This is a genomic window from Pseudomonas sp. C1C7, assembly GCF_013359595.1.
Taxonomy (GTDB): domain Bacteria; phylum Pseudomonadota; class Gammaproteobacteria; order Pseudomonadales; family Pseudomonadaceae; genus Aquipseudomonas.
In genome coordinates this window covers 1-115,343 of the sequence record NZ_JABFMP010000021.1, presented here as the reverse complement: position 1 = coordinate 115,343, position 115,343 = coordinate 1, and the positions used below count along the sequence as shown (strand labels likewise).

The window sequence follows — 115,343 nt, the reverse complement described above, 5'->3', positions numbered from 1 at the left end:
TCGAGGTACTGCTGCTGTAACCCCCGTTCATGCTCAGGGTCAGGTCCGGGTAATAGGCTGCCTTGGCCACACCGATGTTGGCATTGGCGGCAATCACCGAACGCTCGGCGGAAGCGATGTCCGGACGGCGTTCCAGCAACTGCGAAGGCAGGCTCAGCGGTACATCCGGCAATACCGGAATCTCATCGGTTTCCGCCAGCTTGAACTCAGCGGGCGGCAGACCGATCAACACCGCGATGGCGTTTTCGAACTGGGCCCGTTGCCAGATCAGATCCACCAGATCCGCCTCGGTGCTCTTGAGCTGCGTCTGCGCCTGGGCCACCGCATCCTTGCCCGAGACACCCGCGCGATACTGGTTTTCGGTCATCTTCAGCGAACGTTTGTAGGCCTCGACCGTCGCCTCCAGCAGCCGCTTCTGCTCATCGATCACCCGCAATTGCAGGTAGTTCTGCACCAGTTCCGACTGCTGGCTGAGGCGCATCGCCGCCAGGTCGGCGAAGCTCGCCTGGGCATTGGCGGTGTCGGCTTCCAGGCCACGACGCAACTTGCCCCAGATATCCGCCTCCCAGCTGACACCGGCTTGCGCGGTGTAAGTGTCACGAATACCGCTGGAAGAACTGCTCAGGCTCGAACTGCTGCTGCCGGTACCCTGGCTGGAACGGGTTTTCCCGGCGGTCAGGTCCACGGTCGGGAAAAACGCACCGCGAGCGCTGCGCACCAAGGCCTGGGCCTGACGGTACTGGGCTTCGGACTGGGCCACGGTCTGGTTGGAGCTGTTGAGCTTGTCGATCAGGCCATTGAGCTGCTGGTCGCCATACAGCTCCCACCAGGCGCCACGGGCCAGGGCATCGCTCGGATTGGCCTGACGCCAGCCCTGCGCTTCCTTGTACTGCGCGGGCTCGGCGGTTTGCGGGCGCTGGTAGTCCGGGCCGACGGCGCAGGCACTGAGCATCGCCACGCACAACGATAGGCTCAGCAGCCGCGAACCTCGGGCAGTGATGATCGGTGTGGCCAGGTTGAACAGCGAACGGTCATTCATAGCGGAGTTTCCAGAGCAGCATCGGTACGCACGCCACGCCAGCGGTTGAAGCGATGGCGCAGCTTGTCGAGATAGAGGTAAACCACCGGGGTGGTGTAGAGGGTCAGCACCTGGCTGAAGATCAGCCCGCCGATGATGGTCAGGCCCAGCGGCTGGCGCATTTCGGCGCCTTCGGCACGGCTGAGCAGCAACGGCAAGGCACCGAGAATGGCCGCCAGGGTGGTCATCAGGATCGGTCGCAGGCGTTGCAGGCAGGCATTGCGGATTGATTCCAGCGGTTCCATGCCCTGCTGGCGTTCCAGTTGCAGGGCCAGGTCGATCATCAGGATGGCGTTTTTCTTCACCACGCCGATCAGCAGGAACAGCCCCAATAGCGAAATCAGGCTGAACTCGCCGCCCAGGGCATAGATCGACAGCAACGCACCGACACCCGCCGACGGCAGGGTCGAGAGAATGGTCAGCGGATGGATGTAGCTTTCATACAGCACGCCAAGCACCAGATACACCGCCACCAGCGCGCCGAGGATCATGAACGGCTGGCTCTTCTGGGTCGCGGCGAAGGCATCGGCGGTGCCGGCCATTTTCGCGATCACGTCTTCCGGCAGGCCGACCGAGGCGATCGCCCGCTCGATGGCGGCACTGCCCTGCTCCACCGTCACCCCTTCGGCCATGTCGAAGGAAATGCTTTCCGAGGCGAACTGGCCTTCGTGGCTGACCCGGTCGTCTTCCAGGCTGTTTTCGTAATGGGCGATGGTCGACAGCGGCACCCGCGCGCCATCAGCGGTGATCACCTGCACCTGATTGAGGGTGATCGGGTCCTGGGCGTATTTCTGGTTGACCTCCATGACCACCTGATACTGGTTGAGGCTGTCATAGATGGTGGAAATCTGCCGCTGGCTGTAGGCGTTGTTCAGCACCGCCGTGACCATGTCCATGTCGATCCCCAGGCGCTTGGCCTGGTCGCGATCGACGATCAGCGTCACCTGCTGGGCACCACGGCCTTCCCGGGCGTCAATCGCCGTCAACTCCGGCAGGGCCTTGAGCGCGGTCACCACTTTCGGATACCACTCGCGCAAGGCACCCAGGTCGCCGCTTTGCAGGATGTAGGAATACTGCGAAGTGGTCTGCTCACGGCCGCCGCCGAACTGCAGGTCCTGGTCGGCCATCAGCATCAACTGCGCACCGGCGACCTTGGGCATTTCCTTGCGCAGGCGCTCGATGACCTTCTGCGCGGAAATATTGCGCTCCTTGATCGGTTTCAGGCGCACCAGCATGAAGGCGTTATTGGTGCCGTTGGTGCCACCGATGAAGCCGGCCACGCTTTGCACCGCGTCGTCCTTGAGCACGGCACGGCGGAAGATTTCCATTTTCGGCTGCATCACGCTGAACGACAGGCCGTCGTCGCCGCGTACGAAACCGATCAACTGGCCGGTGTCCTGCTGCGGCAGGAAGGTTTTCGGCACCACCACGTACAGGGCAACGTTGACGCCGACGGTGATGAACAGGCTGAGCAGCGTCAGGCGGCGATGACGCAACACCCAATCGAGGCTGGTGGCGTACTTGGCGACCATCCATTCGTTGGCCCGCGCACTCCAGCGTTGCAGGCGGTTTTCCTGGCCCGGCGTGTGGGGCTTGAGCCAGCGTGCGCAGAGCATCGGCGTCAGGGTCAGCGACACCAGCAGTGAAACCACGATCGCCGCGGCCAGGGTGATGGAGAACTCGCGGAACAGGCTCTCGATGATGCCGCCCATGAACAGGATCGACAGGAACACCGCCACCAGCGACACGTTCATCGACAGCAAGGTGAAACCGACTTCCTGGGCGCCGAGATAGGCGGCCTTCATCGGTTTGACGCCTTCGTCGATATGCCGGGAAATGTTCTCCAGCACCACGATGGCGTCGTCCACCACCAGGCCCGTGGCGAGAATCAGCGCCATCAGCGACAGGTTGTTCAGGGAGAAGCCGTAGAGGTACATCACGGCAAAGGTGCCCACCAGCGACACCGGCACCGCCAGCGTCGGGATCAGCGAGGCGCGGAAGTTACCCAGAAACAGGAACACCACCAGGATCACCAGCGCCACGGCGATCAGCAGTGTCATTTCCGCTTCGTGCAGGGTGGCCTTGATCACCGGCGAGCGGTCCATGGCCAGGTTCAGCTTGACGCTGGCCGGCAATACCGCCTGCAACGCCGGAAGCTGGGCCTTGATCTCATTGACCGTCTCGATGATGTTGGCGCCGGCCTGGCGGTTGATCACCAGCAACACCGCCGAGTCATCATTGAAGAAACCGCTGTTGTAACGGTCCTCGACGCCATCGCTGACCTTGGCCACATCCTTCAGGCGCAGGGCCGCACCATCGGCGTAATGGATGATCAGCGATTCGTAATCCTTGGCTTTTTCCAGCTGATCGTTGGCCTGTACCTGCCACAGCCGCTGATCGCCCTCCACCGAACCCTTGGGCCGGCGCACGTTCGCGTTGGCGATGGTGTTGCGCACGTCATCCAGGGCCACGCCGTACTGGTTCAGCGCCTGGGGTTCGAGCTCGATACGCACGGCCGGCAGGGAGCTGCCGCCGATTTGCACTTCGCCGACGCCCTGCACCTGGGACAGGCTCTGGGACAGAATGGTCGAGGCCAGGTCATACAGCTGGCCCTTTTCCAGTACATCGGAGGTCAGCGACAGCACCATGATCGGTGCCTGGGACGGGTTGACCTTCTTGTAGGTCGGCATGCTGCGCATACCGCTGGGCAACAGGTTGCGTGAGGCATTGATCGCCGCCTGCACTTCCCGGGCGGCGCCGTTGATGTCGCGATCGAGGTCGAATTGCAGGATCACCCGGGTCGAGCCCTGGCTCGATCGGCTGCTCATGGTGTTGACCCCGGCGATGGCGCCGAAGGAGCGCTCCAGCGGCGTGGCCACGGTGGAGGCCATCACTTCCGGGCTGGCGCCGGGCAGGCTGGCCTGGACCACGATCACCGGGAAGTCCATTTGCGGTAGCGGCGACACCGGCAACAGGCCGAAGCTCACGCCACCCAGCAGCATGATTGCCAATGAAAGCAGCATGGTTGCCACAGGGCGTTTGATGAAAGGAGCCGAGAGATTCATAGGTGGCAACCACTGGCTGCAAGCTGCCAGCTGCAAGAAAAAAGCAGGGATCGCGCAGGTTTTGACTGGCGGCTTGAAGCTTGAACCTTGTAGCGCGCCGTCATACCACCACCTCTTTGCGCTCAGGCTTGCCGAAGCGGCGTCCCAACCGATCGAAATACAGGTAGATCACCGGCGTGGTGAACAGGGTCAGGATCTGGCTCAGCAACAACCCGCCAACCATCACCAGACCCAGCGGTTGACGCAGTTCCGCGCCGGACCCGGTGGCCAGCATCAGCGGCACCGCGCCGAACAAGGCGGCCAGTGTTGTCATCAGGATCGGCCGGAAGCGCAGCAAGGCCGCCTGATAGATCGCGGTCTGCGGGTCCATGCCCTGGTTGCGCTCGGCGTCGAGGGCGAAGTCGATCATCATGATCGCGTTCTTCTTCACGATACCGATCAGCAGGATGATGCCGATGATGGCGATCATGCCCAGGTCATTGCCGCTGAGGATCAACGCCAGCAAGGCGCCGACCGCCGCCGAGGGCAAGGTGGAGAGAATGGTGATCGGGTGGATGTAGCTCTCGTACAGCACGCCCAGCACGATGTACATGGTGACGACTGCCGCCAGAATCAGCAGCAAGGTACTCGACAGCGACGCCTGGAAGGCCTCGGCGGCGCCCTGGAACTGGGTCTGCACGCCGATCGGCATGCCGATGTCCTTCTGCACCTGCTCAATGATCTCGACCGCATGCCCCAGCGCCACGCCGGGAGCGAGGTTGAAGGACATCATCACCGCCGGGAACTGGCCGATGTGGGTGATGGCCAGTTGCGCCTGACGTTCTTCGATATGCGCCAGGCTGGACAGGCGCACCTGACCGCCGTCGGTGGTCTTGACGTGGATCTGGTCCAGCGCCTGCGGGCCGATCTTCTCGCCGGACTGCGATTGCAGCACCACGCGGTACTGGCTGGCCTGGGTGTAGATGGTGGAAATCTGCCGCTGGCCGAACGCGTCGTACAGCGCGTCGGTGATGTTCGACACCGACACCCCGACCCGCGAGGCGGCATCACGGTCGATCACCAGGTAGACCTGCAGGCCCTTGTCCTGCAAATCGCTGGCAACGTCGGTCAGCTCCGGGCGCTCGGCCAGGGCTTCGACCAGACGGCCGCTCCACAGGCTGAGCAGCTCGGAATCCGGCGACGACATGCTGAACTGGTATTGCGTGCGGCTGACCCGGTCCTCGATGGTCAGGTCCTGCACCGGCTGCATGAACAGACGGATACCCACCAGTTTGTCCAGTTCCGGTTGCAGGCGGGCAATCACCTGATTGGCGCTCAGGTCGCGATCGCTGTGGGACTTGAGGTTGATCAACAGGCGGCCGCTGTTGAGCGTCGAGTTGTCACCGTCGACACCGATGTAGGACGACAGGCTCTCGACCGCAGGGTCCGCCAGGATCACCTTGGCCAGTTCCTGCTGACGCTCGCTCATGGCGGCGAAGGAAATCGACTGCGGCGCCTCGGAAATGCCCTGGATCACCCCGGTGTCCTGCACCGGGAAGAAGCCCTTGGGCACCGCCATATACAGGAACACCGTCAGCGCGAGGGTACCAACAGCCACCAGCAGGGTCAGCGGCTGGTGCTTGAGCACCCACTGCAATTTGCGGCCGTAGGCGGCAATCATCCAGTCGATGAAGGCGCCGCTGGCACGGTAGAAGCGGCCCTGCTCGTCTTCCTTCGGTTCACGCTTGAGCAGCCGCGCGCACATCATCGGCGTGAGGGTCAAAGAGACGACGAGGGAAATCAGGATCGCCACCGCCAGGGTGATGGCGAACTCGCGGAACAGGCGCCCTACTACGTCGGCCATGAACAGCAGCGGAATCAGTACCGCGATCAGCGACAGGGTCAGGGAAATCAGGGTGAACCCGATCTGCTTGGCGCCCTTGAGCGCTGCATTCAAGGGGCTGTCGCCCTCTTCGATGAAGCGGGAAATGTTCTCCAGCATCACGATGGCATCGTCCACCACGAAACCGGTGGCGATGGTCAGGGCCATCAGGGTCAGGTTGTTGACCGAGAAACCGGCGAGGTACATCACGCCGAAGGTGCCGATCAGCGACAGCGGCACGGCCACCGACGGAATGATGGTGGCACTGGCCCGACGCAGGAACAGGAAGGTGACCATCACCACCAGGGCGATGGCGATCAGCAGTTCGTGTTGCACGTCCTTGACCGAGGCGCGGATGGTCTGGGTGCGGTCGGTCAGCACCACCACGTCAAGGCCGGCCGGCAGGTTGTCGGTGATGCTCGGCAACAAGGCCTTGATCCGGTCCACTACCTCGATGACGTTGGCCCCCGGCTGGCGCTGAATGTTCAGCAACACCGCCTGGTTTTCATTGGCCCAGGCCGCCAGACGTTCGTTTTCCGCACCATCGACAATCTCGGCCACGTCCTTGAGGCGCAACGGCGCGCCGTTGGCATAGGCGAGGATCAGGTTGGCGTAGTCCGCGGGCGAAGTCAGCTGGTCGTTGGCGTCGAGCATCGACACCCGGGTCGGGCCGTCGAAGTTGCCCTTGGGCTGGTTGACGTTGGAGGCACCGATGAGGGTGCGCACGTCCGACAGGTTCAGGCCGTTGGCCGCCAGGGCCTCGGGATTGACCTTGATCCGCACCGCCTGACGCTGGCCGCCGGCAATGCTGACCATGCCGACGCCGCTGATCTGGGCGATTTTCTGCGCCATGCGGGTGTCGACCAGATCGTTGAGCTTGGGCAACAGCATGGTCTTGGAGGTGATGGCCAGGGTCAGCACCGGCGTGTCGGCCGGGTTGACCTTGTTGTACACCGGCGGCGCCGGCAGGTCCTTGGGCAACAGGTTGGTGGCGGCGTTGATCGCGGCCTGCACCTGCTGCTCGGCGACGTCCATATTGATATCGAGGCTGAAACGCAGGGTCAGCACCGAGGCGCCGCCAGAGCTGGTCGAGGCCATCTGGGTCAGGCCGGGCATCTGGCCGAACTGGCGTTCCAGAGGCGCGGTGACAGCGCTGGTCATGACGTCCGGGCTGGCGCCGGGATAAAGGGTCATCACGCGAATGGTCGGGTAGTCGACCTGGGGCAATGCCGACACCGGCAGCAGGCGATAGGCGATCACGCCGGCCAGAACGATGGCCAGCATGCTCAGGGTGGTCGCTACCGGGCGAAGGATGAACAGCCGCGAGAGATTCATGCGCCGCCCTTTTTCGCCTTGTCGGCAGGTGCTTGTTCAGTGGTGCTCGCCGCCGATTTGCCCTGCAGATGGCCGGCCGGATTGGTCGGCACCTGCTGTGGATCGTTGACCACTTCAACCTCGCTGCCGTCCTTCAGACGGTCGGTACCTTCCAGTACCACGCGATCACCGGCCACCAGACCTTCGGTGACCACGGTGTTCTGACCGTCACTGGCACCGATTTTCAACTGACGGATCTTGACCTTCTTGTCGCCGTCCAGGGCATAGACGAAGGTGCCGTTGGTGCCGAACTGGATCGCGGCGGATGGTGCCAGGATCACGTCTTTCAGGGTGTCGGCCAGCAGGCGCACGTTGACGAACTGGTTGGGGAACAACGACTGGTCGCGATTGTCGTAGCGGGCTTTGAATTTCAGGGTGCCGGTGGTGACGTCGATCTGGTTGTCCAGGCTCTGCAATACGCCGGTGGCCTGCAGCTTGGTGTCGCCGCGATCCCAGGCTTCGGCCGGCAGCTTGGCGCCGCTGCGATAGCGGGCGAGCACGGTGTCGAGGCTGTTTTCCGGGAGGGTGAAGGCGACGCTGATCGGCTGGGTCTGGGTGATGATCGCCAGCGCCGTGGTGTCGTTGGCGGCTACAAGGTTGCCGACATCGAGCTGACGCAGGCCCACGCGTCCGGCAATCGGCGCGCGGATCTTGGTGAATTCCAGATTGAGCTTGGCGTCGTTGACCGCCGCCTGATTGGTCTTGACCGTGCCCTGGAACTGGCCGACCAGCGCGACCGCGGTGTCCAGGGTCTGCTTGGCGATGCTGTCTTCCTTGTAGAGGCCGGTGTAACGCTCGACATCCACCTGGGCGTTCTTCAACTGCGCCTGGTTCTGCAACAAGGTGCCTTCGGCCTGGAGCAAGGCGTTATGGTACGGGCGCGGGTCGATTTCGGCCAGCAGATCGCCAGCTTTCACCATCTGCCCTTCCTCGAAATAGATCTTGACCAACTCGCCACCGACGCGGCTGCGCACATTGATGGTGTTCAGCGCAGTGACGGTGCCCAGCGCCTTGTAATACAGCGGGAAATCGCCCTTGACCGCCGGGGCCACTCGCACCGGAACCGGTCCGGAAGCGCCACCGAACCCCGGACGCATCCCGCCTGCCCTGCCCGTATGCCCTGCCGTGGCCTTTGGCTGTGCCCCTTCTTTCGGCGCAGCACCGCCAGGCCAGAATTTCCAGCACAGGGCGGCGATGACCAACAGGACAAGCAGGCCGAACAGCCAGCGACGGGGACTACGGGAAGCGGAGGATTGCATTGAGAGATCAACCATTGGGCGCGTGGGCTTCTGTTACATAAGGCTGAACGATAAGCACTGACGGCTGGTAAGCAAAGCGCCTTTACCGGCAATTTACCTTTGGCTTACGTAACAAGAGATTTGTGTAAGACACTGAAGCACAAATGAAAACGGCCTGGACAGGGCCAGGCCGTTAACAATTGTAATGCGCAGTTACTTCAGAACAGCGAGTGCTGCTTCGTAGTTCGGTTCTTCAGCGATTTCCTTGACCAGTTCGCTGTGCAGCACGTTGTCGTTCTCGTCCAGAACTACCACGGCACGGGCGGTCAGGCCTTTGAGCGGGCCGTCGGCAATGGCCACGCCGTAGTTCTGGATGAACTCGGCACCGCGCAGGGTCGACAGGTTCTGCACGTTTTCCAGGCCTTCGGCGCCGCAGAAACGGGCCTGGGCGAATGGCAGATCGGCGGAAATGCACAGCACCACGGTGTTGGCGATGTCATTGGCCTGGGCGTTGAACTTGCGTACCGAAGTGGCGCAGGTCGGGGTGTCGACGCTTGGGAAGATGTTCAGCACTTTGCGCTTGCCGGCAAAGTCTTTCAGGGTGACGTCGGACAGATTGCCGGCAACCAGGGAAAAGGCTGGCGCCTTGGAACCGGCTTGTGGCAGCTGGCCGTTGACTTGAACCGGGTTGCCTTTGAGAGTCACTTGAGCCATGAACGGAGTCCTTCTGAACGTTGATGTAGAGAGTCGTGAAGAGGCGGAAGTTAACCACGAAATCGGCTGGCGACCTACCCCGGATACAAATCGTGATTTTTTCATACGTTGTACCACGGGGGAACGCGGTCAACTGTGGGAGCGGGCTTGCCCGCGAAGGCGTCAGATGGGTCGACATCAACGTTGAATGTGCCGGCCTCTTCGCGGGCAAGCCCGCTCCCACAGGAGCTCGATGTTCATACGTTTTCTGATCGACGAAAGAATCTGTGATTTGTGTGGCACCGCTGTCGATTGTGCAGATGCTCGTTCGACTATAAGTGAATCATCCAAATCCAGCGGAGACATCACCATGCGCTTCATGATCATTATCAAGGCCAGCCAGGATTCCGAAGCCGGCATCATGCCCAGCACCGAACTGCTCACTGCCATGGGCAACTACAACGAAGAACTGGCCAAGGCCGGCATCCTCCTGGCCGGCGAAGGCCTGCATCCGAGCAGCAAGGGCGCCCGCGTGCGCTTTTCCGGCGACAAACGCACGGTGATCGACGGCCCCTTCGCCGAAACCAAGGAACTGATCGCCGGTTTCTGGTTGTGGCAGGTCAAATCGAAGGAAGAAGCCATTGAATGGGTCAAACGCTGCCCTAACCCGATGCCCGGGACTGAGCCTGAGATCGAGATTCGCCAGGTGTTCGAGATGGAGGATTTTGGCGAAGAACTGACGCCGGAGTTGCGTGAGCAGGAAGAGCGGGCGTTCGGGCAAAGCCGTAATTGCTGAGCCCCCCCTACACCTGTAGGAGCCGAGCTTGCTCGCGATGGAGGCCAACGATAACGCGGGCTGTCTGAATGCCAGCGGTGCCTGGGCCTCCATCGCGAGCAAGCTCGGCTCCTACAGTGAACGCGTGATACCAAAACAAAGAATTAACCCCCTCCGACTGGCTACCCCTCCTTTAGCTGCTAGCTTCAAGAGACATGTCCTACAAGCCTCACGGGACTACGCAACCGCGGCCGTGCTCCGTTCGAAGAGGCGCCGCCCAAACGAGCCTCCACGCCGTTCGCGGGGCACACCACCACGTCTGGAAAGTGAGGCACTGGCCATGCACATAGCCATTCGTACCGCCGGTTTCGGCCTGATGACCATGTTCGTCAGTTGCGGCGTCGGCGCCCAGATCAGCCCACAGACAACCGGTTACACCACTCCAATCACCCGCGGAGCCGTTCATGATCAAGCCCTTCGTAGTACGCCCGATGCTGGCGCTGTGCCTGATCGCAAGCTGTCCATACACGCTGGCGGCTGAAGGCGGCGTCGGCCGGCCGATTACCGGGCAACAGGTCTTCTCCAATGCCGGCATCGTGCCACCCGAACCGGGATGGGTGATGTCCCTGAGCAGCATCTGGTACGACGGCGACCTCAAGGGCAGCACCCAGGTGCCCATTGGCGGTGCCGTGAGTACCGGGCTGGACATGAAGGTGTCCTACACCATCGCCAACTTCACCCATGTCTGGGACACCGGCAAAGGTCGCTGGAACTACGCCTCGGCCGTCGGCGTGCCGGTGCAATACACCGACGTCAGCGCCAGCATCACCGGCCCCCGTGGCCGCACGCTGGGCACCAGTGACAGCGGCACCCAGTTCGCCGACATGCTGGTCACGCCGATCGCCGCCGGTTACCACTTCGACGCGGTCAATCACATCTCCTTTTCCCTGCCGATCTACGTGCCGACCGGCGCCTACAACGTCGATCGCCTGGCCAATCCCGGGCAGAACACCTACACCTTCATGCCCACCGTGGCCTTCACCCACCTTGACGGCAAGGGTGGCGAATTCACCCTGTCCAGCGGACTTGAGTTCTACACCGAGAACGACGACACCGATTACCAGAATGGCGACATCTTCACCCTCGACGCGATCTGGACCCACGGTTTCGGCAATGGCTGGGCCGCCGGGATGGCGGCCGGCTACATCCAGCAGATCAGCGATGACACGGGCTCCGGCGCCCCCAGCAGTTTTCGCGGTCGCTCCGTGGGCGCCGGCCCGATCATTGGCTGGACCGGCAAGTTCGCCGACGCCCAGGCCAACCTCAGCCTGCGCTGGGTGCCGGAGTTCGACACCAAGAATCGCCCTGAAGGCAACGGCGTTGCGGTCAACATGACCCTGGCGTTTTTCTAGGCGCCGGCACAAGGCTGGATCCAGCGTGTTGCAGTAAATGGTAATCCTTCAGAAAAGTCCTATGCTTAATTTGCCCCCAATAGTGGGCCGTCAATGGATTGCATTACCGCGTAGTTCGAGGGCCTCACTATGCAAGAGTCAAAGAGGATATTTTCCGGCTCACATTTGCGTCCGCAGCGGCAGGCGCTTGCCCTGGAACCCAGGATTCTCTTCGACGGCGCCGCAGCCTCCGCGGCCGCTGACCAGCATCAGAACGATCCCGCCGGCAGCACCCCTGCCCCTGTCGAGCCCGCCGTCCCCCATGCGACGCCGACCGAAGGCCATGCACCCACCGAACAGGCGCCATCGGCGGCCCGCAGCCTGCTGGTGCTCGACAGCCGTATCGAGAACCGCGATCAACTGCTCGCGCAGTTGCCCGGCAATGTCACGGCCATCGTGGTCAACGCCGGTGAAGACGGCCTGGCAGCCATTTCCGCGGCGCTGGCGCAACTGGGCAAAGTGGATTCGATCCAGGTCATGTCCCACGGGGCCGCCGGGCAATTCACCCTCGGCAATCGCACCATTACGGCGGACAACATCGGCCAGCTCGGCCAGACTCTCGAACAGTGGCGCAACAGTCTGACCCAGGGCGCGGATATCCAGCTCTACGGTTGCGATGTAGGCGCAGGCGCCGCCGGCAAGACACTGGTGACCGAACTGGCGCGCTGGACCGGCGCCGATGTGGCGGCCTCCAGCAATGACACCGGCAACACCAAGGCTGGCGGCGACTGGACACTGGAAACCCGGGTCGGCGATATCGATAAAAGCATCGCCATCAGCAGCGCGGCCATGGCCAGTTTCGACGGGCTGCTTGCGGACGCGGCGCCCACCGTGAACTTGCCCGCCACTGGCAGCGACGTGCTGCTCGGTGATCGCTTCACCTTCACAGTCAACTTCAGCAATACCTCGACTCAGGCGGGCTTCGCGCCGTTCATCAACCTGGGGTTGCCCGCCACCGGCAAGGACGGCGACGACGGCGTGAGCTTCATCTCCGCCACTTATCTGGGCAATAACCTGATCAGCCACGTCGTCACCTTCGACGCCAATGGCAACGCCACTCACCCACTGGCCAAAGACGCCAACGGCAATTTCCTGATCATCAACGCAGCGACCTACGGCCTGCGTGCCGGCGACCGGCTGGTGGTGATTGAGTTGCCGTTCGCCAGCGTCACCAATCAGCAACCGGTCATCCCGGTGGTGGTCACCGCCAGCCTGAGCAATCTGGCCGACACCAGTTTTTCCGACGGCAGCCCCGACCTGACCATCCGCGCCAGCGGCGGCTTCCAGTTCGGCAACGATGCCCTGGACAACCCGACCAACGACCCCAGCCTGATCGAGGTCGGTTCGGCAGCGTTCGTGGTGCACCCCACGGTCATTACCGTCACTGAGACCCTGAACACCCCTGAAGGTGAAACCGCCACCGGTCCCAACTACGGGCGCACCCTCACCCTCTCCGCCACACCGGCACCGGGGCAGACGCTGACCAATGTGGTCGTGACCCAGCCATTGCCGGACAACATCCAGGTCACCGCGATCACACCCGGCGCCGGCGGTCGCTTGACCTCCATCACCCTGCACGATGGCACCGTGGTAACGAACCCGGCGCAAATCGCGGTGTTGATCGCCGCCGATAACGTGTTCATCAGTTCCTTCACCGTCGAATACGCCAGCCTCACCGGCAAGACCGATACCGTGGTGGCGTTCTACGTTCCCGAAGTCGATGCCAATGGCCTGCCGATCATCAATCCGACGACCGGCGACGCGGTAACCATCACCCTCGGCGCGCCGACGGCATCTGGCCAGTGGGTTCCGCTGGACCCGCGAGACCTCACGGCGCCCAACACAACCATCGATTTCAGCGGCACGGGAGTGAGTACGCAATTCATCGCCAAATCCATCACGCTGCTCAAGACCGCGACCCTGCAGACCGACATTGGCCATGCCGGCATCACCCCCGGCGATACCCTGCAATACAACCTGAACATTGCCATCTCCGACTACTTCGCCTTCGGCAAGGATTTCTTCAACGAAGGCCAGTTGTTCGTGCGCGACCAGCTCAGCGACGGCCAGACGCTGACCGGGACGCCAACCCTGACGGTCACCATCAACGGCGTGCCCCAGACCATTGCCCTGGTCACGACCGTGGTCACCAACGCCGACGGCAGCACGTCGATGGCGTTCGATATCGCCCAGTCGCTGCGCAATGCCTTTTCCAATATTCGTGGCTGGCTCAATGGCGACCTGGCGTTCGATGACACCGTCGAAGGCGCAGTGCTGGCGGTGCTCAGCTATTCGGCGATCGTCGGCCAGACCTACAAGCCGCCCTCGGGCAATCCGCATCCGGAAATCAACGAAGGCGACGAACTGGGCAACAGTGCCGTGGTCGACGGCACCTTGCTGCTGGATATTCTCAACCTCACGGGCGAGAGCGAAACCGATAACTCGGCCACCACCAGCGAGATCCCCACCAGCAACGTCGACATCAGCCTGGTCGAGGTCAACAACGGCACACCGCCAAGCAATGGTGAGTTGCGCCCCGGCGATGAAGTGACCTTCGAACTCAGCTACGACCTGGTCACCGGCGACTACGAACAGTTCAAGCTCACGGCCTACCTGCCACTGCCATTGTTCGATGTGACAGGCGTCACCTGGGGCTCGGGCAGCGATGTCGGGCAGTGGGAACTTGGCCCTGGAAACACCAATGCCGGCGCCGTGGTCAGCGTGACCAGCGCAGGCGGCAACTCGGTGGTGTTCGATTTCGGCAGCTTCGTCACGGCCGACACCACCGGCAGTCGCATCGTCATTCGTTTTACCCTCAGGGTCGGCGATCAACCCTTTGCCGATCAGCGTTCACTGGATGTGCTGGTCCAATCCAGCCAACAGACCACCCTCACCGACCGCACGCTGATTTCCTCCGACGTGGTCGCCATCGTTTCCGTGGCCGAGCCGGTGCTGAACATCAAGCACGGCGTGGTATCCGGCTCCAACGGCACGGTGAGCAACACCACCGGCAGCTGGAACCCGCCGGGCAGTACCGGCGTGCCGTTCAATGGCAGCGTGACCGACCTTGCGGCGGTGGACGGCAATATCGTCAATATCGACGGTGGTGACAGCCTTCGGCTGGTGACGGCCATCGAAAACAGCGGTGGCGGTGGCGCCTACGATGTCACCACCAGCATCACCCTGCCGACCGGCCTGAGTTTCGTCGGCGGCAGCCTGGCGGCGGCCAATCTGCAGATTTACCGGGGCGACGGCACGTTGCTGGTATTGGGCACCGACTACAGCGTGACCGGCAACCAGATCACCTTCCTCGATGCCGGCGGGCAAGCGACACTGCTCGCCGGACGCAGCGGCACGGTGGCGGACACCAGCGGCGCCAATCTGGTGGTGATCAGCTATGACGTGCTGGTCAGCAGCACCATCGAGGCCAGCCGCACCCTGCAATCCACCGCCACCCTGAGCAATTACGCCAGCGTCAACGGCGGCACCGACTTCACCCCGGTCGACCTCACTGATCTTGCCAATCAACAAGTCGCGGCCCCGGTGATCACCAAGGTCTTCGCCGATGGCACCCTGGACAACGGCGACTCCAGCGCCACCCACACCAACGGCAGTGATCTGGTGGTCGGCGAAAGCATGCGCTACGACATCGTGGTCACCCTGCCGGAAGGCACCACCCAGACCCTGCGCATCGACGACCTGATTCCCCCCGGCATGCGCCTGGACACCACGTTCAATGGCGGTCTCGGCTACCAGATCATCACCACCCGCGCCGGCAGCGGCGCACTGGGCGCCGACTTCGCCGGCAGTGTGGTCATCAGCGGTTTTACGGGCATTGGTGGAACCGTGGGAGGCGATGGCGTGGACGCGCGCTGGACCTTCAGCGTGTCCAGCGTCTCGGCGGACAACCAGACCGGCAACAACACCTTCGTGATTCGCCTGCAACTGGTGGCCAACAACGTCATCGGCAACCAGGCCAACATCTCCCTGCAGAACAACGCACAACTGGTGTTCAGCGATCCGGACAGCGACACCCCCAACGGCAACGTGGCGGTGGATCGCACCGTGGCGCTCAGCAGTGGCCAGCCCACGGTCACCGTGCGCGAGCCCACCTTGCAGGTGACCCAGGTCCTGACCTCCACCGCAGGCCTTGGCGGCTATGACGAAGGCGATACCGTCAGTTTCACCATCACCATCCGCAACGGTAATGCCAGCAGCGACTTCAATGCCTTCGACATCAGTTTTCTCGACAACCTGCCGACCCAGCTCAACGGCCTGACCCTGGTGGGTGTGCTCTATCAGAACGGCGCCACCAACAACGGCGGCGTGGATTTCGAACTGGTGGGCGGCCAGTTGCGCACCGTCAACGGGGCCAACATCGATATCGCCAAGGGCGGCAGCATCGTCCTGAGCATTACCGGCGTGGTGAATGCCACCGCGGCCTCGCAGTCCAACTTCGCCAACGTGGCGACCGTGCAATGGACCAGCCTGGATGGCCCGCAAGCCGGCGAGCGTACCGGCGTCGATGGTCAACTCAATGGCGGCACGCTCAACGATTACCGCAATTTCTCCACCCTGGTGATACCGGTTGCCCAGGCCATCCAGGTCTCCCGGGTCGGTGGCTTGCCGGATACCGCCGCCCCTGCCCCGACCACCGCGCCAACCGAACAGGTGACCGTCGGCGAAGTGATCCGCTATCGCGTGGTGGTACTGGTGCCGCAGGGTAACAACCCCAACTATCAGATCCAGATCACCCTGGCCAACGGGCTGGAGTTCATCTCTCCGGATGCGCTGGTCAATGCACTGCGCATCGCCTTCATCTCCAATGGCGGGTTGGTCAGCGACGCCAACCTGATCGTCGGCGGCACCCTGGACGTGGACGGCAACGAAAACAGCCCCCAAGCCTTGCCGATCACCCCCGATCTGTCGGGCCTGGCACCCCAGGGCATATTCGATCCGAGTCGCCTGACCATCGTGACCAACGCCGATGGCAGCCAGACCGTGACCTTCGACATGGGCAATGTGGTCAACGGCAATGGCACCGACGACGACCTAGAAGGCATTTCCCTCGAGTTCAACGTGCGCGTGACCAACGTGGCGACCAATATCAGCGGCGCACAGCTGGGTGTTTCGGCCCTGGAAATCGTCAACGGCGCAGGCCGTGCCCAAAGCACTACGATTTTCGAACGCATTGTCGAGCCGAGCTTCAGTGGCCTGGACAAGACCATCGTCGCCTTCGACCCCAACCCCGGCGGCACCACGGGCAACGCCACCGTGCAACTGAGCTTCACCCAGAACGGCGGCCTGCCGGCCTTCGATGCGCAAATCACTGACAGCTTCACGGGCGGCACCAACTACACGCTGGTCAGCGTCAGCATCAACGGCGTCACCTTCGGACCGGGCAACCTGCCAGCCGGTGTGAGTTTCAGCACCACCGGTGGCATCAGCGTCAATTTCGATCAACTGGACGTCGGCGCTCAGGTGCAGGTGCGCTATCAGGTCACCCTGCCCAACGCCTCGATCGTCGCCAGCAGCAACGCGACCCTGACCTGGAGCAGCCTGCCCGAAGACTTCACCAGCTGGGGCGGCAACAGTGTCGGCGTCGATGGCACGGTGGATGGCGAGCGTACCGGCAGCACCGTGGGGCCGAACCAGTACATCCTGCGCGACAACGCCGGGCTCGGCGTGATCACCGGCACCTTGTGGAATGACACCGCATCACCGACCGCCAGCGCCACGCCGGACGGTCCCGGCCTTGCCGGGCAAACCGTGACCCTGACCTGGGCCGGCGTCGACGGTTTGCTCAGCACCACGGCCGACAACCTGCAATTCACCACCGTCACCGACGCCAATGGCCAGTACCACTTCGGCGTGTTGCCTCTGGGTGTGTTCCGTATCGACGTGCCGGCCGGGCTGATCAGCTATCCGCAACCCTTGGGCGATCTGCGTGTGCGGGTCGACAGCGATGGCGGCACCCTCGGACAGGTCACCCTTACCCTGGGCGATGCCGACACTCAAGCGGCGAATGCCGGCTTCGTCGAACAGAACGATGCGCCGGTCAACACCCTCCCCGGCACCCAGAACGGCCAGGAAGACGTGGTGCTGAACATCAATGGCATCAGCGTCGCCGACATCGACGCCGACCGCGACCCGAACGTCAACGACCGCAACCTGACCGTCACCCTCTCCGTCACCAAAGGCACGCTGTTCCTCGGCGCGACCATCCCCGGCGTCACCGTCACCGGGGCCAACACCGCGACCCTGACCCTGAGCGGTACGCAGGCCAATCTCAACCTCGCACTGGCCAGCCTGCGCTACCTGGGCAACCAGGACTTCAACGGCACCGACACCCTCACGGTGGTCAGCAACGACCAGGGCAACTACGGCGATGCCAATGGCGATGGCATTCCGGGTACCGCCGCTGACGCCCTGACCGACACCGACACCCTGCAAATCATCCTGGCCCCGGTCAACGACGCGCCGGTCGCGGTCAATGACGTCGCCACCGCGCTCGAAGCCGGCGGCACCAACAACAGCACGATCGGGATCGATCCGCTTGGCAACGTGCTGACCAACGACACCGACGTCGACATCGCCACCAACGCCGACCGGCTGCACCTGGTATCGGTCGGCGGCACCCTCGTCCCGGCCTCTGGCGTGGTGGTGATCAACGGCCAGTTCGGCCAGTTGCTGGTGGGCAGCAACGGCTCTTACCAATACGTGGTCGACAACAACAATGCGACGGTGCAGGCCCTGCGCCTGTCGGGCCAGACCCTGATCGACAGTTTCAGTTACGTGGTCGGCGACCTGGCCGGCGCCACCTCCTCCGCAACGCTGACCGTCACCATCCAGGGCGCCAACGACACGCCCCAGGGCGTGGACGACAATGGGGTCGCGGTCGAAGCCGGCGGCGTGCTCAACGGCACACCGGGCAGCAACGCCAGCGGTAACGTGCTGACCAACGACACCGACGTCGACAGCGTCGCCAACGGTGAAACCAGAACCGTGACCGCCGTGCGCCCGGTGGCGGAAGCCGGGCAAGGCGCCTTCACCCCGGTTACCGGCGCTACCAGCGTCGTCGGTCTCTACGGCACCCTGACCATCAATCCCGACGGCACCTACACCTACGTCATCGATAACAACAACGTCACCGTGCAGCGCCTGAGCGCCGGGGACCAGTTGATCGAGTTCTTCAGCTATCGCCTCACCGACGCCGGTGGCCTGGATGACGTCGCGCAGTTGCGCATCGTGGTCCAGGGCGCCAACGACAACCCGGTGGCCAGCGACGACGCGGCCGAGGCGCAAGCCGCGCCTACCAACGGCACCGCCGCGGAAACCAACCCCACCGGTAACGTCATTCTGTTCCCGAGTCGACCCGGCACGATCGACCAGCCCGGCGGCAACGGCGTCGATCAGGACGTCGATGCCGCGGACCGCCCCAACAGCCAGTTGCTGGTCAATGGCGTGATCAACAAGAGCGAAGCCACCTACAACCCGGCGGTCGACATCCTCAGTGGCGTCGCGACAGGCACCACTTCGGCCAATGGCACAGTGGTGGTCGGCCTGTACGGCACCCTGACCATCGGTGCCGATGGTTCATTCATCTACGATGTCGACAGCACCAACGCCGACGTCCAGGCGCTGCAACAGGGGCAGACCCTGACCGAGTTCTTTACCTATCGGATCACGGATACCAAGGGACTGACCGACACTGCGCAACTGGTGATCACGGTCCACGGCGTCAACGATCCGCCCGTGGCACAGAACGTGGTGGCCATCGCCATCGAAAAAGGTGGCGTGGCCAACGGTACGGCGGGACGCGATCCGTCAGGCGACGCCACGGTCAACTCCACCGACCCGGACGGCGATCCGCTGACGGTGACCTTCATCCAGAGCGGTTCCGGCACACCGATCGCGGTCCTGGCCGGCGGCACGAGCATCGATGGCTTGTATGGTCGGCTGACGATCTTCCCCGACGGCAGCTACACCTACGTGGTCAATAACGCCAACGCCGACGTCGAAGCCCTGCGGGTGGGCAGCGATCTACTGCTGGAGCGTTTCACCTTCACCATCAGCGATGAAGTCGGTCCGACCCCGGAAACCGACACCGCGGAAATCGTCGTGTTGATCCTCGGCCAGAACGACAATCCGGTCGCCGGCGATGACACCGCCACGGCCATCGAAGCCGGCGGGCTGAACAACAATCAGCCCGGCGTCGACCCCACCGGCAATGTGTTGACCAACGACACGGATGTGGACGGTGGCGAGATACCGGCCGATCTGCCCGCCCATGACTACGGCGAAACCCGCGCCGTGGCCTCGGTGCGTACCGGCGTCGAAGGCAGTGCCGGGACGGCCGGCACCCTGGGCAGCGAATTGCGCGGCACCTATGGCTGGCTGACCCTCAATGCCGACGGCAGCTACAGCTATCGCCTGGACAACACGATGGCAGCGGTCCAGGCGTTGCGCGCCGGAAACACCCTGGCCGACGCGTTCAACTACACGGTGATCGACGCCGCCGGCGCCACCGACATTGCCACCTTGAACATCACCATCGAAGGCCGCAACGACACACCAGTCGCACAGAACGACGTCAATACGGCCGTCGAGGCCGGCGGTCTGAACAACGCCACACCGGGCGTCAACCCCAGCGGCAACGTGCTGGCCAACGACAGCGATGTCGACGGCAATGGCGAAGTCCTGAGCGTCATCAGGGTCAGCCAGGGTGCATCGGTGGGCGTCATCGGCAGCGGCTTTGCCGGTGCTTTCGGCACCCTGACCCTTGGCGCCGACGGCAACTACACCTACGTGGTCGATAACAACAACCTGCAGGTACAGTCCCTGCGCACCAATGCCGACACCCTGACGGAAACCTTCACCTACCAGATCCGCGACCTTGCCGGCGCCACCAGTACCGCGACCCTGACCATCACCATCCGTGGCGCCAACGACAACCCCGTGGCCGTCGACGACAGCACGGTCGCCATCGAAGCCGGCGGAACGTTCAACGGCACGCCGGGGCTCAACCCTTCCGGCAACGTGCTGACCAACGACACCGACGTCGATGCCAGCGACAGCAAGATCGTCACCGACATTCGCACCGGCACGGAAGCGGCGGGCGGCACCTTCAACACGGTCGGCGTCACGCAAACCCTCACCGGCCTGTACGGCACCCTGACCATCAATGCCAACGGCACTTACAGCTACGTGGTCAATAACACGCTGGCTGCGGTACAGGCCTTGAAGGTCGGCGACTCACTGGTGGAAACCTTCACCTACCGGATGCGTGACACCGTGGGCGCTACCGACGTTGCCCAGTTGAGCATTCGCATCGACGGCGCCTGGGATGCCCCCGTTGCAACCGACGATGTGGCCGTGGCGGTCGCCGACGACGGTTCCGGCAACGGCGTCAACCCGACCCGTAATGTGCTGCCCAACGACACCGATGTCGATCAGGGCGACAGCCTGCAGGTCACCGGTATCCGTTTCGGCACCGAAGCGGCAGGCGGTGCGCTCAGCGGGGTGACAGCGGGCACCGACAACACCAATGGCACGCTGATCAACGGCCAGTTCGGGCAATTGATCATCGGCGCCGACGGCAACTACACCTACAACCTGGACTCGAACAACCCGACAGTGCTGGCCCTGGGACCGCTCCAGTTTCTCAATGAACGCTTCACCTATCAGGTGACCGACCGTGGCGGGCAAAACGACCTGGCGCAAATCCACATCATCATCCGCGGCCGCAACACCGCGCCGATTCCCGCGACCGACACCGCCACTGCCGTCGAGGCCGGCGGGGTCAACAACAGCCAGCCAGGTATCGACCCGACGGGTAACGTGCTCGACAACGACCGCGACAACGAGAGCGACGCCCTGCACCTGATCGGCATCCACACCGGCACCGTGACGGACATCGGCACCGTCGGCACCCTGGGCACGGCACTGCGCGGGTTGTATGGCGACCTGTTGATCAATGCCGACGGCAGCTACACCTACACCCTCGATAACAACCTCGCCGTGGTGCAGGCCCTGCGCCAGAGCGGCCAGACCCTGAATGAAGTATTCACCTACACCGTGGTCGACATCTTCGGCGCCGCCAGCCAGGCGGAGCTGCGGATCACCATTGACGGTCGCAACGATACGCCGGTTGCCCAGGACGAAGCCTCCATCGCCGTTGAAGCCGGCGGCGTTGCCAACGGCACGCCGGGCAGAAACGGCACCGGCAATGTGCTGCTAAACGACACGGACGTCGACAGCGCGGCCAACGGCGAAACCAAACAGGTACTGGGGGTCACCAGCGAAACGGGCCAGGCCGGCACCGCCGGACAGGTCGTGACCGGGCGTTACGGCCAGTTGATCCTCAATGCCGACGGCAGCTACACCTACCTGATCGACAACAGCAACCCCACCGTCCAGGCCTTGCGCACGGCCGGTGACACCCTCAGCGAAACCTTCACCTACCGCATGGCCGACACCGCAGGTGCCACCTCCGATGCCCGTTTGACGGTAGTGATCCAGGGCGCCAACGATGCCCCGGTGGCGCAGAACGACAGCGTCACCGCCAGCGATCAGGTGCCCGCGCCGCAAGCCACCGGCAATGTGTTGCCCAACGATGGCGACGTGGATGCCAACGACCCGCTGCAAGTGGTGGCGGTGCGCACCGGTGCCGAAGCCGGTACCGGCACGGCTGGCGTCATCGGCCAGCCAATCATCGGGCTGTACGGCACCCTGGTGCTCAACGCCGATGGCAGCTTCACCTACACCATCGACCAGAGCAATCCGCAGGTACTGGCCGCTGCAGGTCTGGGCCTCGTGCTGCAGGATGTCTTCACCTACACCATCAATGACCTCAACGGCGCCAGCGACCAGGCCGAGCTGGTGATCAACCTGGATATCGCCACGCCGTTCATTCCCGCACCTGCCGAGGACCATTTCTTCTCCCGCGATCCAGACGGCCAGAACCGCAATCTGCTGTTGCCCGACCCGCAGCCGGCGATCTTCGTGACGCCGGTGGTCGAGCGCGCCGCGCGGGTCAACGAGTTGTCGACCTGGGGCGCCGATGGCAGCAATTTGCGCCTGGCGTCCGTGGGGGAATTGACCAGCGATTCACTGGGCAACGCCCTGGGCTTGGTGCCCGGGCAATTCGTCGCCGATGCGGTGCGCGATAGCCGGCGCGAAAGTGATCTGGACATGCTGTGGATTCTCGGCCGCCAGGGCCGTACCAGCCTGACCGCCGACGGTCTGTTGAGTGATCCGTCGCTGTTTGCCACCAGCGCGGCAGACATGACCCACGCTCCGGCCCAGCCTGAACCCAATCACGAACCACGTCCGGCACCTCGGGGTTTCAGTGCCCAGTTACGCAACGCCAACCAGCGCCTGCACCCGAACAGCCGTGGAAATTGATCTGACCGAACAGCCTGAGTACTCAATACACAAGGATTGAACATGCAGAAACATGCGACCAGGTTTATCAGTACAGCCCTCGCCTCCGCTGTTTTGCTCAGCGCCTGCTCGTCACTGGAGCCCAAACCCTCCACTGACGAGGAAAACCGACAGCGGATCCTCGCCGACCAGTCGCGCATGTATTCCGAGCAGGAACCGGTCACCACGCCGCTGACCTTTTATGACGCCGCCGCCCGGGCGTTGAAATACAACCTCGACTACCGCCTAAAACTCATGGAAAGCGCGCTGGCGTCGGACCTGCGCGATGTGTCCAGCCATGAAATGCTGCCGCGGCTGGTGGCATCGGCCGGTTATGCCGGGCGAAACAACGATTCCGGTGGTACCTCCATTGGCATCGAGGACCGCCAGGTCAGCTTGCGTCCGTCGACCTCCGAAGAGCGCTATCGCCAACTCTATGGACTGGGCTTGAGCTGGAGCCTGCTGGACTTTGGCGTGGCCTATTACCGCACCCAGCAGAAATCCGACCAGATCCTGATGGCCGAGGAACGCCGCCGCAAAGTCGCGCAGAACGTCCTGCAGGATGTGCGCAACGCCTATTGGCGTGCCCTTGGCGCACAGCGACTGATGCCGGAAGTCGACAAGCTGCTGATGCGCACCCACACCGCCCTGACCTCGGCGCGGGAAGCCGAGCAACGCGGTCTGCTGCCCCGCCAGGAAATCCTCGCCTACCAGCGGGCGCTGCTGGACTCCATCTACCTGCTGACCGTGCGTCGCCAGGACCTGGAATTCGCCCAGGCCGAACTTGCGGCGCTGATGTCGCTGCCGCCGGGCTCGAAGATGGTCCTCGCCGACACCGCCGACCCACCGCTGCCGGAAGTACGCCAGAGCATGGCCCAGCTTGAACAGCTGTCCCTGGAGCACCGTCCGGAAATCATGGAAGAGTGGTACCGCAAGCGGGTCAATCAGAAGGACCTGGACATCGCCAAGGCGCAACTGTGGCCCAACGTCAGCGTGGACTTCGGCTATCGCTACGACTCCAACAAATACCTCTACAACAGCGACTGGATGAACACCGGGGTACAGGTGTCGATGAACCTGCTGCGCCTGCTGCAATTGCCGTCACTCAATGCGGCGCAACAGTCCCAGAGCGAGACCGACGATACCCGACGGGTGGCATTGTCCATGGCGATCCTAACCCAGGTACGGGTCGGCACCCTGCGTTACCAACTGGCGCGTCAGGAAGTGGAATTCACCGAGGAAAGCCTGCGCGTGGATCGCAGCCTGCTCGATTACGCCCAGGCCGCGAAAACCGGCGCTCTGGGCTCGGAGCTGGAGGTGATTCGCTCCGAAGGTCGCTACCTGCTCTCGCGTTATCAGCGCGAAGCGGCGTTCTCCAGTGCCCAGGCCGCCTGGGGGCGGTTGTACAACTCCATAGGGCTGGATGTGCTGCCGGATCAAATCGAGAAACACGACATCAAGACCCTGTCCCGGGAAATCCAGCGCACATTGAATGAACAGGAACAACAGCGCCTGCTCATCACTCAGCAAGGAACGCCGAATGCGCAAAACCGCCCTTGAAGTCCTGACCGGTACCCTGTTGTTTAACTGTCTGATCCTGCCTGTCCAGGCCGAAGACACGCCGTCGCTTGAAAGCGCCAGTGCCATCCGGGTGTTGCTGGCCGCGGAACTTGAAACCACCCTGTCGAGCCAGATGAGCGGCACCCTCGGGGAGCTCAAGACCGGGTTCGGCGAACAGGTGAAAAAATCCGAGGTGCTGGCCCGTTTCAACTGCAATGAAGCCGATGCCCGCAGCAAGGTGGCGGCCGCTGAACTGACCATGGCCAAACAGAACCTGGAGGCGAAGAAACAGCTGCGCCAGCTCAATGCAGTGGGCGATATCGAAGTGTCCATGGCCAACACCGAAGTACAGAAAGCCGACGGCGCCCGGGCCATGGGGCTGGCCCAGAGCGGTTACTGCCAGGTGCTGGCGCCGTTTTCCGGGCGCATTGCCAAGGTCTACGTCAAACCGTTTCAGACCGTCACGGCCGGTACGCCACTGTTCGACCTGGTCAGCGACGGCGCCTTGAAGGTGCGCTTGAACGTGCCGTCCAACCTTTTGAAAACCCTCAAGCCCGGCCTGCCGTTGCAGGTCAGTATCCACGAGACCGGCAAGGCGTATCCGGCGCATGTCAGCGCGATCAATTCGCGGGTCGACGCGGTGGCGCAAACCGTCGAGCTGGAAGCGCGACTCGACGACAGATACCCGGACCTGATGGCCGGCATGAGCGGCACGGCGCGCTTCACTCAGGACACGGTCCAGCAGAACAGTACCCAACCATGACCATGAACGAGCCGCTGCCCCACCCTCACCTGCTGCTCGAGCTCGACGCCTTGCGGGACAAGGCGATGGCCGCCGACTCGCTCAATGCCCTGAGCTTCAGCATGGCCAACGATCTGTATCCGCTGCTGTCGTTTCATCAGGCCCTGGTGTTTTCCCGGCGCGAGTCGTCGCTGGAACTGCTGAACGTCTCCGGCCTGTCGCGCCCCAGTGAAGACTCGCCCTATCTGGTGTGGCTGCAACGTGCCTCGCGTTGGGTGGCCAGCCAGGTACCGGAGGGCGAACCGGTCTGGCTGACTCAAGACAGCACGCCCCCGCCGGCCGACATCGCCGAAGGCTGGGGCGAATGGTGGCCATCGGGCTTGTGGTGCATTCCGATTACGGACCGTGAGGGGCAGCATCTGGGCCTGCTGATCCTACTGCTGGATCAGGAACCGCCAGCCGTTTTGTGGCAGCACCTCAAGGGCCTGGTCAACACCTGGGGTTATTGCTGGGCGGCGCTGACCCGCCGTCGCCGCCTGAGGCGCTGGCATCCCAACCGCAAACAAACACTGCTGGGGCTGTTGGTACTCGGCGCTCTGCTGTTGCTGCCGGTGCGGCAAACCGCCCTGGCGCCCACGGAAATCGTCTCGCGCCAGGCGCAGATCATCAGTTCGCCCATCGACGGCGTGATCGAGCAGATCAAGGTCCGCCCCAACCAACCGGTGGAAGCCGGCACGCCGCTGTTCTCCCTGGACGAAACCACCCTGCGCAGCCGCGCCGAAGTCTTGGGCAAGGAAGTGGCGGTGGCCGATGCCGAGTTGCTGTCCGCCAGCCAGCGGGCGTTCGACAACCCGCAAAGCAAAAACGAACTGACTTTGCTTGAAGGTCGCGCGCAGCAACGCCGGGCGGAACTGGCCGCGGTTCAGGCCCAGCTCAAGCGCACCCAGGTGCTGTCGCCCCGAGGTGGCGTGGCGGTGTTCAGCGATCCCAACGATTGGCTGGGCAAACCGGTGGTGACCGGCGAGCGGATCATGCAGGTGGCCGATCCCACCCAGCCGGCCATGCAGATCCAGCTCGCGGTGGCCGATGCCATCGCCCTGGAGCCCGGCGCCGAGGTCACCCTGTTCCTCACCGCCTACCCGTTGACGCCGCTCAAGGGCAAGATCCTCGAAACCAGCTATCAGGCCCGCCCCAGCGACGAGGGCGTGGTCGCCTATCGATTGCTGGCAAGTATCGAGGGTACGCCGGAGCATGCGCGCCTGGGCCTGCACGGCACCGCCAAGCTGTATGGCGGCCGGGTGATGCTCGGTTATTACCTGCTGCGCCGACCGCTGGCGACGCTGCGGGCATGGAGCGGACTGTAAATGCTCGACCCTGCCGACCTGCCCCTGCCGCCCTTGCGTGAAGACCTGCGCCTGAGCGAAGCCGCCCACGGCAGCAGCGGCGAACCGGCGTGGGTGATTCAGGACACGGTCATCAATCGTTTCTACCGCATCGGCTGGCTGGAATTCGAGTGCCTGCTGCGTTGGGGCCAGACGCCACGCCAGATCAGCCAGCAGATTGGCGAACGCACCGCGCTCAAGCCGGACGTCGAGCAGATCCTCGACTTCCGCCAGTTCCTCGAACAACACCAGTTGCTGCGGGCAGGCCCTGCCGCACTGGCGCGGCTTCAGGCCAAGGGCGAGGAAGGCAGCTGGTTGAGCTGGCGCTGGTGGTTGCACCATTACCTGTTTTTCCGCATCCCGCTGCTGCGTCCGCAGCAACCGCTCAAACACCTGGCCAAGGCACTGGGTTGGCTGTTTCACCCGCTCACCGGGCTCTTGGTGTTTTGCCTGAGTCTGCTGGGCGTGATCCTGGTCCTGCAGCAGTGGGACACCTTCACCCACGCCGTGGTCGAATCGTTTTCCACCGAAGGCCTGTTCAGCTTTGCCCTGGCGCTGATCGTTGCCAAGACCCTGCATGAGCTGGGGCATGCCCTGGTGGCGACGCGCCTGGGACTACGGGTCGGGCACATGGGCATCGCGTTCGTGGTGCTGTGGCCGATGCTCTACACCGATACCGGCGAAAGCTGGAAGCTCAGCCGCTCACGGCAACGCCTGGCGATCGCCTCGGCGGGGATCGTCACCGAACTGTCGTTGGCCGGGCTCTCGACCCTGGGTTGGGCGCTGTGTGATCCGGGGGCTTTGCGCAACGCCCTGCTGTATCTGGCGACCACCAGCTGGCTGCTGTCATTGGCGCTCAACGCCAGCCCGTTCATGCGTTTCGACGGTTACTTCATCCTCTCCGACCTGCTGGACTTTCCCAATCTGCACGAGCGCGCATCGGCGCTGGCCAGGGTCACCCTGCGGCGTACCCTGCTGGGTTTGCGGGAGGATTGGCCGGAGTCGTTTCCCACCGGGCAACGGCGCCTGCTGGTGACGTTCGCGATCATCACCTGGCTGTATCGGCTGGTGCTGTTTCTGGGGATCGCGCTGGCGGTCTACCTGTTCTTCTTCAAGCTGTTGGGGATCATCCTGTTCATGGTCGAACTGTCCTGGTTTATCGCCATGCCGGTGGTGCGAGAACTCAATCACTGGTGGCAACACCGCGCCGGCGTACCTCGCCTGCGCAAAGTGCTGTTTTATGCGGTGCTGGCCATGATCCTGGCCGGGTTGGCCATCCCCTGGCACAGCCAGATCGATGCGGTCGGTGTGGCCCGCGCCGAACATCAGCTGCGGGTCTACGCGCCCTACCCGGCCCGCCTGCAATCGATTCGCGCCGGGGGCTTGGTGGCGGCCGGGGAAACCCTGATCGTGCTCGATGAACCGGACATCGCCTCGCGCCTGCAAAGCAGCGAAGCCAATGCCCGCAGCTACGAAGCGCGGCTGTCCGGTCTGCTGGCCGACCCGGGAGGCCTTGCCGAAGACGCCGTGACCCGCCAGCGCCTGAACGTGCAATTCGAAGAAGCCCGCGCCGCACGCTCGGAGATCGCCCGGCTCAATCTGCAAACGCCTTTTGCCGGGATCTGGATGGATGTCGACCCTGACTGGAAACCCGGTCAGTGGATTGGCCGTCAGGAACCCTTGGGCATGCTGATCGACCCACGTAGCTGGCAGGTGGATGCCTATGTCGCCCAGGATCAGGTGCATCGCATGGCCATCGGCGATCACGTGCGCTTCTACCCCGACGGCCAGACCACCCCGCTTGGCGGTCGCGTCCTGCAGATCGGCAGCACCCGCGCCAGCCAGCTCTCGCACCGCATGCTGTCTTCGCGTTTCGGCGGCCCGGTGACGACCACTCCCGCCGAGCATTCGTTGATACCGAGTGCGGCGCTGTTTCAGGTGCTGATCCAGCTGGACGAGCCGCTGCCAAGCCTGCGTGAAACCCGAGGCCACCTGAAAATCGAAGGGGAACGGCGCAGCCTGCTGGCCGATGGTGCGACGCACGTGATGGCGGTGTTCATGCGCGAAAGCGGCTTTTGAATAACTCACAATGGATCTGCATACACCCGCAATCCCGTGTAGGAGCTGCCGAAGGCTGCGATCTTTTGATCTTGCTTTTAAAAAACAAGATCAAAAGATCGCAGCCTCGTTTCACTCGACAGCTCCTACAGGCGTGGCGGGCAATGCAATTACTTTTAACCCTTGGCCTGATTCACCGCCTCTTGGTGATCCAGCGCCCGCTCCACCAGCAAATGCACCCCGTCAGCCATCCGGCTAAGCGCTAACGCCACAGACCGGCGCGAACCCTCCACATCGTCCGCCAGATCCGCCGCAATGGCGCTGATGGACAGCAGGTCTTCGGAAGCATTGGCCAACAGGGCTTCGGTATCGATACCGGGAGAGACGGTGAAGAGCTGGAATTTTCGGCGCTTGCCTGATTTATCAGGTGCGGGCTGGAAGTAGTGAGAGAAAGCGCGATCGGCGGCTTCCTTGAGTTTCTCGTCTTCGTGGGAAGCTTGGGAATCTGTATCTGGGGGATTGGGGGTAACTTTGAACATGGTCATACCTACATTTAGTGACTTTTAGCTACTCCATCCGAATTCCAGGCGAATGGGTGGCAGCCGTACGCAGGCTGGAAATCCGGGTAAATGAGGCAAAAATCCCGGCAGACCCGAAGGTCTCCCGCGCACAGCCGCCATAACAGCATGCACACAATGAAGGTGCGCAAGCATACGTCATGAGAGCGCTTTTGCATCATTTACCCCTCGGGTTTCCAGGCCCGGTCGCTGAGTTTGCAGCGACACCCCAAACAATAAAGATCACCCCAAAACCCCACCAGTCAGCGGCTTCCGGCAATTTTGTAGGTCAAGCCGCCAGCTCGCGTAGGCCCAAACCGTTCCCACGGACAAGCTTTTAAACAAAGTAGGAGCGAGCTTGCTTCCACAGTTTTTTCGATGGTTTGCAAATCGTGCGTACACCGACAATCCCTGTAGGAGCTGCCGAAGGCTGCGATCTTTTGATCTTGTTTTTTTAAGCAAAATCAAAAGATCGCAGCCTTCGGCAGCTCCTACACGGGATAGGTGCCGTCAGCCGGCCACCATGAACACGATGATCGGCCCGCACACCGCCAGCAGCACGTTGGAGATGGCATAACAGACGGTGAAGCCGATCACCGGGGTATTGCTGCCGGACTGCTCGATGATTTTGTTCATCGACGCCGCTTCGGTTTGCGCGCCGGCCAGACCGCCGAACAAAATCATCGGGTGCAGACGCAGCACATAACGACCGAAGTACAGAGCCACGAGCGGCGGCAAGATCGTCACCACCGCGCCGGAGACCAGGAGCGCAAGCCCCTGTTCTTTCATTGCCGCGAAGGCCGCAGGCCCTGCCAGCAGACCGACCACCGCGCCAAAGGCGGTCAGGCCGAATTCGGAAAAGGCCCACTGTGCGGCGGGTGGCAAGGCGCCGATTTCCGGGTGCCGGGAGTTGTACCAACCGATCACCAGTGCGGCGACCAACACCCCGCCGCCAATGCCCAGCTCCACCGGGATCATGCCGATATGCGTCGACAGCAGTCCCAGCAATGAACCCAGGACCATACCCAGGGTGTGCATGGCAATGTCGCTTTTGTAGTTGCTCTCGCGGATGCGCCCCAGTCGTTTGGCCAGCGCTTGCACGCTTGCGGTGCGCCCCGTCACGCTGATCACGTCACCCCGGCGCAACACCGTGTTGGGCAACAACGGCAGGTCGTACCCCTGACGCGTGATGGCTGTGAGAAAGCAGCCCAGGCGTCGGGCGTCTTCCAGGTGTGTTCTGGCCTGGTGAATGGTCTTGCCGGCGAACTCCTTTGAAGTCAGGACGATGTCCGCCTGGCGCGTGGCAAAGGATAACGACTCGGGGTGGTCGATCTCGGGCCCCACCCAGTCGCTGAGCGTGCCGACTGCCTCACGCAACGCATACACGCCCACGACATCGCCCGCCATGAGGGTGAACCCTTCATCCCGTTCGATCACCTGGCCGGCCCTGACCACCCGCTCGATACTCAGGGAGTCATGCTGCTGTTCCAGATCGGCAATCCGTTGACCATTGGCCTGGCCGTTGGTCGCCACCTGATGGGCACGCACGACGATGCGCGTGTAGGGTACGGTGATCGCGTCTTCGTTTTTTGCAATGCCCAACTCAAGCTCCAGCTCCCGTGCCGACGCCCGCAGATCCACGCCGAGCAACTTCGGCGCAATGCTGCCGACAAAGACGATCAGGCCGATGGTGCCGAACAGGTAGGTAATGGCGTAGGCAATGGCCATATGGCTGTTGAGCTGCGCCTTGGCCGCCGCGTCGATCGTCAATTGATTGATCGCACTGGTGGCGGTGCCCATGATCGCCGTATCTGTCAGGGCGCCTGCCCCCAACCCGGCTGTAAACCCGGCGTCGAAGTGGTAGATCGCATTCATCAGCAGGATCGAACCCAACGCCGTCGCGCACAGCACGAATGAAAGCGCCACGAGTTTCAGGGTGCCTCGGTTGAGACTGCCGAAAAACTCCGGCCCGCTCTTGAAGCCGACGGCGTAGATGAACATCACGAAAAACACGGATTTGAGCCCCGTGGGCACCTCCAGGCCGATCTGACCAATGATCAGCCCCATCAACAAGGCCCCGGCCACCGACCCCAGATGGAAACTGCCGATGTGAACACGCCCGATCAGCACCCCCAGCGCTATGGCCAGGAATACTGCGATTTCCGGATCTGCACGCAGGGCGTGGAGGAAAAAATCGACCATGGACGGACTCCCTTCAAACGCGATTACTGATCATCGGGTTTGCGTGCCGGCGCCAGGAACCACTTGTCCTTGGGCACGTATTTCTCTAAATCGGGATCGACCTCGTAGTGCGGCGACATGATCTGCACGCCGTACTCATTGAAGACGTCCTGGATATTGGCGTGCAGCATGCTCAGCAGCACGGCGCGGGGTCGGGGCTGGCTGGGGATCGCCTGCGCCACCAGGCGATATTCCGGATAAAAGTCCGATAGCGCGGTCTGGAACACCTGCGCCGGTGGGTCTTCCAGTACCCCGGGGGTACGCCTGGCGGCCTCGAGCAACATGGCCTCCACCTGACGCCAGGGTGTGTCGTAGCCGATGGTCACCACCGTATCGACCACATACCCCGAGCCCTTGACGATGCGCGAATAGTTCTTGGTGACGGTGCCGGTGATCATCGAATTGGGCAGGGTCAGCACCTCCCCCAGCCCGGTACGAATGCTGGTGGTGAACATGCCCAGTTCCGTGACCGTGCCTTCGTATTCGCCTATGCGCACGAACTCACCGGGGCGCAATGTGCGTGTGTAGGTGAGAATCAAACCGGCGGCCGCCTGCCCGACCACACTGCTGGCGCCCAGGGAAATCATCAGGCCGATCAGCACCGACAGTCCCTTGAAGGCATCGGTCCCGGCCCCGGGCAGATACGGATACGCCATGGCCAGGGCAAACAGCCAGATCGCCAGCGAGGTCAGGCGCTGGGTGGGTTGCAGGGTTTCGTAGTTCAGCCAGTTGAATGTACCCGGCCCCGCCATGCGCTTGAGCACCTGGCGAGTGAAGGCCGTCGCGCCCCGGGCGATGAAGAAGATCGCCAGCGCCACGCCCAGCCCGGGTATCGCACCAACGACCGCCTGAAACAGATAAGTGGCCAGCTCAAGCAAGTAATTGTTGAGGCTTTCACCCCAGGGACGGGTATAGGGGAAGCGCGAGAGAACGAACCCCAGCCACTCATAGGTGAGCAGCAGCAGGACCAGCCAGCGCAACAGCCAGAACACGCGAATGACCAGCGGGTACAGGTAGTTGGCCTCGATGACCTGGACCCTTCCGACTTTCAACGCCCGCGTGTGTCGGTCCATCAGTTCGGGCAAACGCAAGAGCAGTTTGCGTCGCACAAATGCCACGCCCCAGAGCAAGGCCAGATAAATGCCCGTGGCGATGGCTGCCGCAACAAGCGCGCGCAGCATCAGGCGAAGGCTGCGCGACTCCTTCGTTTCAGCCACTACCTGGCGCAGTTTTTCGGCAGCGCTTTGAGCAGCCTGTTCGACAGATCCATATTGAAGGGTGTCGACATCCTTGGGCGAAACGATAAAGGCCCGCCGTGTGCCCAGCAGCACCAGATAACTGTCCTGGATCGGATCGAGCGCAACCACGGGATCATCGGCCTCATCGAGTGCCTCGCTGATCACTGCCTTGGCCCGCTTCACCCGCGAAGCCGGCGACTCGCCCATCAAGGTGCTACGGAAAACCATGACGTTGCGATTGGCAACGGTCAGCTCGGCGTAATCCTGGGATGAAGTGGTTTCGTCTGCCGCCTGGATCAGCATCGAACAGGACACGCAGAAAACGAACAGCAATGTAGCGAGCAGCCGGCTCTGCATGCATGAATTCCTTACGTCACTGGAGAGGTCAGAGATACCAATCGCAGCGTAGTCCAGCGATGAATGGATGTCAGATTTGGACAAAGACAGGGCTGATCGCTTTCATGTCCTACACTGGGTTGGCTGTCCGTGAGTCCGTCCCACTGACCTGAGATATTTAAAGGGAGCGGTATGTCAGAAGATCGAATTGCGTTCAGGTTAGTGTCGGGTCTTGCGGTGTTTACCTGCTCCCATTTGTCCCATGCCGAAGACTCCGCGGAGCTGGCCAGGAAAGCGCTCAATCCGGTTGCGGCGATGTACAGCCTGCCCGTGCAATACAACTGGGATCAAAAGATGGGACCCAGTGGCGAAGGCATGCACAGCGTCACCAATATCCAGCCCGTATTACCTTTTACGTTGAATAACGACTGGAACCTCATCTCGCGAACGATTTTGCCGGTCATCGACCAGCATGGCCTTGCACCCGATGGCGTCGCCGACAAATCCGGCGTGGGTGATGTCACACAAAGCTTTTTCTTTTCCCCGAAGAAACCAACTGAAGATGGCTGGATACTCGGCGCCGGCCCGGCAATGCTGATTCCCACTGGAAGCGATAAGCTTTTGAGCAGCGAGCAATGGGCCCTCGGCCCGACGGTGGTGGCACTCAAACAGTCCAACGGCTGGACCCGGGGCATTCTGGCCAATCATCTGTGGGGGCTCGAAGGCAGCCCGCCGAATGACAAGGAAAAGGTCAATCAGACCTTCCTGCAGCCTTTCCTCTCCTACACCAACAGCCAATTCACTACATTCGGCATCAACACTGAATCGACTTACGACTGGCAATCAAAAGAATGGTCGATACCGATCAACCTGACGGTGACGCAATTGTTGAAAATCGATGGTCATCCCCTGACGGTGCAAGCGGGGCCCCGTTATTGGGCAGAAAGCACTGAAGATGGTCCCGAGGGCTGGGGATTGCGTGTCGCGTTGACTTTGCTGTTTCCACGCTGAGCCGGCCTCACCCTCCCCCAAGTGGTTCGAAGTCGTCTAAGCCAGTTCCTGGCTGAATGAAGTTGAGCGACAGGTCCAAATTCCGGAGAGGAAAAACAATATGTTCAAGTTCATCAAAACCACAGTTATCGGCGGGTTGTTATTTATTCTTCCGTTGGTGTTGATCATCGTGCTGATTGAAAAAGCCATCCACCTTTTGAAAGGCCCTGTCCAAAAATTACTGCCGATGTTTTCGGGTTATGACGTTGCCGGAGTCACGCTAATTAGTCTGGCAACACTGCTCGGACTGGTTGTGTTGTGTTTTTGTGCCGGCTTGCTTGCCAGGACAGCCATTGCATCCAGATCGCTCGCTGCCGTCGAGGACAAAGTGCTGGGCAACCTTCCGGGCTATCAATTGTTCAAGGACATAAGCACCCGGATGGCCGGGCTGGATAATGACAGCAATACCCGCGTTGGGATGATCGCCGAGGGGGATGGCTGGCGTTTGTGCCTGGTCCTGGATACGGCTGGTGACTGGGTCACCATCTACATGCCAGATGGCGGGCCGGCGGGGGGAACCGCTGGCGAAGTGCGATTGATGCCTGCCTCGCAAGTAGTAGTAACGGAGGTCACTTGGTTACCGCTCGTCGCCTCATTACGCAAGGGCGGACGCGGTGCTTTGGACATGCTGGCGCCATGGCTACCGAAACTTTGACAGCTTTCTGACGGTTGTATAGATCTTGTACAACTTATTGTTCTCAATGAAAAATCCAAGTACAGATGTACTTTCCGACAGATCACAAAATTGAACGAAAGCCCGTAACCTCACTATTTCGTTAATAAAATTTATTGCAATTTATTTCGTGTTTTTAATACTTTTTTTTAAGACTGATTCGTAATTCCGACTACCTTCAATTGTGCTTGGCCTTAGCGCTTTTGGTTAGCGCTTTCTGACTATGAAGGAGCGTGGAAGATGGTCCCTGAAATGAATTCGACAGGGCAGGTTCACTCCCGTGGCGAGTGGCGCCCACTGAGAATGGCCGGGGTCGTTTGTTCGCTGGTGGCAGCCATTGCGCTGGCTACTCAGGCCATCGCGGCCGAGGCGGAAAAGCCAAAACCCGCCTCCGAAGCCACCAAGGCGGCGAACAATGCGCTGCTCAAGGAGCTGCCATTCAATGACAAGACGTCCTTTGAACTGGCGCACAAGGGATTCATTGCTCCGCTGCCATCGACCGTCATCAAAGGCGGATCGGGCAATGTGATCTGGGACCCGGCCAAATACGCCTTCATCAAGGAAGGCGAGAACGCTCCGGACACCACCAACCCCAGCCTGTGGCGTCAGTCGCAGTTGATCAACATCTCTGGTCTGTTCGAGGTCACCGACGGTATCTACCAGGTCCGCAATTACGACCTGTCGAACATGACCATCGTCGAGGGCAAGGACGGCATCACTATCTTCGACCCGCTGATCTCCACCGAAACCGCCAAGGCAGCCCTGGACCTTTACTACCAGCACCGGCCGAAAAAACCGGTCGTGGCCGTGATCTACACCCACAGCCATGTCGACCACTACGGCGGCGTACGCGGCGTGGTCAACGAGGACGATGTGAAGGCCGGCAAGGTGAAGATCTATGCACCGCTGGGCTTCGTCGAGCATGCGGTCGCCGAAAACGTTATGGCCGGTACGGCCATGAGCCGTCGCGCCAGTTACATGTACGGCAACCTGCTGCCACCTTCTGCGACAGGCCAGTTGGGTGCCGGTCTGGGCACCACCACATCGGCCGGTACGGTGACGCTGATTCCGCCGACCGACATCATCAAGACCACAGGTGTTGAAGGATGCGCTGGCCAAAGGCGATATCAAGGTCGATGGCACGCAGGGCAAACTGGAGGAGTTGGTGTCCTACATGGATGACTTCGACTTTTGGTTCAACATTGTCACGCCAAAAGCGCTCGCCGCAGGTTGTGACGTCTCACCCACTCAGTTGACCTGGGCACATGGCAGCGTTTGGAAACGCTGTCGTGTGTCTGCTTCTCCCTCTATTTTCCGTCGATGGAGCGTTCCCATGTCGTTGAAGTCTCTCGCAATCCCTATGTGCGTGTTGTCTCTGGCGCTTTCCGGCTGTGCCAGCAAGTACGTTGACCCCGAGCAGTATTCCGGTTTTCTCAGGGACTACAGCAACCTGAAGGAGGAAAAATCCCCCACCGGTGAAGCGGTCATGCGCTGGATCAAGCCAGGCGTGGATGTCAGCAAGTTCAACAGCGTTTACGTCGAACCCAGCCAGCTCTACCCGAAACCGCAACCTACCGAGAAAATCCCGCAAAGCACTCTCAATGGCATCACTCAGTACTACGACCAGACCTTGAAAAATGCCTTCGCCAGAGCGCTTCCGCTGGCCACCGGCCCAGGGCCTGGCGTGCTGATCGTGCGCCCCGCCATTACTGCCGCCAGTGCCAAAACCAAAGGATTGCAACCTTATGAAGTGATCCCGATCGCTTTGGTGGCAGCCGGTGTCAGCGCGGCGACAGGTATACGCGATCAGGACACCAGCCTGGCCACAGAAGCGGCGTTTCTCGATGGCCGCGATAATCAGGTAGTCGCACAGGTTGTGCGCAAGGGGGCGGGTGCAGACCTGGACAACTCCTCTCAAGTACTGAAGGCCAACGACTTCAGGGCGACCATCGATATTTGGGCGCAAGACATGGTCAAGTCCTACGAGCAACTGAAAACCAAGTAGTGCTTTGCAACGGCCACGGGACTGCCTTGTCGATGCAAGCGCAGCGTCCGTGGCCGTTTTTCCGAATGAACCTGAAGCCCCGTCAACTTGATTGCCTTTGATGCCTGATGGTTTCGCAGAGGACGCGCAATGTACCGAATCAGCCATGCTCGCCGACTTCACATTTCTTCCCTGGTGCTTGGTTTGGGCTTGCTGAACGGCAATGCCTGGGCCGGGGGTATCCTGATCTACGAAGCTGGCCAGGAAGGTAACGGCCTGGCCAACGCAGGTGCCGCCGCACTGGCCACCGACCCCAGTGTCCTGATGAGCAACCCTGCCGGCATCACTGAACTGGCCGGAACCCAGATCAGCGCCAATGCACAGGTAATCCTGGGAGACATGCGTTTCTCCCGTGACAGCAACAACCAGTTCGATGGCAATGAAGGCGGCAACGCGCTGCAGTATCTGCCCGGTGCCAGTTTCTTTATCGCCCACCAGCTCGACGAACGCTCCGCCATCGGTTTTGGCATGTACGGTAACTTTGGCCTGGCGCTGGACTACGACGACGATTGGGCCGGTCGTTACTTCAACCAGGAAGCGGCAATCATCGGTGTGTCGTTCCAGCCTACGCTGGCGCACAAATTCACCGATGACCTGTCGATCGGTATCGGCCCGCGCATCATGTATGCGTATTACCGAAACGAAACGGCGATCAACAACAACTTGCTCGGTCTGCGTGACAGTCCCGACGGCCAGCTCGAATACAAGGACACCGATGTGGGTGCCGGCATCAACCTCGGGCTGCTCTATCGATTGAACGAGCGCACGCAGATTGGCCTCGCCTACACCAGCAAGATCGACCTGGAATTCAAGGACAGCCCCAGCGTACGCAAAGTCGACAATCCCATTATCAATGCTGCATTACGTCGCCTGGATGTCGATTCCCTGGAACTGGATATGTCAGTGCCGCAAACCGTCCTTCTCAGTGTCGCCCATGATCTGACCTCGCAGTGGAAATTGCTGGGCAGTCTCGGGTGGCAGGATTGGAGTGAGTTCGGGGAAATCGGCGTGGAAGTTGACGCCAATGCCGCCAACGTCAGCCGGACCGCCGACCGTCAATACAAGGACACCTGGCACGCTTCGCTTGGCGCGCAATACCAGATCGATTCGCGATTGCGCTGGAGCTTAGGCGTCGGCTATGACAGCTCGGCAGTGGATGACAAGGATCGCACCGTGGACAATCCCATGGGTGAGGCCTGGCGCTTTGCCACCGGAGTCAACTACAAGATCGATGAAGGGCTGGGCCTACATGCGGCCTACACGTTGGTCTGGTTGGGAGATATGGACGTAGAGCAGACCAAATCACGCTCTGGCGAAACGTTATCAGGAACATACAAAAATGCCGCGCTGCACATCATTGGTGGTGGGGCAACCTGGCGTTTTTGATAATGTTTCATCGGAGCAGTCGCAGCAGAATGTGTGATTGGCTTTACCAAGTCATATCTGACCTGCGCATTGATATTAAGCCGCTGCAGGAGTTTCTATTGACGGACGGTCAAGTAAGTAAAGCATTACTGATTCATATCAATGAACACCCTAACTTGTATTGACCTGCAATTACGCATCCAACAAGCTTTTCGCGATTTGTTGATTTTTAGAGGTCTGAACGATGCGTAAAACACTGCTTGTTCTATTACTGGTTACCTTTGCGGCGCAGTCTGCCATTGCTGGAGAAACCACAACCACGGCTCTGGGCGGAGGTGTGGGAGGCGCATTGGGAAGTGTGGTCGGTCAGGCCGTCGGAGGCAGTACCGGCGCGGCGATCGGTGCTGGCGTTGGCGGTGCGGCAGGCGGTGCGATGACGGCAAAGAACGGCAAGAAGACCGAGGCGGCCATCGGTGGTGGTCTAGGCGCGGCCGGCGGTCAGGTGATTGGCAACAAAGTAGGTGGCTCGACCGGTGGCCTGATCGGGGCAGGTCTGGGCGGCGCAACGGGTAGCGCTGTAGGTAACAGTCTGGCCGATGACAACGATCATCACAGTCACCACAAAGACACCCATAAACATAAACACAAGCATGGTGGTTAATCGTTGATCGAACTGTGGAAAAGCCCTTTATCTGAAGGGCTTTTTTTTATGAATGCCAAAAGGCGAAACTGATTTTTGAAGATTGGTCTAGCACTCACCTTGCAGGCGAAACAGTGTTTCACGCTTGATATCGGATAAGCGGTCAAGTGATAGACAGCACGCAATTGATGGTTCGACTAGCTTTGTAGATTCGCAATACCAAAACTGCACACTGTAGCGGTGGCTCCTATGGAAAAAATCGCTCGAAAACTGATCGACGCCCCTGTAATCCGCATTACTGGGGTGGGACTTGTATTGTTCATTGGTTTTTGCGCCCCGGCAGTGACACATGCCGATGAGGCCTATGCCAGGAACTTGATCAAGAACATGTCCGAATATATGTCAACGCAAAAAAGCATATCGTTCAATTACGACGCCATACGTGAAGTCGTCACAAAAGATCAGCAACGACTCGCATTGGCGGGGTCTGGCACCGTCGTCATCAACCGACCCGACAAAATACGCTCTACCCGCTCCAGTGGGTTTGCAGATATCGAAATGGTGTTTGATGGCAAAACATTAACCTTATTGGGAAAAGCCAAAAATATATATTCACAGGTCGAAGTCCCAGGCACGCTTGACAATCTGCTCGATGTGCTGAGGGATAAATACAACAGACCACTTCCGGGCGCGGATCTGTTCATGTCCAACCCTCAAGAGCAACTGATGGCCGGCGTGAACAACATCAAAGATCTGGGCAGTGGAGTGATCGGTGGCGTGGAGTGCGATCACCTGGCCTTCAGGAAGAAAGAGGTTGATTGGCAGATTTGGATTGCCCAGGGCGACCGGCCTTATCCTTGTCGATATTCCATTACATCCAAACTGATTTCTGGAAGCCCGCAATACAGCATCCAGTTAAGCGACTGGAAAAGTGGTGACCTCGTTGCAGCGGATGATTTCGCTTTTAAAAATGTAACGGATGCAAAAAAAATCGAGCTCAAGGATCTTCCCAACGCTGAAGACTTGCCTGGCAATTTTGTGCAAGGAAAAACCAAATGAACCTCTTGATGAAATCAGCTGGCTTGCTTCTAGGTGGATTCATCCTGATGTGTGCGCTTGAGCTGGGAGAAACATTGTCTATCCCCGGCGTACACAGCTTCATTCCTCACGCCGACGCTGTAGTGGGTCGTCCTCTGACCCCTGTAAGCGTTGCTGGAGTGGCCAGACGCACCGCGCGACGACATTGACGGGAATCTGGCGCAATTCCTTGGCTGAGTCGCTGGATCGAGCCTTCATGCATGAGGTGCCCGGGGGGAAACACTCTTGCCTGATCATTGTGTTAAACGTCTTGCGAGGCCTGGACGTGCTTGGGTGGCATTGGCCCCACAAACATCACCTTCAGTCGATCACGCCCGATCACGCGTGCCAATTCGGCGATGACGCAGTACATGAAGATCAAGGTGACAAGCAAGATCTGCACGGCCCAGAAGCGAGGCCAGTTCATCGAGGACCAGAGCAGGGAGTTCGCGTCCATGAACCCGGGCGCTTCTTTCCAATAGTCGTAAAGCCGCTCGAGGTAATGAACGACCAGTGCGACCAAGGCGTACATCAGGGTTTTCCACGTCACATTCCAGATCAGCGGTTTGTCGGGAAACCGATTGATGAATGGCAGCATATCGGCCACCAGTACAGACTTGCCCAGCACCAGAGAGGCGATCAGTACGGATGCTGAAACGGGAAGATCAACTCCCGATCCCTTGATCATGAGCCCGCGTATCAGGGCAACGATGTGCAGAATAACGAAGAAGAAAAGGGTCGGCGGCAGCGCCTTCATGCATTCATGTTTGATCTTCAGCAGCACTGTTTTCATTCAAGACTCCTTCAGACAATACATTGCCTTACATTGACCGCACCCCTGTTGCAGCGTAGTCAGTTTTCGCAATTCGTCACCTTTCCCCATCCTTGAACCACCCGTTTCGGGCAGCTTGTTGATTTCTCGCCTACTGTTCAATCTGAAATTTTTAAACACAACGCTGTGCGCGAAAACTTCAGAGAAGGGACTCGGCCATGTCTGCACTCAACGACCTCAACGCCCTGCAAGCCAGCATCGCCGAAGCGGTACTCGGCCAGGACCAGGTGATCCGGCAGATTCTGGTCGGCCTGTTGGCCAACGGCCACCTGCTGATGGAGAGCTTGCCGGGCCTTGCCAAGACCCGCACGGTCAAGGCCCTGGCGCGGCATCTGGACGCGAAGATGAGCCGTATCCAGTTCACCCCGGACTTGCTTCCCTCGGACATCACCGGCGCCGAGGTGCTGCATCAGGTCGAGGGCAAAAACGAGATCCGCTTCCAGCCGGGGCCGCTGTTCGGCAACCTGATCCTGGCCGACGAGATAAACCGCGCCCCGGCCAAGGTCCAGGCGGCGCTGCTCGAAGCCATGGAAGAACGGCAGATCACCGTGGCCGGCAACAGCCATGTGCTGCCAGAGCTGTTCATCGTGGTTGCCACCCAGAACCCCATCGAACAGGAAGGCACTTACCCGCTGCCGGAGGCGCAGATGGACCGCTTCCTGATGAAGGTGCTGCTGGACTATCCCAGCGCCGAAAACGAAAGCCAGGTGCTGCGCCTGTTGCGTGAGGAAGAACAGGCCCTCGGTGCAAAAAACGCCGCCGTACAGGGTTTCGCCCTGGCGCAGGACGTGATCTTCGCCGCGCGCCGGGAGGTCAGCGCGGTGCATGTCTCCCCCGCTATCGACCGATACCTGATCGACCTGATCAACGCCACTCGTTACCCCTCAGACTACGATGCCGACCTCGGCCGCTGGATCAACATCGGCGCCAGCCCTCGCGGCGGTATTGGCCTGGACCGTTGCGCCCGTGCCGAAGCGTGGTTGCAGGGCCAGGACTTCGTTTCCCCGGACAACGTGCGCGCCGTGGTCCATCCGGTACTGCGCCATCGCCTGCACCTGAGCTACGACGCGGTGGCCGATGGAGTGACCGCCGATCAGGTGATCGACCGGCTGCTCGACAAAGTCGCGATTCCCGCATGACGGTCGACGGATTGGTCTACGTCTCTCTGGCGCAGTTGATGGCCCTGGAGTTCAAGGCCCGTGACCTGAGTTTCCTGGCGCGCCAGCCTCGCGGCAGCATTCTGGCCGGCAACCATGCCTCGCGCCTGCGCGGTCGCGGGCTGAATTTCGATGAGCTGCGCCGCTATCAACCCGGCGACGATTTGCGCCACCTCGACTGGCGTGCCTCCTTGCGCACCGGTAAGCCGGTGGTGCGCACCTTCACCGAGGAGCGCGATCGCCCGGCGCTGATTCTGGTGGACCAGCGCATGTCGATGTTCTTCGGCTCGCAACGCAGCTTCAAATCCGCCACGGCCGCGGAGCTTGGCGCCCTGGCGGCGTGGATGGTGTTCAACGCCGGCGACCGGGTGGGCGGGCTGGTGTTCAACGACCAGCGTATCGACAGCGTGTCGCCGTTGCGCAGCCGCAAGCGCATCGAGGCGCTGTGCAGCCACCTCGTCCAGCAGAACCAGGCCCTGAGCGCGGCGAACCCGGATGCCGAGGGTGAGGATCAGCTCGACCGGGTGTTGCAGCGTTGCCTCGCTTTGGCCGGGCACGATCATCTGATCTGCATCGTCAGCGACTTTGCCGGCGCCGGCGAACGCACCCTGCAATTGATGCGGCAACTGGCGGCGCACAACGATGTGATCGCCATGCAGGTCTACGACCCGTTGGCGCTGAACCTGCCGAAAAACGGTCGCCTGCTGGTCACCCAGGGTCAGTTGCAGGTGGAGCTGGCGGTGGAGCGGCGTCAGGTGCATCAACCGCTGGGGGATTTTCTCGGCGGGCGCTTGAAGGACGTCGCCACCCTGCTGCGCCGCAGTCAGGTGCCGTTGATGATGTTCAGCACGGCACTCGATGCGCAGGATCAACTGCGTGCGGAACTGGGCAAGCTCGGCGGGAATGCGCGATGAACCCGAACATACCGAGCATCGACCAGCTCAAGGAGATCGCCCTGCCGGCGCCGGTCAGTTATGCGCCGCAGACTTGGGGGTGGTGGGCGCTATTGTCGGTGTTGGTATTGAGTGCTTTGATCATCGGTGTACGGCGCTACTGGCAGTGGCGGCGGGATCGTTATCGGCGTGAGGCCTTGGTGCGGCTGACGCAATTGCAAAAGCGCAGTGATGACCTGAATGCCCTGCGTGAACTGCCGGAGCTGCTCAAGCGGGTGGCCCTCTCCCTCCCGGCCAAGCACGGTCCCTGCAGGAGCTGCCGAGGGCTGCGATCTTTTGATTTTGATTTTAAAAAACAAGATCAAAAGATCGCAGCCCTCGGCAGCTCCTGCACGGGGGCTGCGGCGTTGCACAAAGAAGATTGGCAGGCCTTCTTGCAGCGACATATCAAGCAACCGCTTCCAGCCGATTTCAGCCAGCAGATGGCACTGCTGGCCTATGCGCCCGAATCCACCCTGCGCGCCCTGCCCGCCGAACACCGCCAGCATTTGTTCGACACCTGCAAACTCTGGGTGGAGCATCACCATGTGGCAGCTTGAATACCCCTGGCTGCTGCTTCTGCTGCCCCTGCCGTGGTTCGGCTACCGCTACCTGCCCGATTACCGCGAAGCCCGCAGTGCGGTGCGAGTGCCGTTTTTTGCCGCGATGAGCCGCGCGGTCGGCCAGGCCCCGAGTCAGGCCGGCACCCGCAGCAACCGCTGGCAATTATCGCTGAACCTGCTCGTGTGGGCACTGCTGCTGTTGGCAGCGGCCCGGCCGGTGTACGTGGAGAAACCCATCGAGCGCCAGCAACCGGTGCGCGACCTGATGCTGGCCATCGACCTGTCCCAGTCCATGGAAACCACCGATTTCACCGACGCCAGCGGGCAGAAAATCAATCGTCTGGCGGCGGTCAAGGACGTGGTGCGCGGCTTCATTGAAAAACGTAAGGAAGACCGCCTGGGCCTGATCGTGTTCGGCAGCGGCGCCTACCCGCAGGCGCCGCTGACCCTGGATCACGCCAGCCTGTCGTTGCTGCTGGACGACACCGGGATCGGCATGGCCGGGCCCAATACCGCCATCGGCGATGCCATCGGCCTGAGCCTGAAGCTGCTGGATAAGGCCGATGAACCGGAAAAGGTGGTGATCCTGCTCACCGACGGCAATGACACCAGCAGCGCCATCACCCCGGACCATGCGGCGCAGATGGCCGCCGCCAAAGGTGTGGTGATCCACACCATCGGCATTGGCGACCCGGCGGCCGAAGGAGAATCGCGGGTCAACCTGCAAAGCCTGCAGCAGATCGCCGAGGCCACCGGCGGCAAGTTCTTCCGCGCCGAAGACCGCACTGCGCTGAATCAGGTCTATGACACCCTCGACACCCTGACGCCGCATCAGGTGAAAACCCTCAGTCATCAACCCAAGAAGGACCTGTTCTGGTGGCCGTTGGGCGCGGCGCTTGCGCTGTTGGCGCTCTATCACCTGTTCGCCTGGCTGCGCCCTCAACTCTCTACCGCCCGCCAGCGGCAGGAGGCCTGAGATGGAGATCAATCTCGGCGCCTTCCATTTCCTGCGCCCGCTGTGGCTGTTGCTGGTGCCCTTCGCCGCCCTGTTGCCGCTGATGTGGCGCCGCAGCCGCGACCTGCAGCGGAGCCTGCGCGGCAACATCGCCGAACACCTGCTGCCCCATCTGCTGATCACCCCTCAGGACCACCAATGGCTGCGCCCGGTGCATCTGGTCTGCGCGCTGCTGATGCTCGGCGCCCTGGCCGCCGCCGGGCCGACCTGGGAACAGGACCGGCCGGATTTTCTGGAAAACCGTGCACCGCTGATCATCGCCATGGACCTGTCGCCTTCGATGGACGCCAGCGATGTGCAACCGACGCGCCTGGAAGCGGCCAAACACAAGGTCCATGACCTGATCGCGCGCCGCACCGGCGCGCGCAATGCGCTGATCGCCTATGCCGGCAGCGCGCACCTCGTACTGCCGGCCACCGACGATCCGGCCTTGCTCGACACCTTCATCCAGGCGCTGAGTACCCAACTGATCGACAAGCCGGGCAAGGATGTCGGTGCGGTCATCGAGCAGGCCAAACGTCTGCTGGCGGCGGAGAAAACCCCTGGCACACTGCTGCTGATCACCGACGGTGCCGACGCCTCGAATGGCCTGGCGAAACAACTCGACGGCACTGACTTGCAAGTGCTGATCCTCGCCGTCGGCAACGAGGACGGCGGCATCATCCGCGACGCCAGCGGCCAGCCGCGCACCGACAGCAACGGTCGACCGACCCTGGGCAGTTTCGATCAGGCCGCCCTCAAGCAACTGGCTTCCGAACTGGATGCGCCACTGGGCAGCCTGACCCTGAACAACGACGATCTGGACTGGATAGACCTGCACGCCCAGCAGCATTTCCAGGCCACCGACGATCAGCTGCGCGAATTGCACTGGAAGGACGCCGGCTACTGGCTGTGCTGGCCGTTGCTGTTGATCGCCTTCTTCAGCGTGCGCAAGGGCTGGAGCCTGAACTGGATGCCGGCCTTGTTGTTGGCGGTGGGCTTAAGCGTTGCGCCATCTCCGGCCCAGGCCAACGCGCTGACCGACGCCTTCTTCACCCCGGACCAGCAAGGCCGCTGGGCCTTCGAGCACGAGCACTTCCCCCAGGCCGCCGCGCATTTTGTCGACCCGTACTGGAAAGGCATCGCCGCCTACAACGCCGCCGATTACGACCTGGCCCTGGCCAGCTTCGCCCGCCTGCAAACGCCCCAGGCGTATTTCTATCTGGGCAACATCTACGTGCGCCGCTTCAAGTTCGACGAGGCCATTGCGGCCTATACCCAGGCGCTGAAGCTGCAGCCGCAGTTCCCCGAAGCCACGGCCAATCTGGCTCTGGCCATCGCCTTGCAGAAGGATACTGAAAGCGCGGAGGAAAATGCGCCGGAAACCAAGCCTGATGAAATCAAGATGGACAAGGCGCCAGGCAAGGGGCAGAGCAAGGCGCTGAAAACCGAACAGGCGGCGTCGGATGAGCAGTGGTTGCAGAACCTGAGTACCTCGCCGGCGAAGTTTTTGAAGCAGAAGTTCAGCTTGCAGGATCAGGTGGGGGGCAGGCCATGAGCTTCCTAAAAGACCGAGTTGCTCGCGAAAGCGCCCGAACATATACCACAACACTCGGCGCCCTACTCATAGCCCTGATCACCACAACCACCCTCGCCGCCGAACCCGAACTCCGGGTCCAGGCCCGAGTACAACCCGCTTCCCCCTTGGTCGGCAGCCTGGTCGAGCTGCAACTGGACATCCTCACCGACACCTGGTTCACCGACGCCCCCACCCTGCCCGACCTGAAACTGCCGGGCGCCCTGGTGATGCCACCCGACGGCCACGCCGAGCACCTGAACCAGACCACCGACGGCAAATCCTTCAGCGGCATGCGCTACCGCTACCTGATCACCCCGAATCTGGCCCAGAACTTCGACATCCCGGCGCTGACCGTCCAGGCCAAACCGGGACAAGCCACCACCGAACTCAGCGCACAAAGCCAGCCGTTGCACTTCACGGCAACACAACCACCAGGCTTCAAACCCGGTGAGCCGGTGCTGGTGGCCCAAGCGCTTCGTTTCACCCAAAACCTCATCAAGCCGCCAACGCCGCTGAAAGCCGGCGATAGCATCACCCGTGAACTGACGATTCAGGCCGATGGCGCCCTGGCCATGTCACTCCCAACGCCGGCATCCACCGACATCACCGGCCTGAGTCGCTACCCGAAAAACCCGCAAGTCACCACCCTCGACGACGGTCGCGGCCACTTCACCGGCGGCCAGCGCATCGACAGCGTGACCTACCGGATCGACCGCGAAGGCCACTACACCCTGCCCGCCATCGAGCTCAAATGGTGGGACGCCGGCAGCCAGCAATCCCGGACCGCTCAGGTGCCTGCGGTCGAGTTCGACGCGGCGGCCAACAGCGCCTACAAACCCGTGTTCGCCATCGCAGAGGACCTGAAAAAACTCGGCCGGCAACAATCTCTCCATCTGTCGAGATCTGTACTCAGTCTGCTCGCGCTATTGATTGGCGTGGCGCTGCTGGCCTGGTTCGCGAAGCCCTTCATCCATCGCGCCTACATGGGCTGGCAGGCCCGGCGCCGTGCCCGTCATGCGGCCTGGCTCGAATCCGCCGACCACGCCTGGGAGCAAATCCCGCCGCAGCTCGAAGGGCAGCCGCCGCAATTGAGCGCCTTGTATCTATGGACGCGCCGCAACGGCAAGGGCCTGAAGCTCACCGGCCTGGGCCCGCGCCTGCAAGCGCTGTTACGCGCCTGTTACAGCCGTGAGCCGACCAGAGATCAGGCATTGCATGTGCTCAAGCAATCTTTGACTACGCTGCATAGTCAGGCCGAACACGACAAAGAATCAGTCGCTGCTGCATTGCGACCACTCAATCCGGTTCATGAGAGGGACGTTCCATGATCAAGCCGTTATCAGTGCGCCAGTTTCACGGATTCCTGCTGACCCTGGCCCTGAGCCTGCCGTTGCTGGTTCAGGCCGCCGAGCCGCTGCCGTCCTGGAACGATGGCCCGTCGAAAAAAAGCATCATCGAATTCGTCCAGGCGGTGACCGATCAGGGCAGCAAGGACTTCGTCAGGCCCGAGGAGCGCATCGCCGTATTCGACAACGACGGCACGCTGTGGAGCGAGCAGCCGCTGTACTTCGAGTTCCTGTTCGCCCTCGAAGAGGTCAAGCGCACGGCGGCGCAACATCCGGAATGGAAAACCACTCAACCGTTCAAGGCGGTGCTGGAGGACGACCATCAGGCGCTGGCCGCGACCGGCATGGAAGGCCTGATGAAAATTTTCGCCGCCACTCACAGCGGCATGACCACCGAAGCCTTCGACGACTACGCCAAGACCTGGCTGAGCCAGGCGCGCCATCCGAAAACCGGCAAGCCCTACACCGAAATGATCTTCCAGCCGATGCTGGAAATACTCGACTACCTGCGCAGCCAGGACTTCAAGACCTACATCGTTTCCGGCGGCGAGACCGGCTTCATGCGCGCCTTCGCCGAGAAGGTCTACGGCGTTCCGCCCGAGCAGGTGATCGGCACCACGTTTGTCACCACCTTCGACTACAAGGACGGCAAGGCCTCGATTTTGCGCACGCCGCAACTGGCTCACAATGATGACGGTCCGGGCAAGCCGGTCAGCATCGAAGCGGTGATCGGGCGCCGTCCGATTCTCGCCTTCGGTAACTCCGACGGCGACTTGCAGATGCTCCAGTGGACCGCGGCCGGCACCGGCAAGCGCTTCATGGGGCTGGTGCATCACACCGACGCCAAACGTGAATGGGCCTATGACCGACAGTCCCAGGTGGGCCGCCTGGACAAGGCTCTGGATGAAGCGAACAAACGTGGCTGGACCGTGGTGGACATGGCTGCCGAATGGCGCCGTATCTATCCGTTCGATGCCACGACCGGGCAAGTGCAGTAAGTAAGCGTAGGCAGGACCGCAACGAACGGTTGTCGCATCGAGCGACGCAAATGAGTAGAAGGAGCAAGTCATATGACTGGCATACGCAAGTGGTTACCGAAGGCGGCTCTGCTGGCGGCTTCGGTGATGGCGTTCTCGGCTACCGCCGGGGCCGCCGACAAGCCCAACATCCTCGTGATCTTCGGCGATGACATCGGCCAGACCAACATCAGTGCCTATTCCATGGGCGTGGTCGGCTACAAGACCCCCAACATCGACCGCATTGCCAAGGAAGGCATGATGTTCACCGACTATTACGCGGAGAACAGCTGCACGGCCGGGCGTTCCACCTTCATCACCGGGCAATCGGCACTGCGCACGGGCCTTTCCAAGGTGGGCATGCCGGGTATTCCGGTCGGGTTGCAGGCCAGGGACGTGACCATCGCCCAGGCCCTCAAGTCCAAAGGCTATGCAACCGGCCAGTTCGGCAAGAACCACCTGGGGGACAAGGATGAATACCTGCCCACCAACCATGGTTTCGACGAATTCTTCGGCAACCTGTACCACCTCAATGCCGAGGAAGAACCTGAGCGGCCTTACTGGCCCAAGGATGATGCCGACTTTGTCAAGGCGGCCTCTCCCCGTGGTGTGATCCACAGCTTTGCCGATGGCAAGGTCGAAGACACAGGTCCCCTGAACAAGAAACGCATGGAGACCATCGACGACGAAACCACCGCCGCCGCCCAGGCGTTCATCGACAAACAGGTCAAGGCGGACAAACCGTTCTTCGTCTGGATGAACACCACCCGCATGCACGCCTTCACCCACGTGCGTGAATCCATGCAGGGCCAGAGCGGGATGAAGGGCAACGAATATGCCGACGGCATGCTCGAGCACGACGGCGACGTCGGCAAGTTGCTCAAGACCCTGGACGACCTGAAGGTCGCCGACAACACCATCGTCGTCTACACCACCGACAACGGCCCGAACCAGTGGTCCTGGCCGGATGCGGCGACCACGCCGTTCCGCAACGAGAAGAACTCCAACTGGGAAGGTGCCTTCCGGGTACCGGCGATGATCCGCTGGCCGGGCAAGATCAAGGCGGGCGAAGTGTCCACCCAGATGTTCTCCGGGATGGACTGGTTCCCGACCTTGCTGGCGGCCGTCGGTGATACCGACATCAAGGATCGCCTGCTCAAGGGCACCGACGTCGGCGGCAAGAACTTCAAGGTGCATCTGGACGGTTTCAACCAGCTCGATTACCTGACTGGCAAGACCGACAAGAGCGCGCGGACCGAGTTCTACTACTTCAGCGATGACGGCGACCTGGTGGGCATGCGCTACAACGATTGGAAGATCGTTTTCTGTGAGCAGCGTGCACCCGGCGGCCTGAAGGTCTGGAGCGAACCCTTCACCTGCCTGCGCGTGCCTAAATTGTTCAACCTGCGCATGGACCCTTACGAACGCGCCGACGTCGTGTCCGACCAGTACTATGACTGGCTGACGAAAAACGACTACCTGATCTTCGATGGTGTCAGAAGATCGGCGGCCTTCCTGCAGACCTTCGTCGATTACCCGCCAAGCCAACGCCCGGCGAGCTTCAGCATCGACCAGATCCGTGCAGAAGTTGACAAGAAAATCGAAGAAAAAATGAAAGCTGCGAAGTAACACCGCTTGACCGCCGCTCGCCTTCATCGGTGGGCGGCCCTATTCCGGGGGTATGCACTGCCCCTTGCAGGAGCTGCCGCAGGCTGCGATCTTTTGATCTTCAAAAGCCAAAAGATCGCAGCCTGCGGCAGCTCCTACAGAGGGCGGTGCTGGATTTGAATACTGTGCAAGGCAATCAACCTATGTCCTCACGCGTCGCCAGCAAGTCGTCGGCCATCCCCGTCCATCACGTCGCCTCCCCGGCGCTGCTGATCCCCACCCTGCTGCTGTTCGTCTCCGGTGCCGCCGCACTGGTGTATCAGGTGCTGTGGATCAAGCAGCTGTCGCTGGTGGTGGGTGTCGAGGTGTACGCCATCACCACCGGGATCAGCGCGTTCTTTGCGGGCCTGGCGCTGGGTGGTCTGTGGTTCGGGCGCTGGGCCGACCGCTTGCAGCAGCCGGCGCTGCTGTATGCCGGGCTGGAAGTGCTGGTGGCGGTGCTCGGGGTGGGCGCGACTTTCGCCATGAGCCTGGCGGCCAGCCCGTTTGCCTGGCTGGAGGAACATGTGGGCCTGCTGGCCTGGGTCCTGCCGTTTGCGCTGGTGGGGCTTCCCGCCGTGCTAATGGGCGGCACCCTGCCGGTGCTGGTGCGCTCGTTGGCCAGCGATCCGCAGCAACTGGGCAAGGCCGGCGGCCAGTTGTATGCGGCGAACACCGCCGGGGCCATCGCCGGCACCCTGCTCGCAGGCTTCGTGCTGATTGCCGTGCTGGGCGTGCGTGGCAGTGCGTTGTTCGCGGCGATGCTCAACCTGCTGGCCGCCGCCGGGGCGCTCTGGTTTCAGCGCCAGCGTCCGTTGGTGAGCGAGGTGCCGGTCAAACATCACACGGACAAGGCGCCGGATCGTCTGGCGCTGTGGCTGTATGCGATTGCCGGCGGCGTGGCCCTGGGGTACGAGGTGGTCTGGTCGCAATCGATCGTACAGTTCATGAGCACCCGCACTTATGCCTTCGCCGTGGTGCTGGCGACCTATCTCACCGGTCTGTTCCTCGGCAGCGCCCTGCTCGCCCGCCGGGTCGATCGCCTGCGCGATCCCTGGGGCGTGTTCGGTTTGCTGATTGCCGGTGCCGGGCTGATCGCGCTGCTGGAAATCGCCCTGCTGGGACGCTGGCTGGTGCTGGCGCAAAGCGTTGTCGAAGCCTGGGTCCTGTCGTTCGATGCCAGCGAGTTGCTGGGCATGAGTGCGCGCTTTGCGGTGGCGGCGTTGAGCATCGTGTTCGTACCGACCCTGCTGCTGGGTGCGGCGTTTCCCGTGGCCCTGCGTTTGAGCGTCGGCCGCGAGCACGTCGGGCGCAATGTCGGTGAAGTGGTGGCGTTCAATACCCTGGGCGGGATCATCGGCGTGATGCTGTGCGGCTTTGTGCTGATTCCGCTGCTGGGGCTGGTGCGTACCCTGGGTTTGCTGGCCATCATTGCCGCCGCGATTGGCTACTGTGCGGTGCGCAAAGGCCATGGTGTGAAGAAAGGTCGACGCCAGGCGGTGGTCGCCATCGGCCTGGTTGCCGTGGCACTCGCGGTGTTTACCCCGGTGGGCAAACTCGCCGGTCTGTTGCCGGGTGCCCGCAACGGGAGCATCACCTTTTATGAGGAAGGACGCGGCGGCACGGTCGCCGTGGTCAGCCAGGGCAAGGGCCAGAAGACCTTCCAGCGTCTGTATATCCAGGGCGTCTCCAACACCGGCGACGCCATGCCGTCCCTGCGCTACATGCGGATTCAGGCGTTGCTGCCACTGTTGATCCATAACGGCGAACCGCGCTCGGCGCTGGTGATCGGCTTCGGCACCGGCATCACCGCCGGCGCCCTGACCCGCTATCCGGGATTGGAGCACCGCGTGGTCGCCGAACTGCTGCCGTCAGTGGTCAAGGCCGCTCCGCTGTTCAAGGGCAACTTCAATGCCGCCGCCGACCCGAGCGTCGACGTGCGCCTGCGGGACGGTCGCCAGGAACTGCTGCGCAATCCCCAGCGCTACGACCTGATCACCCTCGAACCGCCTCCGCCTTCCGCCGCCGGGGTGGTCAATCTGTATTCCCGGGACTTCTACCAGCTGGCCGCCAGCCGCTTGCAGAAACAGGGCCTGGTGGCGCAATGGCTGCCGCTGCCGACGCAGAACATCGACGACTCGCGCTCGCTGGTGCGCAGCTTCCTCGACGTGTTCCCCTACGCCAATGTCTGGACCAGCGAGTTCCACGAGATGCTGCTGGTGGGGTCGCTGGAGCCGATCGAACTGGATGCCGCAAAGATCGGCGCACGGTTCCAGCAGGACAGCGTGCGCGGCACCTTGCAAGATGTCGGCATCGGCTCGGCGCCGGCCTTGCTCGCCACCTGGGTGACCGATCGCGAAGGTCTGGAACGCTTCGCTGCCGATGCGTCGGCGGTGACCGACGATCAACCGCGCATCGAATACGCGCCGTGGGTGCGAGCCAAGGAAATCACCCGGGTGCTGCCGGCCTTGCTGGACCTGCATACCGCGCCGCCGCTGCTCAATGCCGATGCGGCTTTCATCGAGCGTATGGACACTCATCGGCAGCGGCTGATGCAGTTCTACAGGGCGAGCCTGCGTGCCTACGACGGCGACCGCGATGCGTGGGGGCGGGATATTCGCGAGGTGATGCGCGGGGATGGGGGGAATCCATATTACCGATGGTTTGTTGGCGAATGAGGAAGACCGGTGAATACAGTTTCATGTACGACGATCAAAATGTGGGAGCGCAGTTACTTCCATACATTTGACAGACACTGACCATCCGGCAAAGCTGAACCAGCCTGAACGCGAACCTGGACTACGGAAGTCGTAATGCCGACAGATAAAAACAAAACACAAACCGCAAAGCCCGATTCGCCACCGACCCCGATCAACCGCTACCTGTTCCCCGTCACCATCGGCATCCTGCTGCTGGCGGTGGTGGGCATCGGCTGGTTTCTGTTCGGCAGCAAGCCGGTTCCGGTCACCTATGCGCCGGTCAGCAAGCCCGCCGAGCAACAACCGGCCAAACCGCAGCCTGTCGCCATGGCGCCGGCCACCCTGGTCGATGAACAGCAATGCCAGGGCTGCCACAGCGCCCAGGTCAAGGACTGGCAAGGCTCGCACCACCAGTTGGCGATGCAGGCGGCCAGCGCCGAGACCATGCTCGGCGATTTCAACAACGTCACCTTCAAGGCGGAAAACGAAACCACCCGTTTCTCGCGCAAGGACGACGGTTTCTGGGTCAATACGCCGGGCATCGACGGCAAGAATGCCGACTTCAAGGTCGCCTACACCTTCGGCATCGCGCCGTTGCAGCAATACCTGATCGAGGTCGGCGATGGTCGTCTGCAGGCGCTGGGCGTGGCCTGGGATACCGAAAAGAATCGCTGGTTCCATCTCTATCCCGGCCAGGGCGTGACCTTCAAGGACCCGCTGCACTGGAGCAAACCCAGCCAGAACGCCAACTTCATGTGTGTCGAGTGCCACACCACCGGCTACAAGCGCAATTTCGACGCGGCGAAAAACACTTTCGATAGCAAGTGGAACAGCCTCGGCGTCGGCTGCCAGGCCTGCCACGGGCCGGCGTCCAACCATCTGCAATGGACGGCGAAAAAGACCGACCTGATCCACTCCGGTTTCGACGTCGACCTCAAGGACAAGAACGCCACGGTCGAGATCGAAACCTGCGCCCGTTGCCACGCCCGTCGCGCGCCATTGGGCGATGGCTACACCGTCGGCAAGCGCCTGATGGACGACTACCTGCCCAGCGTCCTGACCCGCGAGTTGTACGCGCTGGACGGCAAGATCAAGGACGAGGTGTTCGAGCACGGCTCCTTCGCGCAGAGCAAAATGTTCGACAAGGGCGTGCGCTGCAGCAATTGCCACAACCCCCACAGCGAACAGCTCAAGGCACCAGGCAACGGTGTCTGCCTGCAATGCCACAACACGGCGGGCAAGACGGCGGTCGAAGGGGTCGATGGCAAGGGCCTGCAGGCGAAGAACTACGACTCCGTCGAACACACCCGTCACACCATGGGCCAGCCGGGTTCGCAGTGTGTGGATTGCCACATGCCGGGCAAGTTCTACATGGGCAACGACTTCCGGCATGACCACAGTTTCAGCATCCCCAACCCTGAACGCGCCCGGAAACTCGGCACGCCGGATGCCTGCCTGACCTGTCACCAGGGCAAGGCCGGGGACAAGGTCACCGAGCAGTTCAAATTGTGGAGCAGCGCTGCGAATGTGCCGCAGGCCCCGCGTTACGACGAGAGCCTGTGGCTGATTCGCAATGGTCAGGCAGGCGCGGCGCAGGCGCTGTTCGAACAATTGCAGCGCAGCAATCTGCCGGCCATTCAGCGGGCAACGCTGTTGGCCGAGCTGCCGGCCTACCCCAGCGAACAGGCACTGAAACTGGCCAGCAAAGACCTGAGCCACCCGGCGCCGCAGGTGCGCGAAAGCGCCGTGCATGCGGTCAGCGCCTTCCTGCCGCCGCCGGAGCGGGCGCAGTTGCTGTCGCCGTTGCTGAGCGATCCGGTGAAAGCCGTGCGCATTGCCGCAGCGCGGGATTTGCTCGGCGTGGCGCGCAATGGCCTGGGCGCTGCGCAAGGCAACTGGAACAGCGCCATCGCCGAGTACGAGGCGGTGCAGAAAAGTCTGCTCGAACGCGCCGAAGCCAATCTCAACCTGGCGTTGCTGTATCAGGCCAGTGGCCGCAATGGCGAGGTGGAAGGCCTGCTGCGCTCGGCGCTGCTACGCGATCCGGACTTCTACCCGGCGCTGGTGACGCTGGTGCAGTGGCTGGAGGGCAATGGTCGCAATCAGGAGGCGCAAACGCTGCTGGCGCAAAACCTGAAAGATCACCCCGACGCCGCCCTGCTGCAACACACCCAGGGCCTGGCACTGGTCCGCGCCGGCCAGACCGCCCAGGCCATGCCCTTCCTGCACAAGGCCGCGCAACTGGAACCCCAGACCGCGCAATACGGTTACGTGCTGGCGGTGGCGCTGCATGACAGCGGCAAGGTCGACGAAGCCTGTGCAGAGCTCGAACGCCTGTTGAAACTCGACCCCACCAACCGCAACGCCCGCCTGGCGCTGATCCAGTACTACCTCAACAACGGCCAGGAGCCCAAGGCCCAGGTGCTGTTGCAGGGCTGGAAGAAAATGAACATGGGGGATCCGGCTCTAAAGTGACAGAGTGATGTACTCACCACATCATCCTGAATGACATAAACCTGTGGCGAGGGGGCTTGCCCCCAAATCGATCAGCTGTCGCCGGCGGATCGTGCGGCGCTGGTTCGGATCAATTAAGAAAGATCAAAAGATCGCAGCCTTCGGCAGCTCCTGCATTGGTATCGTGCACGGGCCGCCGCAGGTTGCGATCTTTTACCGTCTGCGGAACAACGGTCGCGGCTCGATTACCGAGCGCCCGTATAGCACGCTCATCCCCGCCAGCCCTTTCAACGCATCCTCGGCGGATTTGTCTTCGCGTACGGCAAAACTGTCGAAACCGCATTGGCGCATGTGGCTGAGCTGATCGCGCAACACATCCCCGATGGCACGCAGTTCGCCGGTCCACCCCAGTCGGGTACGCAGCAGATAGGCCTGGCTGTAGGCACGGCCGTCGCGCAAGCTTGGGAAATCCAGGGCGATCAATGTCAGCTGCTCAAGCCACGGCTTGAGACTTTCCACCTCATCGTCCGGCCCCAGCCACACCGCCTGTTGCTGCGGGCTTTCCAGCCACTTGGCCAGCGGCAGAATCAATGCCGCGCCAGACAGCGGCGCCTCCAGGTCCCTGACCAGCGTCCACGGATCCTGAACATCAATCCGCGCCACACCCTCCTCCAGCCGCAACAGATTGTTCATGCCGACACCTCCAACGCTTTCGGATAAACCGACTCCTTGAACGGTTCAAGGCCAATGCGCTGCACGGTATCGACGAACAACTCTTCGCTTTCCCGATAACGCACGAACGTCTCGACGATGCGCTCGATGACGCCGGGCACTTCGTTGGCGCTGAACGACGGGCCGATGACCTTGCCCAGTGCGCTGTTCTTGCCCTGGGCACCGCCGAGGGTGATCTGGTACCACTCGCTGCCGTTCTTATCGACGCCCAAAATGCCGATGTTGCCGATGTGGTGATGGCCGCAGGCGTTCATGCAGCCGGAAATGTTGAGGCTGATGTCGCCCAGGTCGTGCAAATAATCCAGGTCTTCGAAACGCGCGGCGATGCCCTGGGCGATGGGGATCGACTTGGCGTTGGCCAGCGCGCAAAAATCGCCACCGGGGCAGGCGATCATGTCGGTGAGCAGGCCGATGTTGGCGCTGCCCAGATTGTGCTCGCAAGCCAGACTCCAAAGCGCGAACAGATCCGCCTTGGGCACGTCCGGCAGCACCACGTTCTGTTCATGGGCGATACGGATTTCGCCGAAACCGAAGCGCTCGGACCAGTCGGCGATCGCCTCCATCTGCGCGGTGGTGACATCCCCCGGCGGCGAGCTGATGCCGGGCTTGGTCGACAACACCACGCTGACGTACCCCGGCACCTTGTGCGCCTGCACGTTGCGCAACACCCAGCGGGCGAAGGCCGGGTTCTGCGCCATATGGGCGCCGAATTCCAGATCGATACTCGCCAGATCACGATACCCCGGGGCGACGAAAGCACTGGCGACCCGCTCGAACTCATCAAGGGTCAACTGCGCCGGGCCGTCCTTGAGGTATTGCCACTCCTCCTCCACTTCCCGGGCGAAAGCTTCGATGCCCAAGGCCTTGACCAGGATCTTGATCCGCGCCTTGTACTTGTTGTCGCGCCGGCCGTGGCGGTTGTACACCCGCAGCACCGCTTCGACGTAGGACAACAGGTGCTGCCACGGCAAGCCGTCGCGGATCTGCAAACCGAGGATCGGCGTACGCCCCAGGCCACCACCGACGATCACCCGCAGCAGCATCTGCCCGCCTTCGCCCGGATAAAGGTAGAGGCCGATGTCATGCATCATGATCGCCGCGCGGTCCTGTTCGGCCGAGCAGATGGCGATCTTGAACTTGCGCGGCAGGAACAGGAATTCCGGGTTGATGGTCGACCACTGGCGCAGGATCTCGGCCAGCGGGCGCGGGTCGATCATTTCGTCCGCCGCGACCCCGGCGAAGGCTTCGGTGGTGATGTTGCGCACGCAGTTGCCGGAGGTCTGGATCGCGTGCATCTCGACTTCGGCCAGGCGCTCGAGAATCTCTGGCACCTGGGCCAGCTCAATCCAGTTGAACTGCATGTTCTGGCGGGTGGTGAAATGCCCGTAGCCGCGATCGTAATCCCGGGCGATGCTCGCCAGCGTGCGCATCTGCCGTGCGCTCAGGGTGCCGTAGGGAATCGCCACCCGCAGCATGTAGGCGTGCTTTTGCAGGTACAGGCCGTTTTGCAGGCGCAACGGCAGGAACTCTTCTTCGCTCAGCTCGCCGGCCATGTAGCGCGCGACCTGATCGCGAAACTGCGCAACCCGCTCGAACACCAGCGCCCGGTCATAGTCGTCGTACTGATACATCTGGGTACCTCATCAGGGTTGGTTCCGCTTCCCTGTAGGAGCGAGCGTGCTCGCGATGGACTCAAAGACACCGCTGGGTGTCAGGTTTCCCGCGTTATCGTTGACGACCATCGCGAGCAAGCGTGCTCCTACAGTTTTTCGATGACTATGGGCTTGCGGCGCAGCGAGTTACAGGCTCACTTCAACCTGAAAAAACCGTATCAGAGGGGGTTTGAGCGCACTGGCACCATGGTTATGCCTGATCCGCACAAATGAACTTTTCCTGAGCCTGTTTTGAAATGGCCGGTGTTTTTACAGTTGCCCGACTTTGCAACCGTGGAAGCATCGAGCATGAGCACAGCAACTCTCGGACAGGCTTATAACTACAAGGTCGTGCGCCAATTCATCATCGCCACAGTGGTCTGGGGCGTCGTGGGGATGGCGATGGGCGTGTGGATCGCCTCGCAACTGGTATGGCCCCAAATGAACCTGGACCTGCCGTGGACCAGCTTCGGCCGCCTGCGACCGCTGCACACGAGCCTGGTGATTTTCGGCTTCGCCGGCAGCGCGCAATTCGCCGCCAGTTACTACGCGGTACAGCGCACCTGTCAGGTGCGGCTGTTCTGCGACACGCTTGCCGCCTTCACCTTCTGGGGCTGGCAGTCAGTGATCGTGGTGATGCTGGTCAGCCTGCCGCTGGGCTACACCACGACCAAGGAATACGCCGAGATCGAGTTCTCGGGCGCGGTGTGGATGACGGTGGTCTGGGTGGCTTACGCCATCGTGTTCTTCACCACCGTGGTGCGACGCAAGACCAGACACATCTACGTCGGCAACTGGTTCTTCGGTGCCTTCATCGTGGTGATCGCGATGCTGCACGTGGTCAATCACCTGTCGATACCGGTGAGCTGGTTCAAGTCCTACCCGGTGTATTCCGGTGCCACTGACGCCATGGTCCAGTGGTGGTACGGGCACAACGCCGTGGGCTTTTTCCTGACCACCGGTTTCCTGGGGATGATGTATTACTTCGTGCCGAAACAGGTGAACCGGCCGGTGTACTCCTATCGCCTGTCGATCGTGCATTTCTGGGCGCTGATCACCCTCTACATCTGGGCAGGTCCCCACCACCTGCACTACACCGCATTGCCGGACTGGGCGCAGTCGCTGGGCATGGCCATGTCGCTGATCCTGCTGGCGCCGAGCTGGGGCGGGATGATCAACGGCATGATGACCCTTTCCGGCGCCTGGCATAAATTGCGCACCGACCCGATCCTGCGATTCCTGGTGCTGTCCCTGGCCTTCTACGGCATGTCGACGTTCGAAGGGCCGATGATGGCGATCAAGACCGTCAACGCCCTCTCCCACTACACCGACTGGACCATCGGCCACGTGCACGCCGGCGCACTGGGCTGGGTGGCGATGATCACCTTTGGCGCGACCTATCACATGGTGCCCAAGGTCTTCGGCCGCGAGCAGATGCACAGCACGCCGCTGATCAACCTGCACTTCTGGCTGGCCACCATCGGCACCGTGCTGTACATCGCCTCGATGTGGGTCAACGGCATCACCCAGGGCCTGATGTGGCGTGCGATCAACGACGACGGCACGCTGACCTATTCCTTCGTCGAAGCCTTGCAGGCCAGCCATCCGGGGTTCGTGGTGCGCTTTGTCGGCGGCGTGTTCTTCCTCACCGGCATGCTGCTGATGGCCTGGAACGTATGGCGCACGGTGCGGGTGGCGGACGTGTCAATGGCCGAGCGGGAGGCGCGGATAGCTTGATGATGGAGATCATGTTGAATGTCTTGGGCGTGGCGTTTTTGTGGTTTGCCGTCGAGTACTGCCTGCGGCACCAGAGCGCTGAAAGCCTGGATGAGGCGAGCCTGATTCCGTTTGCCGATGACCCCGAGGTGGCGCGGCGGGTTGAGGTGGCGACGGGCAAGACCATCAATGCAGTCGCGCCGGAGGAGCCCAGGGCGGGCTGGATCAATATGGAGATCTGAAAACTGCAACGCCCAATGCAGGAGCTGCCGAAGGCTGCGATCTTTTGACTTTGCTTTTAAACATCAAAAGATCGCAGCCTCGTTTCACTCGACAGCTCCTACAGTGGGACTGATCAATCAGGCATCGAACGCAACCGCGCCATGCTCAGCACATCGACCCACTTCCCGTCCCGCAAGCCGTAATCGCGCAACACACCTTCAGTTTCGAACCCGAATTTGCGGTACAGGCCGATGGCCGCTTCGTTGTCGACATACACGGTCAGCTCGATGCGCCGCAGGTTCAGCCAGTTGTCGGCGATGTCCAGTGCCGCCGCCAGCAGCTTCGACCCCACGCCCTTGCCCTGCCACGCCACGGCTACGCCCATACCGAAGCTGCCGGCATGGCCGCGGCGCACGCGGGCATACTGTTCCATGCTGATGTTGCCGATGACCGTGCCCTGATGCACCGCCACCAGCTGCACCTTGCGCTCGTTGTCGGGGTCGATGCGCTTGCGCCACAGCTCCATGGACGGAAACGGCATTTGCAGGGTCTGCCGGGCGAAAGCGGGTTCGTGGTACAGCGCGGTGATGCCTTCGAGGTGGGATTCGTTGAGGCGTTCGAGGGTGATGACGGAGTCGGTTGCGGGCATGGGTGATTCGTCCTTGATGCGGGGGTGGCTGGTCACTCTAACCTGCCGATCTCCCGGATGGCGAGGTTCCTCCCCCTGTAGGAGCCGAGCTTGCTCGCGATGGACTCACAGACGCCGCGGGGCAACAGGTTTCCCGCGTTATCGTTGAGGACCATCGCGAGCAAGCTCGGCTCCTACAGTGGGTGGAACCAGTCCTGCCGCTCGCGGAAGGTGCCGTGGATCATTTCCACCAGCATCTGTACCTGCGCCTCGCCCTGTGTCTCGGCGTTCACCGCCATCCACACCTGCCGCTGCATCGGCTGGCTGAACAGTTCCGGCAACCCGATCAGGCCCCGATCGAAGCGGCTCATGTAGCCCGGTAGCAGCCCGATGCAAGCACTGCAACGGATCATCTCCTGCATCAAGCCATAGGCATGCAACTGCACCACCCCGGCCAGACGCTGGTCGACCAGCGAGTTCCACGGCCGAAAGCTTTCGATCTCGCGGTCCTGCTGCCACTGTACCAGCAAGAAGTCCGCAAGATCATCGAGGCTGTCGGGCCGCGAGGCCGCCCGGGAATAGCGCTTGGCGATGTGCGGCAGGTAATCCACTCGCGCCAGACGTTCAGGCTCGGCGGTGGCGAAACTCGGGCCGGGCAGCGGCGCGTCGGTACCCGCCAGCCACACCACCACATCGGCACTTGCCGCTTGCAGGGCCAGTTCGCTGTCGAGGGTGATGATGTCCAGACGCACACTGGCGTTGCGCCGCAGCAGCGCCACCAGGTCGCGACCGAGAATGTCGTGCAGGATCGATTCGGAAACAGCCAGACGCACCTGCGGTTGTTCGATCACCGGCAGATCACGTTCGTGGGCCAGCGCGATCAGTTGCGCCTGCAATTGCAGCCCGTCGCGGCTCAGGGCTATGCCGTTGTCCGATGCGCTGAACAATGAACATTGCAGTTGCGCTTCGAGCTGGGCCAATTGTTTGCGCAGCAGGGTCGCCTTGATGTTGAGGCGGCGCGCGGCCTGCATGTAGCAGCCGCAACGGGCGGTGACGCTGAAACACTGCGCCAGCAGCGGGTCGATCTGCTGCGCAGGGACGCGCCAGGCGCTGGAGCTGTTATCGGTGGACGCACGGTATGGCGCGATGTAGCGCTGGCCGGCAGGTTCCATGAATGACATTGATGACTCCCTGTCGATCTCTGGGGAATACCATCGTGCGTATCGTTCATGAAACGGATATGACAGTCGCTCAGGTGCTCGGGCTTTGCCGGAAACTCACCGCCAGCCGATTCCAGCTGTTGATGGTGGTGACGGCGATGGTCAGGTCCACCAGCTCGCCTTCGCTGAACTGCTCCCGTGCCTGTTCATAGACGTCGTCCGGCACATGGTTTTCCGAAAGCAGCGTCACCGCTTCGGTCCAGGCCAGGGCGGCGCGCTCGCGGGGGTTGAAGAAGTTGCTGTCGCGCCAGACCACGATGGAATACAGGCGCCGGTCGGTTTCGCCCAGGCGCCGGGCATCCACCGAGTGCATGTCTGTGCAGAACGCACAACCGTTGAGCTGCGAGGCGCGGATCTTGATCAGGTGCAGCAGCTGCGCTTCGATGCTCAGGCTGCTGGTCAGCGCTTCCATGGCGATCATCGCTTTCATCGCCTTGGGAGACGCGCTGTAGTAGTCCAGACGAGGGTTCATGGCAGGCCTATCAAATCAGGTGAGATAGTTGAAGAGTGGCACAAGCGGCGGATGACGCCAGATCCAATTGTGCGAAAAAACGGGTGACCACTTTAATCACCTTCGCGCTCAACTAACGGACAACTCCACACCAGGTCCAGATACACGCACAGGCTCTTCTCAAGTTGAGCAATTCAACTTCACAATCAACTATTGGCCACCCCGATAACTTCAAAATTGGATATTCCTTGCCGCGCCAAACGCTACTTAAACTGGCGCCGTCATCCAGACACTCCCAACGCTAGCTCAAAGGTAAACATCATGAAAAATCTGGTTATCGCAGGCAGCCTGTTGTGCGCAGCTTTCTCCGGCCTGACTTTCGCCGAAGGTGGCAGCGATCGCCTGATCGAACGCGCAAACGCCCGAGTTCAAGAGCTTGCCGCACAGAACGAACGCATCAAGCACGACAACAGCAGCACCGCCGAACGTACGCAAAGCCTTCCTGTCAAAGCCAGCTGAGTTTGGCAATGACTGGCTCCCCGGTTCATCCTTGCAAGCTAGACAACTTGCAAGGATGAGCATTAAAACAGCGTTACAACTGAAATAAAAAAAGCCCTGCAATAATCATTACAAGGCTGATGGTGGAGATACCAAAACTGTAAAAAACTTCGAACTTCTCTTTACCGAAACCTATGAACTTGAACTGGGCGCCATCCTAATCATCAAGTGCCTTTCGGCCAACGGCCAATTCCTCGATTTTTCCGCAGACCACTGCCGCACTAGTCCAATTCAGCGTTTTTTCCCTGCACAACTTCATTCCCGTAGGCCAATCCGGGTAATCTTTCGCAACGCACGCCGCGAACAGATCACCGCAGGAGCCTGTCGGTATGGAACTTCATGTTGTCATCAACGGCCGCAAGGATCTGGCGGGCCAGTTGTACAACCAACTGCGCAGCGCCATCGAATCGGGCCGCCTGGCAGCGGGGACGCAGCTTCCACCCAGTCGTTTGCTGGCCGAGCAACTGGGCATTTCGCGCAAGACCATTTCCGATACCTACGCCCAACTGACCTACGAAAACTTCCTCACCGGGGTGATCGGCAAGGGCACCTACGTCAATGCCCGTGCTTCGAAGGTCGAGCGCAAGCAGAACCCTTCGGAGCTGGCCGGATTCGAGGTGATCGAGTCCTGGCGCAACCTGCCGGTGTTCCTGCGCCACCCGACCCTGGAAGGTTCGCTGCGTTATGACTTCATCGGCGGCGCCACCGGCAAGGGTCAGTTCCCCCAGGATGACTGGCGCCGCTGCACGGCCCACGCCTTGCGCCAGATCGCCTCGTCCAAGGGCTTCTACAGCCTGGCCGAAGGCCTGCCGGCGCTGCGCAATGCCATCGCCCGGCACATCTCGTTTTCCCGGGGTGTCAATTGTCAGGACGAGGACGTGGTGGTGTGCAACGGCGCACAGCAGGCCCTGGACCTGATTTCCCGCGTACTGACCCGGCCCGGTAGTATCGTGGCCATGGAAGACCCCGGTTATCCGCCGGCGCGCCTGCTGTTCGGCACCCATGGGGCCACGGTGATCGGTGTTCCGGTGGACGCCGAGGGCATCCAGGTGGACAAGATTCCCCTTGGCACACGGTTGATCTACGTTACGCCTTCGCACCAGTTTCCCCTCGGCATGCCCATGAGCCAGGAACGGCGCGTGGCCCTGCTGGCCAAGGCCCACGAGTTGGGCGCGATCATCATCGAGGACGACTACGACAGCGAATTCCGCTACGAAGGCCGGCCCACCGACTCGCTGCAAAGCATGGACGAACGGGGGATCGTCGCCTACGTCGGCACCTTCTCCAAGACTCTGCTGCCCGAACTGCGCCTGGGTTACGCGATCCTGCCGCCGGCGATTCTCGAAGCGGTGGTGCGCGCCAAGCAGCTCACTGACCTGCATACCTCCACCCTGCCCCAATGGGCGCTGGCCAAGTTCATCGCCGAAGGCTGCCTGCTCAAGCACATTCGCCGTTGCCACACCATTTATGCCGGCCGGCGCGAGCGCATCCTGGCGCGCATGGCCGGCGATCTGTCGCCTTGGCTCGAAGCGGTGCCGACCCGGGCCGGTTTCCACATGGTGGTGCTGTGCAAGGTGCCAATCGACGTGCCACTGGTGATCGAACTGGCGAAAAAGGTCGAAGTCGGGCTGTATGCCATCGACAGTTTCTATTACCAAACGCCACCACGGGACGGTTTCTTCCTTGGCTTTGGCGCCATCGAGACGCTGGACATCGATATCGCGCTGGACCGGCTGCGAGACATCCTGCAACAAGTCGCCTGACGGATTGGTATCCCGCTTTATCCGGCGATTGGCTATTGGTAGTCCGGGGGTGCAGGCCTATCCTGCAAGGGTGAAATCTCTCAATGAGCAGGATTCGTCCGACCTGATTCAGGAGTGTGAGCCAATGTCCTACAAAGTGATCAATACCGTAAAGGTGCAGGCCGTCTCCGGCCGCTCGGAAGAACTGGGTAAGCAACTGCAAAAGATTGTCGACACCCTGCGCGAAACCCCGGGCTGTGACTCCTATATGGTCGACCGCTGCCCCGAGGACAGTAACCGCTGGACCGTCAGCGCCCACTGGCAATCGGAAGCGGCGATGCAATCGCACTTCAACAGCCCCGAGCTGCAAGGCTTCATCGACCTGATCGACTGCCAGCTGGCCAATGCCGTGGATTTCAACAGTTTTCCGATTCGCTGATAGCAAAAAGCAAAAAGCAAAAAGCAAAAAGCAAAAGATCGCAGCCTGCGGCAGCTCCTACAGGGAAATGCAATCCCATGCAGGAGCTGCCGCAGGCTGCGATCTTTTGTTTGTTGTTTCCCCACCAGATTGGTCCCCTGACCTTCCTGAGTATTGGCTGTTTGTTTGGCCCCCGCCGCGGACTAGATTTGTCCCTGACAACTCATCCCACGCAGGTAATGAACATGAACCTTTTGCGCTTCTGTGCCGCTTCCCTGGTTGCCCTGTCCCTGACCGTTTCCGCCTCGGCCTTCGCCCATGGGCCTTCGGAAAAGGTCACGATCCTGCAGGATCAAATGCTCAAAAACGTACCGGGCAAAAAGGCACTGATGATTGAAGTGGACTACAAGCCCGGCCAATCTTCCATTGCCCACAGGCACGACGGAACAGCAATGGCCTATGTGCTCGAAGGTGAAATCACTTCGCAAGTCAAAGGCGAAAAAGAAGTGACCTACAAGGCCGGTGAGTTCTGGTATGAAGCGGCGGGTTCCGAACATCTGGTCTCGAAAAACGCCAGCAAGACCAAGCCTGCGAAGTTGCTGGTATTCATGGTCCTGTCGCCGGACGAAGAAGTACTTGTCCCCTTGAAAAACTGATCGCTGAACCGGCAGCCATAAATAAAAAGGCCTGAATCGACGATTCGGCCTTTTTTATATCCCGTGGCAATTAACCGACTTTCTTTACACCAAACAAAACTACCGACGCTCTGACAACCATACGTAGGGGTTATTTCATTAAATAATTACCGGTTTAACCTTGAGTGACCGCCGATGAACTCGGCACCCTCAATTGGCGACTGCTTTCCCGACTGCTTTTGCATAGGAGATACACCATGAAACTTGCCCTGGTCAGTACGCTGGCAATGACGGCGCTGTTAACCGGTTGCTCGATCCCTACGGCACCTTCCGCGGTTTCCTCGCTGGACGGCATCTTCAGCGAGCCGGTGGGCCGCAGCAATGCAACCCGTATTCCCAATGGCAGCCAGGTTTCCCTGGGCGTGGTCTACAGCCGCAACACCCAGACCAACCGCGCCTACCTGCAGGACTACCAGGCCAACGCCGGCACCGGTTTCGGCCAGAGCCTGCTGGTGCAGCCGATTCACGATGCCTACGTAGCCACCTCCAGGCCCGATATGGCGGTGGACTGGGTCAAGGCCTCCCTGCAGCGGCAGTTCGGTTCGGTCACGGTGTATCCGGACATGCAGAGCCTGAAGGCGGCCAAACCGGATGTGATCGCCGTGGTGGATACCCGCAGTCAACTCATTACCTCGCGCAGTTCCGACATCGAGTCGGATGTCAGTGCGCACTTCTACGACAGCCACCTCAATTACATCGGCACCGCACAGGGTCGTGACGCGATGGAACTGAGCCCGGTCTGGGCGGACTTCAAGCGCAGTGAAGACATCGTTGCCGACATTAATGAACAGCAAAACATGCAGGTCAGGGCGCTGCAGAAGTTCGACCAGTCATTGAACAGTTTGTTGAGGAATCCGACTGATAATGTGTCGATGATTGATAACAATTCCGGCACGAAGTTGTATTGACTCCATCGCGACCAGGCTCGCCCCCCACAATAAGCCTGTATGCACTTAGTCTTGTGTACTGCGACTAGAACTGTGGGAGCGGGCTTGCTCGCGAATGCGGTGTTTCAGAAACATATAGGCTGACTGACACTCCGCATTCGCGAGCAAGCCCGCTCCCACGGGGATAAGTAACTCAGTAGCAATATCAGGCAATTGTTCCGCACTATCGACAAAGCTGAACTCCATTACTCTGGCCGCTCGCACGACGCGAACTCTCAAAGTCATGGAGATCATTATGAGTACAGACCAGAAAAGATCATTTATCGCACGCATCCGCTGCGACGACACCCCGATGAAGTTCTTCGAGCAAATGCTCGGCAACAGCGCAGGCCAGGGCAATCTACTGACCACCTCTCATCGATACTCCAACCTCAGCCAAAGGATGGTGCGGGCGCATAGAACCTACGATCGCACAGTCCGGCACAGGTCGTCCGAGATGGTCGTCTATTTCCGTTGCTACGACGATTACTACAACATCCAGATTCGTAGCGAAGCCTATTTGGGCAAATACTTCAGCAAAAACCCCCACGGCCTGCTGGGAGCGTTTGCCGGTGCGGGCGGCAATACGACTTCGTTCAACTTGCTGAACATGGATCACGACATCATCACCCTTGATGACCTCAAGAAAGACAAAGCCACGGTTTATCTCAAGGCCAGGAACGCCGACATCATAAAACGCCATGTGGTAGAGAACCTGAAGCTGTATGCCTATACCGATCAGGTCGGTGAACCGGTGACCTTCACATTGAAGATCCTGGAACGCGATGCGCCCTATCAGACCGGTTCGACCCCTTACCCCCTGTTCATTGAACCCAGGATTCAAGACGACGACGAAATGTGATCACGCGCAACTCCCAACCCATCACTGAAAAAAAAGCCCCGTATCTTTCGATACGGGGCTTTTTTTCATTCAACGGCCAATCAGACTGCTGGTTCCAGCTCAGCCTTGGCAGGGGTGGCGGCTGCCACCGGTGCCTGTCCGCTCAAAGCCAGGTCCAGCAACTCGCGGTTGGCCACCGCGTACATGGCGTAGTCGGTGCCGCTGGCAGCACGGATTTCCACCAGCATCGCGCGCCAGCGTTCGATCATGCTGGCGTGTTGCGCCATCCACGAGTCCAGACGTGCTTCAACCGAGGCTTCGCACAGATTCAGGACCGAGATGGTGATCGCACGCTGCTGCCAGTCGACGTCATCGCGGAACGCTTCACGGGCCAGGGCCTGCCAGTTGTTTTCAACCGGCAAGGCGCTGATCTGTTGCAGGTACCAGGTGATGTTCAGCTCTTCACCCACAGCGAAGAAGGCTTTCGCCACTTCAGCCGGATCCTGACCGGTTACGTCGGACGCCTCGATCACCGGCAGCAAGGTGTACAGGTGCGAGGTACCCGCAACCATGCGTGCCAGCAACTCCGGAACGCCCGCCTCGACGTAGGCTTCGTAGCGGTTCTTCCAGTTTTCCAGGGTCGGGCCGGTCAGCAGCTCGTTCAGGCTCAGACCCAGCTCTTTCAGGTGCGGACCGAAGTGGGCGACGTCACGGGCAGCGTTCTGCTCGTTGCGACGGCTGCGCAGGAACCAGCGCGTAGCGCGACGACCCAGGCGCATCAGCTCGTCCATCAATTCCAGTTGCACGTCAGCGGAAACCTTGTAGTCCAGGGCTTCGATCTGACGGAACCAGTGCGGGAGGTGGAAAATGTCACGCACGATCACGTAGGCGCCGGCCACGTTCGCCGGGGTCATGCCGGTCGACTCCTTGAGTCGCTGAACGAAGGTGATGCCCATGTGGTTGACCAGATCGTTGGCGATCTGGGTGCTGACGATTTCGCGCTTCAGACGGTGACGACGCATGGCGTCGGAGAACTTGTTCACCAGCGTCGGCGGGAACGCGGTTTCCATGTCGCGGGTCAGGTAGTCGTCGTCCGGCACCAGGGAGCCCAGCAGCTGCTCCTTGAGGTCGATCTTGCTGTAGGAGATCAGGACCGACAGCTCCGGACGGGTCAGGCCGTGGCCGGCCGCGACGCGTTCGTTGATCTGCTCTTCCGACGGCAGGAACTCGATGGCGCGATCCAGCTTGCCGCGGCCTTCCAGATCGTTCATCAGACGCTTGTATTCAGCGATGCGTGGCAGGGCACGACGAGCAGCCAGGGACAATGCCTGGGTCTGCTTGTAGTTGTTGCCCAGAACCAGGCCACCGACTTCGTCGGTCATGCTCGCCAGCAGTTCGTTGCGATGCTTGGCGGTCATGTCGCCCAACTGAACCATTTCGTTCAGCAGGATCTTGATGTTCACTTCGTGGTCGGAGCAGTCCACGCCACCGGCGTTGTCGATGAAGTCGGTGTTGGAACCGCCGCCATTGAGACCGAATTCCACACGACCCAGCTGGGTCATGCCCAGGTTACCGCCCTCGCCCACCACCTTGCAGCGCAGCTCGTTACCGTTCACGCGCAGTGCATCGTTGGCCTTGTCGCCGACATCGGCGTGGCTTTCGGTGCTGGCTTTGACGTAGGTCCCGATACCGCCGTTCCACAACAGATCCACCGGTGCCTTGAGCAAGGCATTGAGCAGTTCGGTCGGGGTCAGCTTGTCGGCCTTGATGTCGAAACGCTCTTGCATCTGCGGGGAAATCGCGATGCTCTTCGCGCTGCGCGAGAAGATGCCGCCGCCTTCGGACATGATGCTGGTGTCGTAATCCGACCATGCCGAACGCGGCAGGTCGAACATGCGCTGACGCTCGGCGAAGCTGGTCGCCGGGTTCGGGTTCGGGTCGATGAAGATGTGCATGTGGTTGAAGGCCGCGACCAGTTGCAGCTTGTCGGACATCAGCAAGCCGTTACCGAACACGTCGCCGGCCATGTCGCCGACGCCCACCACCGTGATGCTGTCTTCCTGGACATTGATGCCGCGCTCGCGGAAGTGGCGTTGTACGCCCACCCACGCGCCCTTGGCGGTGATGCCCATTTTCTTGTGGTCGTAACCGGCCGAACCACCGGAGGCGAACGCGTCGCCCAGCCAGAAGCCGTAGTCGATGGCGATGCCGTTGGCGATGTCGGAGAAGGTAGCGGTGCCCTTGTCCGCCGCCACTACCAGGTACGGGTCGTCCTGGTCATGACGCACGACGTTGGCTGGCGGAACCAGCGCGCCGTCCTTCAGGTTGTCGGTGATATCGAGCAAGCCCGAAATGAAGATGCGGTAGCAGGCGATGCCTTCGGCCGCGATCTCGTCCCGGCTGCCGCCCAGCGGCAGGCGACGTGGCAGGAAGCCACCTTTGGCGCCTACAGGCACGATCACCGAGTTCTTCACTTGCTGGGCTTTTACCAGGCCCAGGACTTCGGTACGGAAGTCTTCTTCACGATCGGACCAGCGCAGGCCGCCACGAGCAACGTTGCCGAAGCGCAGGTGCACGCCTTCAACACGCGGCGAGTAAACGAAGATCTCGAACTTCGGAACCGGTTTTGGCAGTTCCGGGATCAGGTGCGGGTTGAACTTGAAGCTGAAGTACGACTTGTTATGGCCGTTGGCGTCGGTCTGGTAGAAGTTGGTACGCAGGGTCGCCTTGATCAGGTCCAGGTAGCGACGCAGGATGCGGTCTTCGTTGAGCACCTGAACGTCGTCCAGGGCGCTGAGAATCGCGTGTTCCAGACGTTGCTGCATGTCGTCCAGGTCGTCGCTGCTGAGCTTGCGCGCCAGGTAGAAACGGGTCTTGAACAACCGGGTCAGTTCGCGAGCGATGTCGGTGTGGTTGTTCAGGGTGCTGGCGATGTAGCCCAGGTCGAAGCCCAGACGGATCTGCTTCAGGTAACGGGCGTAGGCACGCAGCAGCGCCACGTCGCGCCAAGGCAGGCCGGCGGTCAGTACCAGACGGTTGAACGCATCGTTTTCGGCATCGCCGCGCACGATGTGGACGAAAGCGTCCTGCAGGGTGTCGTTGAGTTGCTGGATGTCCAGGTCCAGGCCTTCGGCAGCGGTGAAGGCGAAGTCGTGAATCCAGAACTCGCGGCCGTTGGTGTGACGCAGGCGGTACGGGAACTCACCCAGCACGCGCAGGCCGAGGTTTTCCAGGATCGGCAGCACGTCGGACAGGGCCAGCGGAGTATCGGCGTGGTACAGCTTGCAGTGCAGCTCGCGCTGACCGGACACCTGGCCCAGCGGCTGATAGAAGCTCATGACCAGCGGCTTCTTGTCGGTGAGGTTGAGCAGGTGCTGCATGTCGACCACGGCCGAATGCGCGGCGAAACGCTCGCGGTAGCCGGCCGGGAAGCCTTTCGGGAAGTCGGCCAGCACGTTGGTGCCCTGGGCTTCGCCGAAGGCTTCGACGGTCAGCGCGGAGTAATCGTCCTGCCAGCTGCGGCAGGCCTGGATCACTTCGTTTTCCAGCTGCTGCGGGTCGATGTCGATGCGGTTTTTCGGGTCGACGCGCAGGATCAGTTGCACGCGGGCCAGTACGGATTCGGAGAAGAAAGTCCAGAACTCGCAGTCCGAGGCTTTCAGGCGATCCATCAGCACTTGCTGGATCTTCTGGCGCACTTCGGTGGAATAGATGTCACGCGGCACGTAGGCCAGGCAGTAGCAGAAGCGGCCGTACGGGTCCTTGCGCAGGAATACGCGGATCTTGTTGCGTTCCTGGATCTGCACGATCGACATCACGGTGCTGAACAGCTCGTCCACCGGTGTCTGGAACAGATCGTCCCGTGGCAGCACTTCCAGAACCTGTGCCAGTTCCTTGCCCAGGTGCGCCTTGGACTGGAAGCCGGAGCGGTGTTCGATTTCCTCGACCTTGCGGCGGATGTACGGGATGGTCCGCACGCTCTCGCCGTACACCGACGAGGTGTACAGGCCCATGAAGCGGCATTCCTTGATGACCTTGCCGTCGGCATCGATTTCACGGATCGACACGTAGTCAGGGTAAGCCGGACGGTGAACACGACTTGGGTGCGCCGCCTTGGCGAAGGTCAGCAGTTTCGGTTCGCGCAGGTAGTTCACGGCGTAGTCTTCGATGCGCGTGTCATCGTAGGTCAGGCCGGTGCGCAGGGATTTGGTCAGGCCCAGGAAGGAGCTCTGGTCGTACTCGATGTGGCCGCCATCGGCCTGATCGGTGACCACGAACTCTTCGTAGCCCAGGAAGGTGAAGTGGTTGCCCACCAGCCATTCCAGGAAGCCCTTGATTTCGTTCTTTTCTTCGGCATCGACGGCGAAACGGCTGTTGTCCAGGTTGCTCAGGATTTCCTGGACCTTGGCTTTCATCGGTTCGAAATCGGTCACCGCGGCACGTACTTCGCTGAGCACTTGCTCCAGCTCTTTGGTCAGCACGTTCAGTTCGGCGGTGTTGGCGCAACGGTCGATTTCCAGGTACATCAGCGACTCATGCAGCACGTCGTCGCCCTGGGTGCCCTTCGGCAGGATTTCCAGCAGCTCGCCCTTGGCACCGCGACGCACGCTCAGCACGGTGGTTTGCAGGGTGTGGATGCTGTAGCCGCGACGGTTCAGCTCGGTACGCACCGAGTCCACCAGGAACGGCAGGTCGTGGTGCAGCACTTCGACCGCGGTGTGGGTCGACTGCCAGCCGTGGCGTTCGTAATCGGGGTTGTAGACACGCACTTGCGGTTGCGCGTGATCGAAGCGCTCGAGCAGGCGCCATGCAGAAAGAGTACAGCCAGCGAGGTCGGACAAACGACGCTGGGTCAGTTCGTCCATGGAGATAATGCCGAAGAATTGTTCAGCGAACAGCGCCACTTGTGGCAGTGCCTGTTCACTGATGTGCTGCGCCAGTGCCGCTTGCAGTTGGTGCTGGAAGTCGGCTTTGCTGGCTGCGGTGAAGAACGCCATCTGTGGTACTCCGCTAGGGCTTGTTATTGATGGAAGCGTCGCGCGAAACACCCCTGTTCGGGGCTATGTTTCAAAGCTGCCCGTCACCCTGTTCCTGATTCTCGGGCAGAGGAAACAGGGTGACAGGTGGGTGAAGCTGGACGAGACACTCTGGTCACATTCACCTTCCGTGAATGGGCATCTGCAAAAACGACTGACCGCGTACGGCGCAATGTCTTTACAGGTGCACATCCGTTGCGCAGCTTAACGAGTGCGGCAAGGCCCATTCTTGCGATGCTGCGACATATTCGGTCATCGGCACGCAGGTTCGTCGCGGCGCATCGAACAACACTAGCAGCCTGGTCCCAAATTGGAGGCTTTCCGAGCAAATCAAGCTGCAAATTGCGGCTGAACGCTTGAGTTGTGACCGTTTGTGTCACTTGTGCGACGTTAGCGGACCCTCCCTGAGTGCGGAACAGTCCATGGACGCTTGCAACGACTCCAGACCCCAGCACGACCAAATCAGTCGACAAAGTCTTCGATCGCCTGAAATTTACTCAAGGTGGCACAGTCGTAACACATCGTAATGACGGTCAGTTTGTCCATGCTGGCGTCGATGTTGCTGGAATCACACTCGCGACAGAACAGTTGCAAATGCCCTTGCGGAGAGTCTCGGTCCATGGCACCCGGAAAAAACTTCGGCACCAGTTCATCACGCCAGTAAAGCCCGGGTGACTTTGCGAAACCGGCACCACAGTCCTTGAGCACGACGTCATACAACAAACGCTGCAATGCCGATTGCGGTACTCGAGAGTCGCGATAGGCCGTCTTGCGCCAGTTGCGCACCAGGGCGTCCTGCGAAGTGCGCAGCATGTTGCGCGGAATGGTATTGGAAGCGTGGGTTCGCCCCTTGGAGTTACCGGTTGCATAAAAATGCGCGGCATTTCTGACTGCCAATCGGGCGAAGTAGTAGATGTGGCTGACCGAAAAGTTCTGCAGAAGCTGCCCGATCACGGTTTTCGCACTGCCTTGCGCGCTGAAGACGAAACTCACTTCGTTGGCCAGTACGTGGATGTACTGAAGCGACTCTTCCCGCGCCAGACGGAACATCAGCGCATACAGCTCGCTTTTCCACACCGGCTGCACATTTGCCGACAACTCATGATAAAGGGCTGTAAACAATTCATCGCGAGCGCAGCAAACGCCTGGCTCCAGTGCAACATTGGGAATCCAGCGAACGGCGAAGTAGTTGTTGATCAGACACCCGGAAGTTCGGTCGAAAGCCCTGATATCCGACTGCACATCGACTGACAACACACCCTGTTCATGGAGGCTTTCAACCAGCTCCTTGCTGAACCGGTCACCGGGTGACAAGGGTTCAGTTCTGGACGGGGCGTCCAGCGGCTCGATGCTGTCCTTGCTTGCAGCGCTTCCATCATCCAGCAGGGCGAGCAAGACCAGCTTCTGGACAAAGCTCAGCGAGGCAAAAGGTACTGGCGGGCTGGGTGTTGCGTAGCGCTTCTCCAGTTCAAGCCTTTCACGATTGGCCTGCTCGGCGATTTCCCGTTGCCTGACCTTGTAACACTCGGTGCACGGACAATGCCTTTGCCGACCGTGGTTCGACGTGATGTGCAGGTGCTCACAACTGACGCACTTGAATGGATGACGCAGCGAGGCCGAGGTGCCCTTTGCGTATCGACGCATCCACATGGGCAACTCGCAGTAGGGACAGGTCAAATCCTTGCTGATGATCGGCGGCAACAACCTCAGCAAACTATGGACATTCCCCGGAATATTGAATTCGCTGACCAGCGCCGCGCTTTTTTCACCATTCAGATAGCGCTCGTAGATTTCTTCCACCTGCTCATCCGACAGGTGACTGATCTCAGGCGCCCTCGTGAAATACTGACTCATCCAAAAAGATCCTTTTTTCGTTATCTTCCGTTCTCCAACCTAAGGCACATGAACCCGTTGGGACAGGTCAAAACGCCGAGCTCAGAGCGTCATCAGACTTTTCATGTTTGTATCCGGGAAATATGCGTCAGAAATTTCCTTCATCATTCAGAAAACCGCCGATATCCAGGCTTAGAAATTCAGCAGACTGATAGTGAAGAGCAGAAATTTCCGCGCCTGAATCAGCAGAATGACTTGTAAGCTGGCAAAATCGCGTTCTTTGTCATCCCCGCCCCACTGAGCCAGGAATTCCCCATGCAAATGACCACCGCCCTCTTGATCGTCAACCCGTGCGACGACGAAGAAGACAACATGGCCATGCTCTGCTGCCACAGCACCAAGGGCGAAATGTTCCTGATGACCCGCTATCCCGACGAGGACGAGCTGGAAATCACCCTCGATGGCGAGCCTTCAACCCTGGACGGCGTAAAGGTGACCCTGAGCGCGACCCGCCTGCTGATCGAAATCGCCGCGTCGGACGCAGATGCGCTCAATGGCCATGATTCGCTGGAGATCATCCATAGCACCGATGCGGGGGATCTGGCGGAGGTTGAAGAGACCTTGCAGAACATCCTCAAGGGCACCGGGACCTACGTCAGCCAGCTGTAATGACTGTAGGAGCGAGGCTTGCCCGCGAAGGCGCAGTGTCAGGCGACATTGATGCTGGATTTGCCGGCCTCTTCGCGGGCAAGCCTCGCTCCTACGGTGTTTGGTGATTTGTGGCCTGGCACGGAATCTGTGGGCTTGCTCGCGAAGGCGGGGTGTCAGGCGACGTCAATGTCGGATTTGCCGGCCTCTTCGCGGGCAAGCCCGCTCCCACAGGGGTTGTGATTACCCGGGCTTTTTTGTGCCGACCACAGGACCTCTAGGAGCGAGGCTTGCCCGCGAAGAAGCCGCTGGCGACCACACGACCTTCAATTTCCCCTCTTCATCCCGCACTTTCCCCAAAATGCCGTTAGTCGCCGCCCCCTGCGATGGATTAAAGTAACGCCCCCAGCCCCGGCGTTTTCCAAACGGCCTCGGATACCTTTTTGCAGGAACAGTCATCGATGGAACATCGTGAAGCGCTTCTCGCGCTGCGAACCTTTCTTTCAACGCAGATTCTCGGCCAGGAAAAGCTCATCGAGCGCTTGCTCATCGCCCTGCTCGCCGACGGCCACATGCTGGTCGAGGGCGCTCCGGGCCTGGCCAAGACCAAGGCCATCAAAGAACTCGCCGAAGGCATCGAAGCCCAGTTCCATCGCATCCAGTTCACCCCCGACCTGTTGCCTGCCGACATCACCGGCACGGAAATCTATCGTCCGGAAACCGGCAGCTTCGTGTTCCAGCAAGGGCCGATCTTCCACAATCTGGTGCTGGCGGACGAAATCAACCGGGCGCCGGCCAAGGTTCAGTCGGCGTTGCTTGAGGCCATGGCCGAGCGCCAGGTCAGTGTCGGGCGCAGCACCTATGAGCTGTCGCCGCTGTTCCTGGTGATGGCCACCCAGAACCCCATCGAGCAGGAAGGCACCTATCCCCTGCCTGAAGCCCAGCTCGACCGCTTCCTGCTGCACGTGAAAATCGGCTTCCCGGACGCCGCGGTCGAACGCCGCATCCTGCAGCAAGCCCGTGGCGAAGCCCTGAACGGCGAAGCCAAGCCTGAACGGCGGGTCAGCCAACAGGCGATTTTTGCCGCGCGCAAGGAAATCCTCGGCCTGTACATGGCCGATGCCGTGGAGGAATACCTGGTGCAACTGGTCATGGCCACCCGCAACCCGGCCAAGTTCGACCCGGAAATGGCCGAGTGGATCGCCTATGGCGCCAGCCCGCGCGGTTCCATCGCCCTGGACCGTTGCGCCCGTGCCCACGCCTGGCTGGCCGGTCGCGACTTCGTCAGCCCCGAAGATATCCAGGCGGTGCTGTTCGACGTATTGCGCCACCGCATCATTCTTTCCTTTGAAGCCGAAGCCGCTGGCATCGACCAGGACCGCGTGGTCCAGCGGATTCTCGACGTCGTAGCCGTCGCTTGACCCCGATGAACGCGCCCCTGCCGCCGGAACCCGGCATCCGCATCACCCTCGCCGAAATGATCGAGATGCGTCACCGCGTGCGTGAAGTGCAGCTGTTCTCGACACCGAGCCAGCGCAGCCCGCTGATCGGCCTGCACCACTCCAAGCTGCGCGGACGTGGCGTGGACTTCGATCAGGTGCGGGTCTATCAGGCCGGCGACGATGTGCGCACCATCGACTGGCGCGTCACCGCGCGGACCCAGGAACCCCACACCAAGCTGTTTCACGAAGAACGCGAGCGGCCGATCTTCATCATGGTCGAGCAGAGTCGCCGGCTGTTCTTCGGCTCGGGCCTGATGTTCAAATCGGTGCTCGCCGCCCAGGCCGCCAGCCTCATCGGCTGGGCCGCGTTGGGGCATAACGACCGGGTCGGCGGCCTGGTGTTCGGCGACAACGAGCACTACGAGATCAAGCCCCGGCGCAGCAAACAGAGCCTGCTGCAATTGCTCAACCGTCTGGTGCGGGTCAATCAGTCGCTGCACACCGAGAGCGAAGAGAACCGCGATGCGTTCGGCATTGCCCTGCGCCGTGCCCGGGAAGTCTCGCGCCCCGGCAGCCTGGTGATCGTGATCTGCGACGAGCGCGCCCTGACCGAAAGCGCCGAGCAACAGCTGAGCCTGTTGTCCCGCCATTGCGATCTGTTGCTGCTGCCGCTGTCCGACCCGCTGGACCACGCCCTGCCCGCCGCCGGCCTGCTGCGCTTTGCCGAGCGCGGCGCACAACTGGAGCTCGACACCCTGAATTTCGAACTGCGCCAGACCTACCGTGCCCAGGCTGAAACCCGCATCGCCCGCTGGGAACTGCTGGCGCAAAAGCTGCGGGTCTTGATGATGCCGCTGAGCACCCAGAGCGAAATGGTCGAGCAACTGCGTGAGTACCTGAACCCACAGAAACCGGGGAAAGGTCGATGAACGGACTGGAAAACCTGCAGCCGCTGATTTCCCCGCCGCCGATTGGTTTCTGGCCGCCGGCGCCGGGATGGTGGCTGCTGCTGTTGCTGATCCCCGTCATTGGCTTTGCCGCGTGGAAGCTGCGACGTTTCATTGCGCAGAAAAAAACCATCGTGCGCGCCGAACAGCCGCTGGACCCGGCACGCATCGCCGCCCTGGCAGAACTGGCGCTGATGCCCAAACCCTACGACGGCGCCCCAGCCGGCGCCTGGCTGCAGCAACTCAACGGCCTGCTCAAGCGCCTGTGCCGCAACCATTACCCCAACAGCCAGAGCCATACGCTAAACGGCCGCAAATGGCTGGCCTTTCTCGATAACCGCTGCCCGGCCGCCGGCCTGACCCGCTGGATGGTGCTGGTCGAAGGCGCCTACAAACCCGAATGCAAACTCGACGACAAGGCCATCGCCGGCCTGACCCAGGCGGTCGACACCTGGATTCGCAAACATGTTTGAGTTCGCCTGGCCGTGGATCTTCGCCCTGCTGCCCCTGCCGTGGCTGATGCGCATCGTGCTGCCGGTGGCCGATAGCGGCGAGCCTGCGCTCAAGGTCAGCTTCCTCAACGACCTCGAAGGCCTGGCCCGGCGCCGTGCCCGTGCCAACCTGCCGGCCTGGCGGCAACAGGCACCGTTCCTGCTGTTGTGGCTGATGCTGCTGACCGCCGCCGCGCGCCCGCAATGGCTCGGCGAACCGCTGCCGATTGCCGCCAGTGGCCGTGATCTGCTGGTCGCCGTAGACGTGTCCGGCTCCATGGACTTTCCCGACATGCAGTGGAAAGACGAGGACGTCAGCCGCCTGGCGCTGGTCCAGCATCTGCTCGGCGACTTCCTCGAAAACCGCGAGGGCGACCGGGTCGGCCTGATCCTGTTCGGCAGCCAGGCTTACCTGCAAGCGCCGCTGACCTTCGACCGCCACACCGTGCGGGTCTGGCTCGACGAAGCGCGCATCGGCATCGCCGGCAAGAACACCGCCATCGGCGACGCCATCGGCCTGGCCCTCAAACGCCTGCGACTGCGCCCCGCCCAGAGCCGGGTGCTGATCCTGGTCACCGACGGCGCCAACAATGGCGGCGAAATCGATCCACTCACCGCAGCGCGCCTGGCCGCCCGGGAAGGCGTGAAGATTTATCCGATCGGCATCGGTGCCGATCCTGAGCAAAGCGGCACCCTGGGTTTGCTCGGCATCAACCCGAGCCTGGACCTGGACGAGCCGTCCCTCAAGGCAATTGCCGAAGCCACAGGTGGCCAATACTTCCGCGCCCACGACGGCGAGGAACTGCAAGCGATCAAGGACACCCTCGACCAGCTGGAACCGGTGACCCAGCAACCGACCCAGGCTCGCCCGGCCCAGGCGCTGTACCAGTGGCCGCTGGCGATGGCGCTGATCTTGAGCATGTTGCTGGTGGCCCGCGAACTGTGGCCGGACAACCCGCTGCAACGCCTGATGACCAAGGACCTGTTTTTGCAAACGCAACTGCCTGACTGGCGCCAGCGGCTCAAACGCCTGCGCCTGCGGAGACGCCGATGAGCGCGCTCTGGCCTTTCTGGTTCCGTCCCTGGTGGCTGCTGCTGTTGCCGCTGCTGGGCTGGCTGCTGTGGCAACTCTGGCATCGGCAGAAACGCGCCGGGCGCTGGCAGATGATCCTGCCGCCGGCTTTTCATAGCGTGCTGCTCAGCGGTGGCAACGGTCGCGGCAGCAAACTGCCGTGGGTCGCGCTGGGCATGGCATGGCTGCTGACGATATTCGCGCTGCTGGGACCGAGTTGGGAGCGTGTCGAGCAGCAAGGCCAGAAACCCGCGGACCCGCTGGTGGCCATCCTCGAATTGACTCCGCAGATGCTCGCCACCGACGTCCCGCCCAATCGTCTGGAGCAGGCCCGGCGCAAGCTGCTGGACCTGCTGCAGGTTCGCAGCGATGCGCAGACCGCCATCGTCGTCTATGCCGGCAGCGCCCACACCCTGGTGCCGCTGTCGGACGACCTGTCCACCAGCCGCAACCTGCTGGACGCGCTCAAGCCATCGTTGATGCCCGAAGCCGGCCATCGCGCCGATCTGGCGGTGATCAAGGCGCTGAAACTGCTGGAGCAAGCCGCCCTGGGCGACGGCCGGATTCTGTTGATCGGCTCGTCCTTGAGCGAACTCGAACGCCAGGGCATCCGCCAGGCACTGAGCGGCAAATCCACCCAGTTGCTGATGATCGGTGTCGGCACCGCCGAAGGCACGCCGATCACCCAGGAAGACGGCAGCTTCCTCAAGGACGAACAGGGCGCGATTCTGGTGCCGCACCTGGACGAGCCCGGCCTGAAAGCTTTCGTCAACGAGCTGGACGGACGCTATCGCCACGCGCGCCTGAGCGACGCCGACCTGCGCGGTCTGGGCCTGCTCGACGGCCCGCGCAGCCTGCGTAACGACGGCCAGACCCTGCGCCTGGATACCTGGGCCGATCAGGGTTATTGGCTGCTGTTGCCGTTGTTGTTGCTCGCGGCCTGCGCCGGGCGCCGTGGCTGGCTGTTCTGCCTGCCGCTGCTGTTGGCCCTGCCGCAACCGGGTTATGCCTTCGACTTCCAGGACCTGTGGCTGCGCCCCGACCAGCGCGGTCTGCACCTGCTCAACCAGAAGCTCCCGGCCGAGGCCGCGCAGCATTTCGAAGATCATCAATGGCAAGGCGTGGCCCTCTACGAGGCCGGCGACTACAGCGCCGCCGCCCAGCGGTTCGCCGAGGGCAACGACGCCAACGCCCACTACAATCGAGGCAATGCCCTGGCCAAGAGTGGTGAGCTGGAGGCCGCGCTGGACGCCTACGAACAGGCCCTGGAAAGGCAACCGGACTTGCGCCCGGCGCTGACCAACAAGGCCCTGGTGGAAAATCTGCTCAAGCAGAAAGCCAATCCGCCCGCCAACGAACCGGAAAAACCCGAGCAGGCCGAGGCTTCCGAACAGGAACCGCCACCCGGTGCCGCCACCCAGCCGCAGGGTCCGGGGGAGCCGAAAAACGCCGAGCAGCAGGCCGGCGACGAGGACGAGCAATCCGCCACCACGCCGCCAAGGCCCGGCGCCAACGAAGTGCCGGGCAGCGAACTGGGTGACGAACAACACACCACGCCGCCCATGCGCCCGGCCAGCGACAGCATCGAGGGCGAACAGCAGCAGGCGCTGGAGCAATGGCTGCGGCAGATCCCGGATAATCCGGGGGAATTGCTCAGGCGTAAATTCTGGTACGAACAGCAACAACATCAGGATCAGGGAAAAACTCGATGACCCGCTGCACCGCTTCCACCCTCGCCCTGCTGTTTTGCGCCGTTCAGGCCCAGGCCGCCGAGCTGGTTTCCAGTGTCGATCGCACGCGCCTGAACTCCGGGGAGACGATCGAGCTGACCCTGGAATCCAACGACGTCACCCAGTTCGGCAAACCGGACCTGACGCCGCTGGAGCCCTTGTTCGAAGTGCGCGGTACTCGTCAGGTCAACCAGTTGAACACCATTGACGGCGACAACCGCGCCACCACCCGCTGGATCGTCACCCTGCTGCCCAGGCAAAACGGCAGCGTGGTCATCCCGGCGCTGAGCCTGGGCGGCGTGCAGAGCCAGCCGATCACCGTGCAAGTGGTCGAGAGTGAAGCCCAGGAAAACACCAACAAACTGGCGCCGGTGTTCATCGACGCCAGCCTCGATCAGTCCAGCGTCTACGTGCAGGCCCAAGCCATCCTGACCCTGCGCATCTACCATTCGGTGTCGCTGTACGACGACAGCAGCCTGCCGCCGTTGCAGATTCCCGATGCGCGCATCGAACAGCTGGGCGATTCGCGCACCTACGAAAAAGACATCAACGGCGTGCGCCATGGCGTGATTGAAATGCGCTATGCGATCTACCCGCAGCACAGCGGCGAATTGATCATTCCGGGACAGGTCTTCAATGCGGCGCTGGTAGACGCGCAGCCTGCGCAGGACGCCGCCACACAGTCGCCGAAGTCCGGCAAGCTGATGCGCGTCAGTTCCGCCGAACTGCTGCTCACGGTCAAGGCCAAACCCATCACCTACCCGGCCGACATGCCCTGGCTGCCGGCGCGCAGCCTGACGCTGAGCGAAACCTGGAACCCGGAGCCGGAGCATGTTCAGGTGGGCGATTCGCTGACCCGCAGCCTGACGGTGAAGGCCGAAGGCCTGGCCAGCTCGCAATTGCCGCCGCTGCCCGGTACCGAAGCCAATGGCTTGCGTCGTTATCCGGATCAGCCGGTGCTGGGTAATCAGAACAGCGATCGCGGGCTGGTCGGCAGCCGCGAAGATCGTGAGGCGCTGGTGCCGTCGCGCAGTGGCTCGATCGAGTTGCCTTCGGTGGAAGTGGTCTGGTGGAACACCTTCGAAGATCATCTGGAGCACAGCAGCCTGCCGGCCAGAAGCCTGCAGGTGGCGGCCAATCCGAGCCTGATGGTCGACACGCCGGCCGGTGTTTCCCCGGTCAATGCGGCGGCGGAAAGCGAATCCCTGTGGCGCTGGAAGCTCAGCAGCCTGATCCTGGCCTGCACCACCCTGCTGGGCTTCGGCCTGTGGTGGCGCGCGCGTTCGCAACCGGCGGTGCTGCGCGCCGTGCAAGCCGGCCCGAGCCCACGCACCGTGCTCGACGAACTCAAGCGCGCGTGCCTGGCCAACGATCCCCACGCCACCCGCCAGGCCCTCGACGCCTGGGCCCGCCAGCAACCGGAAACCCTGGCCGACATGGCCGCCCGTTTCGTGCCGTTGTCCGATGCGCTGGATGGTTTGAATGGCGCGCTGTACAGCGAAGCGGGCCAGCATTGGCAGGGTGAGGAACTGTGGCGGGTGATCCGCACCATTCCAATCGCCGAACGCACCCAGGATCCGACGGGCGACAGCGGCCTGCCGCCGCTCTACCCCAAATAAATCCCCGATCCCCTGCTACCCCGTCGGTAAGGCGAACACATACCTGTGGCGAGGGGGCTTGCCCCCTCGCCACAAAAAGCCTTCCTTCGACGGACAGTCCCGCAATCCCCGGTTTGCCAGTAAACTCTGTCCCCTTTCGCCGCGGTCATATTTCCTCGCGGCCATTACCTTATTTCCTACGGAGTTCGCCTTGCGTCTGTTCCACACCTCCGACTGGCACCTGGGGCAAAACCTGCACGGCCAGGATCGCGATTTCGAGCACGGCTGTTTTCTCGAGTGGCTGCTGCGCCAACTCAAACTGGATCAGCCGGATGTACTGCTGATCGCCGGCGACATCTTCGACACGGTCAACCCGCCGGTCAAAGCCCAGGAGCGCCTCTACGACTTCATCGTCAGCGCCCATGAACAACAGCCGAAGCTGACCATCGTGATGATCGCCGGCAACCACGATTCCGGTTCTCGCATCGAACTGCCGGCTCCCTTGATGCGCCGCCTGCGCACCCATGCACTGGGTCGGGTGCTGTGGCTGGACGACGGCCAGCTCGACGCCGAGCGTCTGCTGCTGCCGCTGCCGGACGCCAAGGGCAAGACCGTCGCCTGGTGCCTGGCGCTGCCCTTCCTGCGTCCGGCCGAAGTGACCGGCCCGCACCTGGGCGACGACTACCTGCGCGGGATCGGCCAGGTTCACGAGTGGCTGATCGAAGCCGCCAACGCCAAGCGCAAGAAAGGCCAGGCGCTGGTCGCCATCAGCCACGCCCACATGGCCGGCGGTTCGGTGTCGGAAGACTCCGAGCGCAGCCTGATCATCGGCAATGCCGAAGCCCTGCCCGCCAGCCTGTTCGGGCCGAGCATCAGCTACGTCGCCCTCGGTCACCTGCACAAGCCGCAGAAGGTCAACGGCGAAGAGCGGATTCGCTACAGCGGTTCGCCCATTCCCCTGTCGTTCTCGGAAATCGCCTACCAGCACCAGATTCTCGACATCACCCTCGAGGGTGAAAAGCTGGTCAGTGTCGTGCCAAAACTCATCCCCCGATCGGTGAACCTGCAACGCCTGGGCCCTGCGCCGCTGGCGGAGATCCTGCTGCAACTGGCCGACCTGCCGATCATCGACCTGCTCGCCGACTATCAACGTCAGCCGTGGCTGGAGGTGCGGGTGCGCCTCGACGAACCGCAGCCGGATTTGCGCCAGCAAGTGGAAACGGCGCTGGAAGGCAAGGCCGTGCGCCTGGTGCGCATTGCCGCGGAATACGCCGGCAGCGGCCGCCGTGACGGTGCCGACGACGGTGACGCGCTGATCGAACTCGACCAGCTCACCCCCCAGGAACTGTTCAGCCGCGCCTGGCTGGACAACTACGGCAGCGAGGTCGACGAGCAGACCCTCAAGGACTTTGCCGAGCTGCTGCAAGACGTGCAGATGGAGAGCGAACAGCCATGAAAATCCTCGCCATTCGCCTGAAAAACCTCGCCTCCCTGGCCGGCCCTTTCGAAATCGATTTCACCGCCGAACCGCTGGCCAGCGCCGGTTTGTTCGCCATCACCGGGCCCACTGGCGCGGGCAAAAGCACCCTGCTCGACGCCTTGTGCCTGGCGCTGTTCGGCACCGTGCCACGCCTGAAGAGCGTGCAGGGATCGGCGAAATCGCCAGACGTAGACGGTGACATCAACACCGACGACCCGCGCACGCTGCTGCGCCGCGGCACCGGCGACGGTTTTGCCGAAGTGGATTTTGTCGGCATCGACGGCCGCCGCTATCGCGCGCGCTGGGAAGCCAACCGCGCCCGGGACAAGGCCGCCGGCCGCTTGCAGGCCAGTCGCCAGAGCTTGCGCGACATCGACCAGGATCAACTGCTGGCCAGTCAGAAGACCGAATTCAAGACCCGCATCGAAGCAGTCCTGGGCCTGAACTTCGAACAGTTCACCCGCGCCGTGCTGCTGGCGCAGAGCGAATTCAGCGCCTTCCTCAAGGCCGACGACAACGACCGCAGCGAGCTGCTGGAAAAGCTCACCGACACCGCGCTCTATACCCGTCTGGGCCGTCGCGCCTTCGACAAGACCAAGGAAGCCCGCGAAGCCCACAAGCTGCTGCAGGATCAGGCCAGCGGCGTCACGCCCCTGGCGCCGGAAGCCCGGGCGGAGCTGGATGAGCGCTTCAGCAGTGCACAACAGCAGCTCAAGGTACAGCAGGCGCAACTCAAACAGCTCGAATTGCAGAACACCTGGCTCAAGGCCCTGCGGGAACTGCAGGACGCGCAACACAGCGCCAGCGAGCAACTGCAATCGGCCCAGAACCACTGGCAAGGCCTGGGCGGCGAACGCCTGAAGCTGACCCGCCTGGAACAACTGGCGCCGCAACGGCACCAGTTCGCCCGCAAGGCGCAGATCGATGCGCTGCTGACCCCGTTGGCGGCACAGATCGCCCAACAGACCTTGCAGCATGGCGAACTCGCCGAACGTCAGACGCAACTCGAGCAACAGCTGGGCGCCAGCCGAACCGCACTCAGTGAAGCGCAGCAACGGCAAACCGACAGCGCGCCCTTGCTGCGTCAGGCCTTCGATACGCAAAGCACCCTCGCCCGCCTCGCCAAGGACACCGCGCAGAGCGCCGGAACCAGGCAAACAGCCGAGCAGGCCAGCAACGAGGGCAAGAGCACCATTCAAACCTTGCAGGAACGGCAAACCCAGGTCGCCGAACACCTGCAGCGCATCGCCGTGGAACTGGAACAAAGCGCCCATCTGGCGCCCCTGAGCGATGCCTGGAGCGCCTACCGCGATCGCCTGCAACAGCTGATGCTGACTGGCAATCGCCTGAATCAGGGCCAGGCGGAACTGGCCAGCCTGGAACAGAATGCCGCCACCGCCGCACAAGCCCTCACCGCGCAAAAGCAGCAGCTGGAAGTGCTGTTCAAGGAAGCCGATGCCGAGCCGGACGCCGTCGCCGAGCAGATCGGCATTCTCGGCACCCTGCTGCAGGACAATCGCAAACAACTGCGGGCCATCGAAGACCTGACTCGCCTGTGGGCCAGCCAGCAGGAACTGGACAAGCGCGATGCCGAGCTGCAACAGCGCCAGCTCACCGCGCAACAGGAACGCGAGCGCCTGACCCAGGACGGGGTCAAGACCAAGAACGAACTGAGCGTCGCCGAGCAAACCCTCAACGTCACCCGCGAGCTGCTGGAGCGCCAGCGTCTGGCCCGCAGTGCCAGTGTCGAGGAGTTGCGCGCGCAGTTGCAGGACGATCAGCCGTGCCCTGTCTGCGGCAGCAGCGAGCATCCCTATCATCAGCCCGAAGCGCTGCTGCAAAGCCTCGGTCGCTTCGATGAAAGCGAACAGGCCAACGCGCAGAAAGTCGTCGACCTGCTCAAGGAAAAGCTCCTGGAATTGCGCGCCGAAGTCGGTGGCGTGATTGCCCAGCAAAAGGAACTGCTGCAACAGCAGGACCAGTTGGCGAGTCAGCGTCAGGCCCTGACCCCGAGCCTTGAAGCTCATCCGTTGAGCGCATCGCTAATGGATCAGGACGCCGCTCAGCGCGATACCTGGCTGGCCCGGCAAAACAGCCAGCTGAACCAGAGCATCACTCAGGATGAGCAGCGGCAATCCGCCCTGCTCACCCTGCAACAGGACGCCGCGCGCCTGACCCAGCAACTGCGCCAGGCGGAGTCCGCGCATCAGCAGGCAGCGCAACAGCTGGACAATCAACAGCGTGAGCTGCGCAACGACCGCCAGCGCCTGGACGAAGAACTCAACGCCTTCGCCAGCCTGTTGCCGGACGAAACCCTGCAAGCGCTACGCAGCGAACCGGCCGCGACCTTCCTGCAACTCGACCGGCAGATCAGCGAGCGTCTGGCGCAGCTCGAACAGCAGAAAGAAGAACTGGCCGAGCAACAACAGCGTCAGCAAACCCTGGACAAGGAACAGGACCGTCAACTGGCCCGGGTGCAGCAGCTGCAAGCCGCCGAGCAGCAGTTCACTGCACTGGCCGAACAGCAACAGGCAAGCCAGCAGACCCTCGGCCAATTGCTCGGCGAACACGCCAGCGCCGAGCAATGGCAGCAGCAACTGGAACGGGACGTCGACAGCGCCCGCAACGCCGAGAGCACCACCGCGCAGTCCTTGCAGGACGTCGTCACGCAGCGGGTGCAAATCAGCGCCGAACTCAAGGCCCAACAGGAGCGCCAGCAGGCGTTGGAAGGCGAAGCGGGCGAGCTCGCCGGCAAGATCGCCGACTGGCGCGCCGGTCATCCGGAGCTGGATGACGGTGGTCTCGAAGATTTGCTGCACGTCAATGACGCTCAGGTCAGCGAACTGCGCCAGCGCTTGCAGAACAGTGAAAAAGCCATCGAACAGGCCAGCGTGCTGGTGCAGGAACGCGACAAGCGTTTGCAGGAGCACCAGGCGCAGCACAACGGCAACCTCGACGCCGAACAACTCGCGACCGCCCTCATCGACCTGCAACAACAATGCGTTGTCAGCGAACAGGCCTGCGCCGAGCTGCGTGCCGAACAGGCCGAGGATCAGCGCCGGCGGAACGCCAACCAGGCCCTGGCGCAGCAGATCGCCGAAGCCTATGCCGAGTACCAACGCTGGGCGCGCCTGAATGCCTTGATCGGCTCGGCCACCGGCGACACCTTCCGCAAGATCGCCCAGGCCTACAACCTCGACTTGCTGGTGCATCACGCCAACGTGCAGTTGCGCCAGCTGGTGCGCCGCTATCGCCTTAAGCGCGGCGGCAGCATGCTCGGGCTGCTGGTGATGGACACCGAGATGGGCGACGAACTGCGTTCGGTGCATTCGTTGTCCGGCGGCGAGACTTTCCTGGTGTCGTTGGCCCTGGCTTTGGGCCTGGCGTCGATGGCGTCGAGCACGCTGAAAATCGAATCGCTGTTCATCGACGAAGGCTTCGGCAGCCTCGACCCCGAATCCCTGCAACTGGCCATGGACGCCCTCGACGGCTTGCAGGCTCAGGGGCGCAAGGTCGCGGTGATCTCCCACGTACAGGAAATGCATGAGCGGATTCCGGTGCAGATTCAGGTGCAACGCCAGGGCAACGGCCTGAGCACCCTGGAGGTGAAATGATCACCCTCTATTCCTTCCGCCGCTGCCCTTACGCCATGCGGGCGCGCATGGCCTTGCGTTATTCGGGCATCGCCCTGGACATCGTCGAAGTCAGCCTCAAGGCCAAGCCCGCCGAAATGCTGGCGCTGTCGAGCAAGGGCACCGTTCCGGTGCTCAGCGTCGACGGCCGGGTGATCGATGAAAGCCTGGAAATCATGCGCTGGGCTTTGGCGCAGAACGATCCGCAGGACTGGTTGCTCAAGGCTGATCCTGACAACGGGGGTCGCATCTGGGCACTGATCGAAGAAAACGATCAGACATTCAAGGTGCATCTAAATCGCTACAAGTACGCCGAGCGTTATCCCGAGCAACCGATGGAGGCTTATCGGGCCGAGGGTGAGCTGTGGTTGCGCAAGCTGGATGAGTTGCTGGCGGATCGCGAGTATCTGCTGGCCGACCATCCAAGTCTGGCGGATGTGGCGTTGATGCCGTTCGTACGGCAATTCGCCCATGTCGATCGCGAGTGGTTTGCGCAGACGCCTTATCAGCGATTACAGCAATGGCTGGAGCGGTTCCTGACGTCAGACCTGTTCACGTCCATCATGAAGAAATAACCACGATCCCCTGTAGGAGCTGCCGCAGGGGACATTTGTCTACGCCAGGATTTCGCACATCCCCACCACCGAGCAATCGATGGTGAACGGTCCGAAAAACCCGCTATCGGATTTGCTCGGCGGGTTGCCGGCCAGCATGCCCATGGCCTTGGCTGTCTCGATGTTGCGCGCCATGTTGTGATTGGCTTCCATGGCTCGCGCTACCCCACCTATCGAGCCCTGCCCGATTCCCAGCAGGGAAAATCCGTTAGTGATGAATGCCAGGAAGGCGATGATCAAGAGCTTGCAACGATTCATGCTCCGCCAACCCCCGAGAAGTCAGCCTGATCTGCCACGGCCTGATTGGCGCGGTGTTCAAACTGGATGCCGGGATGGGCGACCTGGATCGGTGGCTCGAAGGTTTGCTGCGATTGCGGCGAAAGGCTGATAACCAGCACCATGACCAGGTAAAGACCGATGGCCACATAGGCGCCGTGTTTGGCAGAAGTGATGATTGCGCTGGCCATGGTGAACTCCGTGGGCATGTTTCAGAGTCCACAGAATCGGTCAAAAAAGCACCTATCACCAACAACGGCTGTCTATAGCGAATATCACCGGCGTTGATCATTAAACGAGACTATCTCAGTCATCGATAAAGCTCATCAAGCGCTCGAAGGCAGCCTCGGGCTCCCCGGAAATGGGGGCGGCAGCGGAAAGAATCGGGGTGGAATAGAGAAACAGCAGCACCACGGCCAGACGCATTGCCATATTGTCAATCCTTGTCCAGAGAAGGAGTCAATAAACCCGCGTCAAATTTAAACGGGCGGCAAGGTGATATCAAGCGATACCTTAATGGCCATTTAATACTGTCGGAAATGAGCTATGCAGGAGCGACATCACTTTAGGCTTTCCAGGGGTCGGGTCCCTGTCGGCAAGTGACTTCGCTCCTGCATATCAGGTGCAGGAAGGCAATTTCAGTGCTGGGCTTTGTGGTCCAGTGCGGCGTAGAAGTTGGCGCTCTGTTGCAGGTATTTCTGGGTGTAGCTCTGGGTGTGGGATTTCTTGTCGCTGACTTCGACGTTGGCGCTGGCAGGCAGGGCAACGGAAGCCGAGATGGCGGAAGCGGCGATTACGGAGAAGAGATTGAAATTCATGGGGTATTCCTCGAAGTCAGTTGGCTTGCTTGCCCGGTTGGGCCGTGAAGCAAACTTACGCCTCGTGGAACGAAGCCTTGAAATGCTTTGTAGCATTACTAAATATCAGCCTTATTGATAGAAAGCTGCAGGCCCCATAAACCGAGGCCTGCGGTCTATTGTCGCAGCAGGAATTTCAGATCGCTCGGGGCATCCATCGGCAATTTCTGCACGGTTTTGCCCAGTAGACCGGACTTCACGTCACGCTCGATGACGACGATCGCGTTGCTTTTCTGATTGGCGATCAACAGGAACTTGCCCGTGGGATCGAGGCTGAATTCCCGCGGATGATCCCCCTCCACCGCTCGCCGTTGCAGCTCCCTGAGATGCCCGGTTGCCGGGTCGATGGCGAAAACCAGCAGCTGATTGGCGGTGCCACGGTTGCTGACATAGAGGAATTTGCCATCCTTCGAAGCGTGCAGCGCGGCAGCGGCCTTGTCCGACACCGGTTGACCGGCCGCCAGATCGACCATTTGCGTCTGTTCAAGCGTGCCGTCGCGATAGTCGAACACCGCCACCTGTGCGCTCATTTCCATGGTCAGCCAGGCATGCTTGCCATCGGCGCTGAACAACAGATGCCGGGGACCGCTGCCGGGTGGCAGCTGCACGAAGGCCGGGGTCGCCGGGGTCAATGGCAGGTCGGGATTGGCCTTGGGGTCAAAACGGTAGACGAACACCCTGTCCGCCCCCAGGTCGTTGGAAAACACATAGCGGCCGTCCGGCGACGGGATCGTCGAGTGCACGTGGGCCGACATCTGCCGCTCGGGAGTGACCCGGCTGGCCGGATGACTGCTCATCTGCACCACTGGCTTGAGCGCGCCATCGGCACCGACCGGCAACACCGCCAGGGTGCCGCCCGGATCTTCGGCCACCGAGTAGTTGCTGACGAACAGATGGCCGGCATCAAGGCTGAGGCTGGAATGGGTCGGCTCGTTGCCCAGGCTCTGCACCTGATTGATCAGGCGCAGTTCATGGCTCTTGGGGTCGATGGCGTAACTGCTGACCCGTCCTACCGGATCTTCCTGGCCAGGGCCGTTTTCGTTGACCACGTATAGGCGTCGCTGATCCTTTGACAGGGTCAGCCAGGACGGGTTTTCGCTTTTGATCACTTGCAGCGGTTTGGGGCTGATCTGCCCGGTGGCGCTGTCGAAACTCAGGCGATAAATGCCCTGGCTTTGCCCGGCGGTGTAGGTACCGACGAGCAATGGCCAGTCTTCGGCGGCTGCGGCCTGTATCCCCATCGCGCCGATGCTGCCGGCGATCAACAGGGGCCAGAGCTTAGGCATCCGCGTCATCGTCTTCGTTGTCACCGCTGAAGACGTCGCCGATGCACACCAGACGATGCTCACCGTCGCTGCCCTTGATCAGCCAGCTTTGCAGGGATTGATCGAAAGTGGCGGCCTGGATCTGCGCCGGGGTGAATTCCCAGTGCAGTGCATTGCGGCCATCGATGCATTCGATGTGCAGGTTGTCGTCTTCATCGAGGGCGAATTCGAAGGCATGCAGCCCATCGATTTCCACCATACCGCAGTGTTCGAGGGCGTGGAGCAAGGTGTCGGTTACAGCAGTCATGGCAGTCGATCTTTGGAGGGGAAAGACGCAATGATAGCTCAATGTGGATTGCAATCCGCGTGCGCGACTGCATTCCCTGTGGGAGCGAGGCTTGCCCGCGAAGACGGTGTACCGGTCAACATCCATGTTGAATGTACCGGCCTCTTCGCGGGCAAGCCTCGCTCCTGCAGGGGGATTGCGGTTAGAGGGCGTCGCGCGAGGGCTTGCCGTCCACCAGGCGCTGGATGCGCAGCGGGTTGGCGTTTTTCAGCGCGTCCGGCAACAGGTTGTCGGGGTAGTTCTGGAAACACACCGGGCGCAGGAAGCGGTCGATGGCCAGGGTGCCGACCGAAGTACCGCGCGCATCGGAGGTCGCCGGGTACGGACCGCCATGGACCATCGAATCGCAGACCTCGACCCCGGTCGGGTAACCATTGAGCAGGATCCGCCCGACCTTCTGTTCCAGCAACGCCGTCAGCTCGCCGAACTGCTCGAAATCAGCCGGTTCGCCAATGATCGTCGCGGTCAATTGACCGTGCAGGCCATTCAACGCGGCGCTCAGTTGCGCCTGATCCGCCACTTCCACCACCACCGTGGCCGGACCGAACACTTCCTCCTGCAGCACCTCGTCGCCGTCGATCAACAGGCTGACATCGGCCTTGAACAATTGCGGTTGCGCCTGGCGCCCTTGCTGCGACTGGCCAGCCAGATGCTCGATACCTGGATGATCCAGCAACTTCTGCAAGCCCTTGCCATAGCTGCTCAAGGTGCCGGCGTTGAGCATGGTTTGCGCCGGCTGATCGGCCATCATGTCCGCCAATTGCGCAAGGAACGCGCTGAACTGCGGCGAACGAATGCCGATCACCAGTCCAGGGTTGGTGCAGAACTGGCCGCAGCCCTGAACCACCGAAGCCGACAGGCCACGGGCGATGGTTTCCGTGCGTTCCTGCAACGCCTGGGGCAGCACGATCACCGGGTTGATGCTCGACATTTCGGCAAACACCGGGATCGGTTGCGCACGAGCCGCGGCCATGTCGCACAGTGCACGGCCGCCCTTGAGCGAACCGGTGAAACCCACGGCCTGAATCGCCGGATGCTTGACCAGCAACTCGCCAACCCCGCCGCCGTAGATCATGTTGAACACACCGGCGGGCATCGAAGTTTTTTCCGCCGCGCGAATGATCGCATCGGCCACCTGCTCGGCCGTGGCCATGTGGCCGCTGTGGGCCTTGAACACCACCGGGCAACCGGCCGCCAGAGCGGCAGCGGTGTCGCCGCCGGCGGTGGAAAATGCCAGGGGAAAATTGCTCGCGCCGAACACCGCCACCGGGCCGAGGCCGATGCGGTACTGACGCAGATCCGGACGCGGCAGCGGCTGACGCTCGGGCAAGGCGCGGTCGATGCGCGCGCCGTAGAAATCGCCACGGCGCAGGACGCTGGCGAACAGACGCATCTGGCCGCTGGTGCGCCCGCGCTCACCGATGATCCGCGCCGCCGGCAAGGCGGTTTCTCGGCACACCATGCTCACAAAGTCATCGCCCAGCGCATCGAGTTCACTGGCGATCGCGTCCAAAAACTGCGCCCGGCGTTCGGCGCTCAAGGCCCGATAGGCCGGGTACGCGGCGGCTGCAGCCTTGGCGGCGGCATCGACCTCTTCGGCCGTGGCTTGAATGAAATCATGGGGCAGCGCTTCGCCCGTCTCGGCATCGCTGCTTTGCAGCTTGACGTTGCCCAGGCCGCTGCGCTGGCCGCCGATGTAGTTGTGACCAAGAATCAGGGTCATGTATCGCTCCTTACAGTGTGCCGATGGTGCCGGGTTCGAACGCCGACTCAACCGGCTCGATGCCATTGATCAACGGTGCGCCGAACTCGGCCTGGCTGATCTCGAACACGTCACCCGGCTGCGTGCGAATGCCGTCGGCGAAAGACAGGGTCGCGGTGCCGAAGAAGTGAATGTGCACGTCCCCCGGACGCAGGAACTGACTGTATTTGAAGTGATGGAATTCGAGGTTCGCCAGGCTGTGGCACATGTTGGCTTCGCCGCTGAGGAACTCGTTCTGCCACAGCACTTCGCCGTCGCGCAGGATGCGGCTGGTGCCCGCCAGGTGTTGGGGCAACTCGCCGACCCGCAGCTCCGGGCCGTAGCTGCAACTGCGCAGCTTGGAATGGGCCAGGTACAGGTAGTTCTTGCGCTCCATGACGTGGTCGGAAAACTCGTTGCCCACGGCAAAACCCAGGCGATACGGCTTGCCGTCGTGACCGATGACGTAGAGGCCGCTCAGCTCCGGCTCTTCGCCGGCGTCTTCAGCGAACGGTGGCAGCGGGAACGGCTGGCCAGGACGCACGACGATGCTGCCGTCGCCCTTGTAGAACCACTCCGGCTGCACACCGGCCTGGCCTTGCGCCGGCTTGCCGCCCTCCACGCCCCATTTGAAGATGCGCATGGTGTCGGTCATCGCCGCCTCGTCGCCGGCCTGCTGGTGCATCTTGTCCCGTGCAGAGGCGCTGCCCAGGTGGGTCAGGCCGGTACCGCTGACCAGCATGTGCGCCGGGTCCGGATGATCCAGTGGCGGCAGGATGCGCAGTTGCGCCAGCAGCTCGGCGTAGTCGTGGCTGGATCCCAGGCCCAGGGCCTGGACCTGTTGCTCGAGATTGATCCCCGCTTCGATGGCCGCCAGCGCCAGGTCGCGCACTGTCTGCGCCTCGTTAACTTCCAGGACCTGCGCCCCCTCGACCACGCCGACACGGCGTTCGCCGTTACTCAATTCGAATTGAACCAAACGCATGAAGTTTCTCCCTCGACAATTCTTCAGAACACTGCAGAACCCTTGTGGGAGCGGGCTTGCTCGCGAAGACGGAGTGTCAGTCACCGGATATGTTGGATGTACCGACACCTTCGCGAGCAAGCCCGCTCGCACCTTTGATTTTTGTTGGCCTTAAGTACGCGTTGCACCCCGGGCACTGGCCGCAAACTCATCCACCGGCAACACGTGCTTTTTTTCCAGCTTGCGATACACCACGCCCGTCAGAATCAGACCGAACACCATCACGCAGGACAGGAAGTACAGCCCCGAAGCCAGGTTGCCGGTGTACTCCTTGAGCGCGCCGATCACGAACGGGCCGATGTAGCCACCCAGGTTGCCCACCGAGTTGATCAGGGCGATCCCCGCCGCCGCGCTGGCGCCGGCAAAGAAGCGGCCGGGCAAGGTCCAGAACACCGCCGTGCAGGAAAACAGCGAGAACGCCACCAGGCACAGGGCCGCCAGTTGCAGCGCCGGCACCGACAGCCAGGCACTGAAGAACAGGCCCAGGGCACCGAGCACATAGAGCGCTGCCAGATGGCCGTAGCGATCATTCAAGCGGTCGGAACTGCGCGGGATGATCAGCAGCCCGACGATCCCGAAGATGTACGGCACCGATGACACGAACCCGGTCACCAGATCGCTGCCGCCGAACTGCTTGATCAGGGTCGGCAACCACAGACCCAGGCCATAGATGCTCAGGGTCACCGGCAGGTAGAACAGCGCCAGCAGCAACACGCGCTTGTCTTTCAGGGCATGCAGCGGATTGCCATGTTTGGTCTGCCCGTACTCCTGCAGGTCCTTTTGCAGCTCGCCGGTCAACCAGCCCTTCTCGGCCTGATCCATCCACTTCACCTGTTGCGGGCCATCCGGCAACCAGCGCAGCACCGGCCAGGTCAGCAGGATCGCCGGGGTGCCGATGACGATGAACAACCACTGCCAGCCGTGCAGGCCCAGCACGCCGTCCATACCGAGCAAGCCGCCGGACACGGGGCCGGTGATCATCATCGCGATCGGCTGGGACAGGATGAACAGGCCCAGGATCTTGCCGCGATGGCGAACCGGGAACCATTGGGTGATGTAGTACAGAACGCCGGGGAAGAAACCGGCTTCCGCCGCGCCGAGCAGAAAGCGCATCAGGTAGAAGCTGTTCGGCCCCTGGACGAAGGCCATGCCGATAGTGATGGCGCCCCAGGTGATCATGATCCGCGCGAACCAGCGCCGGGCGCCGAAGCGATCGAGCATCAGGTTGCTGGGGATTTCCAGCAGGAAGTAACCAATGAAGAACAGCCCCGCCCCCAGACCGTAGGCCGCATCGCCCAGACCGATGTCGGCGCCCATGTGCAGCTTGGCGAACCCCACGGCAGAGCGGTCCACGTAGGCGATCAGGTACAGCAGGATCAGGAAGGGAATCAGTTTCAGCGTGATGCGGCGAATAAGCCGCAGTTCCTGGCTCATGAGATCGGTCTCCGATTGTTGTTTTTATAAAACCTCGGGGGACGCCTCTCACGGAAAACCGTCAGGGCCATCCCTCCGCTGAAAATGACTATATAGTAATACTATTTGATCAACAACACTTCCAAACCGCGCAATTTGAGCTTATGTTACGCCTCAGCTCGAACAATATAGTCATACAATAAGAGAATCGATCATGTCTGATAAGAAACCCACCCTGCGTTCCGCCCAATGGTTTGGCACCGCCGACAAGAACGGCTTCATGTATCGCAGCTGGATGAAGAATCAGGGCATCGCCGACCACCAGTTCCAGGGCAAGCCAATCATCGGCATCTGCAACACCTGGTCGGAACTGACCCCCTGCAACGCGCATTTCCGCCAGATCGCCGAGCACGTCAAACGCGGTGTGATCGAGGCCGGCGGCTTTCCGGTGGAATTCCCGGTGTTCTCCAACGGCGAATCCAACCTGCGCCCGACCGCCATGCTCACCCGCAACCTGGCGAGCATGGACGTTGAAGAAGCGATTCGCGGCAATCCGATCGACGGCGTGGTGCTGCTGACCGGTTGCGACAAAACCACCCCGGCCCTGCTGATGGGCGCCGCCAGTTGCGACGTGCCGGCCATCGTGGTGACCGGCGGGCCAATGCTCAACGGCAAGCACAAGGGCAAGGACATCGGCTCGGGTACCGTGGTCTGGCAGCTCAGTGAACAGGTCAAGGCCGGCACCATCACCATCGACGATTTCCTCGCAGCCGAAGGTGGCATGTCCCGTTCGGCCGGCACCTGCAACACCATGGGCACCGCCTCGACCATGGCCTGCATGGCCGAAGCGCTGGGCACTTCCCTGCCCCACAACGCGGCGATTCCGGCGGTCGATGCGCGTCGCTACGTGCTGGCGCACATGTCCGGCATGCGCGCCGTGGAGATGGTTCGCGAAGACCTGAAGCTGTCGAAGATCCTGACCAAGGAAGCCTTTGAAAACGCCATCCGCGTCAACGCCGCCATCGGTGGTTCGACCAACGCGGTGATCCACCTCAAGGCCATCGCCGGCCGCATCGGCGTGGATCTGGACCTGGACGACTGGAGCCGCATGGGTCGCGGCATGCCGACCATCGTCGACCTGCAGCCGTCCGGGCGCTTCCTGATGGAAGAGTTCTACTATGCCGGTGGCCTGCCGGCGGTACTGCGCCGTCTCGGCGAGGCGAATCTGATCCCACACCCGAACGCCCTGACCGTCAACGGCAAGTCCATCGGCGAGAACACCAAGGACGCGCCGATCTATGGCGAAGACGAAGTGATCCGCACCCTCGACAACCCGATCCGCGCCGACGGTGGGATCTGCGTGTTGCGCGGCAACCTGGCGCCGCTGGGTGCGGTACTCAAACCGTCCGCCGCCACGCCTGAACTGATGCAGCATCGCGGCCGCGCGGTGGTGTTCGAGAACTTCGACATGTACAAGGCCCGGATCAACGATCCGGAGCTGGAAGTGGATGCCAGCTCGATCCTGGTCATGAAGAACTGCGGTCCGAAGGGTTATCCGGGCATGGCCGAAGTCGGCAACATGGGCCTGCCGGCCAAGCTGCTGGCCCAGGGCGTGACGGACATGGTGCGCATTTCCGACGCGCGCATGAGCGGCACGGCCTACGGCACCGTTGTCTTGCATGTGGCGCCGGAAGCGGCGGCTGGCGGGCCTTTGGCGGCGGTGAAGGAAGGTGACTGGATTGAATTGGACTGTGCCAGCGGTCGTCTGCACCTGGACATCCCGGATGCCGAACTGGCGGCGCGCATGGCTGATCTGCAGCCGCCGCAGCAATTGCTGGTGGGGGGTTATCGTCAGCTGTACATCGACCATGTGATGCAGGCGGATCAGGGGTGCGACTTTGACTTCCTGGTGGGTTGCCGCGGGGCTGAAGTGCCGCGTCACTCGCACTAAAAAGCAAAAGATCGCAGCCTGCGGCAGCTCCTACAGGGGGAATGCATTCCAATGCAGGCGCTGCCGCAGGCTGCGATCTTTTCAAGGGCTGGATCGCCCACCGCTCGTGCCTGCTATCATGCCCGACATCCCCCAGTGCACAGGACAGCCCCGTTCCCCATGGATTACCGCAAACCCTCCGACCGCAAAAGCATGCATTCGCGCATCGTTCAGGAACTGGGCATGCACATCGTCTCCGGACGCTTCCTGCCGGACGACAAACTGCCCGCCGAAGCCCTGTTGTGCGAGGAATATGCCGTCAGCCGGCCGGTCTTGCGTGAAGCGACCCGGGTGCTGGTGGCCAAGGGCCTGGTGTACTCGCGTCCGCGAGTGGGCACCGTGGTCAAGCCGCGCAAGGACTGGCACATGCTCGACCCGGATGTGCTGCACTGGCTGATGCAAAGCAGCCCGCAAAACGAATTCTTCGACCTGCTGACCAGCGTGCGCAGCATCATCGAACCCGCCGCCGCCGCCCTGGCCGCACAATTCGCCACCGACGCGGACATCGCCTCCATCGGCGAAGCCTACCAACGCATGGAAGCCGCCCCGACCCCCGAAGCCCTGCTGCAACCAGACCTGGACTTCCACAGCCGCATCGCCGACGCCACCCACAACGACCTGCTGGCCAACCTGTGCAACATGCTCTCGGTGGCAATCGCCGAAGCATTAAAACACTCCAACCAACGCCCGAACCTGCACGAACTGGCACTGCCACGACACAAGGCAATCCTGACCGCCATCGAGAATCGCGACGCCCTGGGTGCGCGACATGCGACGCTGGTGCAACTGGATGATGCGCGCAGTGCGTTGAATGTGGTGCTGGGTGGCGATCAGGGCTGATCGGGGAAGCAAAAGCAAAAGCAAAAGATCGCAGCCTTCGGCAGCGCCTGCATTGGGACTGCATCCGTCCGCAAATCCAGGTCGTCTGTCAGGACGCCTTCGCGAGCAAGCCCACAGTTTGGAATGAGTACATCCGGGAAATCAGCTCCCACAGGTTCAAAAAAAAGCCGCAACCCAAAGGTCGCGGCTTTTGTGTTCCCAATGTCCCGTCAATGGGCAAACAACGAATTCCCCTTCTGCCCCGCCAGCTTCTCCGGCTTGATCAGGAACCGAGCCAGCGCCGGCAGCAGCCACAGCGCACCAAACATGTTCCACAGCAACATGAAGGTCAGCATCAGCCCCATGTCCGCCTGGAACTTGATCGCAGAGAAAATCCAGGTGCACACACCAATGGCCAGGCACAGACCGGTGAACAACACCGCCTTGCCGGTGGACTTCAGCGTCTGGTAGTACGCCTCCTGCAACGGCAGCCCAGCCCGCAGGAAGCTTTCCAGACGGCTGTAGATGTAGATCCCGTAGTCCACGCCGATCCCCACACCCAAGGCCACGACCGGCAGGGTCGCGACCTTCACGCCGATGCCCATGAAGGCCATCAGGGCGTTGCCCAGCACCGACGTCAGCACCAGTGGCAACACGATGCACAGGGTCGCCGCCCAGGAGCGGAAGGTGATCATGCACATCACCGCCACGCAGATGTACACCAGGATCAGGATGGTCAGCTCGGACTTCTTGATCACCTCGTTGGTGGCCGCTTCGATACCGGCGTTACCGGCGGCAAGGATGAACTCCAGGCCTTCCTTGTTGTTCTCCTTGGCGAATTCCTGCACCGCATGCACCGCACGGTCCAGGGTCTCGGCCTTGTGGTCGTTGAGGAACACCAGCACCGGCGCCAGCGAGCAATTGTTGTTGTACAGGCCATCGGCACGGGCGATGGAGTTGTTCAGCACGTCCGGGTTACGTGACAGGGTTTCCCACTTCAGGTTGCCCTCGTTCATGCCCTTGATCATTTGCTTGGACACGGTCACCAGGGAAATCGCCGACTGCACGCCCTCGGTGTTCTGCATCTTCCACATCAGCTCGTCGATCGGCGCCATGGCTTCATAGCGCGAGCAGCCTTCGGACTTGGTCTTGACCATCACCACCAACACATCGGAACTGGTGGAGTAATTGTTGATGATGAAGTTGTTGTCCTTGTTGTAGCGCGAGTCCGGACGCAGTTCCGGCGCGCCCTGGTCGAGGTCGCCGATCTTCAGGTTCTGGCTGTACCACAGGCCGCCGCCGAAGGCGATCAAGGCCAGCAGGATCGACACCGGTGCAACCTTGGCGCTGGCAAAGTTGGCCAGCAGGCGCCAGAACGGATGTTCGCGGTGCGCATCCTTCTTGCTGCGTTCGACCGCGCGCTTGCTGATGCCGACATAGGAAATCGCCACCGGCAGCAGGATCAGGTTGGTGAACACGATCACCGCCACGCCGATGGAGGCGCCGATGGCCAGCTCGCGGATCACGCCGATGTCGATGATCAGCAGCGTAATGAAGCCCACGGCGTCGGCGAGGATCGCGATCATCCCCGGCAGGAACAATTGACGGAAGGTGCGGCGCGCCGCGGTCAGGGCGTTGTCCGCTTCACTGGACTGCAGGGCGATACCGTTGATCTTCTGCACGCCGTGGGAAATACCGATGGCGAAGATCAGGAACGGCACCAGCATCGAATACGGATCGAGACCGAAACCGAAGAAGTGCATCAGGCCCAGCTGCCAGATCACCGCCACCAGCGTGGTGCTCAATACCGCCACGGTGCTGCGCATGCAGTTGGTGAACCAGTACAGCAGGATCAGGGTGATGACGAAGGCGACGCCGAAGAACATCACCACCATCACCAGGCCGTCGATCAGGTCACCGACTTTCTTGGCGAAACCGACGATGTGGACCTTGATGTTGGGGTTCTGTTTTTCGAACTTGTCCCGGATCTTTTCTTCAAGATCGTGGGAGAACTTGCGGTAGTCCAGGGACAGCAGCTTGCCCTGGTCCTGCGGGTCCGGGTAGGACTCCAGCAGCGGGATATCGACGATGCTCGACTTGAAGTCGTTGGCCACCAGCCGGCCGATCTGCCCGGACTTGAGCACGTTGTTGCGCAGCAAGTCGAGGCTCTCCTGGGAGCCGTTGTAGCTCTGCGGGATCACTTCACCACCGGCGAAGCCCTCCTCTGTCACCTCGGTCCAGCGTACGCTCGGACTCCACAGCGACTTCAGGCCGGAACGGTCGACGCCGGAGATGTAGAACACCTCGTCGTGGATCTGGCGCAGTGTCTCCATGTATTGCTTGGAGAAGATGTCACCGTCGGTGGCTTCCACGGAAATCCGTACGGTGTTGCCCAGGTTCGCCAGATCGTTGCGGTGCTCCATCATCTTCTGAATGAAGGGATGCTCCAGCGGGATCATTTTTTCGAAGCTGGTGGACGGCCGGATCAGCGTGGCCTGCCAGAACAGGAAGATGCTGACCAACAGGCAGATGGTGATCACTGCCGGGCGGTTGTTGAAAATCAGGCGCTCAAGAAACGTCGCCTTGTCCTGATGATGAGTGCTCAAGGAAGTCATAGCCCCGCCTTCTTATTATTAACCTGGCTCATTTGCCCAGCTCGGCGCCGTTTGGCATCGTTGCGCGAACGCCGCCCTGCCCACCCAGAATCAGATTGCCGTTCCCGGCGCCGACCACCGACGAGATGGAGATACGATCGCGACGGTTGAAGACGCTGAAGGTTTCGCCGTTGTCGCTGCTGCTGATCACCGAACCGCCGTTGCCGACGATCACGATCGAACCATCTTCGAGCAGCGTGGCGCCGGACAGGCCGAACTCCAGCGCGCCGCGTTCAGCCTTGAGCTCGACCTGCTCCCAGGTGCTGCCGAAATCCGTGGAGCGGTAAAGATTGCCGCGCAGGCCGTAGGCCAACAGGGTGTTGGGTTGAGCGGTGCCGATCACACCGAACAGCGAACCTTCGTACGGACCTTCGAGTTTTTCCCAGGTCTGGCCCCAGTCCGCGGAGCGGAACATGCTGCCCTGCTCGCCCACGATGAACAGCCCGGCATCCTTCACGGCGGCGATGGCGTTGAGGTGGTACTGGTCTTCGTTGTCGAGGCGGTCGCTGACGTCTTCCCAGTTTTTCCCGCCATCGGTGGTGGCCAGCAACGCACCGTAGGCGCCCACGGCAAAGCCGCTGCTGGCGTCCTGGAACCAGACGTCGAGCAGCGGCGATTCGCGTTTGAGATCTTCGAATTGCTTGGTCCAGGTGACGCCGCCGTCCTCGCTGGCGAGGATCTGCGCGTCATGGCCGACGGCCCAGCCGTGCTTGTCATCAACAAAGAACACGGAGGTCAGAAGCTGCCGGGTCGGCACCTTGGCCTGGGTCCATGTGGCACCCTGGTCATCGGAATAGAGAATGTGCCCACGATCCCCGACCGCCACCAGGCGCTTGCCTGCGTGAACGACATCGAGCACCAGGCTTTTGCTGGCCTTGGCCGATTCAACGGAATAAACGACATCGGATGCCGGCGCGTCGGCCGACAAGACAGGCGCCGACCACGCGGCACAGCCCAACAGCGAGAGCGCTGTAGCCAGCATCGCGAATTTACGCAGTGCCGGCGGGCGGCAAGTACCCACACCCATGACAGGCTCACTCATAGACCTTCCCCCATTATTATTGTTAGGTCATTCAACCTCTCAGGGCGCCGCAAGGGTGCATGCCTGGACGACAGTTTCAGTGCATCGTTTCAGAGCATAGTCCTGAAACCCGCAATCCAGAGCCCCTTCGGAAGCTGGGTTATCCTATCGGTGTTTTTGAGAAGCTGACAATCGACGGCACGTTATGTTTTGTTAACCGCCGGGGGATGTGGTGTTTCTGAATGATGGGGTATTGGGTGGGGTGATACCGAGGAAGGGATGGATTACCCAATCCACTGTAGGAGCTGTCGAGTGCAACGAGGCTGCGATCTTTTGATCCTGAAAATCAAAATCAAAAGATCGCAGCCTTCGGCAGCTCCTACAGGGTAACCCGTGGAATCAGGCCAGGCTCTTGCTGACCACTTCGAACACATCGCTGGACAACTGCCCCGAAGCCCGGATGCGTTCCAGTTCGCCTTTCATCAACGCCTGACGCGCTGCATCGTATTTGCGCCAGCGGGTCAGCGGTGCCAGTTGGCGGGACGCGATTTGCGGGTTGAAGCCGTTGAGCTCGATCACCAGATCCGCCAGGAAGCGGTAGCCCGAACCATCCGCCGCATGGAAGTTGATCAGGTTCTGCCCAGCGAATGCGCCGATCAGCGCGCGCACCTTGTTCGGGTTCTTGATGTTGAACGCCGGATGCTCCATCAACTGGCGAACCCGCTCCAGACCGCCCGGCAATACGCTGCCGGCCTGAACGCTGAACCACTGATCCATGACCAGCGGGTTGTCGCTGAAGTGCGCGGCGAAACCGGACAGCGCCTTGGCTTTCTGCTCTTCGAACGGCGAGTTGACCAGCACGGCCAACGCGGTCAGGCGCTCGGTCATGTTGTCGCACGCATCGAACTGCTCGAGGGTGGCCGCCAGCACTTCAGGCTTGCCGCTGAGCATCAGGTACGACAGCGCAATGTTCTGCAGCGCGCGACGGGCGAAATGCTCGGCTTCGGCCACATACGGGGTTTGCTTGGACAGGTCGCGGTTGGCCTGATAACGCAGCCACAGACCTTCGAACAACGCATCGGCCAGTTGCTTGCGGGCAAACTCGCGGGCAATGTGAATGGCCTCGACATCCGCCACTTCGCTGATTTCGGTCAGGTAGGCCTCGCTTGGCAGCGAGAGCATTTCGGCGACCATCGCCTGATCCAGCGACTCGTCCGACAGCACGGTACGCAAGGCCGAGACCAGACGCTGATCCAGCACCAGGGCCTCGCCCTTCTGCTGCTGGGCAATCAGTTCCTGCAACACCTGCACCGACAGTTGCTGGCCGGCATCCCAGCGGTTGAAGCCGTCGCTGTCGTGCTGCATCAGGAACATCAGCTGATCGCGGTTGTACGGGAAGTTCAGTTTCACCGGCGCCGAAAAGCCGCGCAGCAAGGATGGCAGCGGCTGTTCGGCGATGTCGACGAAGGTGAAAGTCTGTTCGGCTTCAGTCACGGAGATGACCCGCGAAGTGCCTTGCGCCGCCGCTTCACCGGCAAGACGCAACGGCATCTCGGCGCCCTTGCTGTCCAGCAGGCCGAGGGCGACCGGAATCACGAACGGCAGTTTCTCGACCTTGTCCGGCGTCTGCGGGCAGCTCTGGCGGAAGGTCAGGCTGTAGGTTTTCGCCGCAGCGTCAAAGGACTCGCTGACCGAAAGGCGCGGCGTGCCCGCCTGGCTGTACCAGCGCTTGAACTGGGTCAGGTCGACACCGTTGGCGTCTTCCATGGCCTTGATGAAGTCATCGCAGGTCACGGCCTGGCCGTCGTGGCGCTCGAAGTACAGGTCGCTGCCCTTACGGAAACCTTCGGCGCCGAGCAGGGTGTGGATCATGCCGACCACTTCCGAGCCCTTTTCGTACACGGTCAGGGTGTAGAAGTTGGAGATCTCGATGAAGCTGTCCGGACGCACGGCGTGGGCCATGGGGCCGGCATCTTCGGCGAACTGGTGGGTGCGCAGGTAGGCGACGTCCTGGATGCGCTTGACCGTGGCCGAGTTCATGTCGGCGGAGAAATGCGAATCGCGGAAGACGGTGAAGCCTTCCTTGAGCGACAGCTGGAACCAGTCGCGGCAGGTCACGCGGTTGCCCGACCAGTTGTGGAAGTACTCGTGGGCGACGATCGCCTCAACCCGCTGGTGCGCGGCATCGGTGGCCGTCTCGGCCTTGGCCAGTACGGCGCTGGAGTTGAAGATATTGAGGCCCTTGTTCTCCATCGCGCCCATGTTGAAGTCGTTCACGGCAACGATCATGAAGATGTCCAGGTCGTACTCGCGACCGTACACCTCTTCGTCCCAGCGCATGGATTTCTTCAGGCTGTTCATGGCGTGCTGGCACTTGTCGATGTTTTCCGGCTCGACGTAGATGCGCAGCGCCACGGTACGATCGGTCATGGTGGTGAAGGTGTCTTCGACGCACCACAAGTCACCGGCGACCAGCGCGAACAGGTAAGCCGGTTTCCTGAACGGATCTTCCCAGGTCGCCCAGTGCCGGCCGTCTTCGCCGGGACCGCTGGCGATCGGGTTGCCGTTGGACAACAGCACCGGATAGCTGTGCTGCTCGGCGACCACGGTGGTGGTGAACATGCTCATCACGTCCGGGCGGTCGAGGTAATAGGTGATCTTGCGAAAACCCTCGGCCTCGCACTGGGTGCAGAACATCGTGCCGGACTTGTACAGGCCTTCCAGCGCGGTGTTGGTTTCCGGGTGAATGCGTACGCTTGTGTCGACCGTGAAAGTTGTGCTGGTCGGGTGCAGCGTCAGGTGATTTTCGGTCAGCTGATAATCGGCAGCGCTCAGTTCCCGGTCGGCCAGAGTGACCGACAACAGGTCCATCTGCTGGCCGTCCAGCACCAGCGGCGGCAGGCCCGGGCCACGCTCGGGGTTACGGCGCATCACCAGTTGCGCGTGGACCAGGCTGTGGTCCTCGAACAACTCGAAGGTCAGGTGCGTTTCGTCGATCAGGTACTCGGGCGCCTGATAGTCCTTGAGGTAGATCATCTTCGGCTGTTCGGTACGCATGCTGGAGTCCTTTTACTGATGCACGGCGAGCTGGTAGGCCGTGTATTTTCGAATGTTGATCACGCCGGTATCGAAGATCAGGTACTGACCCTTGACGCCCAACAGCGTGCCTTCGGCAATCGGCTGCTTGTCCAGGTTGAAACTGACGATCTTGGCCGGGTACTGCTCGACCGGGTAGCTGATTTCAATGGGTTCGATATCGGTGACCGGCTGGATCGCCTGCAGGCCGAATCGATCCTGCAACGCGCGCAGGCCGTCGGCGCAGCTGGCGAACAGCTGGTCGCGGATCGCCGCCAGATCCACCGAGGCCGCCTCGCCCTTGAGCAAGGCACGCCAGTTGGTCTTGTCGGCCACCTGGCTGCGGAACAGATCCTCGACGAAACCGGACTGCTGGCGCGTGGCGACGCGCATGATCGGCAAGGCCTGGCGCGCGCCCTGATCGATCCAGCGGGTCGGCAACTGGGTGGCGCGGGTAATCCCGACTTTCACCCCGGAAGAATTCGACAGGTAGACGACGTGATCGGTCATGCAGAACTTCTCGCCCCACTCCGGTTCCCGGCAGGTGCCGGCGTCGAAATGGCAGCGTTCCGGGCTCATGATGCACACGTCGCACTGGGCCAGCTTGGTCATGCACGGGTAGCAGTAGCCCTGGCTGAAACTGGTTCTGGTCTTGCGTCCGCAATGGATGCAATGGATCGCACCCAGGTATTCCAGGCGCACCGTGGTACCGATCAACGGATTGACCGGCACCTCGACGTCACCCAGACGAAATGCGTACTGCACGTTCGGCCCGTCCAGGCGCGCCGACATTTTGCTTATTGCACCGCGGCCAATCTCGATCAATGGATGGCATCCGACTTGAACAGGATATTCGGCACTTCGATCGACTTCGACGCACACTCCTGCGGCCCCATGTAACCGGTGCGCTCTTCCTCGGGCAGGTTCTGGATTTCCCAGGCGATCATCGCCTGCAGCGACAGCTCGCGCTGCTCGGCGGTGAGTTTGCCGCCGTCGGACCATTTGCCGATCTCCACCGCCAGTTTCAGGCTCTGGTAGATGTCAGGCGTGATGTTTTTGATCATTTCGTTAAAAGAGGACATTGGGTCTCCGCGTTCTCTATTTACATAAACTGTTTCAGGCGGCCAGTTTACGGCGGTTGTACAAACCACCCAACAAGCCGGTCAAGCATCCGACGAGCAACCCGCTGACGTGGGCCGCGTTGGCGATTTCACCGAAGCCGATCGCCGACACCAGCCCGGACATGCAGACCACCAGCCATATCAGCATCATCGCCAGCACGCCGCGTGGCAGGCGATAAGCGGCGTTCGGCGCCAATAGCTGGAATATCCAGCAATGTCCCAGCAAACCGTACAGCACGCCGGACAGGCCGCCGAACAGGCTCGGGCCGGTATAAAGATATTGTGAGTAGTTGGACACCAGGCTGAAAAGCAAGGTCAGGCCGACCAGATTGATGGTGCCCTGGCGCGATTCGATGCGCCGCCCCAGCTCCCAGTACCACATGCCGTTCATGGCCAGGTGCAGGATGCCGAAGTGGATCAGCATCGGCGTCACCAGACGCCACCACTGCCCCGCCGCCAAGCTGTCGGCCAGGGGACGGAAGTGGATGTATTGGCCGACCACCCGGAAATCGAGGAAGGTCAGCCAGCGCATCGTGCTGAAGTTTTCGCCGAGCATGGTCAGTGCGCCGACCAGCACGCTCAACAGCAGGATTGCCGCCGTCGCCTTGGCATAACGCACCTGCTCGAGGAAGCCGGGACGACGCATGGCAGTGGTTTGCGCCACCGGGATGTCCAACTGCTGATCGGGATCGCCAGCCGGGAAGCGTTCGTACAAGGCACGCACGTCTTCGCTGATGTTGGCCGGCACCCAGAGCACCTGTTCGCCCGCCTCCTCGATGACGCGGTGCGGCACCTGCATGCGCTGCAGCAACTGGACGAAACCACTCAAGTCCACCGCCAACGGCAGGCGCAATACCGCAACCTTGCTCATTGCAACACCTCCGGCCGCTCGACATTGACCCAGACGAACTTGTGCGGATCGAGCCGGGTTTCCTGGTCCAGGCGATAGGCCACCAGCTTGCCGTAGAGCACGGCGCTGTAATCCAGGCAGGCCAGGTTGGGGCGAATCGGCGCCGGTTTGCCGCTGCGCCAGTAGTGGCCGACGAACAGCAACGGCTCGTCGATACCATAACGCAGCAGGTTGTTCTTTTCAGTGGAGGACAGCGGCGTCTGCGCGACAGGTTCCGGCAGTGCGTCAGGCTGGAACACGATGTCGCCGTAGGTTTGCGGATCGTCTTCCCAGAATTTGGTGCGGAAGAATGAGCGTGTCAGGCCATCGCCGCTGGTCATGGTCATGCCATGGGGCAGGCGCATGTCGGTGCCGCGCAGCAGGCGGTCGAACACGGTGCAGGCGAAACTGCCCGACTCGGCCGAGGCCTGGAGGAAGTGCTCATCGACGCAGCCATTTGGGAACAGCGACCGCAGCGGCTCGATCAGGCCAGCGTCCCAGCAAGCGTGAACCACGCGGAAACGACCGGCATCGACGAACAGCGGCAGTTCGTAGAACCACTGCTGGAAGTCATGCCAGTCGCCGGGATACTGTTCGAACTGGGTCAGGGTTTCATGCAGCAAACGGGCGTGGCGCGGGGTGTGCTCGCGCACGAACTGCTTGCCGCTGCCGGGCAGAGCCGGCGTGGCCCAGCCCAGGGCGTTGAATTCGTGGTTGCCCATGATGCACAGCGCCTGGCCGGCCTCGACCATGTCGTGGACGATGTGCAGCGCCTCGCGGATTCGCGGGCCACGGTCGATGATGTCGCCGACGAACACCGCCATGCGCGAGGCATGGCGCCAGACGCCGCCTTGTTTGTGATAACCGAGCCGGTCGAGCAGATGCTCAAGGGTCAGAGCGCAACCGTGCACGTCACCGATCAGGTCATAGCTACGCGCGGGATCGAGCATCAGTCGCCTCCACCACCCAACTTGCTGCCCCAGCCGAGCTTGGTCCGGCAGACTTCGTAGTAGTTGTGGTCGAGCGGGTGGATCAGCCGCAACTTCTGGGCCTTCTTGCTGATGGTAATGGTGTCGCCGGGCGCACAGGTAAAGTGGTTCTGCCCGTCACACGAGACTTGCGGGTAAATCTGCATATCCTTGGACACGACGATCTTCAGCTCACTGTTGCCATCGACCACAATCGGCCGGCCCGACAAGGTATGGGGGTACATCGGCACAATTACAATGGCGTCGAGCTTGGGATGCATGATCGGACCGCCGGCGGACAGCGCGTAGGCGGTGGAGCCGGTGGGCGTCGAGACGATCAGGCCGTCAGCCTTCTGGCTGCAGACGAACTGGCCGTCGATGTACAGCTCGAACTCGATCATCCGCGTGGACTTGCCGGGGTGCAGGACCACGTCGTTCAGCGCATCGCCCTGGCCGATGGCCTCGGCGTGGCGACGGACTTCAGCCTGCAGCAGGAAGCGGTTTTCCACCAGGTAATGGCCGTCGAGCACTTCGGCGACCTTGACTTCCAGTTCATCGGGACGAATGTCGGTGAGGAACCCCAGGCTGCCACGGTTGATGCCCAGCACCGGAATGTTGTGCTTGGCCAGCGCCCGGGCGGCGCCGAGCAGGCTGCCATCACCGCCGACCACAATCACCATGTCACACACTTCGCCGAGCATCTTGCGCGACGAGGTCTGCAGGCCGTGGCCCGGCAGGACTTCGGCGATGGTGTCTTCGAGGATCACGTGCAGGTGACGGTCGAGCAGAAAGCGTTTCAGTCGGCGGACGGTATCCAGCACCTGAGAGCTGCCCAGGCGACCGATGATGCCGATATTACGAAATTGCTCCATGGGATCCCTAAGCTCTGCGACGGCGAAAAGCACGATTATGGGCGAAAGCTCGGGATAGACAAAATCCTTTCAGCGACAGGGACGTACTCCTGTTTGAGGCTATGCTCGCAAGATGATCCTATTTCCAGAGTTGTCGCAGTTACCCCACCAGTTGCGCCACCCCGAAGTGCGCGACCTGGCGTGGGTCATCCTCGCCCCGCCGATGCTGGTCGACGCACCCTGGCCGCAGCGTCATCCCCTGGCCGGCAGCGACTGGGTCCAGGCGCCGGGCCGTCTGGAACAGTGGTTGCGCCGTCTGGATCAGGACAGCTACGGCCTGCTGCACTGGTTGTCCCAGGCCCGCACCCGGCGCCTGGGCCTGTATTACGAACGCCTCTGGCAGTTTGCCGTCGAGCATGCGCCCGGGGTCGAGTTGATCGCAGCAAACATGCCGATCCGCCGCGAGGGCCACACGTTGGGCGAACTGGACATGCTGCTGCGTGATCGCGACGGCGTGCATCACCTGGAACTGGCGATCAAGCTGTATCTGGGCCCGCAAAACGGCGACGGCCGCGACACCGCGCAATGGCTGGGCCCCGGCTGCCATGACCGACTGGACCGCAAACTGACGCACCTGAGCCAGCATCAACTGCCGATTTCCGCCCGCCCGGAAAGCCGTGAAATGCTGGCGGCGCTGGATATCCGCCAGTTCGATGCGCACCTGTGGCTGGGTGGCTACCTGCTCTATCCATGGCCGGGGCATGCAGAGTCGCCCCGCGGCGCGCACCCGCAGCACTTGCGCGGTCGCTGGCTGCATCAGAAGGATTGGCCCGAATTTATCGCACAAAGCCCGCCCGGACGCTGGCAACCCCTACCCCGCCACGCCTGGCTGGCCCCGGCGCACTACCCTGCGGAACACACCTGGAATGCCGGGCAGTTGAAGGCGTGGCTGGGTGAGTTGTCGCCCGTGGCGCCGGCGCAATTGCTGGTGCGGCTGACGGAAAATGCCGATGGCGATTGGGAAGAGGCCGAACGGCTGTTCCTGGTATCGGACCTCTGGCCGGACACACAACCCCTGTAGGAGCGAGCTTGCTCGCGATGGACGACAGAATACCGCGGGGCATCAGACAGCCAGCGTCATCGTTGACCACCATCGCGAGCAGGCTCGCTCACACAGTGGTTCGGTGTACATCAGGAAGATTCAGGTTGTCGCCCCACCTGGTCAAACGGACAACCGCACCGCCAACGCCGCCAACGTCACCAACAACACCGGCACCGTCAACACGATCCCCACCCTAAAATAAGCGCCCCACCCGATCCGGATGTTCTTGCGCTCCAGCACATGCAGCCACAACAACGTCGCCAGACTGCCAATCGGGGTGATTTTCGGCCCCAGATCGCTGCCGATGACGTTGGCATAGATCATCGCCTCCTTGACCACCCCGGTCGCCTGGCTGGCATCGATCGAAAGCAGACCAATCAACACCGTCGGCAAATTGTTCATGATCGATGACAACAACGCCGTCAGCACCCCGGTACCCATGGCTGCGCCCCACACGCCATAGGCAGCGAAACCGTTCAGCCACCCCGCCAGATACGCGGTGAGCCCGGCGTTGCGCAGACCGTAGACCACCAGGTACATGCCCAGCGAGAAAATCACGATGTGCCACGGCGCGCCCTTCATGACCTTGCGCGTGGAGATCTTGTGCCCCCTTCCAGCGATGAACAGCAGCAACGCCGCACACACCGCCGAGATCGCACTGATCGGAATACCCAGCGGTTCCAGCGCAAAACAGCCAAGCAGCAGAATCACCAACACCGCCCAACCGGCATAAAACGTCGCCTTGTCGTGAATGGCGGACGCCGGAAGCTCAAGCTGCCCGGGGTCATAGTCCGCGGGAATGTCGCGGCGGAAAAACCACATCAGTACAACCAAAGTCGCGGCGACGCTGACCAGATTGACCGGCATCATCACCATCGCATAGCGGTTGAAACCGATATCGAAGAAGTCAGCGGAAACGATGTTCACCAGATTGGAGACCACCAGCGGCAGGCTCGCGGTGTCGGCGATGAAGCCGGCGCCCATGACGAACGCCAGGGTTGCCGCCCGGGAAAAGCGCAAGGCCACCAGCATGGAAATCACGATGGGCGTGAGGATCAGCGCCGCGCCGTCGTTGGCGAACAACGCCGACACCAGCGCACCGAGCAACACCATGCAGGCGAACAGCTTGCGCCCGTTACCCCGCCCCCAGCGCGCCACGTGCAGTGCCGCCCAGGCAAAAAAACCGGCCTCGTCCAGCAGCAGGCTGATGATGATCAACGCAACGAAGGTGCCGGTGGCATTCCAGATGATCTGCCACACCAAGGGAATGTCGGAGAGATGGACGACGCCGAACAGCAATGCCAGCACCGCGCCGAATAAAGCGCTCCAGCCGACGCCGAGGCCTTTGGGTTGCCAGATCACCAGGGTGATGGTCAGCAGGAAAATCAGTGAAGCAACCAGCATAGGCATCCGCCAGACAGGGGTAGCAGCTGTCAGACAGCTGCTACCGGACAATCAATGAAATCAGACTTTCTTGTGCTGCTCGACCCACTTGCCGAAGCTGTCGATGAATTTCTGCAGGAACGGACGCAACGAATCGGACAGCTTGCCAGACTCATCGAACGCGGTACCCGCGCCGCCAACATAGGCTTCCGGCTGCTGCATCAGCGGCACGTCGAGAAATACCATGCACTGGCGCAGATGATGGTTTGCACCGAAGCCGCCGACGGCACCCGGCGAGACGCTGATCACCGCGCCCGGCTTGCCGCTCCAGACGGCCTGGCCATAGGGACGCGAGCCCACGTCAACGGCGTTTTTCATCGGTGCCGGAATCGAACGGTTGTATTCGGGAGTGACGAACAGCACTGCGTCGGATGAGCGCACTTCCTGTCGGAAAGTGCTGTAGGCTGCCGGCGGGGTCTCACCATCGATATCTTCGCTATAGAGCGGCAGATCGCGGATTTCGACGATTTTCAGCTTGAGATTGGCCGGCGCCAGATCCGCCAGCGCGAGGGCGACCTTGCGGTTGATCGAGGCTTGACGCAGGCTGCCGACCACTACGGCGACGGTATAGACATTGCTCATGAGGAACGCTCGTTTGTCCGTGGGAGGAGCCTCTAGTTATAGATGATCAGATGACATTTGAACCAGTGAACATAGGTATATCCGGTTCCTGAATATTTTTTTTGCCCGGGAAAACTTCCCGCGTCCGGTAGCGGTCTACACAAACCGCAACCCCAGCGTTTTATCTCCAGAGGTTCTAAGCAGATGGCAGCAGTACTCGTCGGTCAATTCCACGCAAGAGACGCAGAAGGCCGCATTTATTCGGTGCATGAGTTCCAGGACTCCACCGCGTCGGTAGACGGCGCACCGGTCACCACCTACAAACTGGCCCACGGCGACCGCGTCAACAAGCTCACCGATAACGAGTTCCAACTGGTACAGTCGGGCGTCACGCTGACCCGCGAACCGGAATCGATCGCCGCGTCCTGATTGGGCGATATGAGCAGAAGTCACACGCTCGGACATGGATCAGGATTCAGGCGCTGACTCCTTCACCTGCTGAACATGGACTTCACGCATGCGTTTACGCCATATCGAAGTGATCCAGGCGCTCCTGCAGACCGGTCATCTGGGCACCGCCGCCGAATGGTTGCAGTTGCCCGTGACCGAGGTCGAACGGATTTTGCGCGAGGCCGAGGATCAGTTGGGTTTCATGCTGTTTTCCAGCGTTCGCGGACGCTTGCAGGCCACCCGGGAAGCGCGGGAACTGCAAGTCGAAATCGCCCATGTCTACGATGCGCTCGAGCCAGTCCAGCGCCTGGCCAGCAGCCTGCGGCAATACCTGGCGCCGCCGTTGCGCATCATCTGCACCCCGCCACTGGCCCAACAACTCTTGCCACAAAGCATCGCCGCCCTGCGCCGGCGCTTGCCCGACGCGCCCTGCACGCTGATGAGCCAGCCCACCCGCGACATCGTCAAGAGCCTGTTGCTGCGTGAAAGCGACCTGGGCCTGAGCCTGCATGATCCGGATCGCAGCGAGATCCAGTGTCAGGTCATCGCCCAAGGCAAGCTGCAATTGCTCGCGCCCCACGGCTGGCTGCAGCCGAAGCAGAAATACATTTCGTTGCAGGATCTGGCGGGCCAGGCGATGGTCGGTCTCGAAGGTCATGATCCGCTGAGCCCGGCCCTTGAGCACAAACTGCATGCCCTGCGCCCGGCACCGGTGATTCAGACGCGAGTCCAGACCCACCAGATGATGCGCAGCATGGTCGAGGCTGGGGAAGGCCTGGCCATCGTCGATCCCTTCACCGCCCTCGGCGCCAAGGCCGCAGGGCTCGATGCCTGCCCGCTGTCCCCCGCCGTACCGATCAGCGTCTACGCCCTGACACTGAAAAACGGCGAGCCTTCGCCCGCCGTTCAGACCTTGCTGGAAATCGTCACGGAACAAGCCGCGGCGATGATGGCGAGCTGACCGGGTTTTCCAGCGGATTGTCGAACACGCGATACCAGAACAGCGCGATTTCCGCGGTATTGGGGTCGATGCCCCGATAGCGCATGTGGTCGATGCCGCCGATCACATAACCGCAACGCTCGTACAAACGACACGCGCCCAGATTATTGTTCTGGGTTTCCAGCATGATGCCCGGCAGCTTCTTCTTGCGACTCCAGAATTGCGCTACATCCAGCAGCGCCCGGGCCACGCCATGACGCCGCGCCGGAGCATGCACCGCCAGTTCATCGATATGGGCGAAACCGTTCCAGTTGGTGCTGACCACCAGATGCCCGACTGGCTCGTCATCCAGCCAGGCCATGAAAATCGCGCTGTCGGCGGCATCGCGAAAGCTGCTGAACTCTTCAGGGTCGATGCCATAGCATTTCTGGTAGGGCGTGATCGGTGTCACCAACCACCGCTCAACCGGCTCGCCAATCTGCGGTGCTCCATAGGCAGCCACTTCAAAACTGAAATCACTGGCCCAGATGTAGTCGGCAAAGCAATCGTCGGCGACGCGCACCGACAACCCCGGGTGAATCGGATTCATGTCCACTTGCATACTGGGTAACGTCCTCATTCCTTTATGCAATCGACGGTGTATTGCCGCCCATTGCCCTCATCTTCATGTTGCAATCCGTGCACATCGGCAACGAACCCCGGAAAACTGCTATCGAACGTGCGGGCAAACGCCAGGTAGTCGATGATCGAGCGAGTGGCTGCGGTGAAGCGTTCGCCGGGCATGATCAACGGGATGCCCGGCGGGTAAGGCACCAGCATCACGGCGGCAATGCGCCCGTCCAGGGCATCGATCGACACCGCTTCGACATCGCCGCGCACCAGATGATCGTAGGCATCGGCGGGTTTCATGACGACTTCGGGAAGCACCGTGTACATGCGCTTGAGATGCTTGGCCGTGGCATTGCTGCGATAGCAGGCGTGCAGCTGATCGCACAGGTCGCGCAGCCCCATGCCCTGATAACGCGCGACATTCTGCTGCGCGACACAGGGCAGGCAGTTCGCCAGGCTGACATTGGCGTCGTAACTGCGCTTGAACTCCAGCAACTCGGTGAGCAGCGTGCTCCATTTGCCCTTGGTGATGCCCATGGAGAACAGCACCAGGAACGAATACAGCCCGGTCTTCTCCACCACCAGGCCGCGCTCCCAGAGGAATTTGCTGACCACCGCGGCGGGAATCCCGCGTTCGCTGAGGGCGCCACCGGCGTTGAGGCCGGGCATGACCAGCGTGACCTTGATCGGGTCGAGCAGCACGTAATCGTCGGTGACATCGCCGAAACCGTGCCAGTCCTCGCCAGGTTGCAGCAACCAGTCCGCCGTCTCCACCCGGTCGATGCCTTCCGCGGACGGTGGCTGCCAAATGGAGAACCACCAGTCATCCGCCGCGATGTGCTGACGCAGATTGGCCAGCGCCCGGCGAAAACTCAGGGCTTCATCGAACATTTCCTGCAACAGCGAACGCCCGGCGCCGCCCTCCATCATCGCCGAGGCCACATCCAGCGAGGCGATGATGCCGTACTGCGGCGAGGTGGAGATGTGCATCATGAAGGCTTCGTTGAAGCGATCCCGGTCGAGCTGCCGGGCCCCGCCATCCTGTACGTGAATCATCGACGCCTGACTGAAGGCGGCCAGCAGCTTGTGGGTCGAATGGGTGGTGAACACCAGCGGGCTGCCATCGCTGCAGGACGTGCCCATGCCGTAGCGACCGGTGAAGAACTCATGGAACGCCGCGTAGGCGTACCAGGCCTCATCGAAATGCAAAACCTCGACGCTGTTGCCCAGTTGCTGCTTGATCAGCTCGGCGTTGTAGCACAGGCCGTCATAGGTCGAATTGGTCACCACCGCCAGCTTGACCTTCGGCGCCCTGCCTTGGGTCAGCGGACTGGCGTCGATCTTGGCCTGGATCGATTCGGGGCTGAATTCACTCAGCGGGATCGGGCCGATGATCCCCAGCTCATTGCGCTCCGGGCACAGGTACAGCGGGATGGCACCGGTCATGATGATCGAGTGCAGTACCGACTTGTGACAGTTGCGATCCACCAGCACCAGGTCATCCCGGGCCACCATGGAGTGCCAGACGATCTTGTTCGCGGTGGACGTGCCATTGATGACGAAGAAGGTGTGGTCGGCGCCGAAGTTGCGCGCCGCCCTGGCCTCGGCTTCCGCCAGGGGCCCGGTGTGATCGAGCAGCGAGCCCAGCTCGGGTACCGAAACCGACAAGTCCGAACGCAGGGTGTTTTCCCCGAAAAACTGGTGGAAGGCCTGCCCTACCGGACTTTTGTGATAGGCCACACCGCCGCCGTGCCCCGGGGTATGCCATGAATAGTTGGAGTCGGCGGTGTGCTGCACCAGCGCCTTGAAGAACGGCGGCAACAGGCCGTCCAGATACTTGCGCGCAGCCCGGGCCACCTGACGCGCGAGGAACGGCACGGTGTCTTCGAACAGATAAAGGATGCCGCGCAGTTGATTGAGTTCGGCCATGGCGTCGGCGGGCGCGTTTTCCAGGGTGACCTGCTCACCCAGGGCGAAGATCGGCAGATCCGGCGCACGCACCCGAGCGAGCCCGATCAGTTCGGCCATATTCTGTAATAAATGAGAGTGGGCGCTGGCGTCTTCCGCCGCGATCAACATGCACGACAAACCGTGATGGGTCGACGCGACCAGGCGTCCTTCGGTGTAGTCCATCGCCGAAACGATGCTGAAACCTTCCTGTTCCAGCTCCCGGGCGATGCCCCGCACACGATCGCCGGCGACGGTGTCGGCCTTGATGTCGCGGTGGACGATCAGGACCGGGAATTTCAGATCTTTATACATGGGGCTCAGTGTCCTGAGGCGGCAGACCAGAGCCTGCCAATGACCTCAGGGTAGAGGGTCGAAGCGCATGTGGCGAGTGCGATGCACTGAAAAGGGTCATCAGGGAACGGGATTTTTGAAGATCAAAAGATCGCAGCCTCGTTGCACTCGACAACTCCTGCAGACGGTACGCAATCTTCTGCAGGAGCTGTCGAGTGCAAC

The 115,343-nt window shown here is 61.6% G+C and carries 83 protein-coding genes and 2 pseudogenes (1 of these 85 running past the window's edge); 48 read left to right on the top strand and 37 right to left on the bottom strand.

Annotated features, from left to right (window positions below):
- From HNO86_RS18195 to tpx, 5 genes are all read right to left on the bottom strand, one after another.
- On the bottom strand, positions 1-1,039 hold the 5' portion of the coding sequence (locus tag HNO86_RS18195) for an efflux transporter outer membrane subunit (RefSeq protein WP_175378317.1). 437 nt of this gene lie to the left of the window's left edge; only the first 1,039 of its 1,476 coding nucleotides appear in the window; its start codon is at positions 1,037-1,039; its stop codon lies off the left edge, out of view.
- Positions 1,036-4,143: an efflux RND transporter permease subunit gene (locus HNO86_RS18190; RefSeq protein WP_175378316.1), complete on the bottom strand. Its 3,108-nt coding sequence runs from the start codon at positions 4,141-4,143 to the stop codon at positions 1,036-1,038. Before HNO86_RS18190 ends, HNO86_RS18195 begins: the two co-directional genes overlap by 4 nt.
- A gap of 100 nt (positions 4,144-4,243) precedes the next feature.
- A complete protein-coding gene (locus HNO86_RS18185; RefSeq protein WP_175378315.1) occupies positions 4,244-7,339 on the bottom strand; it encodes an MdtB/MuxB family multidrug efflux RND transporter permease subunit in 3,096 nt (1,031 codons plus the stop codon).
- Complete coding sequence (locus HNO86_RS18180; RefSeq protein WP_175378314.1) at positions 7,336-8,652, bottom strand: MdtA/MuxA family multidrug efflux RND transporter periplasmic adaptor subunit; 1,317 nt, start codon at positions 8,650-8,652, stop codon at positions 7,336-7,338. Before HNO86_RS18180 ends, HNO86_RS18185 begins: the two co-directional genes overlap by 4 nt.
- Positions 8,653-8,829: 177 nt before the next feature.
- Positions 8,830-9,330 (bottom strand): thiol peroxidase, encoded by a 501-nt coding sequence (tpx, locus tag HNO86_RS18175; protein WP_175378313.1) that lies wholly within the window; start codon positions 9,328-9,330, stop codon positions 8,830-8,832.
- A 349-nt stretch (positions 9,331-9,679) separates the two neighbouring features.
- Here tpx and HNO86_RS18170 point away from each other — a divergent pair, with 349 nt between their 5' ends.
- The 7 genes from HNO86_RS18170 (at position 9,680) to HNO86_RS18140 (ending at position 28,722) form a co-directional block, all read left to right on the top strand.
- Entirely contained in the window at positions 9,680-10,105 is a 426-nt protein-coding gene (locus HNO86_RS18170) for a YciI family protein (protein WP_175378312.1), read from the top strand.
- A 443-nt stretch (positions 10,106-10,548) separates the two neighbouring features.
- Positions 10,549-11,496 (top strand): transporter, encoded by a 948-nt coding sequence (locus tag HNO86_RS18165; protein WP_175378311.1) that lies wholly within the window; start codon positions 10,549-10,551, stop codon positions 11,494-11,496.
- Positions 11,497-11,625: 129 nt separating this feature from the next.
- Entirely contained in the window at positions 11,626-22,941 is an 11,316-nt protein-coding gene (locus tag HNO86_RS18160) for a VCBS domain-containing protein (RefSeq protein ID WP_175378310.1), read from the top strand.
- A 42-nt stretch (positions 22,942-22,983) separates the two neighbouring features.
- Positions 22,984-24,519, top strand: a complete 1,536-nt coding sequence (locus HNO86_RS18155; RefSeq protein WP_175378309.1) for a TolC family protein — start codon at positions 22,984-22,986, stop codon at positions 24,517-24,519.
- Positions 24,500-25,282, top strand: coding sequence for an efflux RND transporter periplasmic adaptor subunit (locus tag HNO86_RS18150; RefSeq protein WP_175378308.1), 783 nt, complete (start codon positions 24,500-24,502; stop codon positions 25,280-25,282). Before HNO86_RS18155 ends, HNO86_RS18150 begins: the two co-directional genes overlap by 20 nt.
- The gene (locus tag HNO86_RS18145; RefSeq protein ID WP_175378307.1) at positions 25,279-26,625 is read left to right on the top strand and encodes an efflux RND transporter periplasmic adaptor subunit; all 1,347 of its coding nucleotides are present in this window, start codon (positions 25,279-25,281) and stop codon (positions 26,623-26,625) included. The genes HNO86_RS18150 and HNO86_RS18145 overlap by 4 nt, the downstream gene beginning before the upstream one ends.
- On the top strand, positions 26,626-28,722 hold the full coding sequence (locus tag HNO86_RS18140; RefSeq protein ID WP_175378306.1) for an HlyD family efflux transporter periplasmic adaptor subunit: 2,097 nt from the start codon (positions 26,626-26,628) through the stop codon (positions 28,720-28,722).
- A gap of 155 nt (positions 28,723-28,877) precedes the next feature.
- Here HNO86_RS18140 and HNO86_RS18135 read toward each other — a convergent pair whose 3' ends face one another.
- From HNO86_RS18135 to HNO86_RS18125, 3 genes are all read right to left on the bottom strand, one after another.
- Positions 28,878-29,240 carry a DUF6124 family protein gene (locus tag HNO86_RS18135; RefSeq protein ID WP_175378305.1) on the bottom strand — a complete coding sequence of 121 codons (363 nt, stop codon included), beginning with the start codon at positions 29,238-29,240 and terminating at the stop codon, positions 28,878-28,880.
- Positions 29,241-29,768: 528 nt separating this feature from the next.
- Positions 29,769-31,460 (bottom strand): aspartate-alanine antiporter, encoded by a 1,692-nt coding sequence (gene aspT / locus HNO86_RS18130; RefSeq protein ID WP_175378304.1) that lies wholly within the window; start codon positions 31,458-31,460, stop codon positions 29,769-29,771.
- Positions 31,461-31,483: 23 nt separating this feature from the next.
- Positions 31,484-33,094 carry a mechanosensitive ion channel family protein gene (locus tag HNO86_RS18125; RefSeq protein ID WP_175378303.1) on the bottom strand — a complete coding sequence of 537 codons (1,611 nt, stop codon included), beginning with the start codon at positions 33,092-33,094 and terminating at the stop codon, positions 31,484-31,486.
- A gap of 171 nt (positions 33,095-33,265) precedes the next feature.
- Here HNO86_RS18125 and HNO86_RS18120 point away from each other — a divergent pair, with 171 nt between their 5' ends.
- The 8 genes and pseudogenes from HNO86_RS18120 to HNO86_RS18085 all read left to right on the top strand — a co-directional run bounded on the left by HNO86_RS18120 (position 33,266) and on the right by HNO86_RS18085 (position 39,904).
- On the top strand, positions 33,266-34,084 hold the full coding sequence (locus HNO86_RS18120; protein ID WP_256672678.1) for a transporter: 819 nt from the start codon (positions 33,266-33,268) through the stop codon (positions 34,082-34,084).
- 100 nt (positions 34,085-34,184) lie between these two features.
- Positions 34,185-34,778, top strand: a complete 594-nt coding sequence (locus HNO86_RS18115) for a hypothetical protein (protein WP_175378302.1) — start codon at positions 34,185-34,187, stop codon at positions 34,776-34,778.
- A 258-nt stretch (positions 34,779-35,036) separates the two neighbouring features.
- Positions 35,037-35,732, top strand: a pseudogene (locus HNO86_RS18110) (MBL fold metallo-hydrolase); the annotation flags it as partial.
- Between the two features lie 160 nt (positions 35,733-35,892).
- Positions 35,893-35,952, top strand: a pseudogene (locus HNO86_RS30625) (hypothetical protein); the annotation flags it as partial.
- A 177-nt stretch (positions 35,953-36,129) separates the two neighbouring features.
- Positions 36,130-36,801 (top strand): DUF3313 domain-containing protein, encoded by a 672-nt coding sequence (locus HNO86_RS18100; protein WP_175378320.1) that lies wholly within the window; start codon positions 36,130-36,132, stop codon positions 36,799-36,801.
- A 129-nt stretch (positions 36,802-36,930) separates the two neighbouring features.
- Positions 36,931-38,226: an OmpP1/FadL family transporter gene (locus HNO86_RS18095; protein WP_175378301.1), complete on the top strand. Its 1,296-nt coding sequence runs from the start codon at positions 36,931-36,933 to the stop codon at positions 38,224-38,226.
- Positions 38,227-38,449: 223 nt separating this feature from the next.
- Entirely contained in the window at positions 38,450-38,866 is a 417-nt protein-coding gene (locus tag HNO86_RS18090) for a glycine zipper domain-containing protein (RefSeq protein ID WP_175378300.1), read from the top strand.
- A 228-nt stretch (positions 38,867-39,094) separates the two neighbouring features.
- Positions 39,095-39,904 (top strand): DUF2092 domain-containing protein, encoded by an 810-nt coding sequence (locus HNO86_RS18085; protein WP_175378299.1) that lies wholly within the window; start codon positions 39,095-39,097, stop codon positions 39,902-39,904.
- Between the two features lie 280 nt (positions 39,905-40,184).
- Here the strand turns inward: HNO86_RS18085 and HNO86_RS18080 are convergent, their stop codons facing one another.
- Complete coding sequence (locus HNO86_RS18080) at positions 40,185-40,715, bottom strand: hypothetical protein (RefSeq protein ID WP_175378298.1); 531 nt, start codon at positions 40,713-40,715, stop codon at positions 40,185-40,187.
- Between the two features lie 197 nt (positions 40,716-40,912).
- Here HNO86_RS18080 and HNO86_RS18075 point away from each other — a divergent pair, with 197 nt between their 5' ends.
- From HNO86_RS18075 to HNO86_RS18030, 10 genes are all read left to right on the top strand, one after another.
- Entirely contained in the window at positions 40,913-41,893 is a 981-nt protein-coding gene (locus HNO86_RS18075; RefSeq protein ID WP_175378297.1) for a MoxR family ATPase, read from the top strand.
- Positions 41,890-42,825 carry a DUF58 domain-containing protein gene (locus tag HNO86_RS18070; protein ID WP_175378296.1) on the top strand — a complete coding sequence of 312 codons (936 nt, stop codon included), beginning with the start codon at positions 41,890-41,892 and terminating at the stop codon, positions 42,823-42,825. The genes HNO86_RS18075 and HNO86_RS18070 overlap by 4 nt, the downstream gene beginning before the upstream one ends.
- Complete coding sequence (locus tag HNO86_RS18065; RefSeq protein WP_175378295.1) at positions 42,822-43,403, top strand: DUF4381 domain-containing protein; 582 nt, start codon at positions 42,822-42,824, stop codon at positions 43,401-43,403. The genes HNO86_RS18070 and HNO86_RS18065 overlap by 4 nt, the downstream gene beginning before the upstream one ends.
- The gene (locus HNO86_RS18060) at positions 43,390-44,382 is read left to right on the top strand and encodes a VWA domain-containing protein (protein ID WP_175378294.1); all 993 of its coding nucleotides are present in this window, start codon (positions 43,390-43,392) and stop codon (positions 44,380-44,382) included. The genes HNO86_RS18065 and HNO86_RS18060 overlap by 14 nt, the downstream gene beginning before the upstream one ends.
- Position 44,383: 1 nt before the next feature.
- Positions 44,384-45,958 (top strand): VWA domain-containing protein, encoded by a 1,575-nt coding sequence (locus HNO86_RS18055; RefSeq protein WP_175378293.1) that lies wholly within the window; start codon positions 44,384-44,386, stop codon positions 45,956-45,958.
- Positions 45,955-47,307, top strand: a complete 1,353-nt coding sequence (locus HNO86_RS18050; RefSeq protein WP_175378292.1) for a BatD family protein — start codon at positions 45,955-45,957, stop codon at positions 47,305-47,307. Before HNO86_RS18055 ends, HNO86_RS18050 begins: the two co-directional genes overlap by 4 nt.
- Complete coding sequence (locus tag HNO86_RS18045) at positions 47,304-48,323, top strand: HAD family phosphatase (RefSeq protein WP_175378291.1); 1,020 nt, start codon at positions 47,304-47,306, stop codon at positions 48,321-48,323. Before HNO86_RS18050 ends, HNO86_RS18045 begins: the two co-directional genes overlap by 4 nt.
- A 72-nt stretch (positions 48,324-48,395) precedes the next feature.
- Complete coding sequence (locus tag HNO86_RS18040) at positions 48,396-49,970, top strand: arylsulfatase (protein ID WP_175378290.1); 1,575 nt, start codon at positions 48,396-48,398, stop codon at positions 49,968-49,970.
- A gap of 182 nt (positions 49,971-50,152) precedes the next feature.
- Complete coding sequence (locus HNO86_RS18035; RefSeq protein WP_175378289.1) at positions 50,153-52,666, top strand: fused MFS/spermidine synthase; 2,514 nt, start codon at positions 50,153-50,155, stop codon at positions 52,664-52,666.
- Between the two features lie 135 nt (positions 52,667-52,801).
- Positions 52,802-55,162: a tetratricopeptide repeat protein gene (locus HNO86_RS18030; protein ID WP_175378288.1), complete on the top strand. Its 2,361-nt coding sequence runs from the start codon at positions 52,802-52,804 to the stop codon at positions 55,160-55,162.
- Between the two features lie 192 nt (positions 55,163-55,354).
- On the opposite strand, the gene HNO86_RS18025 is transcribed toward HNO86_RS18030, so the two are convergent.
- Entirely contained in the window at positions 55,355-55,834 is a 480-nt protein-coding gene (locus tag HNO86_RS18025) for a DUF934 domain-containing protein (RefSeq protein ID WP_175378287.1), read from the bottom strand.
- Positions 55,831-57,504 (bottom strand): nitrite/sulfite reductase, encoded by a 1,674-nt coding sequence (locus tag HNO86_RS18020; protein WP_175378286.1) that lies wholly within the window; start codon positions 57,502-57,504, stop codon positions 55,831-55,833. The genes HNO86_RS18025 and HNO86_RS18020 overlap by 4 nt, the downstream gene beginning before the upstream one ends.
- A 330-nt stretch (positions 57,505-57,834) precedes the next feature.
- Here HNO86_RS18020 and ccoN point away from each other — a divergent pair, with 330 nt between their 5' ends.
- On the top strand, positions 57,835-59,262 hold the full coding sequence (ccoN, locus tag HNO86_RS18015) for a cytochrome-c oxidase, cbb3-type subunit I (RefSeq protein ID WP_175378285.1): 1,428 nt from the start codon (positions 57,835-57,837) through the stop codon (positions 59,260-59,262).
- A complete protein-coding gene (locus tag HNO86_RS18010) occupies positions 59,262-59,483 on the top strand; it encodes a cbb3-type cytochrome c oxidase subunit 3 (RefSeq protein WP_175378284.1) in 222 nt (73 codons plus the stop codon). Before ccoN ends, HNO86_RS18010 begins: the two co-directional genes overlap by 1 nt.
- Before the next feature lie 113 nt (positions 59,484-59,596).
- On the opposite strand, the gene HNO86_RS18005 is transcribed toward HNO86_RS18010, so the two are convergent.
- From HNO86_RS18005 to HNO86_RS17995, 3 genes are all read right to left on the bottom strand, one after another.
- Complete coding sequence (locus HNO86_RS18005) at positions 59,597-60,112, bottom strand: GNAT family N-acetyltransferase (RefSeq protein ID WP_175378283.1); 516 nt, start codon at positions 60,110-60,112, stop codon at positions 59,597-59,599.
- A 173-nt stretch (positions 60,113-60,285) separates the two neighbouring features.
- Complete coding sequence (locus HNO86_RS18000) at positions 60,286-61,272, bottom strand: LysR family transcriptional regulator (protein ID WP_175378282.1); 987 nt, start codon at positions 61,270-61,272, stop codon at positions 60,286-60,288.
- 70 nt (positions 61,273-61,342) lie between these two features.
- Entirely contained in the window at positions 61,343-61,783 is a 441-nt protein-coding gene (locus HNO86_RS17995; protein ID WP_175378281.1) for a carboxymuconolactone decarboxylase family protein, read from the bottom strand.
- A gap of 300 nt (positions 61,784-62,083) precedes the next feature.
- Between HNO86_RS17995 and HNO86_RS17990 the strand changes: the two genes are divergently transcribed.
- The 6 genes from HNO86_RS17990 to HNO86_RS17965 all read left to right on the top strand — a co-directional run bounded on the left by HNO86_RS17990 (position 62,084) and on the right by HNO86_RS17965 (position 66,963).
- The gene (locus HNO86_RS17990) at positions 62,084-62,281 is read left to right on the top strand and encodes a hypothetical protein (RefSeq protein ID WP_175378280.1); all 198 of its coding nucleotides are present in this window, start codon (positions 62,084-62,086) and stop codon (positions 62,279-62,281) included.
- Positions 62,282-62,649: 368 nt separating this feature from the next.
- On the top strand, positions 62,650-64,083 hold the full coding sequence (locus HNO86_RS17985; protein WP_175378279.1) for a PLP-dependent aminotransferase family protein: 1,434 nt from the start codon (positions 62,650-62,652) through the stop codon (positions 64,081-64,083).
- A gap of 124 nt (positions 64,084-64,207) precedes the next feature.
- Positions 64,208-64,501: an antibiotic biosynthesis monooxygenase family protein gene (locus HNO86_RS17980; RefSeq protein WP_175378278.1), complete on the top strand. Its 294-nt coding sequence runs from the start codon at positions 64,208-64,210 to the stop codon at positions 64,499-64,501.
- A 224-nt stretch (positions 64,502-64,725) separates the two neighbouring features.
- Positions 64,726-65,136, top strand: coding sequence for a cupin domain-containing protein (locus HNO86_RS17975; RefSeq protein ID WP_175378319.1), 411 nt, complete (start codon positions 64,726-64,728; stop codon positions 65,134-65,136).
- A gap of 236 nt (positions 65,137-65,372) precedes the next feature.
- Positions 65,373-66,083, top strand: a complete 711-nt coding sequence (locus tag HNO86_RS17970; protein ID WP_175378277.1) for an ATPase — start codon at positions 65,373-65,375, stop codon at positions 66,081-66,083.
- Positions 66,084-66,357: 274 nt separating this feature from the next.
- Positions 66,358-66,963 carry a hypothetical protein gene (locus HNO86_RS17965; protein ID WP_175378276.1) on the top strand — a complete coding sequence of 202 codons (606 nt, stop codon included), beginning with the start codon at positions 66,358-66,360 and terminating at the stop codon, positions 66,961-66,963.
- A gap of 80 nt (positions 66,964-67,043) precedes the next feature.
- Here HNO86_RS17965 and HNO86_RS17960 read toward each other — a convergent pair whose 3' ends face one another.
- Both HNO86_RS17960 and HNO86_RS17955 read right to left on the bottom strand, forming a co-directional pair.
- Positions 67,044-71,939 carry an NAD-glutamate dehydrogenase gene (locus tag HNO86_RS17960; RefSeq protein WP_175378275.1) on the bottom strand — a complete coding sequence of 1,632 codons (4,896 nt, stop codon included), beginning with the start codon at positions 71,937-71,939 and terminating at the stop codon, positions 67,044-67,046.
- 501 nt (positions 71,940-72,440) lie between these two features.
- Positions 72,441-73,778 carry a hypothetical protein gene (locus HNO86_RS17955; protein WP_372242541.1) on the bottom strand — a complete coding sequence of 446 codons (1,338 nt, stop codon included), beginning with the start codon at positions 73,776-73,778 and terminating at the stop codon, positions 72,441-72,443.
- 348 nt (positions 73,779-74,126) lie between these two features.
- On the opposite strand from HNO86_RS17955, the gene HNO86_RS17950 reads away from it, so the two are divergent.
- The 10 genes from HNO86_RS17950 (at position 74,127) to HNO86_RS17905 (ending at position 87,426) form a co-directional block, all read left to right on the top strand.
- On the top strand, positions 74,127-74,480 hold the full coding sequence (locus HNO86_RS17950) for a hypothetical protein (protein WP_175378273.1): 354 nt from the start codon (positions 74,127-74,129) through the stop codon (positions 74,478-74,480).
- Positions 74,481-74,920: 440 nt separating this feature from the next.
- Positions 74,921-75,880, top strand: a complete 960-nt coding sequence (locus HNO86_RS17945; protein WP_175378272.1) for a MoxR family ATPase — start codon at positions 74,921-74,923, stop codon at positions 75,878-75,880.
- 5 nt (positions 75,881-75,885) lie between these two features.
- The gene (locus HNO86_RS17940) at positions 75,886-76,830 is read left to right on the top strand and encodes a DUF58 domain-containing protein (protein WP_175378271.1); all 945 of its coding nucleotides are present in this window, start codon (positions 75,886-75,888) and stop codon (positions 76,828-76,830) included.
- Positions 76,827-77,321 (top strand): DUF4381 domain-containing protein, encoded by a 495-nt coding sequence (locus HNO86_RS17935; RefSeq protein WP_175378270.1) that lies wholly within the window; start codon positions 76,827-76,829, stop codon positions 77,319-77,321. The genes HNO86_RS17940 and HNO86_RS17935 overlap by 4 nt, the downstream gene beginning before the upstream one ends.
- The gene (locus HNO86_RS17930; RefSeq protein ID WP_175378269.1) at positions 77,314-78,393 is read left to right on the top strand and encodes a VWA domain-containing protein; all 1,080 of its coding nucleotides are present in this window, start codon (positions 77,314-77,316) and stop codon (positions 78,391-78,393) included. The genes HNO86_RS17935 and HNO86_RS17930 overlap by 8 nt, the downstream gene beginning before the upstream one ends.
- Positions 78,390-80,123 (top strand): tetratricopeptide repeat protein, encoded by a 1,734-nt coding sequence (locus tag HNO86_RS17925; RefSeq protein ID WP_175378268.1) that lies wholly within the window; start codon positions 78,390-78,392, stop codon positions 80,121-80,123. The genes HNO86_RS17930 and HNO86_RS17925 overlap by 4 nt, the downstream gene beginning before the upstream one ends.
- Positions 80,120-81,760, top strand: a complete 1,641-nt coding sequence (locus HNO86_RS17920; RefSeq protein WP_175378267.1) for a BatD family protein — start codon at positions 80,120-80,122, stop codon at positions 81,758-81,760. Before HNO86_RS17925 ends, HNO86_RS17920 begins: the two co-directional genes overlap by 4 nt.
- Before the next feature lie 190 nt (positions 81,761-81,950).
- Positions 81,951-83,195 carry an exonuclease SbcCD subunit D C-terminal domain-containing protein gene (locus tag HNO86_RS17915; protein ID WP_175378266.1) on the top strand — a complete coding sequence of 415 codons (1,245 nt, stop codon included), beginning with the start codon at positions 81,951-81,953 and terminating at the stop codon, positions 83,193-83,195.
- Positions 83,192-86,833 (top strand): AAA family ATPase, encoded by a 3,642-nt coding sequence (locus HNO86_RS17910; protein WP_175378265.1) that lies wholly within the window; start codon positions 83,192-83,194, stop codon positions 86,831-86,833. Before HNO86_RS17915 ends, HNO86_RS17910 begins: the two co-directional genes overlap by 4 nt.
- Positions 86,830-87,426, top strand: coding sequence for a glutathione S-transferase (locus HNO86_RS17905; RefSeq protein WP_175378264.1), 597 nt, complete (start codon positions 86,830-86,832; stop codon positions 87,424-87,426). The genes HNO86_RS17910 and HNO86_RS17905 overlap by 4 nt, the downstream gene beginning before the upstream one ends.
- Positions 87,427-87,465: 39 nt before the next feature.
- Here HNO86_RS17905 and HNO86_RS17900 read toward each other — a convergent pair whose 3' ends face one another.
- The 9 genes from HNO86_RS17900 to HNO86_RS17865 form a co-directional block, all read right to left on the bottom strand.
- Positions 87,466-87,723 carry a hypothetical protein gene (locus HNO86_RS17900; protein ID WP_175378263.1) on the bottom strand — a complete coding sequence of 86 codons (258 nt, stop codon included), beginning with the start codon at positions 87,721-87,723 and terminating at the stop codon, positions 87,466-87,468.
- The gene (locus HNO86_RS17895; protein WP_175378318.1) at positions 87,720-87,932 is read right to left on the bottom strand and encodes a hypothetical protein; all 213 of its coding nucleotides are present in this window, start codon (positions 87,930-87,932) and stop codon (positions 87,720-87,722) included. The genes HNO86_RS17900 and HNO86_RS17895 overlap by 4 nt, the downstream gene beginning before the upstream one ends.
- A 115-nt stretch (positions 87,933-88,047) precedes the next feature.
- Positions 88,048-88,173 carry a hypothetical protein gene (locus HNO86_RS30290; RefSeq protein ID WP_256672677.1) on the bottom strand — a complete coding sequence of 42 codons (126 nt, stop codon included), beginning with the start codon at positions 88,171-88,173 and terminating at the stop codon, positions 88,048-88,050.
- A 206-nt stretch (positions 88,174-88,379) separates the two neighbouring features.
- Positions 88,380-88,559, bottom strand: a complete 180-nt coding sequence (locus HNO86_RS17890; RefSeq protein WP_175378262.1) for a hypothetical protein — start codon at positions 88,557-88,559, stop codon at positions 88,380-88,382.
- Positions 88,560-88,714: 155 nt separating this feature from the next.
- The gene (locus tag HNO86_RS17885) at positions 88,715-89,884 is read right to left on the bottom strand and encodes a lactonase family protein (protein WP_175378261.1); all 1,170 of its coding nucleotides are present in this window, start codon (positions 89,882-89,884) and stop codon (positions 88,715-88,717) included.
- Positions 89,877-90,170: a DUF5629 family protein gene (locus HNO86_RS17880; RefSeq protein WP_175378260.1), complete on the bottom strand. Its 294-nt coding sequence runs from the start codon at positions 90,168-90,170 to the stop codon at positions 89,877-89,879. The genes HNO86_RS17885 and HNO86_RS17880 overlap by 8 nt, the downstream gene beginning before the upstream one ends.
- A gap of 181 nt (positions 90,171-90,351) precedes the next feature.
- The gene (locus tag HNO86_RS17875; RefSeq protein ID WP_175378259.1) at positions 90,352-91,932 is read right to left on the bottom strand and encodes an aldehyde dehydrogenase (NADP(+)); all 1,581 of its coding nucleotides are present in this window, start codon (positions 91,930-91,932) and stop codon (positions 90,352-90,354) included.
- A gap of 10 nt (positions 91,933-91,942) precedes the next feature.
- Positions 91,943-92,935, bottom strand: coding sequence for an AraD1 family protein (gene araD1, locus HNO86_RS17870; RefSeq protein WP_175378258.1), 993 nt, complete (start codon positions 92,933-92,935; stop codon positions 91,943-91,945).
- A 150-nt stretch (positions 92,936-93,085) separates the two neighbouring features.
- Positions 93,086-94,408 carry an MFS transporter gene (locus HNO86_RS17865; RefSeq protein WP_175378257.1) on the bottom strand — a complete coding sequence of 441 codons (1,323 nt, stop codon included), beginning with the start codon at positions 94,406-94,408 and terminating at the stop codon, positions 93,086-93,088.
- Positions 94,409-94,601: 193 nt separating this feature from the next.
- Here HNO86_RS17865 and HNO86_RS17860 point away from each other — a divergent pair, with 193 nt between their 5' ends.
- Both HNO86_RS17860 and HNO86_RS17855 read left to right on the top strand, forming a co-directional pair.
- Positions 94,602-96,338, top strand: a complete 1,737-nt coding sequence (locus tag HNO86_RS17860) for an IlvD/Edd family dehydratase (protein WP_175378256.1) — start codon at positions 94,602-94,604, stop codon at positions 96,336-96,338.
- A 159-nt stretch (positions 96,339-96,497) separates the two neighbouring features.
- A complete protein-coding gene (locus HNO86_RS17855; RefSeq protein ID WP_175378255.1) occupies positions 96,498-97,217 on the top strand; it encodes a FadR/GntR family transcriptional regulator in 720 nt (239 codons plus the stop codon).
- A gap of 209 nt (positions 97,218-97,426) precedes the next feature.
- On the opposite strand, the gene HNO86_RS17850 is transcribed toward HNO86_RS17855, so the two are convergent.
- The 8 genes from HNO86_RS17850 to HNO86_RS17815 form a co-directional block, all read right to left on the bottom strand.
- Positions 97,427-99,811: an RND family transporter gene (locus HNO86_RS17850; RefSeq protein WP_175378254.1), complete on the bottom strand. Its 2,385-nt coding sequence runs from the start codon at positions 99,809-99,811 to the stop codon at positions 97,427-97,429.
- Positions 99,812-99,839: 28 nt separating this feature from the next.
- Positions 99,840-100,892 (bottom strand): YCF48-related protein, encoded by a 1,053-nt coding sequence (locus HNO86_RS17845; RefSeq protein ID WP_175378253.1) that lies wholly within the window; start codon positions 100,890-100,892, stop codon positions 99,840-99,842.
- A 378-nt stretch (positions 100,893-101,270) separates the two neighbouring features.
- Positions 101,271-103,928, bottom strand: a complete 2,658-nt coding sequence (gene pepN / locus HNO86_RS17840) for an aminopeptidase N (RefSeq protein ID WP_175378252.1) — start codon at positions 103,926-103,928, stop codon at positions 101,271-101,273.
- Positions 103,929-103,940: 12 nt separating this feature from the next.
- Positions 103,941-104,771 carry a DUF2797 domain-containing protein gene (locus tag HNO86_RS17835; RefSeq protein ID WP_175378251.1) on the bottom strand — a complete coding sequence of 277 codons (831 nt, stop codon included), beginning with the start codon at positions 104,769-104,771 and terminating at the stop codon, positions 103,941-103,943.
- A complete protein-coding gene (locus HNO86_RS17830; protein ID WP_019579318.1) occupies positions 104,768-105,028 on the bottom strand; it encodes a YeaC family protein in 261 nt (86 codons plus the stop codon). Before HNO86_RS17830 ends, HNO86_RS17835 begins: the two co-directional genes overlap by 4 nt.
- Positions 105,029-105,062: 34 nt before the next feature.
- Positions 105,063-105,938: a rhomboid family intramembrane serine protease gene (locus tag HNO86_RS17825; protein WP_175378250.1), complete on the bottom strand. Its 876-nt coding sequence runs from the start codon at positions 105,936-105,938 to the stop codon at positions 105,063-105,065.
- Positions 105,935-106,906, bottom strand: coding sequence for a metallophosphoesterase (locus tag HNO86_RS17820; RefSeq protein WP_175378249.1), 972 nt, complete (start codon positions 106,904-106,906; stop codon positions 105,935-105,937). Before HNO86_RS17820 ends, HNO86_RS17825 begins: the two co-directional genes overlap by 4 nt.
- On the bottom strand, positions 106,906-107,796 hold the full coding sequence (locus HNO86_RS17815; protein WP_175378248.1) for an NAD(+) kinase: 891 nt from the start codon (positions 107,794-107,796) through the stop codon (positions 106,906-106,908). Before HNO86_RS17815 ends, HNO86_RS17820 begins: the two co-directional genes overlap by 1 nt.
- Positions 107,797-107,908: 112 nt before the next feature.
- Between HNO86_RS17815 and HNO86_RS17810 the strand changes: the two genes are divergently transcribed.
- Positions 107,909-108,856, top strand: coding sequence for a DUF1853 family protein (locus HNO86_RS17810; RefSeq protein WP_175378247.1), 948 nt, complete (start codon positions 107,909-107,911; stop codon positions 108,854-108,856).
- Positions 108,857-108,997: 141 nt separating this feature from the next.
- Here HNO86_RS17810 and HNO86_RS17805 read toward each other — a convergent pair whose 3' ends face one another.
- Both HNO86_RS17805 and HNO86_RS17800 read right to left on the bottom strand, forming a co-directional pair.
- Positions 108,998-110,281 (bottom strand): arsenic transporter, encoded by a 1,284-nt coding sequence (locus HNO86_RS17805; RefSeq protein ID WP_175378246.1) that lies wholly within the window; start codon positions 110,279-110,281, stop codon positions 108,998-109,000.
- Positions 110,282-110,341: 60 nt separating this feature from the next.
- The gene (locus tag HNO86_RS17800; protein WP_175378245.1) at positions 110,342-110,902 is read right to left on the bottom strand and encodes an NADPH-dependent FMN reductase; all 561 of its coding nucleotides are present in this window, start codon (positions 110,900-110,902) and stop codon (positions 110,342-110,344) included.
- 183 nt (positions 110,903-111,085) lie between these two features.
- On the opposite strand from HNO86_RS17800, the gene HNO86_RS17795 reads away from it, so the two are divergent.
- Both HNO86_RS17795 and HNO86_RS17790 read left to right on the top strand, forming a co-directional pair.
- Positions 111,086-111,310 carry a hypothetical protein gene (locus HNO86_RS17795; RefSeq protein WP_175378244.1) on the top strand — a complete coding sequence of 75 codons (225 nt, stop codon included), beginning with the start codon at positions 111,086-111,088 and terminating at the stop codon, positions 111,308-111,310.
- An 88-nt stretch (positions 111,311-111,398) separates the two neighbouring features.
- Complete coding sequence (locus HNO86_RS17790) at positions 111,399-112,292, top strand: LysR substrate-binding domain-containing protein (protein WP_175378243.1); 894 nt, start codon at positions 111,399-111,401, stop codon at positions 112,290-112,292.
- On the opposite strand, the gene HNO86_RS17785 is transcribed toward HNO86_RS17790, so the two are convergent.
- Positions 112,258-112,872 (bottom strand): GNAT family N-acetyltransferase, encoded by a 615-nt coding sequence (locus tag HNO86_RS17785; RefSeq protein WP_175378242.1) that lies wholly within the window; start codon positions 112,870-112,872, stop codon positions 112,258-112,260. The genes HNO86_RS17790 and HNO86_RS17785 overlap by 35 nt on opposite strands.
- 14 nt (positions 112,873-112,886) lie before the next feature.
- Positions 112,887-115,142 (bottom strand): Orn/Lys/Arg decarboxylase N-terminal domain-containing protein, encoded by a 2,256-nt coding sequence (locus tag HNO86_RS17780; protein ID WP_175378241.1) that lies wholly within the window; start codon positions 115,140-115,142, stop codon positions 112,887-112,889.
- Positions 115,143-115,343 lie beyond the last annotated feature (201 nt).

Coding starts and splice junctions, on each gene's coding strand:
- HNO86_RS17845 (WP_175378253.1), bottom strand. CDS start 100,892: ATGAGTGAGCCTGTCATGGGTGTGGGTACTTGCCGCCCGCCGGCACTG.
- HNO86_RS17805 (WP_175378246.1), bottom strand. CDS start 110,281: ATGCTGGTTGCTTCACTGATTTTCCTGCTGACCATCACCCTGGTGATC.
- HNO86_RS18000 (WP_175378282.1), bottom strand. CDS start 61,272: ATGTCATTCATGGAACCTGCCGGCCAGCGCTACATCGCGCCATACCGT.
- aspT (WP_175378304.1), bottom strand. CDS start 31,460: ATGGTCGATTTTTTCCTCCACGCCCTGCGTGCAGATCCGGAAATCGCA.
- HNO86_RS17990 (WP_175378280.1), top strand. CDS start 62,084: ATGAAAAATCTGGTTATCGCAGGCAGCCTGTTGTGCGCAGCTTTCTCC.
- HNO86_RS17865 (WP_175378257.1), bottom strand. CDS start 94,408: ATGAGCCAGGAACTGCGGCTTATTCGCCGCATCACGCTGAAACTGATT.
- HNO86_RS18065 (WP_175378295.1), top strand. CDS start 42,822: ATGAACCCGAACATACCGAGCATCGACCAGCTCAAGGAGATCGCCCTG.
- HNO86_RS18135 (WP_175378305.1), bottom strand. CDS start 29,240: ATGTTCAAAGTTACCCCCAATCCCCCAGATACAGATTCCCAAGCTTCC.
- HNO86_RS17780 (WP_175378241.1), bottom strand. CDS start 115,142: ATGTATAAAGATCTGAAATTCCCGGTCCTGATCGTCCACCGCGACATC.
- HNO86_RS18080 (WP_175378298.1), bottom strand. CDS start 40,715: ATGAAAACAGTGCTGCTGAAGATCAAACATGAATGCATGAAGGCGCTG.
- HNO86_RS17935 (WP_175378270.1), top strand. CDS start 76,827: ATGAACGGACTGGAAAACCTGCAGCCGCTGATTTCCCCGCCGCCGATT.
- HNO86_RS18155 (WP_175378309.1), top strand. CDS start 22,984: ATGCAGAAACATGCGACCAGGTTTATCAGTACAGCCCTCGCCTCCGCT.
- HNO86_RS18165 (WP_175378311.1), top strand. CDS start 10,549: ATGATCAAGCCCTTCGTAGTACGCCCGATGCTGGCGCTGTGCCTGATC.
- HNO86_RS18045 (WP_175378291.1), top strand. CDS start 47,304: ATGATCAAGCCGTTATCAGTGCGCCAGTTTCACGGATTCCTGCTGACC.
- HNO86_RS17950 (WP_175378273.1), top strand. CDS start 74,127: ATGCAAATGACCACCGCCCTCTTGATCGTCAACCCGTGCGACGACGAA.
- tpx (WP_175378313.1), bottom strand. CDS start 9,330: ATGGCTCAAGTGACTCTCAAAGGCAACCCGGTTCAAGTCAACGGCCAG.
- HNO86_RS17815 (WP_175378248.1), bottom strand. CDS start 107,796: ATGGAGCAATTTCGTAATATCGGCATCATCGGTCGCCTGGGCAGCTCT.
- HNO86_RS17860 (WP_175378256.1), top strand. CDS start 94,602: ATGTCTGATAAGAAACCCACCCTGCGTTCCGCCCAATGGTTTGGCACC.
- HNO86_RS17970 (WP_175378277.1), top strand. CDS start 65,373: ATGAAACTTGCCCTGGTCAGTACGCTGGCAATGACGGCGCTGTTAACC.
- HNO86_RS17810 (WP_175378247.1), top strand. CDS start 107,909: ATGATCCTATTTCCAGAGTTGTCGCAGTTACCCCACCAGTTGCGCCAC.
- HNO86_RS18035 (WP_175378289.1), top strand. CDS start 50,153: ATGTCCTCACGCGTCGCCAGCAAGTCGTCGGCCATCCCCGTCCATCAC.
- HNO86_RS17855 (WP_175378255.1), top strand. CDS start 96,498: ATGGATTACCGCAAACCCTCCGACCGCAAAAGCATGCATTCGCGCATC.
- HNO86_RS18070 (WP_175378296.1), top strand. CDS start 41,890: ATGACGGTCGACGGATTGGTCTACGTCTCTCTGGCGCAGTTGATGGCC.
- HNO86_RS18090 (WP_175378300.1), top strand. CDS start 38,450: ATGCGTAAAACACTGCTTGTTCTATTACTGGTTACCTTTGCGGCGCAG.
- HNO86_RS17800 (WP_175378245.1), bottom strand. CDS start 110,902: ATGAGCAATGTCTATACCGTCGCCGTAGTGGTCGGCAGCCTGCGTCAA.
- HNO86_RS18190 (WP_175378316.1), bottom strand. CDS start 4,143: ATGAATCTCTCGGCTCCTTTCATCAAACGCCCTGTGGCAACCATGCTG.
- HNO86_RS30290 (WP_256672677.1), bottom strand. CDS start 88,173: ATGGCAATGCGTCTGGCCGTGGTGCTGCTGTTTCTCTATTCCACCCCG.
- HNO86_RS18010 (WP_175378284.1), top strand. CDS start 59,262: ATGATGGAGATCATGTTGAATGTCTTGGGCGTGGCGTTTTTGTGGTTT.
- HNO86_RS18040 (WP_175378290.1), top strand. CDS start 48,396: ATGACTGGCATACGCAAGTGGTTACCGAAGGCGGCTCTGCTGGCGGCT.
- HNO86_RS17910 (WP_175378265.1), top strand. CDS start 83,192: ATGAAAATCCTCGCCATTCGCCTGAAAAACCTCGCCTCCCTGGCCGGC.
- HNO86_RS18055 (WP_175378293.1), top strand. CDS start 44,384: ATGGAGATCAATCTCGGCGCCTTCCATTTCCTGCGCCCGCTGTGGCTG.
- HNO86_RS17905 (WP_175378264.1), top strand. CDS start 86,830: ATGATCACCCTCTATTCCTTCCGCCGCTGCCCTTACGCCATGCGGGCG.
- HNO86_RS18075 (WP_175378297.1), top strand. CDS start 40,913: ATGTCTGCACTCAACGACCTCAACGCCCTGCAAGCCAGCATCGCCGAA.
- HNO86_RS18145 (WP_175378307.1), top strand. CDS start 25,279: ATGACCATGAACGAGCCGCTGCCCCACCCTCACCTGCTGCTCGAGCTC.
- HNO86_RS18100 (WP_175378320.1), top strand. CDS start 36,130: ATGTCGTTGAAGTCTCTCGCAATCCCTATGTGCGTGTTGTCTCTGGCG.
- HNO86_RS17920 (WP_175378267.1), top strand. CDS start 80,120: ATGACCCGCTGCACCGCTTCCACCCTCGCCCTGCTGTTTTGCGCCGTT.
- ccoN (WP_175378285.1), top strand. CDS start 57,835: ATGAGCACAGCAACTCTCGGACAGGCTTATAACTACAAGGTCGTGCGC.
- HNO86_RS17825 (WP_175378250.1), bottom strand. CDS start 105,938: ATGAGCAAGGTTGCGGTATTGCGCCTGCCGTTGGCGGTGGACTTGAGT.
- HNO86_RS17885 (WP_175378261.1), bottom strand. CDS start 89,884: ATGCCTAAGCTCTGGCCCCTGTTGATCGCCGGCAGCATCGGCGCGATG.
- HNO86_RS17850 (WP_175378254.1), bottom strand. CDS start 99,811: ATGACTTCCTTGAGCACTCATCATCAGGACAAGGCGACGTTTCTTGAG.
- HNO86_RS17820 (WP_175378249.1), bottom strand. CDS start 106,906: ATGCTCGATCCCGCGCGTAGCTATGACCTGATCGGTGACGTGCACGGT.
- HNO86_RS17880 (WP_175378260.1), bottom strand. CDS start 90,170: ATGACTGCTGTAACCGACACCTTGCTCCACGCCCTCGAACACTGCGGT.
- HNO86_RS17985 (WP_175378279.1), top strand. CDS start 62,650: ATGGAACTTCATGTTGTCATCAACGGCCGCAAGGATCTGGCGGGCCAG.
- HNO86_RS17890 (WP_175378262.1), bottom strand. CDS start 88,559: ATGAATTTCAATCTCTTCTCCGTAATCGCCGCTTCCGCCATCTCGGCT.
- HNO86_RS17965 (WP_175378276.1), top strand. CDS start 66,358: ATGAGTACAGACCAGAAAAGATCATTTATCGCACGCATCCGCTGCGAC.
- HNO86_RS17960 (WP_175378275.1), bottom strand. CDS start 71,939: ATGGCGTTCTTCACCGCAGCCAGCAAAGCCGACTTCCAGCACCAACTG.
- HNO86_RS18140 (WP_175378306.1), top strand. CDS start 26,626: ATGCTCGACCCTGCCGACCTGCCCCTGCCGCCCTTGCGTGAAGACCTG.
- HNO86_RS17895 (WP_175378318.1), bottom strand. CDS start 87,932: ATGGCCAGCGCAATCATCACTTCTGCCAAACACGGCGCCTATGTGGCC.
- HNO86_RS17900 (WP_175378263.1), bottom strand. CDS start 87,723: ATGAATCGTTGCAAGCTCTTGATCATCGCCTTCCTGGCATTCATCACT.
- HNO86_RS18025 (WP_175378287.1), bottom strand. CDS start 55,834: ATGAACAATCTGTTGCGGCTGGAGGAGGGTGTGGCGCGGATTGATGTT.
- HNO86_RS18150 (WP_175378308.1), top strand. CDS start 24,500: ATGCGCAAAACCGCCCTTGAAGTCCTGACCGGTACCCTGTTGTTTAAC.
- HNO86_RS17925 (WP_175378268.1), top strand. CDS start 78,390: ATGAGCGCGCTCTGGCCTTTCTGGTTCCGTCCCTGGTGGCTGCTGCTG.
- HNO86_RS17830 (WP_019579318.1), bottom strand. CDS start 105,028: ATGTCCTCTTTTAACGAAATGATCAAAAACATCACGCCTGACATCTAC.
- HNO86_RS17975 (WP_175378319.1), top strand. CDS start 64,726: ATGAACCTTTTGCGCTTCTGTGCCGCTTCCCTGGTTGCCCTGTCCCTG.
- HNO86_RS18005 (WP_175378283.1), bottom strand. CDS start 60,112: ATGCCCGCAACCGACTCCGTCATCACCCTCGAACGCCTCAACGAATCC.
- HNO86_RS18060 (WP_175378294.1), top strand. CDS start 43,390: ATGTGGCAGCTTGAATACCCCTGGCTGCTGCTTCTGCTGCCCCTGCCG.
- araD1 (WP_175378258.1), bottom strand. CDS start 92,935: ATGCGTTTGGTTCAATTCGAATTGAGTAACGGCGAACGCCGTGTCGGC.
- HNO86_RS17930 (WP_175378269.1), top strand. CDS start 77,314: ATGTTTGAGTTCGCCTGGCCGTGGATCTTCGCCCTGCTGCCCCTGCCG.
- HNO86_RS18125 (WP_175378303.1), bottom strand. CDS start 33,094: ATGCAGAGCCGGCTGCTCGCTACATTGCTGTTCGTTTTCTGCGTGTCC.
- HNO86_RS17945 (WP_175378272.1), top strand. CDS start 74,921: ATGGAACATCGTGAAGCGCTTCTCGCGCTGCGAACCTTTCTTTCAACG.
- HNO86_RS17795 (WP_175378244.1), top strand. CDS start 111,086: ATGGCAGCAGTACTCGTCGGTCAATTCCACGCAAGAGACGCAGAAGGC.
- HNO86_RS18185 (WP_175378315.1), bottom strand. CDS start 7,339: ATGAATCTCTCGCGGCTGTTCATCCTTCGCCCGGTAGCGACCACCCTG.
- HNO86_RS17785 (WP_175378242.1), bottom strand. CDS start 112,872: ATGCAAGTGGACATGAATCCGATTCACCCGGGGTTGTCGGTGCGCGTC.
- HNO86_RS17790 (WP_175378243.1), top strand. CDS start 111,399: ATGCGTTTACGCCATATCGAAGTGATCCAGGCGCTCCTGCAGACCGGT.
- HNO86_RS17980 (WP_175378278.1), top strand. CDS start 64,208: ATGTCCTACAAAGTGATCAATACCGTAAAGGTGCAGGCCGTCTCCGGC.
- HNO86_RS18180 (WP_175378314.1), bottom strand. CDS start 8,652: ATGGTTGATCTCTCAATGCAATCCTCCGCTTCCCGTAGTCCCCGTCGC.
- HNO86_RS18085 (WP_175378299.1), top strand. CDS start 39,095: ATGGAAAAAATCGCTCGAAAACTGATCGACGCCCCTGTAATCCGCATT.
- pepN (WP_175378252.1), bottom strand. CDS start 103,928: ATGCGTACCGAACAGCCGAAGATGATCTACCTCAAGGACTATCAGGCG.
- HNO86_RS17875 (WP_175378259.1), bottom strand. CDS start 91,932: ATGACCCTGATTCTTGGTCACAACTACATCGGCGGCCAGCGCAGCGGC.
- HNO86_RS18170 (WP_175378312.1), top strand. CDS start 9,680: ATGCGCTTCATGATCATTATCAAGGCCAGCCAGGATTCCGAAGCCGGC.
- HNO86_RS18120 (WP_256672678.1), top strand. CDS start 33,266: ATGTCAGAAGATCGAATTGCGTTCAGGTTAGTGTCGGGTCTTGCGGTG.
- HNO86_RS18160 (WP_175378310.1), top strand. CDS start 11,626: ATGCAAGAGTCAAAGAGGATATTTTCCGGCTCACATTTGCGTCCGCAG.
- HNO86_RS18095 (WP_175378301.1), top strand. CDS start 36,931: ATGTACCGAATCAGCCATGCTCGCCGACTTCACATTTCTTCCCTGGTG.
- HNO86_RS17940 (WP_175378271.1), top strand. CDS start 75,886: ATGAACGCGCCCCTGCCGCCGGAACCCGGCATCCGCATCACCCTCGCC.
- HNO86_RS18050 (WP_175378292.1), top strand. CDS start 45,955: ATGAGCTTCCTAAAAGACCGAGTTGCTCGCGAAAGCGCCCGAACATAT.
- HNO86_RS18020 (WP_175378286.1), bottom strand. CDS start 57,504: ATGTATCAGTACGACGACTATGACCGGGCGCTGGTGTTCGAGCGGGTT.
- HNO86_RS18115 (WP_175378302.1), top strand. CDS start 34,185: ATGTTCAAGTTCATCAAAACCACAGTTATCGGCGGGTTGTTATTTATT.
- HNO86_RS17995 (WP_175378281.1), bottom strand. CDS start 61,783: ATGAACCCTCGTCTGGACTACTACAGCGCGTCTCCCAAGGCGATGAAA.
- HNO86_RS18030 (WP_175378288.1), top strand. CDS start 52,802: ATGCCGACAGATAAAAACAAAACACAAACCGCAAAGCCCGATTCGCCA.